A 115,343-nucleotide genomic window follows, 5' to 3' on the forward strand; every position below is an offset into this window, starting at 1 on the left:
ATGATTTTCATTATCGAAACATAAAGAGAGTATAAACGATCTCTGCATTGCGTTACCATGTACTTTTGCGACATTTGAGCCGGACTAATGCGACATCGTAAGCCGCTTATCCGCCCTTTAATGTTTCAGTGATATATGCTTGCAGTCGGTAAATGTCTGAAAGAAGCTCTTCTTCTTCCGGCGTATTTCCATACTCCCCTAGCCAGCGCGGTGTGCGGATATGCCACTCATCTGTCAGGTATTGCTTTACATCGCGATACTCTACAATATGTCCCAGGAAATAATCTAAAGAGCCGAAGGATTGTTTATGACTATCTTTCATAATGGATTTTGTTTTCTCAATGATTACCTGTAACATGTGTTGAATATGATCTTCTGGATTCATAGCGTTAATTTCCATCGATGACCTCCCCCTATCTCTACAAAAAAAATGAATTAGTATATTATATAAGTGAGCTTAATATTTCTAAACGTAGAATTCTGTTCTGATTAAATACAATAAATCGATGCCAATGAGTATTAAGACATCGATTCATATCATCTAATTATGAGGTGAAACATGAGTATGCGACCAAACATGAAGTTTAGCATTATTGTTAGCGCAGTTATTATTGTCGTTGTTCCTATTATCATTGGATTGTACATGTTGAACAAGGTTGTCGATCCTGACGAGACAATGGTTACGGGAACTGAAGTTTCTCCTGAGCTTATTACGGTAAAAGGTGGATTTGCAGACAGTATTAGCAGATATCACGGCTACTACCTCTCACATCATAAAAATTCACTTTTCATTCAGATTAAAGGCAGTAAACTTCCTATCGGTGGTAGTAAAGACTTCACAATTTCATTTTCTAATACATATGGGAATGTTGATGAAATCTACTTATTAGGTCCTGGAAGCAACTCTAAGAAAAAGATTTGGCCGAATCCCTAACTTTCATTGGAATGGATATCATATGATCTAACGCAATCAGCTTCAGTCTCTTCTGCTTAATTTCTTAAATGCCAAGTATTCCTGATCGGACTTCATATAACTTAATATCTTTTCCGCACATGCAGCTGCACTAAGCTCTTCCGTATTCACTTCCAGATCATATTCATCATAGGAGTAGATGTAGTCGAACTGGGAATGGGCAAGTCCAATCTCACGATCTCCCCTGCTCTGCTCTCTTCTGGTGAGTTCTTCTTTCGAGCAATGCACACCTACAAACAATATCGGATAATCCGATAGTAACTCATAAAAATCGTTAAACCACTTGTCATTGCTGATGACCGTATCCACGATGACATTCAAACCCATTTCCGAAAACAGTTTAATGGTTGCACAGTACAACGAATTGATGGGGTCGAACAGGATATCGGTCATCACATGGTGTTCCACTTCTCTTGTTGGTTTCATATCTGGATATGTATTGTCGATAAACTGATCATAATTATGCAGAAATTGATCTACAGATAGATGATGAAACGGAATGTCTCCCTGATTTTTCATTTCCATCGCAATGCTTGTCTTCCCCGAACTTGACGTTCCGTTCAAAAATATAATGAGTCCTCGTTCCATATTGATCACCCTTATCATTAAAATTGGAAAACACTGTTCTGCTGAATTACCACTCTCTCCATTCTTCCGTAATATCTTCATCCTCATGGATGTCCAATCCAACCAGCCTAGCCGCCTTGTCTATAAAATCAGCCAATTCTTCACGTTCCATTGTTTCTATGAAATAGCCATTTTCCTCATTCATCTCATTAAATGTAACCACAACTTCTTCTACAGCTTTCATCATGCGCTCAGAATCTTGCGTTTCTTGTAATGCTATTAATTGGTGCAAATATGTATCTAGGGCTTGATCAGACATGAGTAATCTCTCTTCTGTGAAAAGCTCATCTCCGTGTTCAACCATTCTCTCCTTCCATAGTTTGGTTGGTTTTTCATGAAATAAGTTTTGTAACGTCATTGGAGTCACCCCTCTAAAGTTCAATTATATCTATACTTTACCTGTAACCAAAATTATGAACAAGCGTTCTCGCTTACTCACTTTCATTCGCTCCATAGCCTTGTCACGTTCTCTAATTCCATCTCGTCAAACTGTAATCGATAAATGTCCGGTTTCTTGGTTTGATTCATAAAATCCAATCCGTAACACGAATCAAAGTAGTTCATCATCAACGTCATTACATGTCCGTGTGTGCCGATCGCCACTTTTTTACCCTTGTATTCTTCTAAAATCTGTTTCAACACGCCCACTGCTCTATTCTGGCAAACCGTGTTCGACTCGCCTCCTGGCAATACATAATCCGGGTCATCGAACATCTTCTTCGAAGCAGGCTCAAACTCTTCATCCGCAATCATATCATCTGAAAAATGCCTTTCCCGAAGATCCTCCATGATCTGAATATCTAATTCTAACGCTGCTGACGCACCTTCTAAGGTTAGAATCGCCCTAGCATAAGGACTTGAGACGATGGAATGTATTCCTTCATTCGTTAATATTTCCGTTATTCGTTCTGCATTCATCTTGCCCTGCAGGGTAAGCCCCCTCGTTCTTTCCGTTCCTTCCATATACGGTGACTCCGCATGCCTTACCATATAAACGATGGTCTTCATAGGACCCTCCTTGAATTTCTTCCATCAAAAATTACTGCCTTCTTTAATCTATTGCACTTCTTTATCAAGACTAACGTCAAATGTTGAAGTTATCGATTTTTGTCTAAAATCATTGGGTATCACTTTAATCTCCACGTTTAGATGTATAGATTCAGGCAGATTCATTTCAGTTATAGTCTCATGACCAATGAAGTAATAATGCTTTTCGTTCAGTTCTATCAAACCTCCACCTGTTGAGCCAGAAGTTGAAATCAAATGTCCGTCACGATAAAGCTCACAAGCAATATTATATTCCTCCAAACTAAACCCTTTCACTTCATATCCAATCTTGATTTGATTTTCCGTATAATCAGCATTTCGTAAACTGATCGCACCACCATCCACCATTTGGGTCTGAATTGCAATATTTGCTTCGGGCATCTCCGGTTTCTTTAATAGATAGCCTACTTTTAGGTACCATATAACTCCTAATACAACTACAGCAAGTACAATTATAGCAATAATAATCTTCTTCTCTTTTTTATCCATAATCCATACTCCTTACATCGGAACACTCTTATAGTTTTTTCCAAACCTGTATTTCAAATAATACATTATCCCTGCGCAATCAACATCAGAAAATTGTATTGGATCATCCAACCCACTATCCTAAAAATACCTTGTTAATTCTGTCTCTATCATAATCTAAAATCCAATCGTTATATTCTCTATAGGTATCCACTAGCTCTTCCCCTGATGCTGAAATAACATCGCAACCTCTATCATCATAGATATGAAATATCGTTTTCTTACTTATATTAATGAAATACACCCTATGATATATCTTTGGCTTAATTCCAACATCATGATTACATATAGCTTTGATTAACTGATTATATCTCAAGTCCTCAACTCTACATTTAGTCCAGTACCTATACATGTTGTTCCTTGGGTCTGAGATGTCGTCCGTTTCACAATCCAAACCTGGAAATATCTCAAGGCTCAAGGCTCTAATCGGCCCTTTCTTCTTGATATATTTTCTGTACAGGTTCAATTTCTTCACTTTGTGTTTAGGCTTATCTGCAAAATAAGCTTGCGTTATTAATAGGATTTCATCTTCTTGATCATGAAGAGCCTTAAATAATTCAATTGATCGATGATAAACTTGTTCCATATAATGCTCCGTATTCATTCCAAACATTAGCGGATTGCCAAGTTCGAATCGTATTGCAACATCCCAATTATAAAAAAGAGGCGGCTCTAAGGTCAGGTTTGGAAAATGCTCTGCCAGGTACGTCTTCAGATCCATTCTGTGGCCTCCGTGTCTTCTATGGTTACTGGTTTGACATTTAAATCTTTTAATGTCGTTTTTGTTGCTTTGAAAATAATCACGCACCATTCCCCTTCGTATATACACTACCTTAATATGAGAACTTTGCTGTTGTAAAAAAAAGCGCCCCGACCTCATAGTCGTGGCGCTTCATCTTGCTACATGGCACCAATTAGCCCATGTAGCTTATCTCAGGCCGCTGCACCTACATAGCAGCGGCTTCTTCTCCCAGCGGCAGCGTGTAATACTGCGCCTGCTGCCCTTCATGCTGCTGGTACACAACGACCAGCAGCGTCCGGCCTTTCGCGGCAAGCGGGCTGGCGCCAGCTAGCACACGCTCAAGCCGGAACGGAAGCACATCCAATACGGTGTGCTTCTGCAGTTCCTTTTCGCCGAGACCGAGGTCGGCGAAAGCACGGGCACCCATGACCGTCTGTGCGGTCATGGCCGAGGTCATCGGCAACGCACGCAAAGCGTTGCCGTCCACCATGTCCGCCGCTCCATCCGCGGCGGACCCTGTTGCGTCGCCCGAAGTAAGCGACGCTGCATTCCCGGCTTCGTTGCCGATTACACCCGCCGCATCTGCGGCAGAGTCTTCCTCGGCAGCTGCCGGACTTGCCCCAGCGACACTCGGACCTGTGCCGCTGCTTTCCAGCCATGCCGTGCCTGCGGCGCCGGCAACACGTGGCAGTCGAACGTCTTCTGGACGTTCAGCCAACGTTTTCATATAACCCGCCCACTGGTCTTTCTGAAGCGGATCTTCCCACCAGATTTTGCGTGGTTTGTATTTGTGGCCGAGGAAATAATCCAGCTTCATCAGGCCGAGCACGATATCCATATGCGGCGTGTTCCGCGACTCCAGGAAGCTGTGCAGACGAGTAAACAGATCCTCCAGTTGGTGACCGATCTTCTGCCAGCCCTGACCTTCCCAGTAATCCCCGAACGCCTGGAAGAAATCAAATGGTGAGTTGAACTCTTGCTCCATCAGATACTTCAGCGTATGGTCCATCCGGTGTGCGTTCCAGTATTTCTCCAGCACATCCTCCAACCGTTTCAAGCGCACGATGTCGCTGAACGGGAGCACATCACTGCCCAGAATCTCATACGGCGCGTGATCCATGTACGTATAGTTGTACTTCTCAGCATCCAGACGTAGACCCGTACCACGCAGCATTTTGAGGAATCCCAGCTGAAGCTCTTCCGGCCCCAGAGCAAACACATCGTTAAACGTTTTGCGGAACGTATTGTAATCTTCCTCCGGCAGTCCGGCGATGAGATCCAGATGCTGGTCGATTTTTCCACTGGCTTTTACCTTGTTCACGGTCCGGCTCAGCTTTGTAAAGTTCTGGCGACGTTTCACCAGTTCATTGGTCGGATCGTTCGTAGACTGTACCCCGATCTCGAACCGGAATGTGCCTGGTGGCGCATTCTCTGCCAGATAGTCGAGTACCTCGGGACGCATAATATCCGCCGTAATTTCAAACTGAAATACTGTCCCCTGATGATTCTCGATCAGGAATTTGAACATTTCGAGCGCATAATCCCGTTTGATGTTAAACGTCCGGTCTACAAACTTGATCAGCTTCGCGCCCTTCTCGATCAGGTACAGAATATCCGACTTCGTCCGCTCAATATCGTAATATCGCACGCCGACCTCAATACTGGACAGACAGAACTGACAACTGAATGGACAGCCCCGACTGGTCTCAAAATAAACAACCCGCTTCCCGAGATCCGGGATATCCTCTTCAAATCGATGTGGTGACGGCAGATCGTTCAGATCCGCTTTTGGCCGTCCTGGCATGAGAATGACCTCTTCCCCTTTGCGATACGCCAGTCCATAGACAAAGTGGAACTTCTTGCTTCCTTCCAGTTCCATCAAAAGCTGATGCAACGTCTCTTCCCCTTCACCCATCACGATGAAATCCACATTGGGAATCCGGTTCATCCAATATTCCGTGTCGTAGGACACTTCCGGCCCGCCCAGCAGAATTTTCACGTTCGGCATAACCTTTTTCAGATTATCAATGACCTTGATCGTCTCTTCGATGTTCCAGATGTAACACGAGAACCCAATCACGTCTGCGCCGCGCTGGTACAGATCAGACACAATATTCATTACCGGGTCCTTGATCGTATACTCCGCCAGGTCAATATCAAAATCCTTCTCACTGTATGCCTTCAGACACCGCAAGGCCAAGGAGGTATGGATGTACTTTGCATTTAATGTAGAAAGAATAACCTTCATGGTTCACAACCTTTGCCTGGACACCCAGACCATATTTTTTTGGTAAAAAGAAAGCTGCACAGCCATCCTGCCCCGGACGCTGTTCATCTAAACCTCTTTTGAACTAGCCATTCCATGTCTCATGGACATATCCAACTTTTGTCTTTCAAAGAGTGGACACTCTTTTCAAAAAGACACATACACCACGCCAGGCCAAAAACACAACATACAGTATAAAATCCGCACCTTCAACCTACATGTTGTATACGATACGGTCAGCCATTACCAACGCCAATGTCCACCCTTTGAAAGACAATTCGCCACCATTTGTCCACTCTACAGAGACGCGACAACCAACTTCAAAGATTGGAAAGTGAAAGTTAACAATTCATACTCAATTCACTCTTACTCTTACTCATTTCATACTCAATCATACTCGTAAAACGCATCATCATCCGTATCCACTTCTTCGCCCGATTGCTTTTGGAAAAACTCCAGGAACGGCAGTCCGTACTTGCGGTACTTGACCTCACCGACCCCTTTGATATCCAGCATGTCACGTTCTGTCTGTGGACATACCACACTCATCTCGCGCAGGGTCGCATCATTGAAGATAATGTACGATGGTACATGCTCTTTCGCCGCCAAGTCGCGCCGAATCAGACGAAGCTGTTCAAATACCGTCTCATTAACCGCAGATGGCATTGCATCGCGTCCACGGCGTCCGCCGTAGTTCGTACCCGAAGCCGTTGCCGCTGTCTTGCGGACGACACGTTGCATCACTTCACGCTGGCCTTTGAGCACTTCAACCGCTAGTGGCTGCAGACGTACAACCGGATACTGTCCCTCAGACAGCATCAGATATCCTTCGGATACCATCACGTTGATGATCTCCGATATCTCGCGCTCTGTCCGATTACCCATCACGCCGTAAGTTGGCAGAGAGTTGAAGCCGTAATCGAGCACTTTTTTGGCACGGGAGCCTTTGAGCACCGAAGCGACCAGCGATACACCATACCGTTCACGCATGCGGTGAATGCAACTGAATATTTTCTGTGCATCAATCGTCATATCTACCAACTCGCGGTCGTCCGTACAGGAACTGCAAGTACCGCAAGGTGTATCGTCATGCACCTCACCGAAATAATCCAGTTGCGCACTGCGCAGACAACGCGTTGTGTAACAGTAATCCACCATCTGTTGCAGCTTCCGGTAATCGTTCTGTTTGCGGTCGCCGTCCATCGGATTCTGCTCAATCAGGAACTTCTGGGTGATAATGTCCTGTGCCCCGAATAACAGAATACACTGGCTTGGCTCTCCATCCCGGCCTGCACGTCCGGCTTCCTGCACGTATGCCTCCATATTTTTCGGCATGCTGTTATGAATAACGTAACGCACGTTCGACTTATCAATCCCCATCCCGAATGCATTGGTCGCCACCATCACTCGGATATCATCGTACAAAAAAGCTTCCTGGCTCTGGGACCGTTCATCGTCCGTCATGCCGGCATGGTAGCGTCCTGCGGGCAATCCCGCCTGCAACAAACGCTGATGCAGATCGTCCACGTCCTTACGGGTCGCGGCGTATATAATACCTGGCTCGCTGGCATGCTCGCGCGCGTAATTCAGGACAAAATCCTTCTTGCTCTCGCCACGCAGCACGCTAAACGCCAGATTATCCCGCCCAAGTCCGGTCACATATGTCTGCGGGTCCTGCAAACGCAGCAACCGCAGAATATCGCCCATGACCTCGGGCGTCGCTGTAGCCGTGAAGGCCGCAACCACCGGCCGCTCCGGCAAACTATCCACAAACGGCGCTACCGCCAGGTAGCTTGTCCGAAAATCATGCCCCCACTGTGATACACAGTGGGCCTCATCCACGGCAACGCAAGAGATCGGCAAATAGCCCATCTCCTCGCGGAACCAATCCAGCTCCAGTCGCTCAGGCGCGACATAGAGCAACTTCAGCTCACCGCGCTGCGCCGCGCGGATGCGATCATTCACTTCTTTGCCGCTAAGTGTACTATTAATATACGCGGCAGCAATTCCGGCGGTCGTCAACGCATCGACCTGGTCCTTCATCAATGAGATCAACGGGGAGACAACAAGCGTCAGACCCGAATATAACAGAGCGGGGATCTGATAACAGATCGACTTACCGCCCCCAGTTGGCATAATACCCAACGTATCTTCACGTTCCAGCAGACTGGCTACAATCTTTTTCTGTCCCTCACGGAAGTCGGGGTAGCCATAATATTTTTGCAGGAGACCCTGCGCTTCTTCTAATGTAGGTGTTTGCACACTCATGTAAAGACTCCTTACTTATCACCGGTGTTTTTCCACCAGCTTGGTCCGATCCGATTCTGACATCCGAAAGCGGCACATATCCCGCATCCTTGACAACAAAATGGCGTTCTCATGACTTGTCCGTCAAGCAAACGCCGCTCCCTTTAGTTTAACGGCCCAGCCCCGAATGAGCAACCGCGTTTTACTGTAAAACGTTTGAAGCTTCTTCATCAAAATAAAAACAACCGTCCTGCCCTAGTTGGACAAAACGATTGCATTTAATTTTGACAATCTACTACACCCTCCAGAGACTGTTTCGTACTGGTTGTACTTCTCATCTTTCTGTGACTAAATTTCATACTCAGATAAGCCGTTTGTTTTGGCAATCTTCTACTTCAATTTATTTTCTCTATCTTCTACTCCCGCTTCAAACCCTTCTGTCCTCATCTGTCCCAGTTCGTCTCTCTACTTACGCGGTGACACTTCACCACGTTCTTCCCGCTCCTTCATCTCTTTGCGTACCACCACTTCGAGCTTCTGCCGATTGGCAAGCAACCCAGGATCGTGGGGCAAGTACTCACGGGCTTTGGTGTTATGCATCAATGCCTGCTCCCAGTTGCCCAGATGAGCATAACAAAGGGATAAACGGGCATGTGGCAGCCATGTACGGCAGGCCATAGGCACCGGGCGCAGACCCGGATCGCGGCTGCTCACGTCCACCGCCTGCATATACCAGTAGATCGCCGAGACGGGTTCCTGCCGTTCATGGAAACAGGCCGCAATAGCACAGCAGAAATCAGCATGTGGCAGATCATACTGGAACGACTGCAGCAATGCTCCGAGCTTACGGCCCGGCTCACCCAGTCGTTCATAACATTCCGCCAGCCGCGCGCAGGCAATCAGGCGATCCTCGCGGTATCCACTTGGCTGCTCCAGCAGCTTCGTGTACCCGCGTGCCGCCGCCGCATAACGCTGGCGGTCATAACATTCGCCTGCATAATAAAACAGCAGGCGACCTTGGGCTACGCCCTCTTCGGCGATCCATTTGCGCAGAATGCGCACGTTTCGCGCCGAATGATGTCCCGCTTTGCGGCGATGCGTGACGGCAATATCTGCCGTAATGACCTCGCCTCGCGGGAAGTTAAGCTGCTCGTGCACCCGGCCATGCCAGCGGCACCCGGCATCCCACTTGACCAGGCGAAGGCGTCGGTCCGTCACAAGTGGACTCCCCTCCGCTCCCTCGGCCAGCGTGTAGTTCAAGATCACAGCTTCCGTCTTCCCCCCGGACGGAAGCTGCTGCTTCAACACCTCCAGCTTCGCCCGTTCCGCGGGCAACAACACATCATCCGCATCCAGCCATAGGATATACTCCTGCGTGGCCTTGGCGAATGACTCATTCCGCGCTGCGGCAAAGTCTTCCTTCCATTCATACGTGTAGACATGGTCGGTATACTGCGCAGCGATGTCCATCGTGCGATCCGATGAACCGGTATCCACAATGACGATCTCGTCCGCGATGCCGGCAACCGAGTCCAGACAGCGCGCCAGCGTGCGTTCCTCGTTCTTCACAATCATGCACAGACTGATGGTGATCACGTTTTGAGCCCCTTCCTGTCGTACGCGTATTGCGAAATGTCATAACGATTTGCTTTTGTTGGTTAAATACTTCGAACAGCATACTATCGTAAGTTGACTAAAAGAGATTTACACTGGACACTCCGATGACAGAAACTTTCTGATCGTTGTTATCCCCAACTTTTTTTAATTCCTTTTATAAAGGATAAATCCGGGGATAAAGACGAAACATATGCTTCCGATGCAACTTTCATTCAGAACGCTTTTAGCTCCACTTCTTGATATTCTTTTTGTCTTCTCCGTTTCCTGTAAATGTTTAATCCAATTTATTTGGTATTGGTATTGATCACGGAATTCATTTCATCTTCACCTTGGCTAACGAACTGAGGTGACGCTATTTGGTGTATTTCAGCCACCTGGTAAATGTAACGAATCTGAGACCCGCTATTCTCGCATTATAGGCATCCATTCGTCGTTTATCGCAACTTCCAGATGAAATAGCGCCGCTGAGATTCGTTACATTTCTCATCTCGTCTAATTCATCAAAATAAGACGTGTGAGATTCGTTAGAACATAGAATAGCTCTGTCGTCATACTAAACAGCAGTGTGGAATAGAGATGATCCAGCTAGGTGATCTGACAAGTGCCCTGACAAATGCTCTGGGAAGCTTGCAGAAGCTACTTTCGAAACCATCCCTTTAATCTAAGCGGAAGCGCCCTAGTCCCCTTCATAACAAGAACCGCAATGATGCTCCAGAGCACTCTCCTATTCACATTTACGCAGGCAGGAGTTTTCCCCTAGTCTTAAAATTAAAGTTTAGATTTACGTTTGCGTTTGCGTTTGCGTTTGCCTCTGCTTCTACAGTTACTCGCAACACAGTTGCAGTATCCTTACCTTTACCTTACAGTTACTTGCAGCACAGTTTCAGCGTCAGCGTCCTTATCCTTGGGTTTGGGTTTGGGTTTGGGTTTGGGTTTGGGTTTGGGTTTGGGTTTGGGTTTGGGTTTGGGTTTGGGTTTGGGTTTGGGTTTGGGTTTGCCCTTGCCTTTGGTTCTGCCCTTACACTTGCAGTGTCCTTAGCTTTGGCTCCTACCCTGCTCTTACCCTTGCCGCTGTCTCTGCCTCTGTATCTGTCCCTGTCCCTACCTTCATAGCTACCCTTCCCCACTCTCCTGATGGCGAAGTCGTTTCACCTGCTCCACCGCACTGTCCAGTGCCTTCTTGCGCTGTTTCATTACGCGTAGATGATTATGTTCCACCTCGGAAAAATGGACATGATCCAGCGCCATCCACTCCATCAGTTGGTCCAAAGTTGGCGACATATGCAGTTGTGTACTCCGCCGTTTGCGGGCCACGCAACATAGATATTTATGATGAACTTCGAGTTTCATGACTTCGAAATACGGCATCAGGGTCATCGCCAGGCTTCCCGCATAGAAGGTCTGCTTGTGGTCATAGAACGGGTGATACCCATACGGCACGGTTACCACCAGCGTCCCATCTTCTTGTAACAGCCGATAAATCTGGATCAACAACGTCTCCGGATGAGCAAAATGCTCCAGCACTTCTCCAAGCAGCACAGTATCAAAGGCAGTCCTTACTTTCCATTGCGTAATATCCAGCATTCGAAAATCTACATTATTTCTAACCGGCCGGGATTCTTTGGCAAGCTCAGCTTGCGCATATCGGACACTTTCTTCTTCCAGATCAATCCCTGTTACACGAAATCCTTCACGTGCCAGCAGAATGGACGTAATGCCCTGACTGCACCCGACATCCAGGATGCGTTTGCCTGTCGCCTCACGGCACATCCAGTGGATACGCGTTCTCGTCGCTTCATGAGAATCCTCCGAATTAATCTCGCCATAGTAGCGTTCACTCACTCGATCATGATTCGCCATAGGTTTCTCCCGTTTTCACTCGGTGAACCGGCTGACCCAGCACCACAATATTTCCCCCGAAACATCCAGCCGTTGCATTGCGTGTATCAAAAATCAGCTTTGCATGATCTGCCATCTCCTGATAATCGAATGCCGAATGATCCGTGGTAATGATCACCAGATCAGCTCCTGTCCACAATTCCGGCGTAGCCGGCCGGGATTGAAGCACTGTACCGTCATCCTTGCGGAAGACAGGCACCATTGGATCGGTGAAAACCACATCTGCGCCGGCTGCACTCAGTAGCCGAAAAACGTCCAATGCTGGCGATTCGCGCAAGTCGTCAATGTCTTTTTTATAAGCCATACCCGCCAGTACAACACGTGCTCCCCGCACAGATACACCATTCTGCTCCAGCAGCTCCGTAGCACGCTTCACCACTTTCTCTGGCATTTGCCGATTGGTTGCATCCGCCAGCTGAATGAATTGCAGCTCCGATCCCTGACGATTTGCAGCCCAGGACAGATAGATCGGATCGATTGGGATACAGTGCCCTCCGATGCCGGGACCGGGATAGAATGGCATATAACCAAATGGCTTGGTTGCCGCCGCATTCAGTACTTCCCAGATGTTTACCCCCATCTGTTCACAAGCTGGAGTCAGCTCATTCACCAGTGCAATATTTACACTGCGAAATGTATTTTCGAACAGCTTTGCCGTCTCCGCTACCGTTGTTGAACTAACCGGAACAACTTCGTTGAGGAACGAGCCATAGAACTGTTTACCATAATTCAGACAAGCGGGTGTGGAGCCGCCAATGATTTTCGGGGTATTTTTCACACCATAATGTACACTGCCCGGATCTACCCGCTCTGGAGAATAACAGACGTAGAACTGTTCTCCGGCTCGCCAGCCTTTTGCCGCTTCAATCGGTTGTTTCACGCGTTCCTCCGTTGTGCCCGGATAGGTCGTACTTTCCAATATAACAAGGCTGCCTTCCTGCAAATACGGAGTCATGCCATCCACCGCCGCCGAGATATACGAGATATCCGGTTGATGCTCGGCGGTCAGTGGGGTGGGCACACAAATCACAATGACATTGGCCTGTGCCACCGCTGCATAATCGGTGCTTGCCGTGAATAATCCAGCCTGCATAAGCGACTGCACAACATCATCTTCTATACCTATGACATACGAATTCCCGGCGTTCAGCTTGGCTACCTTGGAAGTATCGATGTCAATCCCGTGGACTTGATAACCGGCCTGTGCTATCTCTACAGCCATGGGTAAACCAACATAGCCTAGACCAATGACAACAGCTTTCAGGGAGCGGTCATTAATATGTTGTATTGGGGTACGTTGCTGTAACTCTTTATTTCCTTCGTGCTGGTTGTGCTGATGATTTTCTTCCATTCCTACCACCTCCAAACGCTCCGCCTCCCCTCGGTGGGTGTGTCTGAAAACTCCGAACGAGTTTTGAGACACACCCTAATCGATATAGCCACCTGCACGCAAAAACCGGGCAATCGCTGGTTTGTTCATCATGGCACTGTCCGAGCGATACTCGGAGAAGTTCACACGTGGCAGACTGCTGTACTGATCCGTCAGGCTCTTGTCCTTGTGCTCCGGCAGGATGACATAATACTGCGCATCGTATTGGTACGTACGCGGCGCTTCAAAGGGCGAGATCAGCACTTCATGTAATTTCTCGCCTGGACGTATTCCCGTCACCTTATAATCGAAGGATGGACGACCTGCCTGTTCCAACATGACGGATGCAAGTTCCGTCATCTTGCAAGCTTTCATTTTCATCACAAAAGTCTCTCCGCCCACAGCTGCCTCAGCCGCCTTAAGCAGTAAATGTATAGCTTCAGTACGCGTCAAGAAAAAACGGGTCATGCCTATATCCGTAATGGTCGGGCTTTTGCCTTCATCGATCTGACGACGGAACAAGGGCACAACACTGCCGCTGGTTCCAAGCACATTGCCCCCGCGGATGCAGACAAACCGGGTACCTTCACTTAGCCAGTTGGCACGGATCATCATTTTTTCACCCAAAGCCTTTGTCATGCCATATACGTTAATCGGATCTACTGCCTTATCGGTGGACACATCGATGACTTTGGCAACCTGCATACGTATCGCAGCCCGAATAATATTCTGCGTCCCGATTACATTGGTCTTGAACGCTTCATCTGGCTGGTCTTCGCAGACCGGAACATGCTTCAGCGCAGCCAGATGGAAGAGCACATCCACACCTCTGCATGCATCTTCCACTGCCCGATAATCGCGGATATCCCCAATGATGAATCGCAGACGCGGATCATGGTTGAACTCTCGCTGCATCGCAATCTGGGCGTATTCATTACGTGACAGAAGGCGAATCTCAGCCGGGTCCTGCTCCAGCAGCACCTCAGTCAGCTTTTGACCCCAGGAGCCTGTTCCTCCGGTGATCAGAATCGTTTGTCCTTGAATCATGGATGAATCCCTCCCTGATCAGATCATGAATTCGCGTAGTACCTGTGCCATCTCATCCCGGCTTAACCGGTCTTTGGGCGGTACCTTTTTGGTTGAAGTATTGCTCGAATGCACGATGTTGACATAATTGCGCGGAGCAAGCAGCTCGTGCGGCAGTTCAATGACATTGCCATGTGTACCTCTGCCCGGGAGCTTGACCCGGTATCCTGCTGCGTATTCGGCTGTCTTATATAAGTAGACATAGAACTGTGGAGAACGGTGAAACGCTGGGGCCATCTCGTTATTCACACTGTCCCACAGATATCCGTTCTGGTTAATCAATGCCATCGTCTGCTGCTGTGGTTGAATATCGTAGAGCTGTTGAACAAAGGTTTTATGGTATAAATCATCCGAATCCAGACGGGCAATATAGAGTTGCTCCGCACCTTTGGCAAACTCCAAAATGGCACGCACACTCTCCATATTGGTTCCAAAACGAATATTGGAGGGAAGCGGCTCCTGACCCGCCAGAATCTCCTGCATTAATTCCCCGGATTCCTTGGACAACTTCACCACTGTGAGGAAATCCTGATTCGTCTGCGCCTTCAGGCAATGCAATGTGAACGTGCGGAAGATGCTCATCCGACGCTCCAGCCATTCCCGCGTTAATCGCTGCGGGTCCATCCCATAATTGTTAAAGTTAATCTCAATCACAACTTTCCTGGACATAACATTCCTCCTCATGAACGCTGCAAGTTCCGTTTACCGGATACAGACTGTTTTCATAGTTTTGATGCCGTCTTCCTACGAAAATCATCTTCTATATATCTGATCGCTTACAAGCCACATATCGCTTGTGAATCCAGCACTCTATATCGTATGAAACGTTGATAGAAGCGGTACCGACAGATGTACTAACTTTCATATAAATAGATTGATATACAACCGAAGATGGCGCCCTTTGGGTCGAACGTACATATCGTTACGGTATTCGCAACATAGAATAGAACAGTTCAATTTTCAAAGGAGGCAACCATCAAATGAATTCGATCTATCTTGAAATGGAAGGTGTGCTTGATCAGCTCGAAGCGGCACTTCTGGAACACCGACCGCTGTCTCTTGTAAGAGTCGGTGATGGCGAGAATATCGTCATGTCTCAAGAAACCGTATGGCCCACGGAACAGGTCCTTCAGGAGCGTTGGGCTAAGAAAGCCAACTTAGGGCAAAAGGGACTTCGTCTTCCCAACCCGAAACTACGGGATGAAGTCGCCGCTTCCTTGCAACGTGCCGATATCGTGGGCATTCTTCCTCGTGGTGACAGCACCATTAATGCTCCCGATTATCTCAAAAGACCCCTGACCGACATGGTATTTGCACACTTTGGCATCTCTCCTCCGATGACTTGTCATGCCTGTGTTAATCGGGAACTGGCGCAGAACCCGCGTTTCTGGCAGATGCTTGCAGGCAAGCGTGTGTTACTCGTTACTCGTGAGATTGAGGCTCTGCGTGTCATGCTCGAACGTGATCCGTATAATCTAAACATTGTGACTGCCCTGCCCTTTGACAGCTATGATCAAATGGATGAAACGCTGCATTGGATTCAGAATAATCAACATACCTTCGATGTCGCTCTCTTCTCCTGTGGCGTCAACGCGGTTATCCTTGCGGAGCGAACAGCTGCACTTGCAGGCAAAGTGGCCATTGACTTTGGCAAAGCCAACAACATCATTCTGAAAGGCCGTGCCAACTGATCCTGGACAGTTTCAAACTTTAGTTTCGTGATTTGTATTGAAACGTGCAGTTGCTTGTACGGCAAAAACCCCCGACTTCTTGAGCCGGGGGTTTCTTGCTGAGCGCTAGTCGAAACCTATCGTTGCATTGTCTTGCGTATCTGGGGTATGAAGCGAACTCTGCCGTCAACAGAAGTGATGACGAAGCACTCTGCCTGTTATATTTCGCCTTTCACTACTAACCGGTGGCTGCAATACCGTATAACATCTCCGGCCCGGTTCTTACTGCTGTGGACACCCCCGAGATGAACGAAGTATACACACTTTCCAATGCTGGTGGTGCAGACAGATCCTGAGCTGTGAACGAGTGGAATTCGGCACCTCCGTTCTGTCCAATCGTACCTTCAGCACGGTAGATGATATAGAAAGGATCATATAAAAAACCTCGCACAAGCTCCACAACAAAGGTATCTCCCAGTTCCCCCGTAACACCTACTGTCCCGTTCAACGTAATAATGGGATTCACCACACCCTGCGTCTGTAGACCAATGGTGCCAAAAGCTGTCGGGGAATCTGACAGTGACAAAGCGGGCTGTCCTACGGTTGCCGAGTTCATCGAAGTTCTCATATCGAGAAACACGCCCATGATAACACCTCCAATGCTATGGGATACCCTATCCTATGAATCTCACTACTCTTATGATTGGATGTATAGCAGATTGCATGAACCTATTTTTATTTGTCGACTGTTAATGGTATATTGAACTGCATAACGAAAATGAACGGATCGTATGCACACAAGCGGTACAGGCTGTTCAGAAGGAGATTACTATTCATGAATAAACGCAAACGTCCAACCAGCAAGACATCGGCCTCGGCCAAAGGGAAATCTTATGCAGGTTCATCTTCAGCACGGTCCGGCAAGTCCAACTTCTCATCTGCCAAAACATCAGGTGCTTCCGCATCACGTAATACGGAGGAGAATAAGAAGCCAATAACCGCGAAATCATCGGGTGCACCCAAGAAAGCTGGAGGCAACAAACCCAAAAATGCCAGCGCATCCAAACGACCAGGCAATTCCTACTATCGCAAGCAGGAACCACCACGCCAGTACAAAGTGACCGAACCGGATGAACTGTTGAACTTCCTGTTGCAGCATTTGAAATCAGGACGGAACGCAGTGAAGTCCATTCTGGGTCGTGGACAGGTATCCGTGGATCAGAAGGTTGTAACCAAGTTTAATGAAGCGCTGACGCCAGGTCAGATTGTCTACATTCGAAAAGAAGGTGCAGTCGCTGCTCCATCCTTGACGGGAATTAACATTTTGCATGAAGACGATGATATCATTGTGATCCGCAAGGAAGCTGGACTATTGTCCATTGCCGCTGACAAGACAGATGACCTGACGGCTTATCGCCAACTGACAGAGCATGTGCGCCGCACCAATCCGCTCAACCGGATCTTTGTTGTCCATCGTCTGGATCGGGATACATCGGGTGTGATGATGTTTGCCAAAAGTGAAGAGGTGCAGCAGAAGCTGCAAAACAACTGGAAAGAAAATGTGCAGGACCGCGTCTACGTTGCCCTTGTTGAAGGTTCGGTAGCCAAAGAAGAAGGCACCATCTCTTCCTGGTTGAAGGAAACCAAAACGCTGAAAATGTATTCCAGCTCTCGTCGGAATGATGGACAACACGCCATCACACATTACAAACGTCTGAAGTCGAACCGTGAGTTCTCCTTGCTGGAAGTGCGTCTGGAGACAGGCCGTAAAAATCAGATTCGTGTGCATATGGAAGATCTCGGACATCCGATTGCCGGTGACAGAAAATATGGTGCACGCACAAGAGACCTTGGCCGTCTTGGACTTCATGCACGTATACTCTCGTTTATCCATCCCACAACGGATGAGTTAATGTCATTTGAAACGGATATTCCGAAGCCATTCATGTATCCGTTCCGTGCAGAAACTCCACCTGCGAAATAACTGCACCTCTAATGTGTGCATATATAGAAAATTCACTGATCGATTGATCATACCTGAAAGGAGGAACGGACACTGAAAAACCTGTTGATCACCGGTTACCGGGCACATGAATTGCAGATTTTTGGACAGAAACATGAAGGTATTCCTTTTATCAAAAAAGCCATCTCCTCCCGTCTTACTCCCCTTGTCGAAGATGGTCTGGAATGGGTGCTGACGCCGGGACAATACGGTGTGGACCTGTGGGCCTGCGAAGTGGTCATTGATCTAAAGAAGATGTATCCACATCTGAAACTGTCGATCATCACTGCCTTTCAGAACCCAGAAGAGCAATGGAAAGAAGACAAGCAGGAGTATTACCGTTCCATCCTCTCGGGTGTGGACTATTACGGTGCAATTAGCAATCAACCTTATATCGGGCCGTGGCAGTTCACTGCACGGGATGACCTGTTGCTGCGTAAAAGCGACGGTCTTCTGCTCGTCTATGACGAAGATGCCGGAGAAGGCAGTCCCCGTTTTGTGAAGGAAAAAGCCGTGAAGAAACAGCAAAACGAGGACTATACAATCATCAGTGTCACTTCAGAGGATATTCAATCTGTAGCTGAGGATGAGCGCATGAACGATGTTATAGACTTTGATGATTCTTCATTCTAATTCATTGTGTATCAGTATAGTTCGTCAGAGGTGCATAACATTTCGAATGACGTACATATGTTTTTTTTCGAGGCAGGTTGGGTATAAGTAGTATTATAACTGCGATGATATGTCGTATGGGATAAGGGGAACTGCAGCCATGACAATTACGCCAGAGCAGCGCATTCAACTGCATGGATTTAACAACCTGACCAAGTCGTTGAGTTTCAATATGTACGATATTTGTTATACCAAAACCAAAGACGAACGCGAAGCTTACATTGAATATATTGATGAACAGTATAACGCCGCCCGGCTGAGTAAAATTCTGAATAACGTCTCCGATATCATCGGAGCCCACGTTCTTAATGTTGCCCAGCAGGATTACGTGCCTCAAGGTGCGAGTGTTACGATGCTTGTCTCGGAAGGTCCGATTGTGGAGATCCCCGAAGAATCACTCGATGAATCTCCCGGCCCTCTGCCCGATAACGTTGTCATGCAGCTGGATAAAAGCCATATCACTGTGCACACCTACCCTGAGTTTCATCCTAGTGAAGGTATCAGTACCTTCCGTGCGGACATCGATGTCTCCACCTGCGGTGAGATCTCACCGCTTAAGGCGCTGAATTATCTGATCCACTCCTTTGATACGGACATTATGACGATGGATTACAGGGTGCGTGGTTTTACGCGGGATACGAGCGGACGCAAGCTGTTCATTGACCATGAGATCGGCTCGATTCAGAATTATATTCCGGATGAGATCAAGAGCAGCTTTGACATGATTGACGTGAACGTCTATCAGGAGAATATTTTTCACACCAAATGTAAACTGAGGGAATTTGATCTCGATAATTATCTGTTTGGGTACACCAAGGATAAGCTCAGCAAAAAGGAACAACAGGAGATCACGGAGTGGCTTAAGCTGGAGATGGACGAGATCTATTACGGCAAAAATATTAATCGTCCCTCTTAAAGAGGTTGTTCAACGCTGATCCATAAGGGCAAGTTCTAAGATAAGATTTCATGAAGGCAGGGTTCTTCTTTTCGGGGGACCTCCGGCATGTGCTTGTCTTTTTCTTTGTTATGTTGACAGTGTGCAACTTAATTTCTTATTATAGAAGTAACTGTACAATCTACAGTGAAGGAGACTGAGCCCGTGATCGAAACGAATACGACAAGACGTAACGAATCACTGTTACAAGCGCTTACTGCACAGCATAATGCCATTACCAACAACATAGCCAATGCAGACACGCCTAACTACAAAAAGAAAACGGTAGAGTTTCAGGAAGAGTTGAGACGTATCGTTGAAAATGGCAAAACAGATCAGCTCGCCATGAAGCGGACTCATGACAAACACTTTCCTATCAGTGATCCCAATTCTTCCATCGTACAGTACCGAATTGTCGAGAACAACGAAACAGCCATGAACAATAACAACAATAACGTTGACATTGACAAGGAAATGGCGAATCTTTCGGAGAATCAGCTCATGTATAACTACATGGTTGATCGGGTCAGTGGACATTACAAAAAAATGAAGAATTTATTGAATGATCTGAAATAATGAATGTACAAGCAGCCCGAAATGGCTGCTTTTTTTTGTTGTTTTTCCCTGAGTGTAGCTCGTTTGGTGCCATTTTTCGGTATCCTCTCCTGTTCGTAGTATAATGGGGAGAAACGATTGATTTCATATCGAACAAAAGAGGTGCAACATGTCTCCACGTCATTTAAATGGTTTTCAAGGTTCCAAAGTCAGATTAGCGGCCCCATGCCCGGAAGATTGCATGCGTCTCTCCCGCTTCACAGATGATTATGAATATTTGCGCAACATGGATACCGATATCGCGATCCCGTTAACGCCGGATGAAACGGGTTCTTCGTCTGTCCGCCGAGACAACGGATTTGAATTTGCATTACGTACACTGGAGGGTAACCGATTCATTGGATTCACAGCCCTCTACCGAATTGAATGGAACAATCGGTCGGCTCGTCTGGCCATTGGTATCGGCGAAGAAAATGATCGAGGTAAAGGTTACGGAAGCGACGCTCTGGCTCTGATTCTTCGATATGGCTTCCACGAATTGAACCTAAACCGGATTGCGCTGGAAGTCATTGAATACAATGAAGCCGCGAGACGTGCGTACCTAAAAGCCGGATTCCGGGAAGAGGGTCGCCAGCGTTCAGCAGTTTTGCGGGATGGCATGCATTACGACCTGATCTCGATGAGTATCCTTGCCGAAGAATGGTCCGCACAGGCTGGGCTTCCCTTGTCATTCCAGTCTACTCGTACTCCTGAATCTGGGGATATGGTAGCGGGTGGTTTTTCACAACCTAATGGGAACGAACAAGCTACGCTGTCAATGTCGGAATTAAGTTCTGTTCCAAAAGGTGAATCTGAAATTTCACCTCGCATCGGCGTAGGTGCGGTCATCCTGAATGAACGGGGCGAAGTGCTTCTCGCTTGGCGGAATCGTCAGCCCGAGCAGCACACCTGGAGTATTCCCGGTGGGAAAGTAGATCCCTACGAATCACTGGAGACTGCCGTCATCCGTGAAATCAAGGAGGAAGTGAATCTGGATATCGCCATTGACAGTCTGCTCTGCACGGCGGAGACGATCCAGCCACAACAGAAGGAACATTGGATATCCGTGCTCTATTCCACCAAGGTGATTGGCGGTCATGCTCGTAATCTGGAAGAAGGCGGAGCCATCGGTGAGATCGGCTGGTTCCCATTGAATGATCTGCCCTCTCCACTCGCCTGCTTTGCCGTGCCTGGGCTGGAAGCTGTGAAGAAGCTGTATAACCAGAATTAAGCTTGGAGGTGCTTGCAAGTGTTGGAGATTCCTCTTCCTCGACCTGTACCCTTCATTCTGCATGAATCGAGTTCCCAATTCGATTGGAAAGGCAGCGGCTCGTTATCACTGAAAACATTCCGTAACGGAAAAACGCTCTATGAAGCGGGACGCGGTCACTTCGCAGTCAATAATGAGAACTATCTGCTTCTGAATGAGGCTCAGGAATATAGTCTTCACATTGATTCATCTACTCCAGTTGAATCCTTCTGTATCTTCTTCCCTCCCGGTTATGTGGAAGAGATCGGTCGGAATCTGATTACCAGTGATATTCGGCTACTTGATGAGCCGTGTAGTTATTCACCCTCAAGCAAGATGGAGTGGGTAGAACGTACATACGCGATGGATAATCGGCTTGGTGCAGCCCTGAATCATTTGCGGAATTTGTACAGTCAATACAAGCTAGATTCCTGGGCAATAGCGGAACAGCTTCATCAGCTTGCTGTTCACATGCTGGATCTACACCGTAACGTTCAGCAAGAGATCAACGAACTGGATATGATCAGACGTTCAACCCGAGAAGAGTTGTACCGAAGAGTGTATATCGGGCATGAGTATATCTCCGCCTACTATGATCAGCCGTTAACGCTAGAACAGACTGCAGCGGCTGCACAACTATCCGTGAATCATTTTCTACGCAGTTATAAAAAGTTGTTTGGTACTTCACCCCATCGTTATCTGATTGAATGTAGACTATTGGCTGCGAAGGGGCTTTTGCTAGATTCGGACAGGTCTGTCACCAATATCTGTTATGATGTGGGCTTCGAAAGCCTCGGTTCGTTCAGTTCATTATTCACTAGACGCTTCCATAGCTCTCCTTCCCAGCTGCGGGCAAAAAGGTGATTATGAAGAAGAACCTCTGAAGAGGAACATCTATAATTAAATTATCTCATCAGATGGAGGTATTCCTTATGAATCATGCAGAACAGATGAATCAACTATTTCAGGCTGCACAGTCTGGAGATGTGGCCAACCTGCAATTATTGCTCGCTTCTCACCCGGAACTCACCAATACTGAAAATCAGGAAGGGTTAACTCCGCTGGGATATGCCTCTCATTATGGACAAGCAGGAGTAGTTCGTCTTCTTCTGGAGCATGGAGCGGATGTTAACGCCCTTTCTCATTCCAAGATTTCCTTTATTCCGTCCAATACTGCACTGCATGCCGCACTTGCCGGAGAACGTTCACCAGAAGTTATCCAACTTTTACTCGAACATGGGGCATCCACGAATATTCTGGACAGCGATGGACAATATGCGTTGCACTCGGCAGCATTTCATACGGATCAGATCGAACTTATCGAGATGTTACTTCAGCATGGAGCTGATCCAAACGCGCTAAACTCAGCAGGCCAGACCGCACTAGAGATTTCACTTGAAAGTGGTAACACGTCTACAGCTTCATGTCTGCGAGCAGCCGTTACAGCGCATCAGCAATAATGATTAGATAACGTGAGTAATACGCGAATAACCGTCAGGACTCTTTTTGGAGTACAAAGAGAAGGTCTGACGGTTATTTGTTGTTCGATTACATACCTCTATCGAGAGGCTATATAAGTTGAGCTAAAGAATATTTACACTTGCCACTCCGATGACAGAACAACCCTCCGATCGCTGTTATCCCCAGATTTTTTTAATTCACTTTTACAAAGGTGAAAATCTGGCGATAAAGGCGAAGTGTATGCTTCCGAAGGAGCTTTCTTTCAGAAAGCTTTTAGCTCCGCTTCTTCACGTTATTTCTGTCCTCTACGTTCTCATGTAAATACTTCGTTCAACTTCTATAGAAATCCCGATACATTATATTTTTTTAGAAAACAAGAACCGTTTGAAGCTTTGCACGGTCTAATACTCAACATATCCATGAAAGGAGGAGCCATGTGACCCCTCTTCAGCTCACCATCGCCGCACAAAAAGGGGATGCCGAGGCTTTTGCATCCTTAATGGAATTACATCAGAGCCAACTGTACCGTATCGCCTATGCCTACCTGCACAACGAAGGTGATGCGCTCGAAGCGATTCAGGAATCAACGTTCAGGGCGTTCCGTAAACTCAAAAAATTAAAGGAACCATCCTACTTCGGCACTTGGCTCATCCGCATTCTGCTCAACTACTGTGCGGACGAACGCAAACGCAAAAGTCGGTTCAGTCCCGTCACCGAGATTCATGAATCCAGCAGCTGGGATCGTCCTGCGGACCCCGATCTTGCTGCGGCCGTATCCACCCTTGACCGGGATTGCAAACAGATTATTATCCTGAGTTATTTCGAAGGTTTCTCCTTAACTGAAGTTGCCGATATTCTCGAAATCCCGACCGGAACCGTAAAATCCCGATTACATCGGGCACTCGGACAGCTCCGTGATCAACTTGAAACGAAGGGAGATGTATCCTCATGACGGATGAACAAAACTCATTCGACACATTGGAAGAACGTCTGAATGCTCGAAAGACGGAGTACGAAACCATGCCTGTGCCCGATTCCGCCGCCTATCAGGCTGTGCAGTCCGGAATCCGCCAGGCTGCCCGTAAGCGAAAGTCCCGGCTGCGCTGGTACATGAGTTCCATCTCGGCAGCGGCCTTCATCCTGCTGTTTACCGGATGTATCCGTGTCTCTCCCGCTTTTGCATCCTTCGTGGAGCAATTGCCCGGAATGGAGGGCATTGTGAGTATGATTCGCCAGGACAAAGGATTAATGATGGCCATCGATAAGTCCCTCTTACAGCAGGTCGGTGTCACCGACGAGCATGATGGTACTTCCTTGACCGTTGAAGGCATTATCACAGACGAGTCACGTATGGTTATTTTTTACACGATGAAAGGTATGAAAGATCCCAAGAAATTCAACTATGACATTGATTTGCTGGATGAGAACGGTAAAAAGTTACCTGTTGCGTTTAGCTATTCCTCTCTAAATCCAGCTTCAGAAAGTGGAATTTATGAGGATAAAATCGATATCTCATTCATAGAATCTTTACCTCCACAAGAGCTGACCGTTGTATTTAAGGAACGAGGTAAGGAACCGAATAATAAGTGGAAGGTCACCTTTCCCGTGGATCACAGCTTAACAAAAGGCATGAAAAAAATCATTCCCGTAAACCAAACAATGACCGTGGACGGGCAGCGTATCCATGTGAAACAGGCCATTCTGTATCCCACTCGTCTTGTACTTGATATCGAATATGATCGGAACAATACCAAAACAATCTTTAACATTCGTGATCTGCACTTGGTAGATGAGCAAGGCCGAGCATGGCGAACAGATTCATCTTCTATCTCAGGCTCTGGAAGTTCCGTCTTTTTCGAAAGCATGTACTTCTCCACTCCGAAAAAACTGACTCTGCAAGGGTCTGGCCTTTCAGCAGTGGATAAGGAAGAACTGGTTATCAGCATCGATCCCTCTTCAGGTGAAATACAAGGTGGCCCATCCAGTTTAAAATTGCTGAAAAGCACGGTCCAGGGCAAAAATCTGATCCTCGAGTTTTCAATTGCAGATGCTCAAAATGCTACTTCGGGGCTATCATTTACCAATATTGAGGACAGTAAAGGGAACCCTTTCGACATTAATGAAGTAGGCTGGAGCCCTTCCGTCTTTGAAGCAAGAGTTGTCATTAAAAATGGAGCCGCAGCCAAAGGAAATCTGACAATGGAAATATTCTCTTACCCTGATCAAATTCGTGCACCGTTCTCTATTAAAATTCCTGTGACTCCCTAAAGAAAATGTAACCGCCATAATTGCAAGCCACACGACGTATTCATGCACTATAATGAAAATATTAAACAACTACATTAAATCGATATGTTTACAGGAAAGGGTGTTTCCACAATGAATAATCGTTCTATCCGTTATCCGCAACCACTCGCGCAAGGGGACATGATCGGTGTGGCAGCCCCCTCCAGCGGTGTTGGCGAATCCCTGCACCATTATCTTGAGGAGAGCAAACGTAATATGGAGCGCCTTGGTTTTGGCGTGCTGGAAAGCCCATCGCTCCGCCACAACACCAAATGTGTGAGTGCCTCCAAAGAGGAACGCGCCGAAGAGATGAATGAGTTTTTCCGCAATCCAAATATTCAAGCCATTATCCCTCCATGGGGCGGGGAATTTCTGATGGATATCCTCCCCCTGCTGGATTGGGAAGCTTTGAAAACATTACCGCCCAAATGGGTCATGGGATATTCGGATATCAGTACGTTCCTGTTCGCCTATACCCTGATCACTGGAACAGCATCCGCACATGGCACCAATTATGTTGATCTAAGATCAAACGCCCTCGATCCCGTGACTGCGCGCTGGATTGATGTGTTACAGACCAAATACGGCGGACAGATCACACAATCGTCTTCCACACATTATCAATCGGCATGGAAACCGGAATCTCCTGGATTTAACCTGGATACACCTTCGCGCTGGAAACAGCTCGGCCACTCGGAAGATGCAGATACCGCAGTGTCGTTCTCCGGTCGGCTGATCGGTGGCTGTATGGATACGATCACTAGTCTGATTGGTACGCCGTATGCACCCGTCCAATCGTATCTGGATCAGTACTGTGCAGATGAAGGAACGATCTGGTATCTGGAAAGCTGTGAAATGAATGCGGGGGATATCTACCGTCATCTGTGGCAGATGAGACAGGCCGGCTGGTTTGCTGGCGTGAAAGGTTTCATGTTGGGCCGACCTGCGGGTTATTCCGATACAGCGGATTTTAATTTCACCGATGCCCTATCCTCTGCACTTGGGGATCTGGATGTCCCTGTACTGTACGATGTGGATCTCGGCCATGTTCCACCCCAGCTCACCTTTGTGAATGGAGCATTAGGCAAAGTCGCTTATGAAAATGGACGCGGGAGCCTTGAGATGGCGTTTGTGTAATCACCTTTTATAGGCAGATGCATACCTTGAAGTAAGAACTTATTTTGAGGAAGGGTTGTGCATCATGTCTGAATCCACATCCACGCCATCCACGCGTGTCGTGTATCAAGCCAATCAACCGACGCTTCAATCCGTGCAAAGTGTGCGGAATATGCTTCATCATACAGCCCGGCAGCATGTAGGCAAGAAGGTACAAGTCCAGAATATCGATGGGCAAGTGTGGGAAGGTGTCATCATCAGTGCAGACCGGGGGATTTTGTATCTCCAGGTTACCCCGATGCATGGATATCCTGAACCGCGCGCCTTGTTTGGACCAACGATTTTGCCGCTTGTGCTGTATGAATTGTTGGTTATCACACTGTTGATGTAGTGGTATTGTACTTCTATATCCGAACCTGTACCAAGAAGCTTCGCTCCTGAGATCTTCAAGTCTTGGGAACGAGGCTTTTTTATCGTCTTGGCGATGGTGCGGTATGATTCCTTGCGAGCGTGTGAAATATGATACAATGGTGTCGCACCACCCCATATCTCATATGAAACGGAGCTTGATCCGGTTGGAATACATACGTCATGATTCATCACCCGTATCACAAGCCGAGACGGGTATGATTGGCAGCAATCCTACTGAACAATCACGCGTGATTGCAATCTGTCTGCTCGCAGGCAAAATCATGCTTCAAAGCGGTGGTGAAACCTACCGTGTGGAAGATACGATGAAACGTATGGCAGCTGCGCTGGGCTTACCCCATTCGCACAGTTACGTTGTTCCGACAGGCATCTTCTTCTCTGTTGATGCAACCGAACCTGCCAAGCTCATTCGTATCTCCGAACGTACGACGGATCTGGACAAGGTGTCCGAGGTGAATGCGGTTTCCCGCCGCATCGGGCAAGGTGAGCTATCCGCTCAGGAAGCCCATGATCTGTTGATACAGATCGAAGGAAAGCCCTCCTCCTATTCAACGGCTGTGCAGCTTACGGCCGCAGCGTTATCCAGTGGTTGTTTTACCATTATGTTTGGCGGAGGCTGGAGCGACTTTCTTCCGGCGCTAATCTGCGGGGGTATAGGTTATGCAGCCGTTATTGCCTTTCACCGGTTGGTGCGGGTCAAATTCTTTGCCGAGCTTACGGCATCCTTTGTTATTGGCTTACTCGCTTTTCTCCTGATCTATATGGGAGTGGGTCATGAACGGGACAAAATCATTATTGGTTCGGTTATGCCGCTGGTTCCGGGGTTGCTGATTACCAATGCTGTACGCGACCTGATGGCCGGACATCTCGTCTCCGGATTATCCAAGGGAGCCGAGGCATTTCTGACTGCTTTTGCTATAGGTACAGGCATTGCAGTTGTATTTTCACTTTTTATGTAAGACGGAGGAATGCAGGATATGCTCCATTTTATTGAACAAGCCTTGACCAGTTTTGTCGCCTCAGCCGCGTTTGGGATCATCTTCAACGCACCACGGCGCATGCTGCTCCACGGTGGATTTGTCGGCATGATCGGCTGGATTATCTATATCGTGCTTGAATATGCAGCGGATGCGGTTCCTGCTACACTTGCAGCGACCATAGCCGTAGGTGTCATCAGCCAGGTATTCTCTCGCATGTTTCGCGCACCCGTCATCATCTTCAGCGTCGCAGGCATCATTCCTCTCGTTCCTGGTGGACTGGCGTATAATGCAATGCGAAGTTTTGTGCAAAATGACTACAGTGCCGCTATGGAGATGGCCGCCAAGGCACTCATGTTATCCGGCGCTATTGCCGTAGGCCTTGTGTTATCCGAGGTATTAAACCAGATGATACGCCGAATTCCCGCCTCACTTCGGGCAAAATCATCATCGAAATAATCGTTCTTTTCACATATTCAGCACACGTAAGGCCCGTTAGCATACAGGATAAAATCTTGTATACCTACGGGCCTTACGTATCGCTATCCTATAGAGCACTATAGTGCATAGTGCAGTGAGACAATCAAAGAAGTCTATTTACTTCACAAACGTATTTTTCACACGTACCGACTTTAGAAAATACGGGATAAAGATACAACATGTCAGAATGGATCGTATCGTCAAATTAAATGCTGATGTTGGATCGAGCACATGTTGCTCTCTCGGAATCTCAATTCGTGCGATCAAGATCCATGTCACGATTCCAATCAATACATTTGCAATGTACAGAATAATCATCATGCGCGGAAATTGCCTTTTTTTCTTATACAGCAGTACGAGATTCACGATAACAATTATTAGTAAAATGACGCTGCTTATGACCCCGAACCAAAGGAGCGGGCGTATCCCTTCAGTATAAAGTTCCGGATCAACACCACGGACACCCTCCCATCTCACCGGATCCATAATGACATTTACCTGCGACATATCCGCAATAAGAAGCACCAGTGTGACCCACAGGCCAATCTGAATTAATATAAGCCATCCGCCTAATCCGGAGATGCCAGGCCGTTCCGGTCTAATACCACTTTTAGGCTGCAGCGAGCTTGTATCCAGTTCCGAGTTCCTATATTTATAGTTCATTTCAGCCTCCGTTTACGATAGATAAGACACATATTATACATTAGAAGCTATATTCTGTGTTATCCAAGAGAAGGAAAGAACCATCTGGACTAAGGTCTCTCTCTTGCATTCTATTGGGTAGCACGTCTCATCACTGTTGCGAACAACTCCGCTGCAACACCACTTCCTGACTTCATATAATGTTTTGCATCCGTATGATCAAATCCCATCCAGACCGCCACAGTCCAGTTGCTCGTATAGCCCACAAACCATAGATCCCGATTGGCCTCTCTTCCCACACCAGGTAATGCAGCCTGTGTTGTTCCCGTTTTCCCTGCTACCTTGTGCTGACCGAGTTGTGCCCGGCTTCCTGTTCCCTGACTGACTACATTTTGCAGCATTCTGGTCATGGCATTCGCCGTACTGGAGGAGATTACCTGCTTGTTTTCCGACTTATGAGCAAATATAGTCCGTCCTTGTGAATCTGTAATCTCGCGTATCAGATGGGCTGTATTCAATTGGCCATGATTCGCAAACACCGTATAGGCCTGCGCCATCTTCATTGGCGACACTCCCTGATGCACACCTCCCAAGGCAATTGAGAGGTTTAGATCTTCTTTCCCCAGTTCAATACCGAGCCGTGCTGCAAATTGATGTGCATCGTTCAGTCCGGTCTCATGAAGCAGCCATACGGCTGGGGCATTGATAGACTTTTGCAAGGCTTGGGACATGGCAATTGAACCACTGTAACGCCCACCGAGATTGGAAGGTTGATAGCTGCCATATTGCATGCGTTTATCCGGTAGTATACTCTCTGGCTTGAACTTCCCCGACTCCAACGCAGGACCATATGCAATAATCGGTTTAAAAGAAGAACCTGGCTGCCGTGCATCCATAATAGCCCGGTTGATGCCCCCTTTTAAGGGATTACGTCCACCCATCATCGCTTTCACTTCACCGTTATGCTGGTCGATAATAACCATACTTGCCTGGACCTGCTCGTCTTGGCGATCATCAGGGAATCGGGTAGCGTCTGCAAATGTTTCTTCCATCGCCAGTTGTGCCTGTTCGTCTAGCCCAGTTTGAATGACCCAACCTGCCGATTGAATCTCTGCTTCACTTTTACCTGTGAGCCGAGAAGCCTCCTGCATCACAGCATCCACGGCAGACACATATGCGGGCTCGCTCAAGCCTGGTGAAGTTGTTGCATACAATACGGTTTCAGGCCGCGTGAAATTGACGTCACGGGCTTGGAGCATCTGCTTTCGTGTAATTAGCCCCTGTTCATGCATTAGTCCAAGGATAACGGTACGTCTTTGTTTGGAAAGTTCAGGATGATCTACTGGATTGTATATGGATGGACCTTTGGGCATTCCAGCTAATGTAGCAATCTGCCATAGTTTCAATTGGTGCATATCCTTAATTCCGAAATACCGCCAGGCTGCCGCTTTTACACCATACTGCTGGCGTCCCATGTAGATCTGATTCAGATACATTTCCAGAATTTCATCCTTGCTATACTTCTTCTCCAGGGCCATCGCAATCGATATCTCATTCACCTTTCGACTCAACGTTTTATCCCCATTCAAATACAGATTTCTTGCCAGTTGCTGCGTAATGGAGCTTCCTCCCTGACTCAGATTCATATGTAAGATGTCTTGCATAATGGCTCTGCCAAGTCCGATGAAATCCAGTCCATCATGGTTGTAGAAACGTCGATCTTCTGTAGCCAAAAAAGCCATCTTTAATAAATCTGGCATAGCGTTCAGTTCAGCATATTCGGAATACCCTTTGGTCTGCGTATGCAACCTCGAAATTTCGGTCCCCTCTGCATTCGTAATAATGGTTGAAGAAGCCACCTGCATGGCCTCTGGACGATTGCGAAGCATTCCTTCGCCATAAGTAATCAGATAGAGATAGAAAAGGGTCAATATCAAAACTACAACCACTGCGGCATCAAAAACGTAATACATCCATCGCTTGCTCACGTGTTTCAACATTCAGGCTCCTTGTGTACCCGTTCAATTGAAACTTCGTGTTCCTGTCTATCTCGTTGTGTAATCTCCAGAGCATGATGAAGCAGCAATGTCTGTTCATACGCCAACTTGACCCAATGCTGAACTTCCATCTCGTCCTGACACCGCCCTTGGATAATCTCATCCAGAGAAGATTGAATACCGTAGAGAGTAAGTTTTATCGGTAGGTCAACCTGTGTAGAAATAGTTTGAGTGTTCTCCTTGTCTTCTTCATTATGTTGCTGAAGGCCGGGTTGCTCATGCTGAATAGACGCTCCCTCTACCTCTCTTCTCTCATGTTTCGGTTCTGATCTGCTCAGCCCTTCCTCATGCAGGAGAAACGTAATTACATTCAGATTGGCAGCAATTTGTCGTAGTTCACCACCACTTAGAACATCAATTCTTCCAGGATTGTGGCCCAATGCAAGTTCGGCTGTTCCGCGTGCAAGTTGACTGAGATCTTCCGCAATCTTCTGGGATCGAATCCAGAAAAAGATCGCAAACATGGCTCCTCCAATGAAGATAAAGAGCGGCTTTGTTCCGATATGATTGATTCCCCAGTTCATCATACGCGTTATCCATGCTGCATCTGGAAGGATGTGATTGTGGGCAAACCGTAGCACGTGATAAACGACAAAAAGGAGCGCTGCGCTCAGTAACGCGCTTGCTCCTCCAATGTATATGTATCTTAGTCTTACTGTACTAAATTGAGACTTCATATTCGGTATTCTCCTCTATACAATAATATGGTAATAGAGGTAGAATACCGAATATTTCTTAATGAGATAGTGGCTAACTTCTTACCAAATTCTTAATTTTTATTCCTCTGAGTAATTACTTGGTGAAGCAGCGGTTACAGGGAAACGGGTAACAAAATCCGTTCTGCCATTTTCACTGTAAGCAACGATACTTCCTCGATGTAATTCAATCATCGATTTGGCAATCGCCAGGCCGAGACCGGTACCTCCCGTATCGCGGGAACGGGATTTATCTACCCGATAGAATCGATCAAATAGATGTGGCAGATCTTGTGCCGGAATCGGATCACCATAATTACTGATGCGGACTACAGCCTCTTTACCTTCAAGGGCCAGCCCAATCTCCATTAGTTTACCTTGCGAACCATACCGAATGGCATTGCTGAACAGATTCTCATATGCTCTTACAAGCTCCCCCGGAGTAGCCTGTATCCATAGTGGGTCTTGCCCGCCGATGATCTTGTAGGTCATGCCAGCATCCTCCAGCATGGGAGCAAACTCTTCAGCCAGCTGCATCAGAAACGAATTCAGGTTCAACGCTTGCAGAGATAACGGAAGGCTCCCGCCACTCACACGCGTATATTCGAACAAGTCATCAATTAACTTGCGAAGGGTCAAGGATTTCTCATAGGCAATGCTAACGTAATAACGCATCTCAATCTCATCTTGGTAGCGATCCTTCTCGATGTACTCCAGAAATCCCAGAATAGAAGTGAGTGGTGTTCTCAGATCATGTGATATCCCCGTAATCAGATCGTTTTTGGCAGCAACTGCATTACGCTCTTCCTGAAGCGATAACTGCAATTGTTCAGCCATCTGATTAATGCTTGCAGCAACCACTCCGAATTCATCCGAGGTTTTCACTTCGATGCGATGGGATAACTCTCCTTTGGCAACCTCCTGAATCCCCGCCGTAATTTCATCCAGGACCCGCATCACCTTGCGTGAGAACAGGAAAAAAAACAGCACAAAACCAAGCACGCCTACCACAATCATCAAAGGCACCGAACCGATATTATTCACCAACCACCTGATCCCTTGGGCTGGAATGGAATAATCCGGATACGTCTGAGCTTCCAGGATGGTCTGCCCCACCTTACTACCCCCGTACAAAATAACTGCAGTTAATATACCGCTCAGCAGAAATGCATAGATAAATTTCCATCGGACTGTATTAATCAACTTTGAATTCATAGTAGGAACTCCCTGAATGTGTTCATGTTACACGACATCCTGTGAATGTACATGTTTATTGCGGTTTGATCATCTTATAACCAACACCCCATACGGTCTGAATAAACTTGGGGTGTTTGCTGTCGAGTTCAATCTTCTCACGAATTTTGCGAATATGTACCATGACTGTATTATTCGACTCCATGAATTCTTCTTTCCAGACTTGACGATAGATCTGTTCCATACTAAGTACTGAACCTTGGTGACGAGCCAGTAATTCAAGAACAGCAAATTCACGCGGAGTCAGACGAACCGGCTGCTCATCCACCCAAACTTCATGTGTATCGGTATTTATGACCAGATCATCAATAACCCACTCGTGCTCTTTGTTCTCCCGACCTTCATTGAAGGTATGATACCTGCGCAGCTGGGATTTCGCCCGTGCGACAAGTTCAAGCGGGTTAAACGGCTTGGTCACATAATCATCGGCACCGATGCTTAGCCCTGTGATTTTATCCATATCCATACTTTTGGCGGACAGCATAATAATCGGCATTTTCTGCTCTTCCCGAATTTTCATACAAGCTTCGATTCCGTCCATATTTGGCATCATGACATCCAGAATAATGAGATCGATCGACTCTTTTTTCAATTGTTCCAGTGCTTCAAGCCCATCATTCGCGGTGAGAATCCGATAACCCTCGTTGCCAAAATAAATTTCCATCAGTTTAATAATCTCCTGCTCATCATCCACAAGCAGAATGGTTGCTGGCTGTGCCACGGCATTATTCCTTTCCCTTCCATAATTCCTTACCTGTTCAAAGTATACCACCGAGGGATGAAACTGCGAAAATCATCGTGATCTTCACGGACACGCTCGATCTTGGCCATCATCTCAAGCGTCTCTTCAGGCTTCACCTGCTGAATCCACACTACAGAAGACACCAGCGCCATAGCCGTATACAGTGAATACAATCTCCAGAATAACTCATCCGGTTCATTGCCATCGAAATAGCCTTGAATTTGACCTATGGAATATGGAATACTGATCTCCGAAGCAAACAAACCCAGCTTCAAAAATTCATGAATGGGATCACCTTGATCATAACGATTAAAATCAATCACTCCTGCGAGTTTATCCTGCTTAACGACAAGATTGCTCGGGTGAAAGTCATCATGCTGAAATCCATCTGGACGATTTTTCATCCAACCGAGATGGTTTGCAATAAACGTTAGAATAACATGATCCTCTTTCATCACGATAGGGCACTGTTTATAGCGCTCCACGTAACGTTGATGCTTGGTGCTCTTGCGTATGTACCATGATTCGATCTGTCCCTCCATCGGCAACTGGTGAATCAGCTGTAGCTGCGCTCCTGCTTCCAAACCAACCGCCCACTGCTGCTGTTCATTCAGCTGAGGCAGTCTCTCGGAAGCATCTTCGCCTTCAATGTAGCTAAGAATCATATATCCGTTCTTCTCATCCAATCTACCTGTGCCCAACGTTGCTGGACACAGTACGCCTAATTGTTGCATGCTCTGCAAATATTGATACTCCCTTTGCTTCATCCATTCCTCAGCAATATCATACACCCTCACCAGCACATGGCCTTGACCAGGGATAAACATTTTGAATTTAGTATCTGCTGAATAACCCTTCATAACAGGTTCAATCCGCGTGGCCTGACCAAGTTCAGGAATCTGTTTTAACCTGTCAATCAACGTATTGTCCATCGATGCATTCCATGTATCGTGTTGTTCCACGTCCCGAATCCTCCGTTATTTCACGTATGGCGTGTAGTATCGTCGGTCTATTCCCACTTTAACCCATGATATTTCCTATAACATGCTTATATGTATTCTATCCGTTTCTATTTAAAAAGTACTGATTCGGGTTCTTTGCCCGTCAGGGTCAGCATCGTATACAATTGTCCCCTGTGATGATACACATGTCCCATAATCTCAAGCAGCCACTCCAGCCGACTATAGGAAGCTCCCCAGTACGAATCCGTCACATGTAATAACTCTTCCGTGTTAAACTGCCTGTACCGTTGGTATAGATACATCTGGTTATCAATCAGAGCCTGCTTGATCTCACCGAGCGAATGCACCTGATTCTCTGCATAGAATTGAGCCATCTCTTCCTCCGATGCACCTTCGGAAATATAAACATCCGCTCGGCAGATCACAGACAGATGGGCTAGTAATTCTCCAACAGGTCGTTTACCTTCAATTGGAGTCAAAGCCAAGTCTTCTTCCGACAGCTGATCACATATATCGATTAAAGATGTTACAGCCACGTCAATATGTTTAAACGCAGATTGAATCAACAGTCACACTTCCTTTTTATCCCATTATACAGAACATATGATCGGTTATCAACCAAGATATCCCTCCCTAATATATACCCCAAATCTATATAAATCGAACAAAACATTTACACAAAACGGAGAAGACAGAAAGGACCTGAAGAAGCGGAGCTACAAGCTTTCTGCAGGAAAGCTACTTCGAAAGCATACACTTCGTCTACAAGCTTTCTGCAAGAAAGCTACATCGGAAGCATACGCTATCCCCGGATTTCCCCTTTATAAAAGGAATCAAAAAAATCTGGGGATAACAGCGATCGGAAGGTTGTTCTCTCATCGGAGTGTGCAGTGTAAATATTCTTTAGTTCAATTTATATAACAATCTACGAACAAAAAAAGTCCTTCCTCCTTCATATAGACGGGATTCAGGACATTTTGTTGCCTATTTATTTTCAAATCTTTGCTCAACTTGAGTATAACGAACAATACGTTTGCTCGAATCGTCCAGCCTCCAAGTCAGACTTGCGAATGAAAAATTGCAGTTCCCCGCAATCCCACCATTGGAAACCAATAGCATCATGGGTATCTATCTTCAACAGCAGTAGCGTATCGGATAGTTCCTGCCATGTCCGATCCTCATCACCGCCGTAATGTTTGGTCAGCTTCTTCTCACACTCCTGCTCATTATAATCGTACTCTTCTCCCAGTGCGATCTGTAACAAGGCACGATGCTCGGCATCCGGATGCTGCCCGTCAGGATATCCAAACATACCACCCCAATTCAGCGTACTTGGATGATTCCAACTCGACTCGAATTCAAGGTAACGGTCATACAGACTCACTTCCGCTTCGGCCTCATCGGTCTCAAGCAGAGAAGGCGAGAGCTCATTCAGCGCGTTGGCGTCAATATATGCATATGTAGGAAACTCAAGATTAGGCAGCACAGTCACCGAATGTGCAACAAACGGTGCTCCATCCAGCGCGGTATCACCTTCAGGCTCTCGCCTTATCAGGTTATGAGAACTCGGCTCAAAAATCACACGATGTTCAATGGGACAAGCAGATTCATCCGTGCCAATGAAAAAGTATAACATTCCACGTTCAGGCAAAGTCCCGCGCCCATCATTCGGCGTATACGGCGACAAATCCACCAGGTTCAGTTGGGCCAGGAAAGTCATTGGAACTCCTTCTTGTGTTACGGGCCATCCCATGCGACTTGGCAAATCCGGATGTCCACCCACACGTGAGTTTCCTGTTCTGCGATATTCGTCCAGTGTGGATACATCGAGGCGAATTCCCCAGCGGCTTGAGGACAACAGCAGATCGGCAGCAACTCCCAAACCATATTCCTCAAGTGTTTTACGGGCTTTTCTGGTCAGACGTTCACATTGTTCTGGCTTAATCATATAGATCCTCCCCTTTTGACAATACACCTATGCTGAGACATATTCAGGTTCACACCTGTATATTCTTCCGCCCGGACGTCTTTCCCTGCTTCTAGCAAAAAAAGAGACTGACATCCCCTGTCAGTCTACTTCTTTATCCTATATTCCATTTAACGATTTGGATCAGAAGACTTTTCCTGGTAAGCACGCATATGCTCCTCACCGTCCAGGAATTCATGGGCCTGATGGGCTGCCATCACCCCATGATAGCTGATATCCAGACCCAGATCTTCCTCTTCTTCTGTCGAACGTACAGGCACAATTTTGCCAATCAACTTCAGCCCGATCCAGGTCATGGCGAATCCCCAGATGACCAGGGCTGTAAGGCCAAGTGCCTGAACACCCAGCAACCTCCAGCCGCCGCCCATGAATAATCCACCATCCGTGGCAAACAGACCCACAGCAATCGTGCCCCACATTCCTGATGCAGCATGCACCGGGAAAGCACCAACCGGATCATCAATCTGTCGACGGTCCAGCCAGTTAGTGGCAGCCATCATCAACAAGCCGGATACTGCCCCAATGAATATCGCTGCTACATCGCCAACAAAAGCACAGCCTGCCGTAATACCGACCAGTCCAGCAAGCGAACCGTTAATGACCGAGGGTGCATCTGAACGATTGAAGCGGAATAACGTATACAGCAACGTAACCGCACCACCCGAAGCCGCAGATAACATCGTGACAATCGCAATGTGACCAATTCTTACATCCGTCGCGCTGAGTGTACTACCAGCATTAAAGCCAAACCAACCGAACCATAACAGAAATGCACCTACAGATGCCAGTGGCAGATTGCTTGGGAGTGCAATGGCACTTACGCCAAGTGGCGTGTACTTCCCTTTACGCGGGCCAATGATAATCGCAGCAGCCAGTGCTGAGAATCCGCCGAGCGCATGGATGACAGCCGAACCGGCAAAGTCCTGCATCCCCAGCTGACTAAGCCAGCCGCCGCCCCATGCCCAGTGTCCACCAATCGGATAAATGATCGCCGTCATCAATATGATATACAAAAGATAAGTACGGAAGTTGATCCGCTCGGCCACCGCTCCCGAAACGATGGAAATAACAGCAATGGTAAAGGCCGCCTGGAACAACCAAAATGTCTCCAGGGATACCGGTACGTCCAGATGAGACAAATCCCCGTTCAGGAAAAATCCCGTTACTCCCACAAAACCGCCAACGTCCGAACCATACATCAGTCCAAAACCGATCGCATAGAACAGTAACGTCCCAATCGTAATGTCAGCAAAAACCTTCATAATAATGTTCACACTATTTTTATAACGCACAAAGCCAGCCTCGAGCAGGGCGAATCCACCCTCCATCAATAAAATCATCGCTGCACTCAGTACGACCCAGACCGTATCAATCCCGGTGCTTAACGTCTCCAAAGTCATGCTTGTACATCCTCCGTTTCACTAAGCTGTCTGAGCTCACGGATTGTATCGGGCGCAAGCTCAATCTCGTCTCGCTCAATGCTGTCCGGATGCTTAATTCGTTCTGCAATCTGGTCCAGATCACGTATGCGTCTGCGAATCTGTTCCATCTTGCGAAAACGTTCCTTCACCTGCACCATATACTCCACCGCCTGATGATGGGATGCGGGGCGGCCCGCGAACCATTTACGTACGGGCGACAACGATTGATAAGCAACCTCTTCCGCTCGACGCTTTTGTTCGAACTGTTCGATCTTTTTCTTGAGCGTTTCGATCTCATTTTCTTTTTTGACCTTCAGCCGTTCGATAAGGTACAATAAATCGGACGATGATATTTGCAATGCTGTATGGTGATACACCTCGTCGATTACTAACATATCATGTCAGGACTCCTTACATATCAAGTTACTTGTACCGATTATAGTTTGCCGGGGCCTGCCCGTCAATCTTTTTTTGGACTTGGTATGGATGGAAATGAACCCGTTCATAGAGAACGGCTTTTTTTATTTGCCACAAATTACATCTAACAAAGGCTAATCTTGCCTAGGTTCGCATTCCCTCTTTCCATTCTCAATGCTTATAGAATAAGCATCCACATTTGGGGTAATGAACATACACAGACTACCCGCATCATAGAACCTGTATATAAGGAGAGGATTCCACAATGTTTACTCGTAATGACAATATACGCAACCAAATCTGGGAAGCAGTCTCGGGACTCGAAGAAGAACAATTGAACCGAAAACCTTCACCCGAGCAATGGAGTATTATGCAAGTACTACGACATCTGAATCTGATGGAAAATGTTATTGGAAAACAAGCCCGCCTGGCCCTCGAGAAGGAACAGACGGTGTCTGTGGACAAAAAACCATATGAATTATCGTTGGACCGCAGCCGCTCCGTCGAGGCACCACCCCATCTTCAGCCTCCAGCAGCGCCTGAAGCACTTGCAGACGTACGCAGTGATCTGAACGAATCTCACCAAGCGTTAAACAACTTTGCATTGGATCATGATCCTGACCTGCTGCGCAGCAAGTCCTTTCCTCATCCCGTATTTGGTGAGATGGATCTTACCCAATGGATTGACTTTACAAGCTATCATGAGGAACGTCATCTGGGACAGATTCAAGAGATTAAAAAGCAGCTTGGCGTGTAAGCACAACCTACACTTTCACATAGCATAGAATATAGTCGAACGACAAAAAAACCTCCAATCCTATTAATTTAGGTTGGAGGTTTTCAGTGTTCTTATGTTACGAATAAGAACGACACTTATATTTTTTTGCCCAAAATCGCCAGATCTCTATTCACACCATCCAACACGGCCACTTCGGGATAATATCCCCACTGTTCAAAACCATGCTTGCGCAATAACCCCAGACTCGGTTCGTTATGCCCGAAGACAAATCCAAGAATGGTCTTAATTCCAAGTGCAGGACATGCTGCAAATACCGTTTCGAGCAAACGTCCACCAGCCCCAATTCCGCGGCATTGCTGATCCACGTATACACTGACTTCCACCGTTCCATTATACGCAGGACGTCCATAGAACGAGCTGAGACTCGCCCAAGCTACCACCTGTCCTGCCTGCTTCATCACCCAAAGCGGACGATGTTCCCGTGTATGTTCCTCGAACCAAGGCAAACGTTGCTCCACCGTCACTGGCTCCAAATCCGCTGTTGCCATACGGCCCTCAATAGTAGAATTATAAATCTCCACAATCCTCGGCAAGTCCTCCAGGCGCGCATATTCAATCTGCACATCTTCCAGTTTCATCGCTATTCCTCCATCATTCCAGATCAAACCTCTAATTATAGAAGATATTATAACGGAGAAGAGAAGTCTTCGTCATCCCTAACATTCTGACAGAGAATTACTCAATCATTACTCTGCCAGTCCCTGTATTGTGTTCCCACGCGTTAACTGCTGAGTCTGGTCTGCCCAACGAATGTTAATTGAGCGAGATGTGAACAGATCCGGGCCATCCGATACCTGGAAATGCAGATGAGCTTCACTGGAATTCCCCGAATTACCAAGCTCACCGATAAGATCTCCCTGCTTGAGCTTATCTCCTTTTTTGACCGAAACACTGCCTTCCTTGATATGTCCTGTGATGCTGTATTCACTGTTGCCATGGTCGATTACCACGTAGTTACCAGCCGGTTCTTCCGGATTCATGACACCCGGTACATTGTCCGGTATATCATTCTTGATCTCGACGACAGTACCATCGGCAGCTGCATAAAGTGGTTCACCAAAAGCATAGTAGTTTTCGTTTGCCGTTGCATCACCTTGATAACTGGATTGTTCTTTGGTCCGAACGATATCCAGCGCATACCGCTGGGTTTCATGCTCATAATGATAGTTCGACAACACATCATTGCCTCCCCAGAATACATACCATTCTCCCTTCATCGGCAATTTAAATTCGGTTTTGGTGAATTTAGCATCCGTGTCCTCATGAGCTTGCAGCGGTTGGATCGAGAGACCTTCAATTTGATTTTCTTCGGAAAAATAAGCTCGAATTCCTTTCGTCCCAGTCTGATCCTTCCAGGCCACCTCAGATATTTGATTCATTTTGGCGTCTACCACTTGCTCCCATGATTCAACACCCTCCAAAAAAGGATCGGCCGTCGTTTTGAACTGTTCAAGCGTTAACGTCCCCTTCAATTCGGGAGAGAATTGATTATAGATTGCATCCTTTGAACCGTTCATCAGCGTATCTATGAAATTGTCCGGTGTAACCACTGCGCTCACCTCTGAACTTGAGTTCTGCTCCTGATTGGAGTTCTCGCTCGCTTCATTATTGGACGCCTGTTCGGCTGACTGCTGGTCGGAAGTAATGGAGTTACTGTTGCCGCAAGCAGACAATATCACGCAAGCTCCAAGGGTAATCACAAGCACCTTCCAGCCCCTTTTATTCTGTAATTTCGAATGTGTATGTTGCTCTGATTTCAGATGATCTTCTCTGTTCATTCTCAACATCCCTTCAGCTAGGACGTGTCTCAAAACTCGCTGAAGTGCATCTTTTACCGCCTTTTCGCCCCCTGCTACGTCAATTTCCCTTGACGTGCCCCGGCACGCCTGCGGAAAACTTCCTTGCTTGGAACGAAAATTCGGCAAAATCTGCTTCCTTCGGAGTTTTTAGACACGCCCTGATCGTTATACTTTCCAGTTAAGTGTACAGAATGAGTCTTATCCTTCGTCTAACCCCATCTTACATGTAGTTAAACTTGCAACGCCTTTTGAGGTTGTATAATTAAGATTCCGTTAAGATAGCTCATACGTTATACAGCCCTCTTGGATGGTATGATTAGCAATACACACAACGGAAGGATCAGGAGGTCAATTTTAAACTATGGATAACGTCTCATTACTGCTTGTGGATGATGAACAGGCTATTCTGCATATGCTCAAAACCGTTCTGCTCAAAGAGCAGTTTCTCGATATTGATACCGTTACAACAGGCGAAGCTGCCATGGAGGCATGCAACAACAAGACGTATCATTGCATCGTGCTCGACATCATGCTTCCTGGCAAAAGCGGACTGGAAATCTGTCCTTTTCTACGGCAGGTCACCGATGCGCCCATCCTGTTTCTAACGGCCAAAACAACCGATTATGACAAATTAACCGGATTCGCCGTTGGTGGTGACGATTATGTCGCCAAACCCTTTAATCCGCTGGAAGTCGTTGCTCGAATTAAATCATTACTGAAGCGTTATTTACCATCTAAAAGCGCAGCGATCTCGGATCATGTCCCATCTAACGTAAATACGTCATCTCCCAGCACATCGGAAGGCGTGTACGACTTTGGACGGTTTCAAGTGCTGGAGTGGGCTGGTGAACTTCGTGTTGAAGGTGAGTCCGTATCCTGCCCGGCACTTGTGTTCCAACTGTTACTCTTTTTCTGCAAACATCCCAATCGAATTTTTACCAAATCAGATCTATATGAGCGGGTCTGGGGCTCGGAAGCCATTAGTGATGACAATACCGTGATGGTTCATATTCACCGCATTCGGGAGCGCATTGAAGCCGATCCTTCCAATCCGGTGTTTCTTGTTAACGTCCGGGGTCTGGGGTACAAACTGATTCAGCCGGAACATGTGTCACGCCCATGAGTATTCGTCGCAGGTTAATGACCCGGTTTATCGGGATGCTTGCCGGTGCAGTCGTTCTTATCATCCTGCTTGGTTCTGTAGCCACTTACTGGGTCGTGCAAAAGGTAAATGAAGTGAATCTGATCGATGATTTTGCTCTTAACGGTCTGGACCAATTGATTAGTACAGCAGAGATCATGCCGGATGACACCATCCGATATGACCCCGAATTGCTGAAGCAAGTGGACAAAAATCAAGGCTGGCTCCAGGTTCTGGATGAACAAGGTTACGCCATTGATGAATATCACACACCTGCCGATGTTCCTACTCACTATAAACCGGGGGAATTGATTGCATACTGGGAAAGCCAGAAGCCGTTCCCTTATCAGATCGCCATGCTGATCCGGGAGAAGAACGGAAAAGATTTTACCTTGTTATATGGTGAGCGTAACCCGGCCAAGTCCTTAATGAATAACATTCGTTCAGATCTTGCTTTTACCAACGGGAAGCTTAATCTTCAGCCCAACCAACAGGAAGCCCTTCGTACTGCCAATGCTTATCTTCAAATATTGGACCCGTCAGGACGTGAAATTTCTTCCTTCAACAAACCAGCCATGGGCGTACCGACCGAATTCACCATTCAGGAACTCGTTCTGCAAGTTCGCTATCCGAGTCGATCTGGCCTGTCTGTTGCAACGTGGTACGACGAACAGAGTGAAACCACTTGGCTGATTAGCATCCCTGTAGATCCGGCGGTGAACAGTGATCAGAACCCCTACAATTTTATTCTGGAACCGGCATTGGTCGTATTGATTGTATCCATCATCATGCTGCTCATTTTGCTTGCCTTCTGGTATGCCAACCGATTCGGTTCACCCATGCTGCATATGCTCCAATGGTTACAGCGTCTGGAACGAGGACATTACGAGGAACCTACCGGAGCCTTTGGAGTGCCTCGCAGTCAGCGTCGTAACGGAAAGTGGAAGCGAAAATACAACGTGTATGCTGAAGTGCTTCGCTCCATGCAGGCCCTGTCTCATACTTTGAAGCAAGATGAAGAACTTCGGAAACAGACCGATTCTCTGCGGGAAGAGTGGATTGCTGGCATAACACATGACCTGAAGACACCCCTCTCCTCCATTCAGGGATATGCTCATATGCTTGAGGCGGATAAGTATAGTTGGACCGCGGAGGAAGTCAGGGAATTCGCAGGCATAATGCTCGATAAGTCCATGTATATGGACAGGCTTGTCAACGACCTTGCCATGACCTATCGATTACGCAGTGGTGGATATCAACCTGTGGTGGAAGAGACTGACGTAAATACGTTACTCCGTGATCTGATCCAGCGCGCAGAACGGAATCCGGCATATGGGGAAGGTCGCATCCTATTTCAACCTTCCGAAGTGCCTGTGTATGGACTTGTCCATATTCCGTCGTTTGAACGAATTGTGGATAATCTGACCGCCAATGCCCTTCTTCATAATCCGCCCGAGTCCATCCTGGTTGTCAGTGTGCATTCTGGTAAGCAATCAGATGAATTCAGCATTCAGTTTGCCGATAATGGAAGAGGCATGGACTCCGAGATGGTATGGAAGTTATTTGAACGATACTATCGCGGTACAGATACAGGTACATCGGACGTTGGATCAGGGCTGGGCATGGCGGTAACCAAAGGTTTGATCGAAGCCATGAATGGTCGTATTGAGGTACAGTCCACCCCTGGTGAAGGAACGATCATTCGCTTAATATGGGATGGGCCGTCCGAAACCAATTAAAATGTTCCGCTTGACCTTTCCATTTTCAGTCTATATAATCGACACTCAATAACACCTGTTCCAATATATTAATATTGAATGCAACACATTTCAGAATAATTTGAATGAGTTGATCTAACATATTTGGCGATGACCAGAGACATGATTTCGTTTGCGTGCTGCCCAGAGAGAGAGGGGATTGGTGAAACCTTCTTCAGCGAACGGACCGGAATTACCCCTCTGCAGCCGTGACCTCGAACCTCAGCATTTCGAACTTCCCTCGGATGTTTGGCTTGTTACCAGTAGAGTTCACCGCCTGATCCCCGATAACGGATTCCAATGAGGGTTATGATGTTTTCTGTTCCGGCGGCTGGCCGAGAGCAGGGTGCACCATAACCAAAATTAGGGTGGAACCACGAGCCAAGCGCACTCGTCCCTTTTCCGGGACGGGTGTTTTTTGCGCTTTCATTTTAAGAAATGGAGAGTGGTTCACATGAGCAAACAAGAAAACAGTAACTCAGTAAGCAACAAATCAGGTAACGAAATAAACAACCAAGCAAATGATCTTCAACCATCCAGTCATTCCATTGAGGTCCATCTGCAAGGTGGCGCGATACGTTCTTACGAAGCAGGCATCACTGTAGGTGCGGTTGCCTCATCTATCAGCACAAGTCTTGGGAAACAGGCTATCGGCGGTATTGTAGATGGTCAAAATGTCGATCTCGATTGGGTGCTCCAGCAAGATTGCGAACTTGTTATCGTTACTTTAGAAAGTGCGGAAGGTCTGTATCGTTATCGTCACAGCGCAGCACATGTGCTCGCACAGGCACTCAAACGCATCTACGGTGCAGAACAAGTGAAACTGGGTATCGGCCCAGTCATTGAAGATGGATTCTATTACGATGTTGATCTGGAGCATGCCTTGTCCATCAGTGATCTGGCTGCCATCGAGCGGGAAATGAACAAAATCATTCAGGAAAATCATAAGATCAGTCGCCGGGTCGTTAACCGGGAGGAAGCCCTCCGTATCTTCGGAGAAATCCAGGACCCTTACAAGCTTGAACTCATTCGGGATTTGCCAGAGGACGCCGAGCTTTCGATCTATGATCAAGGAGAGTTCTTCGATCTGTGTCGCGGTCCCCATCTTCCATCCACTGGTCGGATCAAAGCGTTCAAGCTGTTGAATGTAGCTGGTGCGTACTGGCGGGGTAACTCGGATAATAAGATGCTGCAACGTATCTACGGCACTGCTTTCCCGAACAAAGCCCAACTGGATGAACATCTGCACATGCTCGAAGAAGCAAAGAAACGGGATCATCGTAAACTTGGCAAAGAGCTTGAACTGTTCATGTTCTCCGAAGAAGCGCCCGGCATGCCCTTCTATCTGCCCAAAGGTATGACAGTTCGCACTGAACTGGAGCAGTTCTCCCGTGAGTTGCAATTGCAGGAAGGGTATCAGGAAGTTCGGACTCCTCTCATGATGAACAATCGTCTGTGGGAGCAATCGGGCCATTGGGAGCATTACAAGGACAACATGTATTTCTCGGAAGTGGACGATGCCACTTTTGCACTGAAACCGATGAACTGCCCTGGGCATATGCTGATCTTCAAAAACACACTTCATTCCTATCGCGAATTACCCATTCGCATGATGGAATTTGGTCAGGTTCACCGTCATGAATTCTCAGGTGCCCTGAACGGAATGATGCGTGTGCGGACATTCTGCCAGGATGATGCTCATCTCTACGTCATGCCAGAGCAGATCGAGGACGAGATCAATCAGGCGATCTCACTGATCGGACGTATGTACGATATCTTTGGATTCGAATATAAGATTGAATTGTCCACTCGTCCGGAAGATTCCATGGGATCGGAAGAGCTGTGGGATCAAGCGGAACGCGCATTGCAAAATGTACTAGATCGTCGGGGCGTGGAGTATCGCATTAACGAAGGGGACGGTGCCTTTTATGGACCGAAAATTGACTTTCATATCCTTGATGCGCTGAAGCGTAGCTGGCAGTGCGGAACAATCCAGCTTGATTTTCAAATGCCGGAGAAATTCGACCTCACTTACATTGGCGAGGATAGCCTGAAACACCGTCCGGTCGTGATCCATCGTGCCATCTATGGTTCCATCGATCGTTTCATCGGCATCCTGACTGAGCACTATGCAGGAGCGTTCCCACTCTGGCTCGCACCTGTACAAGTGAAGCTCCTACCTGTGTCAGATCATTATGCAGACTATGCACTCCAAGTACAGAGCCAACTCCGTGCTGCGGGCATTCGGGTAGAAACAGATCTGCGCAGCGAGAAGCTCGGGTACAAAATCCGTGAATCCCAGATGGAAAAAGTGCCTTATTCGCTCGTGCTTGGTGAGAATGAGAAAAATGCCTCATCCGCCTCTGTCCGTGCATACGGTCAGGGAGATCAAGGCATCCAACGTATTGAAGCTGTTATTGAAATGATCCAACAAGCTGTGAAGGCAAAAGTATAAAATATGTAACGACTCTATTCATGAGTCACTCATCAGCTTGTGCTGAATTACAACTTCTCGTCATCTCTTAGCCCCACCTGTTCTTCGCTCCACGTCCAGAAACGCTCAGCTGAAGCATCGTCAACGGCATGTGCCTTCAGCTGCTGCTCTTTCTGTTGATAGAAGTAACGACCGGTGATGCCGACGACTTCAGGGCTTGTGGCCAGATAAACAGCCGTTCGCGCCCCTTCTTCAGGGGACAGAAAGAATGGAAGTTTACCTGCAAACGCCATAATGCGTGTGCCAAATCCGGTATTGCGATCTACGCCAATACTCGTTCCCACCGCACCAGGGTGTAGACAGTTCACTGTGACAGACGTACCTGACAGTTTACGAGCCAGTGCACGAGTGAACAGCACGTTCGCCAATTTGGATTGGGCATAACTTTTGATCGGATTATAACCTTTGTGCAGATGTGGATCTTCGAAGTGGATTTTGCCGGCCTTATAAGCACCTGACGAAACGTTCACAACCCGTCCCTGCTTCGCAGCTTTCAGAGGTGCTATCAAAAGTAAGGTCAGCAGGAAATGCCCCAGATGGTTAATACCGATACTTTGTTCGAACCCGTCTGAGGTTTCCTTCCGCTTAACCATCACTACCCCCGCATTATTAACCAGAACATCAAGGTGATCATGACGCTCGCGGAATGTGCCGGCAAACTGGCGTATACTTTCGAGTGAACCCAGGTCACACAGCATCAATTCAATCGCAGAAGAACCGGACTGACGCACAGCTTCCTGAAGAGCCTCCTGTCCGCGCTTCTCACTGCGGCATGCCATAATTACGCGATATCCTTGCCTTGCAAGTTCAATGGTGGTTGCCAACCCCATACCTGAGTTAGCTCCTGTTACAATTGCTGTCTGATTAGACATGAGGTACTTCCCTTCTGAACCTGAGGTTCCGAAATTAGAGGCGCGACGACGGACAATATGAGATAATGATAGGATCACATCTCGGTTTCCATGGGAGGACAAGTATGCTGACCAAAGAGGATTTTAAAAAAGTTAAAAAACAAGCCAAACTTGAAATCGCACTACTCGAACAGGAATATCAGGAAATCTTGCAGAACGTTGATTCTACGCTGTATGAAAAATACGGTATTTTGGACAAAAAAGAAACACGTGAGCTCACCCGAAAACGTAAAAACCGAAGATATGCTTCACTGGTCATCGAACTATGCGCCATTATTGAACAAATGTTACATCAACTGTACAGAGACGTATATCAGAAAAAGTTTAATTCGACTCAGCTGATGAAAACTCCTGCCTACCGTGCACGCTCCAACATGGAGATTATTCAGGCCGAACTGAGTAAAGAGTTCATTGCTCTGGAACCCGAAAAAGAAAACTTCGCTGAAGCCCTTAGTCTGGTGTTTCAGACGAGGAACAAACTTGTTCATGATAATTTCTCATTTGTCACCATCGTTAAGGACGGCAGTAATGAAGAAGAAACGTTCGAAGCACTGCTCCATACGGTAAAAAAATATAGAAAACACTTGAAATATAATCGCCCTGAATAACAACAATCATCGCTAAAAATATAAGGAGGTGTACCGGACTACGGTCCGAATAACCATGAGCCATCCAACAACTTCGATTACTGTGCTAAATCTTCAGATTCCCACACCTTCCGGGAACAGCCCCATATTCCCCGTCATGCTTCGTGATGTAGATGGCGTTACCTTGGTGGATACAGGCATGATCGGACAATTTGCAGAACTTCAATCCGCATTAGAACAAGAGGGCGTACAGCTCTCGGACGTCAAACGTGTGATTATTACTCATCAGGACATCGATCATATCGGTAACTTGGGAGCTCTGCTGGATGCCATCCCTGATCTGGAAATCTGGGCACATGCCGATGAGATTCCATATCTAACAGGTGAGAAACCTTTGATCAAGTTCACGCCTGAACGTCGTGCTCTGCTGCCCGCGCCCGTTTTGGCACTGGCAGACCAACTGCTCTTGCAGCTGCCTGAAGTGAACATTAGTAGAACTCTGGCGGACGGAGACTTGTTACCCCTTCAAGGTGGTACACAGGTCATTCATACACCGGGACATACACCAGGTCATATCTGCCTGTATTTCGGGGAGCAACAGTTCCTGCTCGCTGCCGATGAACTTCGTGTGGTCGATGATGAACTGGTTGGCCCTGCACCACAAGCGACACCGGACATGCCTGAAGCGCTACGAAGCCTGAAGAAACTGACCGACCTTAAGCTCAATAAGGTTCTCTGTTATCACGGTGGAGAGTACATGAATGATCCGGCTCAGCGTATTGCCACACTTGCGGAGAGCGCAGAATAGTGAAGAACGCGGACTTGTGAGTATTTTTGGAATGACACAAGCATCCTGTTAACGTTGTTTCTCTTCGTGCGGCATTGTGCGTTGTAGCTCATTCAAGATTAGGATGACACATACATTACAATCAAGGAGCTGTCCCATAAGTCATGAATTTGACGGGGACAGCTCCTTTAATTAATTAACCACGCATTTCTACTACTCTACTGCACTGGTGTTGATCGTATGGTAGCACCTATTGCGCACGCTATTCATACAGTATGCACGCAGTATCTTATATTGAACTACGACATGTGCACAGTATCTTTCCCCTGCCCGTTTGGCAAATCAATTCACCGGAAAATCCGTAACGTAAGTGTTTACTTATTGACTGAGGTCCGCCTCTAATGAATTGGGCACAGTCTAAACGTTATACTTGTTTTGTAACGAATCTCAGACACCCTATACGCAGTATTTTGAGTATCAAGTTTTTCTAACGAACTCCAGACACCCTAGTTACTCATTTCATTGGTTTTTCCGCAGGTTTCGAGTGAATTTTGGCGATATAGCGCGGATGAGGTTCGTTACATTCTACGAACGCCACCATACCTCTATTTAAGGTGCGTCAGGTTCATTAGAAAAATTTTATTTAGAGCGATTCAGATTCAGGACACTTCAGGGCTTTGACTCAAGTTAAGCGGCAACCGTTCGTTTTAAACTCACTCCATTCGCTACCTTACGGCGAGACCAATCCGGTGCGACGCTGTCCTGCAACACTGATCTCCCTGACCCCGACTCAGCTCTCCGGAGTTAGTACAATCAGCTTGTCATCTCCATCACGTGGCGATCCTCGTCCATCCCGATTGTTCGTAAGCACATATAACTTCCCGTCCTCACCAGCACTCACATTGCGAATCCGGCCCCACTCATCTTCGAAGATCGGTTCCACCTGCTCCACCTGTGTGCCATCTTCCGAAAGAGTGACCTTCAGCAACTGCTCTCCACGCAGATTCGCAGCAATCAGTGATCCAGCCCAAGGTCCTTCTTCTACAAAAGCTACACCAGACGGCGCCCATGTATCGTTCCCACTATGTGCAAGCGGAGCCTGATATGTGCCATTGTCATCATCGTCTCCCTCCACCTCGGGCCAGCCATAATTCTCACCAGCTACAATCCGGTTAATCTCATCATGATTCCGCTGACCATGTTCGGTAGAATAGAGGTAACCGTTGTCCGGATTCCATGCCAGTCCCTGTGCGTTGCGGTGTCCCATACTGTATACAGGTGAATTCGGCCATGGGTTGTCTGCCGGGATCGATCCGTCGAGACCTATCCGCAATATTTTACCTCCAAGGCTATCTTCGTTCTGTGACAGTTCCGGTTCATAACGCTCACCTGTCGTGATATAGAGCAACTTGTCCGGGCCAATTTTGATCCGCCCACCGTTATGATTGGTTCCGCCTGGAATGTTACCAAGCAACTCTTGATCTATGACCGCTTTGCCATCATTCACCTTGAGGCGTAACACTCGATTGGCAATGTCGTCGCCTTCCAGATAGGAGTGATATGCATACAGATAACCGTTATCCTCGAAGTCCGGATCAGCCGCAAGACCCAACAGACCTCCTTCACCTTCTTCATTAAACGGGGCTGAGAATTCAATCAGTGGTTCAGGAGCTAGTTTTCCATCCTCAATGACCCGAATCGCACCAGGGCGTTCCGTTACAAACATCCGACCATCAGGCACACTCACAATCTCCCATGGTGCATTCAGTCCTTCAACCAGTACGGAAGCCTGATACGGAATAACCACCTCTCCCTGCGCTCCACTCTCATTTCCACTTGCACCGGTATTGCCTCCATTGGCTGTCTGTCCCTGACCTGTTCCCTGCCCCTGAGACGTCTGCTCTGTTCCTCCCGTAGAAGGTTCGCCTGAAGAACATGACGCGGTTAACAGTGCCACACTTAATAATGAAGCATACAGTGGAACGGTTACTCGATTATTCATGATTACATCTCCCTTCGTATATCGTTCTTTTGTATAAAATAAATAAGTCAAGCTTCAACGTATTGTTAATGGATTGCTCTCTATTGTTGTGGTGTTATTATTCATCTGCTAAGCGGTTTCGCCCTGTATTACCCTTCATACCAGCCGCTTAAACCGAGAATTCAAGGTATTCCGAGGATATGAAATCACCGCAGTTTGGAATTCCATCATAATCTTTTATAATAGAAGGATAGTATGAATGGAAAGGTGGACAACTACACTTATGAATCAAAACCCTTTATCTCGTCTTGAAGCCGATCTGTCCGGGCAAGGATTGGACGCCATGCTGATCACAGATCCAAAACATATCTACTATTTAACTGGATTTGCGAGCAATCCGCATGAACGTTTCCTCGGTCTGGTTCTCGCACGTGGCGAAGAGCCCCTGTTGATTGTACCTGCGCTTGATGCTGAAGCTGCCGCAGCCGCTTCCTCGGTATCCAACATTGCTACTCACACGGATACGGATAATCCATACGCTTTGTTTGATCGTTATCAGGGGCGCTTGGGCCGGGTTGGTCTCGAGAAAGAATACGTGACGGTCGCACGTTATGAACAACTAACCGCCGCGCTAGGTGCTGCCAGCTTTGAAGATGTTGGCCCCCTGCTTCGCACATTACGTGTGAAAAAAACACCGGATGAGGTAGCCCGCATTCGCCACGCCATATGTCTGATTGAAGAAACATTGCGTCAAGGACTCTCTCATGTTCGCACAGGCGTAACCGAGATCGAACTTGTCGCCGAGATGGAGTATCAGATGAAAAAGCTGGGTGCCGACGGCCCTTCCTTTGATACCATGGTGCTCACGGGACCCAAAACAGGTCTGCCACACGGTACACCCGGTGAACGGAAACTGCAACATGGTGACCTGTTGATGTTTGATATGGGTGTGTATGCTGGAGGATATGCCTCGGATATCACACGTACATTCGCCTTTGGTGACATCTCACCTGAACTCAAAACCATCTATAACACTGTACTCGCAGCGAACGAAGCTGCTATCCAAATCGTGAAACCAGGCATCACCTGCGCCGAAGTGGATCGTGCAGCACGCCAGGTCACGGAAGAAGCGGGATACGGCGAGCGCTTTATGCATAGAGTAGGCCATGGATTGGGTATCGACGTACATGAGTATCCTTCTCTCCATGGAGAGAATATGGACATCCTGAATGAAGGTACCGTATTCACGATTGAACCGGGCATCTATACCGCAGCAGGCGGCGTCCGTATCGAAGATGATGTAATTGTGACCGAGACGGGTATCGAAGTTCTGACGACATATCCAAAAGAACTGCAAATCCTTAGCGACTAATCCAATTGGATCTATGTCAAAACAGCCCATATACATCAATGCTCAGCCGATATTATGCATCATGAACTAAACTGCACGAAACTGTGCTGAACTGTATCTTCAAAATAATATACTCCTTTCGCGTACGCCTCAGGCCTGTATACAGAAAAAGTAGCAAGTACACACGCGAACACAAAAATCCCGCAAATCCATGAATATCATGGGTTGCGGGATTTTAATTAATACAAAGCATATCCTAAATTACTCCGTCTGCATTCTACGTAATTTTATTCCTGCTCACTCATTTACCATTAGTCAAACTCATGCGTAATATCCTGCCAAGACTCCAGCTGTGGCAGCTGTTGCTTCCCCCAGTAATCCAGAAACCATTGAATAATCCCAGTCGTATCTGTTGTTCTGCAGCTGTAATGTCGGAAACCGTCCTCGCCTTCCTGCAAACGAATCTCCGCCACCATCTGCCCTGGTTCCTCAAGCGCAGCAGCCTGCATATACATACTTCCCTCCACCAGCTCGGAAGGTACAAGTACTACGAATTCCTGCAATTCCAGATTGGAGATCAACTCCACCAATAACGAGGCATTAATGCTATCATTCTCGTAGGTTGTGCCATTGCTTTCCAGTGTATAACGCAGTGTAGAGTACATGTGCGATTCCCCTTTGTATGAAAATCATCGTTCCTAATGATACACGCTTATAACGACAGGTCGTTTATATTATAACTTTTTCATAAAAATGTAAAAAGGATTTTTCTTGTTTCGGGTCTTTTCTATGAAAAAAACCCTTGCAGAGTCTGAATTACAATTGACTACGCAGAGGTTTTTTTTAAGTGATACTCTTTGAATATTGTCTAAGCCTCATCCTTAAACTTAAAGCTACGTGCAGCATACAGAAACGGCGTTCCAACCGCAGTTAATACAAATTTGATAATATACGTCGTCAGGAAGATTTCCAGCCAAACATCCCAAGGGTAGATAAACGCAAACGCGATCGTGCAGAACACCAGTGTATCCACAAATGAACTGATGATCGAACTACCGTTGGTGCGAATCCACAACTGATTGCGCCCTGGAGCCACCTTGCGCAGCCAGGAGTACAATCGAACATCCAGGAACTGACTTATGAAGTATGCCGTCAGACTTCCGAGTGCCAAACGTGGCAGCAGACCAAACAATGTTTTCATCGAATCCTGTGCAAAGTCCGTTGGTGCCGGGTCAAAGTACAACACCATCTGCATCAGAACCGTTGTCATGATGAGCGTGAAGAATCCAAACCATACGGCTTTGCGTGCCTCACCTGGTCCATATTTTTCATTAAGAAGGTCACTGGTCAGGTACATGCTGACATACATCGTGTTGCCTAACGTCAGTACAATTCCCATGATATCTATCGTTTTGGTCACCTGAATGTTGGCTATAACCGTAGCCACACCAATCCAGGCATAGAGACCTTTTTTACCGAACAAGCGGTAACACAACAGGAAAAATCCATAAGTTACGAGAACAAAAACTGCTCCCCACCCTAAGTTAAACATAAATACATACACTGCCTTCCTAGTTTTGATTACGCGGGATGGTTACGAACCGCGGTTTGGCTCAGGGCCAAAACATGAATACTCTATCACATTTCTCGTCCCATGAACAGAACTAAATAACTCCAAGCGTGCCTGAGTGACTACGACCCCTTCTATATTCCTCCGCTTCCCTCTCGACCATACTAGTTTTTCCTACCTCTATTCCCCTTGCACCGTGTATAGAAAAAGAAGACTGCTTCACCACTGTGCACAGCATAGTTTGATTGCCGCAAAAAAAACCGCCCTCCGGATTCCTCCGAAGGACGGCTTTTCTCACTTGATTTGTAGACGGCTCTAGCTATCTTAATGTGAGCTTCTATCTAATCCATTCTGTATTAAGCCTGAGCCGCAGAATCCAGCTCACGACTCTGATCGTTAAACGTGTCCCGATCGTTTTCCTTCAAAATTCTGCTCGTTACGAGTCCTGATGTCATCGACCCGTTCACGTTAAGCGCTGTACGACCCATGTCGATCAGCGGCTCCACGGAAATGAGTAGTCCAACCAGAGCCACAGGCAGATTCATGGTGGACAATACGATCAGGGAAGCGAAGGTTGCCCCGCCGCCAACGCCAGCCACACCAAACGAACTGATCATGACTACGAGGATCAAAGTCACAATGAAGTCCCAGCTCAGCGGGTCGATGCCGACCGTCGGAGCGATCATAACCGCCAGCATGGCTGGATAGATCCCGGCGCAGCCGTTTTGCCCAATCGTAGCCCCAAAGCTTGCAGACAGGTTCGCAATGCCGTCCGATACGCCGAGTTTCTTCGTCTGTGTCTCCACATTCAGCGGGATCGCCGCTGCACTTGAACGGGATGTAAAGGCAAATACCAGTGTTGGCAACACCTTCTTCAAATACGTAATCGGGTTGAACCCGGACAGCGAGATAATGATCAGGTGAATAATAAACATGATCGCCAGCGCGATATAAGACGCAATGACGAATTTGATGAGCTTTAATATCTCTTCCGCATTGGTTGTCGCCGTTACCTTTGTAATCAGTGCTAAAATTCCGTAAGGCGTAAGCCTCAGCACCAGCGTAACAATTCGCATAACCACCGCATATACCGCATTAACCATACCGCGGAACGTCTCCGCCTGCTGAGGTTTTTTGCGATCCAGTCCAAGTACGGCTACACCGATGAACGCGGAGAAGATAACCACCGCCAGTGTGGATGTACGACGTTCTCCTGTCATATCTGCAAATGGATTAGAAGGAATGAATTCCAGCACTTGCTGCGGGATGGTCTGATCCTTCACATCAACAAGCCGTTCCTCCACCTTCTGAATCTGCGCATTCTCCCGGTCTCCTCCTTGAATCTCAATGGAAGTCAGGTTAAAGCCAAGGCTCGTTACAATGCTGACACCTGCGGCAATCGCTGTGGTGATCAACAGAATGGCAATAATGGAAACACTCATCTTGCCGAGATTTTGTTTGCCCTTCAGATTCATAATGGCTGAAATGATCGACACCATGATCAATGGGATCACGACCATTTGTAACAAACGAACATATCCTGAACCGACCAGATTGAACCAATCGACTGATTTCGTAACTACATCAGAACCTGATGTGTACACCAATTGGAGAATAACCCCGTAAACAACCCCCAGTCCCAGACCCGCAAATACGCGTTTCGTAAAGGAGATATGCTTTTTCTGCATCCAGTAGAGGACGCCAAGTAAGGCAAGTATAACCACTACATTCAATATGACTAGAAAAGTATCCATTTCTTTAAATCCTCCTCAGGCATGTGTGTAACCGGAACATATCCAGTTTTCTCTTCTATCTTTTGTACTTCCGACAAAGACATTTTACAATATAACATATAACAAACTATTCTGGTAGGTATTAATTGATATTATGTAATATGCATGTAACAGATTCATCTATTTCTGAAAAAAATACACCAAATCGTGAAAATTGTTCTATTCAACCTCCGGTTAATTTTGTAATATAGGTATATCCGCTTATTCCCAAGTTTTCTCAATGTTCAATTTAGGTCTTTCTTCATTGGTAGATAGGTCTTAGGATTACGGAAAAGCGACAATGTTAATGAACTTGACGTGAAAGGATGATCATATGTTTCGTAATCGCACCGTTGCCGGTAAAATCAGAGGCACCTTGTTCCTCGTTCTGCTGGTTGCTTCCCTGTTGTTCAGTATTAGTTTTTATGCCGTATCGATGAATATTATTCAAAGCTACGTGCTACCGCAGTTTGACAAAGTCCTAAACACGTCCATTCAGGATATATACAAGAATACTTCAGCATCCAAAATCCTACAGGTACAGAGTGGCGGAGCCGGTTCTGAAGGTGCTGCCATGACCGTGGAATCGTACCTGGCAGATAAAGCAAAAGAACATAATTTGGATGCGGCTTACGTTGTTGCTATTCAAGATGGCTCAGCCAAAGTCGTTGTGGCCAACCCTTCTTCAAACATGAAAGCCCAGGATGAGATTAGTGTAGAACCCGCAATGAATGCAGCTATTGAGAACAAAGAAATGGTAATCAGTGAGGTCTACTCCGATTCCTTTGGTGTACATAAAGCAGCCTTTATCCCCATTGCAGGAAGTAACATGATTATGGCTGTGAGCATGGATGCCCAGTTCATTCAAGACAAGATTACCCAGATTTTCTGGTTGTGTCTTGGGATTACAGCATTAGTGTTTGTGCTCGGCTGGCTTATCTCCACTAGTATGATCAAAAGAGTTACCAAACCAATCATCAAGCTCGTCCAACATAGCAAACAAATATCCCAGGGTGATCTGACCGCTGAACTAGAGATCAAAGGTAAAGATGAAATTGCCCAGCTTGCCGCAAGCTTCCAGACGATGACGCATAATCTGAAAGAAATGATTAGCCGTGCCTTGTCCACGTCCAATGAAGTTGTATCAGGCTCCAATGACCTGCTTCAGCGGGTTGAATCGATGTCCGGTATGGTTCGAGACTCCAGCCGCTCTGCAGAAGATGCAGAAAAAGGCAGCATCAGCATTGCGTCAAGCGCATCCGAGAACGCCAGAGCTATGGAAGAAATTACGCAAGGTATCATGCATATTGCTTCTTCTTCTGCTGAAGTGTCTGACCAGATTGGTGAAGCAGCCAACGAGGCAGTTAACGGTAACCGACTGGCTCAGAATGCCATTGAGCAGATGGAGCGTGTAGGCCAGACAGCAAGCGAATCGTTGCGATATGTTGAAACTATGAATGAACGTTCGGTAGCCATCGGCACCATTGTTGCTTCCATTTTTGAAATCACCAAACAGATTAACATGCTGTCACTCAATGCCTCCATCGAAGCAGCACGTGCCGGAGAGCATGGCCGCGGATTCGCTGTTGTTGCTGGAGAAGTTCGCAAACTTGCCGAGCAATCCAAGACAGCCACCGAAGAAATTTCGGATTATCTGGGTACCATTCGTGAAGATGCTGAACGCTCCGTTGACGCCATGAACCGTGTAACCCGGGAGATTGGTTCAGGCACAACGGTCGTTCAACAAGCAGGCTCAGCCTTCCAGCAACTGAATGAATTGATTCAGAACGTGAATCTGACCATTCAGACCGTCTCGGCTTCTACACAACAAGTATCTGCTGGTGCTGAAGAAGTGAGTGCATCCGTTGAAGAAACGGCACAGATTACGACCAAATCCCGTGAGAGCATGTTACAGATTGCTTCAACAGCAGATCTTCAGCTCAGCGAGATGGATTCACATTCGAATACAGTTCGTCACCTGCATGAACAAGCTGTAGAGCTGCAATCCGCTATGAAAAATTTCAAAATAAACTAACAGGTTAACCATTAACCTATCATCACCTGTTTTTAACCTCATTTAATCATAGGATATACAATACCCCCATGTCGCTAACATTCCGTTTCTAGAGAACGGTTTGCCGGACATGGGGGTATTGTTGTTTCACTCAGATGCCTGAACACCCATAATCTCGTACACGCGCTTCATATCCAATGCCGAACGCAATGATTCAGCTACCCGATCAAACTCCATCTCCTTACGCTCATGCGCACTATACGTCTCCTGAAGTGGAGCCAGTCCCTTTCCTGCACGCAAGGCATTCAGCCAAGAACGTCGGAATTGATCACTTTCAAACAAACCATGCAGGTAGGTTCCCCACACGCTGCCATCTACTGAGCCCCAGCCTTCTTGGAAAGGTTGACCACCTGGATGTGAGATTTCAAACAACGCGGTTACACGTTCAGGCTCGTGGCACTCCGTAACGCCCATATGAATCTCATATCCGTTAATGGGTAATGAAGATGCATCCTTATCTCGATCACCATACAGACGTATCGGGTGATTAGGCTGCACCCGTCCGGAAGCTCTGACGGTCTGCTTTTCCTGAAGAAAAGTTGTCGATAGCGGGAGCCAGCCAAGTCCTTTTGCTTCCTGAATCTGATTCGCCTCCACAGCAAACGGGTCCTTCAGATGACGTCCCAGCATCTGGTATCCGCCACATATTCCTACGAGCTGAACATGCTCACGCTCGGTCTGGCTCGCAATCGCCTGCTCCAGCCCAGACTCACGCAGAAATGCCAGATCACCTATGGTGTCCTTCGTACCCGGTAGAAGAATGGCATCCGGACTGCCCAATTCCTCTGGCGAGGTCACATAACGCACATTCACATCCGGTTCACGGGAAAGTGCGTCAAAGTCTGTAAAGTTGGAAATTCGCGGATATCGGATCACCACCAGATCCAGCTCGGTTTTGCCGGATTTACCATGACGCATGGAGTCCAGCACCACTGAATCCTCTGCTTCAATCTGAATATCTCTTATGTAAGGCAATACACCTAATACTGGAATGCCTGTCCGTTCTTCGAGCCAGTCGAGTCCTGGTTGCAACAGGGACAGATCACCGCGGAACTTGTTGATAATGAACCCTTTGACTCGCGCCACCTCATGGGGTTCCAGCAACTCCAGCGTACCTACAATGGAAGCAAACACTCCGCCCCGATCAATATCGGAGATCAGAATCACCGGCGCATCGGCCCAGCCTGCCAGATTCATGTTGACGATATCCCGGTCCTTCAGATTGATCTCGGCCGGACTGCCCGCTCCTTCCATCAGCACAATATCATAGGTATCCCGTAGCCGGTTCAACGCATCCATAACCGTCTGTTTTGCTTCAGGCAGGAAATGCTGACGGTAGTCCGATGCACTCATCTGGGCAAAAGGTACACCATGTACCACGATCTGCGAATGCATGTCCCGCACCGGCTTGATCAGGATTGGATTCATATCGGTTGTCGCCTCAATACCACAGGCTTCGGCCTGTGCCCCCTGGGCCCGACCAATCTCCTTGCCATCTTCCGTCACATAGGAATTCAGTGCCATATTCTGTGACTTGAACGGAGCAGGCTTGAAGCCATCCTGCTTAAAAATCCGGCACAATGCCGTTGTGATGACACTTTTGCCCACATCGGAAGCCGTTCCTTGCAGCATCAGTACCGCCGCTGGTTGTGATAGCCTATCTTCCACGCTCTCTCCCCCTGTCTCCGTGTATATCCAGATCACCTTACTCCCAACCTCATGCGTAACGTTTTCCAAACTGCTCCTTACTTCAAAAGTTACAGCCAGAACAGTCCTTGAAGCACACTCAGCACGGTCAACAAAGCGGCCTCCAGCAGCTCATTCATGGCACCATACGTATCCCCGGTTAAACCGCCGAGCCGTTCACTGATCCGGGCAGCCACGAATCGGCCGATATAATAACACGCCACAGGCAGTATAATAACTGCCGTCACCGGGTATAGCCACCATGGCAGTGTTCCCAGCCCACTCACCATCGCATCCGCAATCCCCATATCCGGCTTGAAAAGCCACACCGAGGCAAACGTAAGTGCCCCTGCGACCAAGGTCAGGCCCACAGCTGAACTTCGTGCACGCTGGACCTCCTTCCGCTCACCCAGACCTTTAAACAATACGGCAAGTCCATCATCTTCGCGCGCATTCGGCCAGGCCGACATCGCATACACCATGAACCAGCGGCTCCAGATCATGGGCAGGATCAGCAACGCACCGTACACCCAGTGGCCCCGGGCAATAAAATCAGCGATCAGCGCAGCCTTCATCATCAGAAGCAACACGCAGGCGATCACGCCCATTGCCCCGACACGGCTGTCCTTCATAATCTCCAGCATCCGTTCACGGGTACGATAACTGAGCAAGCCATCCGCCGTATCCATCCATCCGTCAAGATGGAGCCCTCCGGTAAGCCATACCCATAACGTCAAGGTCAGGACGGCAGCCGGAAAGGCCGGAAGCACTGCACCGCTTAAGGCTCCCGCGAGCCAGACACACAGACCGATTGCAGCACCGACCAGCGGATAAAAGACAACACTTTCCCGCAGCAACGGCGGGACAAAATCGATTTGCATTTTGACAGGGAAACGGGACAAAAATTGAAAAGCGGCTGCCGCCGCATGTTTGCGCTGAGGAGCAGGCGTGCCATCCTTCATAAGCGGTACTCCTTGCTTTTTAGTTCAATCGCAATGCCTACGGTCACCAGAAACACTTCACCGCATATCGCCGCAATACGCTGATTCAGTACACCGGCCAAATCCCGATATTTCCTGCCAAGGGCATATTCCGGTACGATCCCATCTCCCACTTCATTTGTAACCAAAACAAGCAAACCGGGATAGGTTCGAATCGCTTCAACTAGCGCGTCTAAATGTGCCTGTAACACCTGCTTCTCGTCATGCTCATGCGCTAACAAAACATTTGTCAGCCACAGCGTCAGGCAATCCACCAGAATGGTGGGTGCAGAAGTCCCTGTATGCCCTTCACCCATGCGGCTTATCAAAGCAGGTAGATGTATCGGCTCTTCTGTTGTATGCCACAGATACCCCGATGCCTCGCGCTGATGCTGATGCATGGCGATGCGCTCACGCATTTCATCATCGTACGCCTGAGCTGTCGCCACATACCAGGCCTCCGAGGAACGTTGCATGCAGAGACGCTCGGCAAAGGAACTTTTGCCACTGCGTGCGCCGCCTGTCACCAGTACACTCATCGTGAACTCTCTCCTTGCAGGGATGAATCAACCGACGTAGCGGAATCTGGAGCAGGGCTTGTTCCATCCGAGACACCCGCGCTTGCAAAGGTTGCCATCTCATTCAGAATGAGACAGGCTGCGTCAATCAGATGAAGACTAAGCACGCCGCCCGTACCTTCACCCAGACGCATGTCCAGATCCAGCATCGCTTTCAGGTCCAGTTCACGCAGCAGCGCTTCATGTCCATTTTCGTGTGAGGTATGAGAAGCGATCATATAAGCTGTACTCAGAGGTGCAAGTTGTCTCGCCACCAGCGCTGCGGCGGTAGAGATGAACCCGTCTACAACGACCGGACAATGATGAGCAGCTGCTGCCAGGATAACCCCTGTGAGTCCGGCAATCTCCAGTCCACCCACCTTGCACAGAACATCCAGTGCATCTTCCGGGTTTGGTGCGTTTACGCTAAGCGCCCGGCTGACTACAGCAGCCTTGCGCTGCAAGCCTGCATCATCAATGCCGGTTCCTCGCCCCACGGCGGCAGCTGGTGCAACTCCGGTTAACGCGCTCATTACCGCAGCACTTGCAGTGGTGTTGCCAATTCCCATCTCCCCGGTGACAAATAGCTGTGTTCCCTTCGCCACCTCTGCCGATACAACTTCGGCTCCTGCAAGGATAGCGCTGACTGCCTCATCCCGGGTCATCGCTGCACCCCGGGCCATGTTGGCCGTGCCTTTGCGAATTTTGCGGGAAAGCAGGTCCGGATGTTCAAGATCGGCATTCACACCAATATCCACACAGATCACATCTGCTCCGGCGTGACGGGCAAGCACATTCACTGCCGCACCTCCAGCGAGGAAATTCAGGACCATCTGCGGGGTCACTTCAGCAGGAAAAGCACTGATGCCCTCTTCCACTACGCCGTGATCTGCGGCCATGACAATGACCGCTTTGTGATCAAAACGTGGACTTGCATTGCCCGTCATACCTGCCAAGCGGATCACCAGCTCTTCCAATTTGCCCAGGCTTCCCGGTGGCTTCGTCAACGAATCCACATGCGCAGAGGTTTCTGCCGCCACTTCCTGGTCAGGAGCAGTAATCTTACTTGTTAAATGCTCCAACACCTGTTCATTATTCATACAACCAGCACTTCCTTCATCAAAATATGGGTTGCCCCGCTTCATTTAATCGATGTCCCGTCGCAGCAGCAGTTGAGGTATGGCATGGTCGGGATGAGAGACAATCGCGGGTTTGACGCGAAATATATCCTGGATATTCTCATCGTTGATCAATGTATGAGGCGTACCCTTTCCAACCGCCATTCCCTCACGCAGCGCCAGAATGTGATCGCAAAATAACGCGGCCAGATTCAGATCATGCAGCACAGCCACAATCGTAATGTTATTTCTCTGTCGCCATGCCGATAACAATTCCATGAATTGCAATTGATATTTAATATCCAGAAACGTGGTCGGCTCGTCCAGCAGCAGTAACCTCGGCTCCTGAGCCATAACTTTGGCTAGTGCGACCCGCTGCCGTTGCCCGCCGCTGAGTGCATCCAGCGGTCTGTCCGCCAGCTCTGTCAATCCAAGGTCTTGAAGCACCCTGTCCACTACAAGTGTCCCATCGCCCACTTCCCGCCCCAGCCAATTCTGGTATGGATATCGCCCCATCTCCACCACGTCTCGCACGGGATAGGAGATGGCTGGTAAGCCATCCTGCTGCAATACAGCGATCATGCGCGACAGGTCCTTACGGCTGTAAGAGCCGATGTCTCGACCATCGATACGAATCTGACCTTCGTTTAACTGTTCCGTTCCGGCAATAAGCTGGATCAGGGTGGACTTGCCACTGCCGTTTGGTCCGACAACTCCCCACCAGTCACCTTCGCCAACATGCCAGTCTACATTGTGCAGTGCCTGATGATTGCCATATGACTTCCCTGCTCCCTTAATGGAGATAAGTGAAGTCGAGTTGGAACTGGTACTGGAATTCATGGCATCATCCCCTTCTGCAACTTTTTGTTCCGGTTCAGCAGGTAAGCAAAGAACGGCGCACCAACAAAGGCGGTGACAACACCGAGCGGAATCTCAGTTGGTGCCAGCAACGACCTTGCGATGGTATCGGCCCACACCATGAAGATCGCTCCACCAATGGCAGACAAAGGTACCAACAGTCGGTAATCCGGTCCCACCAGCAGCCGCAACATATGCGGGATCACCAATCCAACGAATCCGATGACACCCGATACCGAGACAGCCCCAGCAGTCAGCAGTGTGCCAACTGCCAGCACGGACAGCTTGAGTCTGTCCACTCCGATCCCGATATGTGCGGCTTGACGTTCTCCCAGTGCAAGCACATTCAACGAGCGTGCGCGGCTCCAGAGAAAGACCAGCCCTAACAGAAAATACGGGAAAAGGATGGCCGTATACGACCACCCACGCAGAGCCAGACTTCCCATCGTCCAGTATATAATTTCATTAATCGTCTGTTTCGACATGGTCGACAGGAAGGAAACAACTGCGCCCAGGAAACTTTGCATGACCACACCAGCCAGAATGAGGCTGTGTGTAGGTATTTTACGCCCTTCACGAGCCAGTGCCATAACAAACCATAACGTGATTACACCCGTCAAAAACGCCACCAGTGGCAACGTCCAGATTCCGATCAGTGCATACTGCAATCCGAAGAAAATCAGAAAGGCTGCACCCACCGAAGCACCGGATGATACGCCCAGGGTGAACGGGTCTGCCAGTGGGTTCCGAAGAACCCCCTGGAATCCCGCACCGGCAATCGCCAACGATGCGCCCACGAGCACAGCAAGCAGTACACGTGGGAATCTGACTTTCCAGATAATCTGTTCGGCTGCCTTATTCCAATCCGGTGTAATCCAATCTCCCACCCAGGGGATTTTGTGAATCAGGATGCCTGCAATATCCCGGATCGGCAACGCTACTGAACCAATGCCCGTGCAGATGAGCACGGTGAGCACCAGCAGCACCATGCCCGTCGTTCCGAACAGGATCAGCTTTTTACTCATTTGAACAAGTCAGGGTAGATCGCTTTGGCTACTTCTTTCAGCCCTTGAGTTACCCGTGGACCCGGACGGCTCAGCAGGTTGGCATCCAGGCCAATAACCGCGTCATTTTTCACAGCGGTAATTTGATCCCAGCCGCTGCGCGCCTTGATGATCTGATCCAGTGTTTTGGAGTTTTCATCAATTACATCGTTGGCATACAGGATCACATCCGGGTTGGAGGCAATTACGTTTTCTTCATTAATTTCATACCAACCCTCTTTGTCCGATGCAATGTTGCTACCACCAGCTACAGTGATGAGTTCATCCATGAATTCGCCTTTACCCACAGTCCAGCCTGGGGAGAACTCAACGTATACTTTTTTCTTCTCTTCCGGTTTAACGGCTTTCACCGCTTCCGTTACATCCGTCACGTCCTGTTTCATCTGGGTGATGATTTCTTGTGCTTTTTCCTGATGATCGGTAATTTTACCGAAGGTTTCGATATTATTCATCACATCGTCAATGGATTTAGGATCCGTTTTGAAAATGGTAATGCCCAGTTCGCGCAGCTTTTTCACCGCATCCTCACTCATCGAGATACCTGTGAAGACAATGTCGGCTTCAGCTGCAATGATGGACTCTTCATTGGGCTTAGTGATACCGCCCATTTTAGCTTTGGTTGTTGCCGCTTCCGGATAATCGTCATAGTCGGATACACCAACGATTTGATCGTCCAATCCAAGGGCAAACAGGGATTCCGTCTCAGCCGGAGACACAGATACAATTTTGGCAGGTGCCTTTTCAAAGGTGAACGATTCACCCGTTGCATCCGTAACGGTAAGTGGATATTGTGTTTTGAGGTCCGTCTGCGCCTGGCCTTGGGACTGCTCCTGTGCCGGTTGCTGTGAAGTACCTGTACCCTCGTTCGTTGTTGCATTGCCACATCCGGCCAAAGCCAGTGCGAGTGCCGCTGCACTTAGCAGGGACGCTACGTTTTTCCAATTCTTGAAATTCATTCTGTTATTCTCCCCTTCTCTATTTGTACTATTTTCTTGCATCGTGCTCGAACTTTTACTACCCATGCCTTGGTGTTCCTGTATAAGGTTTGAACTGCAACATTTACACGTTAACGGAGAGTGCAGAACCGATCTGAAGAAACGAAGTGTTCGCCTTTATCACCGGATTTTCCCTTTCAAGAAAGGGCATCAAAAAATCTGGGGATAACAGCGATCGGAAGATGGTACTGCAATCGTAGTGACCTCGTGTAAAATTGGTCTCGTTCAGCTTACATGAACAATAAAAAATCCCCAATCCATACGTCCAGGATCAGGGATGACGTCTCGCATATGGCGATCTGTACATGTTCAACCTAGGGTTGTCCATGCGCATAGAATAGCCCGAAACGCTGTCCTTTCCTCGAAGGAACACCGGTTTGTACGTCCAGGGCAGGTAACCTGACTTACAGGAATCATCCTGTTTTACAGTGGCGGGACCGTGCCGGATTTGCACCGGCTTCCCCATTTCACCCTTGTGTATTTCATGACTCGTAGTAATCTGCCATGAAAACAGCCTTCACACGCGGGACCCTTGGTCGCTGATACGGTAAAGCATTGCCATGTAATTTCTGCATGTTGCATACTCGTTCAGGCTTCACACCTGCAGCGTATCTGTATCCATGCTGAAGTCACACTTCTGTTGTGATTATAGGGTATATTGTACATCCTTACAACCCGATCGGCGGAAAACTCACTCTGCTGCCAAACCACTGATTCCCCTGTTGATCAAGCTGAACCTGAATCGCCTGTCCCGGTACGACATGTGTATCCCAGAACCCAAGCCCGGCTATCAGACGGGACAAGGCATACCGGATGACACCACCATGCGTAACCACAACGATGGTTGACTCACGCCCCTCATCAACGTGCATTGAAGGACGACCCTCCAACAACATCTCTTGGAGTAAGGAATCCAACCGTCCGGTAAACTCCTGCCACGATTCCCCACCGGGCGGAGTGACCTCCTGCGGTGCATCAATCCAGCTTCGGTACACAGGGTTATCCTTAAGCTGATCATACGTCAGCCCTTCCCACTGTCCAAAATCATTCTCGCGCAGGCGCGAGTCGAACTTCACCTGTCCGATGGCATCAGGAAGAATCTGTTCCAGCGTCTGCCGGCAGCGAAGCAGATCACTGCAATATACCTCATTCCACGAAATACCGCTCAATTGTTCATGAAGCGGAGCCAGTTCTTCTTTGGCATTTGGCAGCAGACCGATGTCGGTATGCCCCAGATATTTTTTTTCCACATTCCACAACGTTGTCCCATGACGGACCCACAGAATGTTTCGTTTCAGCGGCCCAGGCTGATTCGTATGTACTTCATTGCCTGCATTTCCTTCATTTACGGCCATAACAGCGTCCCTCCTGCCAGCCACACACCCAGCGTTATGAACACGCATAGTACCACAAAAGCACCTGCCGACCAGAACATCAGACGTGACGTTTGCACAATATCCTCGGCTTCCATCGGCCGTGTGGCTTCACCCATGTAGGCACGAAATGAAGCAACGCCGTGATACACGTTATGTCCGCCAAGCCGGATGCCCAGTGCTCCAGCCACCGCTGATTCGGGAAAACCGCTATTCGGACTTGGATGTAGTCTTGCATCCCGTGCAACCATGCGTGCTGCTCCTTTGGCGTCCAGCTTCATGACCCAGGCACCCACAATTAATAGAATCGCGGTCAGCCGGGCAGGTATCCAGTTCGTCACATCATCCAGACGGGCCGAGGCCCAGCCAAGATGCAGATACTTGTCATTTTTATATCCGACCATGGAATCCAGCGTGTTGACGGCACGATAAGCCATGGCAAGCGGAGCGCCTCCAATGAGCGCATAGAATAACGGCGATACAATGGCATCCACGATATTTTCCGCCACCGTCTCTACCGTTCCCCGCACAACCTCCGGTTCATCCAGATGTGCCGTATCACGTCCAACAATCATGCCCAGTGAACGTCTGGCCGCCGGCCAATCCTGCTGCTTCAGATGACGATACACTTCCATACCTGCATCCTTCAGCCCTTTTGAAGCAATGGTCGTTGCAATAAGCACCACTTCAGCTGTCGCTGCAATGACAGGATGAATCAGCCTAAGCACATATACGAGTCCCCACGTGATTACAAAAGAACTCCCCGCGATCACAATCGGGAACAATAGCCCTGCTCTCTTCAGCCCCGAATCTGTGCGCACACGCGAGCGAATGACACGCTCCAACGCCGAGATGCCTTTTCCCATGCCAATCACCGGGTGGGGAATCCAGCGCGGATCTCCGATACATCGGTCCAACAGGTACGCCAGTATAATAATCCAGGCTCCCGCCATGCCTGTCCAGAACGGCCAAGTCCATAGATGCTCCAGGTCAAAAGTCATTTGTGCCTGATCCTCTCTTTCCATAACAGTCCGGCCTGAAGGCTCTCCGTCACCGTGTCGTATACCAATCTGCCAATTGCCGCCCCTGCCGTAGTCGCTGTCCCGGCATAAGTGATCATCGGCTGAGGTTCCTCCACTTCCACAGCCTGACCTACCGCAAACACAATGGCATCGGTTGTGGTGCCGGTGGCGAGCAACCCGTTCTCCGAATCCAGAACACCCACATCCGCCAGCGCGGCCGCTTTGGCTTCCACCGCCGTCTGTACCGCATTCACCATCGCCCCGTTGGTCATGCGTCCGTTCAACCAGAGCATGATGTTAATTGTACCCGGGACATAGGATGGCATCGTCAGATTCCGTGCTGAAGGAGCAGAGCGCTCCCTGCCGGAAGACATCGTCTTATTTCCCGCCGCATCAAATACCGTTCTCTCCGACCCCGCGCGTGCGGCATTTGATACACCCGCAGTGGTGCAGCACAAAAGACCAAATTCATCACTTGTATATTCCTGAATGGAGGTATGCTCCAGTCTTACGGCCGTCAATAATCCGGCACATTGATCGCGTGGCTCATGCCATTCATTCAGCGCTTGTTCGATATCACGCGGCGGATCATCACAGCGGTAATGCCTGTCCACATAGATGTTAAATATGCGATCCAGTTCAAACATCCCGCCGCCATATACCGCACTCGACAGCGCTTGGGCTGCCCTTGAACTCTGTGCTTTGATATGTCGTTCATGTGCAGATATGTTCAGTCCCGGCCAGGAAGAGGAAGCATATTCATTCTCGCCTGTTTCTCTATTCGTAAAGTAGTTATAAAACGGGAGTGTCATTGCCACTTCCCTCCCTGTTCCTCATCTTTCGTCTGATCGACATTCGGATATCCCTTGGTTTCCAGCACGCTGCCCAGCACTTCCAGGAATGTAGCATTGGCATCTGCATCCTTGACCGCGAAACGTACATGCCCTTTGTCAAGCCCCGGATACATGGCACAACTGCGAATCAGAATGCCTCTTCGGCCCAACGCCTCCTGCATTGATGCCGCTGTCCAAGGGGCCGGCACACGTGCCAAAATAAAGTTCGCCTCTCCCGGTGTCACGGCACATCCATACGCCTGCAGTCCTTCGATGAGATGACTCCGTTCCCGCGTGATCTGTGATATGGTTTCCTGTTCGTACCGTTCTCCGCTGCGCAGACAGGCTTCACCTGCAATGAGCGCCAGACCGTTGACACTCCAGGTCACCTGTTTCTTTGTCATCGCCTGAATGTATTCGGCACGGCCCAGAGCATATCCGAGACGCAAGCCCGGAATGGCATAAAACTTTGTCATCGAGCGAATGATGATTACATTCGGATAGTCATTCAGATGTGCTGCCAGGGACTGACGCCGGTCTACCGGAATAAAATCCATAAAGGCCTCGTCAATGACAAGTACGGTTCCCGTTTCTTCCGCTTTGCGGGCAAGCCTTTGTAATACCTCAAGTGGATATTGTACACCGTTTGGATTGTTGGGCTGTCCGAGGAAGAGCAGGTCTACCTTTTTCATGAGCTGCTCGATGTCCTCGGGTTCCGCTCGCCACGCCAGTTCTTCTCTTCCCTCCGTATGCACAACCTCGGCACCGAATTGTCGTGCCAACGACCGGTACTCCGAAAATCCCGGTTCCACCGTACCCACCTTGCGAGGGGCAAACCCCAGCAGAATGAGCGCCATACTTTCGGCTGCGCCGTTGCCCACGGAAATCTGCTCCTGCATCACACCAAGACGCTCGCTCAGCAGTGCTTTGAATCCCCGATGCGCCGGATCGGGATACCGAATCACCGACTGCAATCCTTGTTGTATAGCCTCCAGCACCCCTCTGGGCGGACCGAGTGGATTAATGTTAGCACTGAAATCCAGAAAATCAGCGGCTTCCCTCCCAAATCGTGACGCAGCCGTCTCCACGTCCCCGCCATGTCCGAACACTTCGATATAACCGGTCATTCTTCCGTCATCCTTTCTGTATGTCCTTTTTATTATGGATGGCACGGGAGGTGTGGGTCAATCCTGTTTTCTTTGTGTCCCAACCATAATTCGTTTACAATAGAAGAGGAATTTCGGTTCCTTTTGATATACAAGGTTCACTACATAAGGGACTAGCAATCCCTCACATACATTAATGGAGGAATGACCATGCTGTTTGTAGACAACCAGGGCATTACAGATCCTTCTGTAAACCTTGCCATTGAGGAGTACATTCTGAAGCATTTGCCGATGGAGGATGACAGCTATCTGCTGTTCTACATTAACCGTCCGTCGATTATCATCGGAAAACATCAAAATACGATTGAAGAAATTAATATCGAGTACGTTCAGGATAACGGTGTGCAGGTGGTTCGTCGTCTTTCGGGAGGCGGAGCGGTATATCACGATCTGGGCAACCTGAATTTCAGCTTTATTACAGCGGATGACGGTCAATCCTTCCACAATTTCCGCAAGTTCACCCAGCCTGTGGTTGAAGCTTTGCACGAGCTTGGTGTAAATGCCGAGTTGACCGGGCGTAATGATCTGCAAGTCGGCGAAAAGAAAATTTCGGGCAACGCCCAGTTTTCCACACGTGGGCGCATGTTCAGTCATGGCACATTGATGTTTGATCTGAATCTGGAGCATGTTCAGGCTTCCCTGAACGTCAATCCCGAGAAGTTCAAATCCAAGAGCACCAAATCCGTGCGCAGCCGGGTCGCCAACATACGGGATCTGATTGACACCAACCTGACGATTGAGCAGTTCCGCGATGAGCTGTTACGTCACATTTTCAGAATGGAGCCACAAGACGTCCCGCAATACAAGCTGACTGACAAGGACTGGGACAAAATTAAGGAAATTTCCGCTGAGCGTTATAACAACTGGGACTGGAACTATGGCTTGTCTCCGGAAAGTAATGTGAAGCACACTCGCAAATTCCCTGTTGGCATCATCGATCTGCGCATGAACATCAAGGATGGACGCATCGAAGATATCAAAATCTTTGGCGACTTCTTCGGTGTAGGCGATGTGGCGGATATCGAAAATATGCTACGCGGCAAGAGGTATGAGGAAACCGAGGTGCGTACTGCACTTGAGGGCTTGGATGTAAAACATTACTTCGGCAACCTTGAGCTGGAAGACTTTATTGGCCTTGTTTTCCTGGAAGAGTAAAATTTAGATGTAAGTATAGTCTTAGAACGAAGTCTAAAATTACACGTTAACGGAGAAGACAGAATTTATCGGGAGAAGCGAAGCGTTCGCCTTTATCAACGGATTTCCCCTTGGGGGAATGGAATCAAAAATCCGGGGATAACAGCGATCGAAAGATGAATCTGTATTAGGAGTGGCCTCGTGTAAAACTTATTTTTTCGTTCGTTAGTATAGATACAGATAAAAAAAGGAGAGAAACACAGATGACCTACAAATTGATTGCAATCGATATTGATGACACACTGATCAACGACAACAAGGAAGTAACCCCTGCTACACAGACAGCACTGGAACAAGCAGTTGCCCATGGTGTAACTGTAACGCTGGCGACTGGACGTGCTTATGCTTCCGCACAAGCGCTGGCTCGTCAAACCGGACTTAACGTTCCGATCATCACGTATCAAGGCGCATTGGTGAAAAACCTGCTGGACGAAAAAGTCCTCTATGAGCGCTACGTTCCACAGGAAGCTTCCCGCAAATTGTATGATTACTGCCTGGAGAACAATCTCCACCTTCAAACATACATTGACGATAAGTTATATGCCCGTGAGGAAAACGACAAGCTGCGTGATTATGCCAAATTAAACGGCACCCAATATTACATCGAATCTGATTTCATCAAAGTCATCGAACAAAAAACACCAAAGTTGCTTATTATCGATGAGCCAGACTACTTGGATAAGGTTGCCGTTGACCTGCGTGAATTGCTCGGACCTCAAGTGCATATCACAAAGTCCAAACCTTACTTCCTGGAGATCATGCACAATGAAGGAACTAAAGGTCACGCCCTGACCTTCCTGGCTGACCATTTCGGTCACCAGCTCAGCGAGTGTATTGCCATCGGCGACTCCTGGAACGACCATGAGATGCTCGAAGTTGCTGGTCTTGGTGTAGCGATGGGAAATGCCATTCCTGCGCTGAAAGAGCTGGCAGATTACATTACGGCAAGTAATAACGAAGACGGCGTGAAAGAAGTTATCGAGAAGTTTGTGCTGAACGCAGAGTAAATAAGATCAACGAACAGCCCAGTCGGCGAATTTCGCCGTGCAGGGCTGTTTTTTTAATTTTAAAAATATGTTCATTATCCTATTTAGCGATTATATTTGGTATATTTTTCTGTTATTTTTTATGTTTTGAGAGCAACAATGCGGTAATCAAGGATAATTGTAGTGAAATCGTAATCGCCATAGATAAGATGACACCATTTGTATCTTGGACATCGGCAAAAAACAAAACAATAAAAAATACAATGAATGAGATTACAATGCTAGCTATGAAATTTAAAATTATTCGTTTCATGTCTGCCTACTTTCGCACCACGATTCATTGTTTTACTTGCTCATGGCATGCTGGAAAGACTCCAGCAGTTTTTTGATTTGCCCATCAAATTCCAGTTGAAATGACGGAATGATCTCATCTATTCTTTGCTGAAACAGCTCCGGATCTTGGACACCAAGCTCTGCTCTTAACTCCATTTCTTCTTTGGAACCATTGTCGTTCAGGATCATGTTCAGGATTTCACCTTTAAAGTATTCACTTGGAGGAAGGATTAGAGCATTCATCAGGAACTGGGTAAAAAAGAGATGTTTATTATTTTCCTGACTCGCCTTTTTCATCGCCTGCTTAGTAAACAAGTTTATATACTTCTGAGCAAACGCAACCCCTTTCATTCGGGAAGGCCCAACATGTTCGACCCCCTTCCAACGCAGATCGGCCACAGAACTAAGCCACCAGGCCGGTTCAATAGCCTGCTGCATACGAAGCAGCACTTGACGCTCAAACTGCGGCTCAGGATGCATTCGCTGCTCATCCAAACATTTTCCTATGGTCTCGGCTTCAATTGCAGCAACCGTCATGCCTTGGCCATGGATTGGATCGAAGCTGCAAAATGCATCGCCAAGGACGAGTAATCCGGAGGGCCAATTCTCCATCAGTTCAAAATGTTGACGGACAGACTCGGAAATACGGTATCCACGCGGTCCTTGAAAAGGCTCCAGCTGTTCTGCCAACGCTACGATTTCATCCGAAGCAAACAGATGTTTGATTTGCTCTTGAAACTCATCCGGATGGGTTGGAGGATATTCATCTCCTCCTGCGTTGAACAGTAATAGTCCAGCGATATCATTTTCAATGCGCCACAACATGCCTGCACGAGTTCCTTGCACAGGATCGGACTCTGTTATCACCGTTCCCCAATCATTTTGAATAGAGGATGGTATCTTATAATAGCGGGTGCTGTAACCAAGAGACACCTTCAGCACTTCCGGCTCAGGCACGGACAACCCTATCTGATCAAGCCATCTGATCAATTTGGAAGAACGTCCCGCGGCATCAATAACCATATCTGTTGCAAGCATTGCTTCCCGGTTATCCCGACCTCTTTCTTTGGTATACACGCCTGTAATCGAACGCTCATCTTCTGATGCCATTAACCCGGTAACTTCCGTATTCGTTAAGAAACTTATATGATCTATGTTCTGGACTCGCTGACGCAGTACCCATTCCAGCAGGGCTCTGCTGCTCGATGCAATTTTGAATGAGGAAGCAGCATTCGCCATATTAACTAATGTACCGTAGCGATTGGCAATCATAAACTTCTCTTCATGTGAAGGAATGGCACCAAGCGCGACCAATTCGTCATTGTATCCGGGAAAGTAATGTTCCAGAATGAGTCCGCCGCGCGGTAATACACGATGTGGATGAAAGGATTGAGGCACACCCTGCCGATTTGCCGGCTCAGAAGGCAATTCATCTCGCTCAATGATACATACCTCATCATAATAATCAGATAACATCCTTGCAGTGATTAACCCTGCAATACCTGCCCCGATCACCACAGCTTTTTTCATGTCGGACATCGCCACTTCATCCTCTCTAATCCATCATATTTCATCTACACTTGTAGCCCTATCAAAAAATTACTTATAATACCAATATACACTTGAAATCTCGTTCCATGTAAGAATCAATGTGTTGATACTATATAGCTAAACTACAATAAGGAACTGATGTAGATGAAAATGATTGATACAAAGGTGGATTTGAGAGTTACCCGAACTCATAAATTGTTAACGATGGCGCTACTCGATCTGTTATGTGAGAAAGGTCAGCTATTCAGCAACATCACAATTAATGAAATATGTGACAAAGCTATGGTTCACCGAACAACGTTTTACAAACATTTCAAGGATAAATTTGCTCTGCTGTCCTCCACCCTATCTTGGGTCCTTCGGGATTATTTACACATGAATGTAGAAGATCGATTACAGCAGCCTTTGCAAAGCATATCTAAAATTCTGTTCGGAAATGTACTGGAGACAATTGTGCAGAACCAACAGAAGGATGAGGGGTTTAACAACTTTTTCATACATTATATCGGAGAGATATTCAGAAGGGATTTTCTGGAATTGAAGAGAAGAGGTAAACAATTTTCACTTCCCATAGAACTTGTTGCCGAGTTTCACTCGGGGGTGATTCGTTTACTTGTGATGTGGTGGATACAACATTTCGAAGAAAATGTTACGGCAGAACAGATGGATGAATATTACTACCTACTGGTTAACGAGAACATCATGTTGGAATAACAAACAGCTCAACCTAAAATCAATGGCTGATTTTGAGATTGAGCTGCATACCTTCCAACTTTACCTATTTTAAAACAGATTCGGAAGCCTGCACTGTCATCCTCGCACGACTTCTTTTCTTCAACCAGCCGCTCACCTTCTCATTCATCGCCAGCAGACCTGAAACGACCAGCACTACACCGATCCATGTAACCCAGCTGACATGCTCACCGTAGACAACAGCACCAAGCCCTACGGCAATGGGTGGTGAAATGTATAACCATGTTGCTGGAAACAACGGGTTGGTACGCGACATAATCCAATAGAACAGACTATGCCCCACCATGGAGCCGATGACAGTCAGATAGATCACCGACGACACAGCAGGCACCCAGTCGAGAGCAGACATATTCCACGATTCCGTTCCGACCGAGAGCAGGGATAACAGCAGTCCCCCATACATCATCTGCACCGCATTGATCGCTACAGGACTAGCCTCCTTGAACTGATGAATGACCTTTTTGGAGTACAATGCACCTGCTGAATAACAGACCTCCCCCACTAGTACCGCGATACAACCCCACATGAACAGGGAACCTGCACCAAGCGATACACCTGGCAACACAACCAGTACCACACCGGTGAACCCGATCAGGCAGCCCACAATCATACGGGCAGATGTTTTTTGTCGTAACATCGCCGTCTGCATCAACATAATCATCAGCGGCCCTGTCGCCGACAGAATGGCACCCACACCCGAGCTCACATGCTGTTCAGCCCAATATAATGTGGCAAAAGTGCCGAAGGTCAGCCCCGCTCCCGTTAACAACATCTCCTTGCGGAACAGGAGCGACCAGCTCACTTTGCCCTTCATCCTCATCCATGCAAACATCAGCGCTCCCGCGATTAAAAATCGCAATCCGGCTGACAGAAAAGGCGGCATGCCTGCCTCTACTCCAATTTTAATAGCCAGAAATGTTGTACCGAAAATAAGACACATAACCGTAAATGCAATCCCCACCATGATAACCACTCCTTTATCTGTTCTCCATCATATCTCATGGTCTACAGAACAGAATGAACAAAACAGAACAGTTTTCTCCCATTAGCTGTTACAATAGAGTTCAAAAGGAGTGTGAGCCGGGTGGGCAGAACCATGATGATGACAGATAACAGCCTGAAATTATATGAGCAAGTCATCCATTATCTCGTTGTACGTATAGAAGCGGGAGAGTGGGCCGAACATGAAAAACTGCCATCTGTACGAAGCCTGTCCGAGCTACTCGGCGTACATCGTCTGACTGTTTTCAAAGCCTATCAGGAGTTAAAAGAACGTGGGAATGTTTATGTGAAAGATAAGTCTGGCTATTATGTCAGCCCAGCGACTCCATTCTCAGTAACGGATCAGGCGGATGATCCCGCCGTGTCTGCCTGGCTGCATTGGGATTCACTTGCACGGGTACAGTCCCTTGAAGCAGAATACCAATTTTCCAAATCGTTAATCGATCCCTCTCTGTTGCCCAACCGTTATTGGGGTGAACTAATGCGTGATCTGCTGGATCAATATCCCCGTTTGCTCGGAACGTATTCCACAATTCAGGGAGATCTGGAATTGCGAAGTGCGCTGGCAAGCCATCTAACGAAAAAAGAACGCTTCTATCTCTCTGCAGACGAAGTGCTCATTACATCGGGGGCCCAGCAAGCGATTGACGTCATCTCGCGGACGCTGGTCAAACCCGGGGATCGGGTGTTGATGGAACGGCCTACGTATGGACCAGCAATGGAGATTTTCCGTAAACAAGGTGCTCGTCTGATCTTTACGGATATTCACTCGGATGGGTATGATCTGGAGCAGATTGAGCATCTGATGAAATCGGAGAAACCACGCTTATTCTACACGACGCCAACTTTTCATAATCCAACCGGCGTTAACGTTCCAGTAGAACAGCGCAAGCAGTTACCTGAACTAGCAGAACAGTATGGTTGTTTTCTGCTCGAAGACGACAGCACCTATGATATCTATTTTAAGGAGAAACCTCCTGCACCGATTTTCACCTACGACACCACTGGACACACTCTGTACATTCGCAGTTACAGCAAGTATGTTGCACCCGGGCTACGGATTGCAGCCATCATATGCCGTCAGCGTTTCATGCCAGGACTACAGGCTGTAAAATCACTGACAGATAACGGATCGCCCCTTCTGAACCAGAAGCTTTTTCTCCGTTATTTTCAGTCAGAACGTATGCATCAGCATCTATCCAAGCTACGGACCGCCATCCAGCTACGGATGGAAGTGATGGAACAATCTCTGCTGGAAACGGACTGGACGTGGACCCGGCCGGAGGGCGGACTCAACTTTTGGGTAGAGCTTCCTGAGGGTGTGGATACAGGGAGACTGCTTCACCGGTGCATGGAACAATCCGTTGCCTTTGTACCCGGAACTGTATTCGATTCTTCGGATAATTCAGCCAGTCGCAAGCTGCGCCTGTCCTTCTCTTATGCACATGAGCAGCAGATTCGGGAAGGGATGAGAAGGCTCATTACGCTTGCGAAAGAAATGTAAGGTTTGGATACTCTTGGATTGAAGCCAATCCGAAGAATTTCAAGTGCAATTTGTCACTCGTATCGCTGCATCAAAAAAAGTCGCCTTATGGCGACTTTACTTTTGGTGTTCTATACTCTTTACCTACAACCCGCTCTGTGCTCAAAGGTCTTTTCTTGCAAACAAGCGAATGGTAATGAGATAGGACAGCAAAAACAAACCTATAATGCCTACAGAAACCAATGCCATTGTCGTTGTGGTAATTATACCGTTCTCGTTGGCCATATTCATCAGGTACGCAACGGGTTGCGCCAGTATAATCATGCAGACCATGAATATCGCATTGATGATGCCAGCACCTTTTTTGCTAAGTCCGTAGAAAAGAGGCATGTATATGGAAACCAGCGCAAGCACCATGCCTATGGAAATGACAATATCCCTAAATGAATAATTCGGCTTGTTCAGTTCAGGATAATTCAGGTTCACAAGCTGGTGAATCCCAAACGACGCGAGTACCCCGAATAACGTATAGATTATAGCAGAAAGGTACTTGGCTTTTACAATCTGTTTGCGGCTAACGGGGAGTGTGACCAGGAAATTGTGATTATGGTTCTTGATATCAATCATGGTTGCCAGCATGACCGAACCAAAGGCTGTGTAGATGCCTACAAAATACATTGACATTTCACTCTTAGGTATAAAGGCGAGACTAAATACCACCAGGTATAACCCAATCGTCCACAGTGAACTTTTTAGTACAATGAAATCTTTACGAAGCAAGTTAAGCATATTTGCGTCCTCCCTTCGCCGTAAAATAAATGAGGTCTTCTAACGTAGGTCTTTGTAAAAGAGCTAACCTGCCAAATAACTGTTCGGCCTCTGCCTTATGATCCGACAATGCTTCAAAACCAACGGCTGTCTCGCGTATTCCGATGAAATGTTTCCGAATGTCGGAATCAAGCAGACCCATATCCCCTTTTACAATCGTATACCTTTCCAGCACATCATCTTTTGCCTCGTAAAACACCAGTTTCCCTTGATGAATAAACGTAATGTAGTCTGCAATACGTTCCAGATCCGTCGTAATATGCGTTGAGAAAATAATAGACCTTGTTTCGTCCTGTATCATATCTGCAAGCAGATCAAGCAGTTCCCGCCTAAACACAGGATCAAGCCCGGATGTCGGTTCATCCATAATCAGCAGATCCGCTTCATGCGACAAAGCTACGGCGAGAGAATACTTAATCTTCATGCCTTTGGACAGATCCTGGATTTTCTTTTTGGGAGACAGTTCGAACTGATCTAAGTAGTCATTGAACGCTTTATTATCCCATTTGGTGTAAAAAGGAGCGATCATTTGTGTCATCTCCCGGATCGTTAGATGCTCATAATAAAAGCATTCATCTGACACAATGCCAAGGCGTTGCTTGATATCAACTTCCTGATTTGGCATCTCACTGCCCAATGTCTTGAGGCTCCCCTTATCGGGTTGGATCAGACCCGTGATCATTTTGATCAAAGTACTCTTTCCCGCCCCATTCGGACCAATAAGTCCCGTGATATACCCTTTTTTCACATCCAGAGATACATTATCTACTTTAAATAAGGGATACGTTTTGGTTACATTACGTAATTCGATAGCGTTCATTATGCTTATTCCTCCTCAACCAACAATGTAAGATGATGGATTACATCCTGTGAACTCATGCCCAGTTCTCTGCTCTCACGAATCACTTCGAGCATCTTCTCTTCCAATTGTTTCATCCGCCGCTCTCGAATAAAGTCCTGATTGGCTCCGGATACAAAGCTCCCTTTGCCTACAACTGAATCGATCAGTTTCTCCTTCTCCAGCTCTTCATAGACACGTTTAGTTGTAATAACACTGACTTGCAGATCCTTGGCGAGCTGCCGAATGGAGGGAAGACTATCTCCAGCAACCAATTCTCCGCTCAAGATGCTCTGTCTGATCTGAGTTAGAATCTGCATGTAGATCGGATCGCTCGAAGCATTCGATATTAAAATGTTAATCTTTCCTCACCTCATTGATGTTACGTAGTTTCCAGTAGGTATAGTGTGTATATATAATATATACACTATACCTACCGATGGTCAATCTTTATTTCACATTATTCTCATTCTGATTCGATCCATAGACACGGGCTAGCTAATCTGGACGACAAAAAGAGGACGTCAGTTTCCTGTTCGTCCTCTTGATTAATCAAGCCCGAAAGGTCATATGACCTCCCAGGCTAATGTTATGTGCTGGATATGACCTTATCCACCAATCCATATTCGACTGCTTCCGCAGCCGTCAGGAAATAGTCTCGATCCGAGTCCTTCTCAATCCGCTCAATTGACTGTCCTGTATGGTCGGCTAACAGCTTGTTAAGACGTTGACGATGCTGAATGATGCGGTTAGCATGAATCAGCATATCCGACGCCTGCCCTCGCGTACCGCCATGTGGCTGATGGATCATGATCTCACTGTTGGGCAGCGCCATACGTTTACCTTTTGTTCCACCTACCAGCAATATCGTGCCAAAGCTTGCCGCCATCCCTGTACAGATTGTGGAGATATCCGGCTTCACAAATTGCATCGTGTCATAGATCGAAAATCCCGCAGTCACCGACCCACCAGGGCTGTTGATGTACATCTGGATGTCCTTTTCCGGGTCCTCTGCAGTCAAAAACAATAACTGGGCCACGATGGCATTTGCCATCTGATCCTCAATTTCTCCAGACACCATAATGATCCGATCTTTGAGCAAACGTGAATAAATATCATAACTCCGCTCTCCGCGAGCTGTCTGTTCCACTACATAGGGCACTACATTCATGTGTGTCGCCTCCTCGGTTTAGGCAACCATGTTGACCGTGTATCCGCCTCCATACGACATCGAGTTCATGCCAGAAGTGGAGTACCCGTACATCATTGGCTGCGTGGATGGAGACGGCAAAGTCTGCTGCAAAATCGTCCCCGCCACAGCCATCGGATCATCAGTCCGATTCAGGCACAGATCAATGATTCGGGCTGTATCTCCATTACGAAATGCCAGCAGATAGCTGCGCAGTTCCTCCCGATTGTCCTCGACTGCGCCTTCCTCATACTGAAATTCTGTGTCCGATTGTTCCAACCTGTGCCTCACTTCAGCTATGGCAGAGCGTGCACGACTTAACGCTGCTTTCACAGCACCTTCTGTCGTATCCAGCATTTCCGCAGTCTCTGCCGCCCTATAACCCATTAATTCACGTAATACATATATCACTCGCTGCCACGGTGGTAGCGTATTTACAAGAAGTTGTACGGCAGACTCCAATTCCTCGAATCGCCTTTCCTCCTCCATTTCGTGTAGGAGCGGCTTCAAGCTATCCAGTTTATAAGCCAATCTCTCTCGCTGACGTAAGATATCAATCCAGCTGTTGCGTGCAATACGAATCAGATAAGCTTCCCAGTTTATATCTTTATTCATCCCGGAAGTTCCAACCACTCTCGACGACAACACTTTGAGACAGGTCTCTTGAACCAGATCCTCCGTGTCTGGAACTGATTTCGTCAGAGATAGACAATACGCATACAACGAACCCATCAGATCGGGTAGTACGGTATGGATGCTTGGGTTCAATTGATTTTTTCTGTCGTTTCCATTTAATTCAATATCGAATTTATCTTGTTTACCATCATCATGTGGTCTGTTGATTCTGCAATCCACGGACTTCACAAAGGCCATCTTGGGGGCCCCCCTTTGCTGGTTCCTGATTGATTTTGACTTACACTATGTAAACGAAGAACCCCTTGTAAAGGATACGCTCTTCTGAATTTATTTTTGTTACGCTAGTTAAGTTGAGTTACGCATTCGTTTCCAGCTTTAATGTTCCAAGCGGCACCTTCATCCCGGTAAGGGCAATCGTAATACCTTGATCCAGATTATAATTCTGCCGTACATCGACGTCATGAGACATATGTGTAAAATATGTATGAACTGGATTCAGTTCCCACAGCAGCTCCTGCGCCTCACGCATATCGTACACGGAACGTGTTGAGAATTCCGCAAGTTCATGCACAAAGCTTGTTCCAAGCACCAGCAGATCCAGTCCGTGCAACGGCTCTTTCTCGGCATCCTTCAGGTCAATAGCGTCTGAACAATACGCCCAGCTATACCCACCCTGATCCAATCGATAGGCGTACGAATACCCGTTATGTCCATGGCATACTTTCCAGGAATGTACCTTCCAGTCGCCTAGTTCAATACCGCCATCCGTTTCCAGAAAGTCCATATGACGACCCAACCAAGGAAACTGTCCCTGAATGGTGGCAATCACTTCGCGTGGTGCATACAAACGCCCCTTCACACCCAACCACCGGCATGCATCCGCCCATTCCGGCAATCCTCCAATATGGTCAAAATGGGCATGAGTGATGAGCAGCGTATGCACCATGCGCAATCCCTGATCCTCCATCTGTGATCTCCAGTCTGGTCCGCAGTCAATCATGAACTGTTCACCCGCACCATCCCCACCACCGTCAATCAGAACAGAAGAGCGTTTCCGTTTATTCTCCCCCGTAAGCCTTGCCTCTGTACATACTTCGCAATCACAATACACACGTGGAACGCCCATCGCATCGCCAGTGCCCAGAAATGTTAGCTGATTCAATCCGCATTCCCCCTGAATTAATGATATGTAGATTGTAATCGTCCACCTCCGTTTTTGCAAAAAAAAGACCATCCCGCTGCAGTTCTCCACTGCAATTCGGGACAGTCTGTGGTCTGACCGTTCACCGTCAGACCTTCATCTCCATGCTCCATGCTTCGCTCCATTCGGGAGCGTACGCTTCGTCAGCATGTGATGCAACCTTATAAGCGGGTCATCCGCATGAAGATCAGGCCTTACCTTTTAAACAGGCCACGACCGATTAATTCGAGTCACATCCACTCCGCGCTGGAACTATACCAGTGCCCGCAGCTTCAACGTCAGTTCCTGACCCGCAGGTACATCCTTCGAATCCGTAATGACCCAGTTCGATGCAAGCCGCTTCGCCAGTACCTCTGCCTGCTCCGGTTTCAAATGTAATCCGGTGATGATTCCTTCACCCACTGTGAAGTCTTTCTCGGGCTGTACCTTGAAGGCTTTCTCCAACCAGATTCCGAGTCCACCACGCGTGTTAAAGGTAATCCGGTAGCCATCTTTTACTGCTGCCTCCAGATTTTCACCATGTTCATCCGCATACGAGAAAAATTCGGTATATCGGTATTCCTCTTCAGACACGGCGTCAAAAGCGGAAACGTCTTTCGCTTGAATAGCTTTTAAAATTTCTTCCTCAGGCATCCCCTTACCGCGGGCCTGCTCCAGTCGAATTGCTGTACTTTGGGATAATTTGATCTCTGCACTCATCCAACTCACACCTTCCTGCTAGTACTATGTAACAATCATGATTCAGTATACCTCTATTATAACCTTTTGGCAGTAAAAAACCTCCATCTCTACTTCCATTGAAATGAAGGTTTAGTATCTACATGCTCGATTACCTATTCGATTACATCAGCAATACTCATAATCCAGCGAGCACCTGATACCACACGCCGCGTTTGGAGTACAACGTACTGCGTACCTCGTCCCATCCACCCAGATAGTTGATATCAAATAATCCTTCTGGCGTTGGAAATGTCGACTCCGTCTGTGCAAATACATCCGGATCTACTGAACGAAAACCATGCTTGGCAAAAATACGCTGCGCTTCTGGTGTACGCAGATATGCGACAAAGGCTTCTGCCAGTTCGCGATTTCCATGTTTATCGGCATATTTATTCACCACAACTGCCGGGTTCTCAATCAGGATCGTATTTTTTGGAATGACGATGTCATAATCTACACCTTTGGCGATCCGGGCAAGCAATTCATTTTCATACGTGACGATGACATCACCCACACCATATTCGAATGCCGCCATCGAAGAACGCCCACTCTTGTCCAATGATTCAACGTTACGATGTACCTGTTCGAGAAAAGCCTTGGCTGCGGCAGGATCTTTCTTCCCCTCTTGCTCCTCCGACAGTTTCAATCCGGCACCATAAATGGCATTAATGTCCCATTGTGCGCCTCCGGATGTCTTTGGATTGGGGTACAGTACCTTCACTCCTGGCTTGGTTAAGTCCTGAAAATCACGAATACCGAGCGGGTTGCCCGCTCTTGTGCCCAGAACAACAATTGAACGGGTGATCATGCCCTCATTAGGGGTCTGTTTCCAATCAGAGCTAACCAGATCGGCTTTGACCAACTTCTCGATATCACTCTCCATCGCGAGCAAGGCCACATCAGCCTCGAATCCACCAACGATGGCTCTTGCCTGTGTGCCCGAAGCTTCATAGGATTCTTGAAAGTTAATCGTCTGTCCGGTTTTTGCCTTCCACTCCTCTTGGAACTTGGGTAGCAATTCGCCTACAGCATCTTTCGCTACACTATAAGCACCAATCACCAGCGTATTGGATGAATCGTTACCAGCAGGCTCGTTCTGTTCGCTTGCCCCCTCCTGCTTGCTGCACCCAGCGGTCATGCAGACGAGCAGAAGCATGAGGGCAACATATAAGAGTATGGCTTTCTTCTTCCTCGTCTGCATGGGCAGCCCCTTTCTTCCACTTGATCTAAATCATCACCGGCATCGGATCTTCCTTCAGTCGGTTCTCAACCACCCAACTGTTGGAGTCATTGAACAGGTATGCACGGTGTACAAGGACTCGAATTTGTTGACCGATCTCCAATGTCGTTTTCTCCAGGGAACGATAGGTGATTAACTTATGACCCTGTACGTCCACCTCTACCATCCATTCACTACCGCGGAAATGAAGATGTTTGACTGTACCTTTTTCCGTTGCAGACAACATGGTGAACTCGTTCTTCAAGCCGATCTCAATATACTCCGGTCGAATCAACGCTTTGGTATGTTCACCCTCAACCGCATGTTCGAATCCTTTCAGCTGTGAAGCATCCTCCACAACCGTAGACTCCCCGATAAATGTAGCCACAAACGGTGTCTGAGGGTTTTTGTAGATATCCCAAGGTGTGCCCTTCTGTTCCAGACGACCCTGACTGATAATCATAATCTCGTCCGCCACTTCAATCGCTTCATCCTGATCATGCGTTACAAAAATCGAAGTGATTCCCACTCGCTCAATCAACTCACGCAACCATGAACGCAGTTCCTGACGGATCTTGGCATCAATGGCCGCGAACGGTTCGTCCAGCAATAACAGCTGTGGCTCCGGGGCGAGTGCTCTGGCAAAAGCAACACGTTGACGCTGCCCACCAGATAACTGATGTGGATAGCGCTGTTCGAAACCTTTTAACCCGGTCAGTTCAACAAGTTCCATCACCCGATCACGAATCTGGGCTTTTGGCGTCTTCTTGACCTTGAGTCCAAAAGCGATATTCTCAAATACCGTCATATGTTTGAACAAGGCATAGTTCTGGAATACAAATCCGATGCCCCGCTCCTGTGGAGGCAGATGGTTCACCACTTTTCCATGAAAGCGAATCTCCCCAGAACCCGGATTCTCCAGACCCGCAAGCATCCGCAGAATGGACGTTTTCCCGCCTCCGCTGGGTCCAAGCAGACCGATCAGATGGCCTTTGGCAATATCGAATGAGACATCTTTTACCGCATGAAAATCACCGAAATGTTTGTTCAGATCACGGACTTCTACATGCATATCAATGCACTTCCTTTCGCTTCTTGGCCCATTCCATCATGAGCAGCAGCCCGACGGAGAAGGTGACCAGCACCAATGCCACACCATTTGCGGCTGCTACATTAAAATTCTCTACATCCTGATACACCAGGGTTGTTGCTGTCTGCGTTTTGTTCATGATATTACCGGATACCACCAGCACTGCACCGAATTCCCCAAGCGAGCGCGCAACCGTCAAGACTAGACCATACACTACCGCCCAGCGGATCGAAGGCCATGTCACACTCCAGAACGTTCTCCAGCCGTAAGCGCCAAGTGTAGATGCGGCCTCCTCTTGCTGGGAACCGAGTTCCTGCAGGACAGGCATAACCTCTCTGACCATCAGTGGAAAGGTAACAAATAACGTTGCGATCACCATACCTGGGAAGGCGTAGACCACATTGAATCCAATCCCTTCAAAAAAAGCGCCCATAATGCTGTTAGGTCCCAACATCAACACAATCATCAAGCCGCCAATGACAGGAGATACAGCATAAGGCAGGTCTACAATGCTGTTCAGCAGCCCTTTTATCCGTTCACTCATCCATCCGGCACGAACCAGATACAGAGCCATCATGATGCCAAACAATGTATTTAACAGGGTGACCACCAGTACCACCAGTCCGGTCATCATCAAGGCATGTAACGCCTCAGGACGCATTAACCCTTTCAGGAATCCACCTGCCCCGTCTTCAAATGCGCCAATAAAAATGCGTCCAAGCGGGATGATCAGCAATACAATAAATACCGCAAACGTCAGTCCAATTAAGAGTCGTCTCATCGTCTTCTCCCCCGCATCTGCACCAGATTGATCAGCCAGAGGATCAGGAAGGAGAGCGTCAGGAGCAACACGGATACAGCAGCAGCCCCCGTTGGATTATCACTTTCAATCTCCCCGTAGATAAATACGGAAGCAGTCAGTGTTCTTCCCGGAATGTTACCAGCCACCAGCACAACAGCCCCGAATTCAGCCAGTCCTCTCGAGAAAGCCAGCATCCCCCCACTGATCATGCCAGGTGCCATGGAAGGCAGAATAACCTGCATGAACGTGCGAGCCTTGGATGCCCCCATCGTGTACGAGGCCTCTTCCTCGGAAGGATCGATTTCTTCCAGCAAAGGCTGCACTGCACGGATAACAAACGGAAACGTGACAAAGGTCATCGCGATAACAATGGCGGGCTGGTGAAATACAATCTCAAATCCCATGGATTCTGCCAGTTTCCCGATGGCACTGACCGGACCCAAAAGCAGCATAATCATCAAGCCGCCCACCGCTGTTGGCAGTGCAAACGGGAGATCAACCAGACTGTTGAGAAACGATCGGCCCACAAAGCGATACCTTGTCAACACCCAGGCGATCATCGTGCCCAAAACCACATTAATCAGCGTGGCAATGACGGCCAGCCGAATGGTCAGCAGTACGGCTTTCCACGCGATGGGGTCCATAATGCTCTGAACAAAGTTGCTCCATCCTTCAGAGAAGGAATTGACGTACACACCGATGATTGGAAGTACAATAAGTACGATAAAATATAACAATACGGTACTGCGGAATCCCCAAGTCCATCCCTTATGACGAAGAACGGTATTCATTGCTGCGTTCCCTCCCAGCCTCCGGCTTTAACTCCGGTCGGCAGTCTTCCTGGCTTTAATACGACATTTTTCCTAAGTTGGATGATATTACTTTAATATTATTCCCATTAGTCTACTTGGTTTTGCTTTTCTGATACTTTACCAGTTTGCAGTGCTAATCGTCAATGCTTTTATTGAATATAATTGGGCCTCATATGAGAACGATTAATAAAAATCGCACTGTACACTGCGCAGCCAGAACAACCTTCCGATCACTGTTATCCCCAGATTTCTTTGATCCCCTTTTTAAGGGGAAATCCGGTGATAAAGGCGAAACTTATGCTTCCGAAGCAGCTTTCCTACAGAAAGCTTTTAGCTTCCGCTTCTTCAGGTTATTTCTGACCTCTCCGTTATTGCGCGATTCACATATCCGTCTTCATATGTGGTTTGTTTGGTATGTAGTGGTTAAGGTACAATCGAGGGTAAGAACAGAGATGATAAGGAGTGATCTAACATGTTATATACGAAGAATATATCCACTTCCACACGAGACGAAATGAAGGATATCACATGGGACGTGAAGCAGGTTGTCCAGAGTAGCGGGGTGCAGAATGGGACGGTGCTCATCTACTGTCCTCATACGACAGCGGGGATTGCCATCAACGAAAATGCAGACCCAGATGTAAAACACGATGTCTTGTTACGCCTGGATGAGGTGTACCCCTGGGAGCATCCCGAATATCGACATGCCGAAGGTAATACAGCCTCTCACCTCAAATCGGTCACAACAGGGCCATCACAGACGGTAATTATTCACGAAGGCAGACTGCTGCTTGGCCGCTGGCAAGGCATTTACTTTTGCGAATTCGATGGACCACGTGAGCGGGAGTATTTTCTCAAAATCATGGGAGGTTAGTTGGGTCCAATAGGCCTGCCCTACTCGTTCATTTTTGCAAACACAAACAGGCGGTCCACCCTCATTCCGGGTCGGAGCCGCCTGACTTGGTCTGCTGCGTTTACTAACTTTCGCGAGACAACGTTATAAAGAATTAAAGTTATGACAAATCACCGCCCTGAAGTGTAGGGGTGCAACAACAGCGCCATTATTGGTCGCCAGGCTGCTGACCCAGATTGCGGCACAGCACTTTGACATGAGACAGCGCAGACGATTCAATCTCCACAAACGTTAAACGATCCTGAATGTAATAAGAAATGAATCCGTGCATAGCCAAAAATAGCGTACGCGGTACCCTTTGAATGTCCTCTTCCGTACAGTTCGCTTCATTCATATACTGCCTTATAATCGATGCAAACAATTCGAAGCAACGTCCCTGTTCGGTACGACAATAAGACAACAGTTCTTCGTCCCTGATCATAAACATAATTTCGTATTGGTATGGATTCTCCAGACCAAAGCGAATAAACTCCATCATAATGTGCTCTACCTTGCTCACATCATCACGAACTGGCCTGACCATGGCTTGCAGCAGCAAATGCCCCAAATGATTGAAATCTTCAACCACGATGGCATAGAACAGCTCTGCCTTTTCCTTAAAGTGATAATACAGCGACCCATGACTATAGCCCAGATGCTGGCCGATGCTTCGCATCGAAATGGCGCGGTATCCTTTGGTAATAAAAAGGTGCCTCGCCGCCTCCAGTATCCGCTCCCTCGACAACTCCTGTTCGACTGCTCTTCTAGCCATATATTTTATTCCCCTTCAATAAAATAAAGCCGCTGTCCCTCCGTGATCCGGGATTGCCCTTGCGTCAAATCCGTGATCCAGGCTATAAAAGCCTCGGTTTCACTATCCGGCGGAAGACAAGTCAACGTAACCTTATCGGTGAATCCAGTTTCACCTGTACGGACTTCCCGGCTTCTTAACTCATTTTCCACTTTACCCAGCCACGTATAATCCAGTTCAACAAACACTTCACGATGCAGCACGTTGGTAATGACTTCTCCAGCTTCAATGGCTGCTACAGCTCCATCCGTATAAGCACGAATTAACCCGCCAGCTCCAAGCATAATTCCCCCGAAGTATCGCGTAACCACAATTGCCACATTTTTTAATTTCTGATTTTTGATCACTTCAAGAATGGGTTTCCCTGCTGTTCCGCTGGGTTCACCGTCATCGGATTGCTTCTGGATCTCGTCTCGCTCCCCAATCATGTATGCAGAGCAGTTGTGAGTCGCATTCCAATGTTTTTTCTTGATCTCATCGATGAAGGCAACAGCCTCTTCCTCTGTCGTGACCGGCATAATATGACCGATAAATCGCGACTTCTTGATTACAATTTCCAGATTGCCCGGTCCTCGAACCGTGCGATAACGTTCAATCATCCTAAATCCAACTTTCTGATCTTTTCCTGAGTCCATTTTACAAGAAAGCAGTTCACCGCGCGAACGCGGACGAACTGCCCTGGTTATCTATATCCGGGAACCCTGCATCTTAAACGAACAGTGATTCCCGGTTAGATTTACATTACATTATTCAACTATATGAGCAGACCGATGAATTATTCGGAAAGTCTCGCTTCGAGCGCTGCTTTCTCTTCTTCAAAGCCTGGTTTGCCCAGCAATGCGAACATATTTTTCTTGTAAGCTTCCACGCCTGGTTGGTCAAATGGATTGACACCCAGCAGGTAGCCACTGATACCGCATGCTTTTTCAAAGAAGTATACCAGATATCCGAAAGAATATGGAGTCATATCTGGAATGTTCACAATCAGGTTTGGTACTTGACCATCTGTATGTGCAAGCAGTGTTCCTTGGAACGCTTTTTTGTTAACAAAGTCCATGGTTTTTCCTTCAAGGAAGTTCAAACCATCCAGATCGTCCGGATCGGATTTGATTGAGATATGCTCAGCAACTTCAGTAACCTGGATAACAGTTTCGAAGATATTCCGGCTACCTTCCTGGATGAATTGACCCATGGAGTGCAAGTCTGTAGAGAAATCAACAGATGCAGGATAGATCCCTTTGTAGTCTTTACCTTCACTCTCTCCAAACAGTTGTTTCCACCACTCGGACACGAAGTGCAGGGAAGGCTCATAGTTTACAAGGATCTCAGTGCCTTTGCCTTTGCGATACAATGCGTTACGAACTGCAGCATATTGATATGCTTCATTCTCAGCTACGTTCGGGTTGCTGTATTCTTTGGATGCGTCAGCCGCACCTTGCATCATTTCTTCGATGCTGATACCAGCTGCTGCAATTGGCAGCAAACCTACAGCTGTCAGAACGGAGTAACGTCCACCTACATCATCAGGGATAATGAAAGATTCGTATCCTTCTGCATTTGCGAGTTCTTTCAGTGCACCGCGCGCTTTGTCTGTTGTAGCATAGATGCGTTTGCGAGCTTCTTCTTTACCATATTTCTCTTCCAGTGCTGCACGGAAGATACGGAATGCAATAGCCGGCTCAGTTGTTGTACCGGATTTGGAGATAACGTTGACGGAGAAATCTTTGCCTTCAACCAGGTCCAGCAAATGAGTTACATATGTGGAGCTGATATTGTTTCCTGCAAAATAGATTTCAGGCGTTTTGCGTTTGTCTTTTGGCAGATTGTTATAGAAAGAGTGAGTCAGCATTTCAATCGCTGCACGTGCACCCAGGTATGATCCACCGATACCGATAACGATCAGTACTTCGGAGTCGCTTTGGATTTTGGCAGCCGCTTTTTGAATGCGAGCGAACTCTTCTTTGTCATAAGCCGTTGGCAGGTCAATCCAGCCCAGATAATCGGAGCCTGTTCCTGTTCCGTTGTGAAGCTGCTCGTGAGCCAGACGAATCGGTTCTGCGAAATAATCCACTTCGTGCTGATTTACAAATTGCAATGCCGTGCTATAGTCAAATGTCACTTTTTTTGCCATGATCTCAAAAACCTCCTGATTTCGATTATATTGCGTGTTCAAACTTTGTAATCAAAAGCGGACTTTTTGAACAACCTCTTATATTATGTCCGTATTCCATTCTAAACAACTTGCCTTAAGGATACTTCAAATCCACGGGGCTGACAAGCTTGCAGCTCGAACTTTGTCGTTAGAATTCAAGAAGTAAAAAGGGTAAACCGAATCCGCAGGTTGCGGTTCTGCTTACCCTTCTTATGTTATTCCGCCGGGTACGAGCAGACGTAGTCAGTAACGCTGCGTATCTCCAGTTTAAATTTGGATTCGGCAGGCACGTGGAACGTAGCTTGACCTTGAATCTCTTGCCACTCTTCTTCTCCGGGAAGCAATACTTTCAGATCTCCGGACAGAATCTCCATAATTTCACGAGAATCCGTACCGAACTCATAACTGCCTGGAAGCATGATGCCCAGAGTCACTTTGCTGCCATCCCCCAAAATAACTGTTCTGCTGGTTACCTGACCATCATAATAAATGTTGGCCTCTTTCACTACACTGACTTGATCAAATTGTGACATGCGTACCCGCTCCCCTGAAGTTAATGAAAACAAAAGGCAAAACAGATCAGGGCGATAACGCTTCACCGCCCCTGTTCTGCGGAAATAACTTGCTGCCATGGATCAGGACAGCATGATGCCCTCCCAACCATAGCAGCGTTTATGAAGCTAATTGCGTGTTCAAAAAGTCAGGTTTTCAGTACCGAGAAGATGGGATGAAGCTAGAAATGGAGTAGCGGAGCGTAGGAGAAAACTACGTGAGCAACTACAATGTTTCCGAAAGAAACATACTCCGTAAGCATTTTCTTATTCGGCTGAATCCCATCTTCGACGCTGATGATGCCGTGAGGCATCCTTCGTAATCAAAAGCAGACTTTTTGAACAACCTCTATTACAGCAATGCTTTTACGCGGCTAACCACGTTGTCCACTGTAAAGCCATACTCTTGGATAACACGGTCGCCAGGCGCGGAAGCACCAAATGTGCTGATTCCGAGAATGTCACCTTGATCTCCAACATATTTCTCCCAGCCCATTGGATAAGCCATTTCAATGGCAAGACGAGCTTTAACATCCGGAAGAAGAACGGACTCTCTGTAAGCTTTGTCTTGTTTCTCGAACAGATCCCAGCTTGGCATGCTGATTACGCGAACTTGGATGCCTTGTTCTGCAAGTGCTGCTTGAGCTTTAACAGCCAATTGCACTTCAGAACCTGTAGCGATAATTTGTGCTACCGCTTTGCCATCTTTTGCATCAGAGACAACATAAGCACCACGTTTCACGTTCTCACGTGAACCTTCAACCGTACCTTCCAGGATCGGCAGGTTTTGACGAGTGAGTACGAGTGCAACCGGGTTGCTCTTGTTCTCAAGCGCGTAAGCCCAAGCAGCCGAAGTTTCATTACCATCCGCCGGACGAATAACCGTCAGGTTAGGAATGATACGCAGGGATGCCAATTGCTCGATCGGTTCGTGCGTAGGACCGTCTTCACCAACAGCGATACTGTCGTGAGTCAGAACATACGTTACAGGCAATCCCATCAGGGCAGCCAGACGAACAGCTGGACGCAGGTAATCGGTAAATACGAAGAACGTACCTCCGAATACTTTCACACCGCTGTGCAGTGCCATACCGTTCATTGCTCCAGCCATACCGAATTCACGGATACCGAAGTAGATGTTACGGCCGGAGTAATCTTCAGGTGTGAAGTTCTCCAGGTTGTTCAAGTGAGTCATTGTGGAGCTTTCCAAGTCAGCAGATCCACCTGTCAGTTGTGGCACGTTGTGCGCCAGACCGTTCAGAGCATTACCGGATGCTACACGAGTGGAAAGAGCTTTGTCTGTTGCTGCATATTTAGGAAGATCACGGTCCCAACCTTCTGGAAGGTCGCCGTTAATCGCTGTTTCGAATTGAGCTGCCAGCTCAGGGAAAGCTTTTTTGTACTCGGCAAATTTCTCATCCCAAGCTTTGTTAGCAGAGATACCACGATCTTTCACTTGTGCAAAGTGATCGCGAACTTCAGCTGGTACGTGGAAGTTTTCTTCGTAAACCCATTTGTAATACTCTTTAGTCAATTTGGCTTCGTCTGCACCCAGTGGAGATCCGTGAGTACCGCCGTGGCCGCCTTTACCTTGTTTGTTCGGGCTACCATAACCAATAACCGTTTTAACTTCGATCAGTGTAGGACGCAGTGTATCTGCTTGACCTTCCTGAATTGCTTTTTCGATTGCAGGCAGATCGTTACCATCTTCAACGCGCAGCACTTGCCAGCCATAAGCTTCAAAACGCTTCGCGATGCTTTCGGAAGAAGACAGATCCAATTTACCATCCAACGTGATGTCATTGGAGTCGAACAACATGATCAGTTTGCCCAAGTGCAAACGTCCAGCCAGGGAAGCTGATTCATGAGATACGCCTTCCATCAAGTCACCATCACCACAGATTGCGTAAGTGTAGTGGTCAACTACGTTGAATTTGTCTTTATTGTATGTTGCGCCCAGTTGAGCTTCAGCCATCGCCATACCTACAGCCATTGCAATACCTTGACCCAGTGGGCCGGTTGTTGCATCAACACCTGCAGTATGTCCGAATTCCGGGTGACCCGGAGTTTTGCTTCCCCATTGACGGAACTGTTTCAGTTCTTCCATTGGAAGATCATATCCGCTCAGGTGCAGCAAGCTGTACAGCAACATGGAGCCATGTCCTGCAGACAGGACAAAACGGTCCCGGTTAACCCAAGTTGGGTGGTCCGGGTTATGAGTCATCGTTTTTGCAAAAAGTTGGTACCCCATTGGAGCGGAGCCCATAGGCATACCCGGGTGTCCGGAATTTGCCTTCTCAATTGCATCAATCGCCAAAGTACGTACGGTAGTAATCGACAGGTTGTCGATTGTAGTGTTCTCGTCCTTTTGAATCGCTTCGTTCTTGTCAGTCATGGTTTGTCCTCCTCATGTCTTTAGATAAGTCGGGTGCGCAAGCGAATCCCTCTCATCATACAAGCAAACCGAATTTCACAATAAGTGAATCCGCTTGAGTGTTTCATTTTGACTTATTCACTTTTGTATTGTATCACTTGGCGTGAAGCTTTTCCATAACCTTCTTTTAGAAGTTCGTGAAAAATTGGTGGTTTGTGATGAATAATCCTTGTCCTATCAAGCAAAAATCGTACTGTACAAGGTACTAAATTCCAAAAACAGACTTAAGGAGCCTCGCAAATCCATCGCATGAAGTATAACCTTTAACCTGAAAACCATGCATTTTTTAGATATTCATCCTCAATTCACATATAATGTTCCTTAATATGGATTACAAAATTCGGGCTGTGGTTTACTTTTTTCAGATGTACACGCGTCAATCATAGGAGGTCTCGATCATGCCAGATCCTGCTGCTCACCCATCAACATCGGCAAAACACTCATTACCCTGGATATCCGGTATTTTAACGGGAATTCTCTCGGGAGTTGTCCTGGGATTTTTCCTCAAAATGATTCAGGCCATCACAGGTGAACAAGTATATACTCTGCTGCTGAATATTGATTTTGTGCCTGGTCTTCCGCCAACCTTACCCGAATTCATTGAATTTGCTTTGCATCTCATCGTGTCCGTTGTCATCGGTATCTTCTATCTGTGGTGGGTAAGGCATTCAGGCCGCCCTATGATCAAAGGAATTTTACTTGGTGCAGTCTCGTCCTTGCTCTATATCCCACTCTCTCAATTGTCATCACGTGTGCCAGACCTGTACGATGTGTCCGCCATCCTCTACTGGATTGTAGGACATCTGCTGTTTGGTATTATGCTTGGCTTGTGCGGAAAGTATATCAACACAACAAAAAAAGCGACTCCCATTTCGTAAACGAATTGGGGTCGCTTTATTGTTAGTCTATTACGTGGTTCCGAATCAACCTTGCACAGTATTAAAGCGTGAGCTTAAAATACAACGGTTTTATTTTCGTGAACAAGAACACGGTCTTCGACATGCCATTTCACGGCACGTGCGAGCACAACACGCTCAATGGTACGTCCAATACGCTTCAGCTCGGTTACATCGTCCCCGTGGCTTACACGCTGCACATCCTGTTCAATAATCGGGCCGCCATCCAGTTCTTCCGTAACATAGTGCGCTGTCGCACCGATAATTTTGACACCGCGGTTGTACGCCTGCGCATACGGTTTACCACCCACGAAGGCTGGCAGGAACGAATGGTGAATATTAATGATTCGATTGCGGTAATGCTCAATGAACATCGGAGAGATAATCTGCATGTAACGAGCCAGAATGATCACATCCACATCGTTGCCGATGACGTCCAGTTGGCGCTGTTCCGCTTCTTTTTTCGTATCTGCTGTAACTGGGATATGATGATATGGAATGCCAAATGATTCTACATAGTCCTTCATGTCCAGATGGTTGCTGACCACAAGCGCAATATCTGCATCCAGGTCGCCTGCCTGCCATTGCCACAACAATTCAACCAGACAGTGATCTTCTTTGGACACAAAGATAGCCAGTTTCTTCTTGCGGCTGACCGCAGATAACGTCCATTCCATCTGGAAACGGCTTGCTACTTCTGCAAAATCAGCTTCCAGTTTCGGCAAATTGACCAACAATTGCGGAAGATCAAACTCAATTCGCATAAAGAACATGCCGCCAGCAGGGTCCATTGTATACTGGTCCGACTGAACAATGTTTGCACCATGCTGGTGCAGGAAATGAGATACGGCAGCTACAATTCCTGGACCATCCGGACAGGAAATAAGCATGCGCGCACGATCGGCGCGGTTTTTAGAATCAGGGCGTACTTGTTTAGCGTGGATCTCCATCGGGTTATTCTTCCTCCTTCAATTAAGCCATGACCTGCGGGATTAACCCGCAAGCCATGCAATCAAGCGATGATTCAGTTGTTCTTCATTCAAATGCGGGAATAGTGCAGCTTCAGTCACCATGTCATAGAGGCGTTCCAGCGGTTCGCGCGGATCTGCCTTTTTGGCTTTGGCATCATTTTTGAGCAACGTCCACACATCCAGAATATAAGAACGAGACTCAATCTCTTTACCTTTGAAAAAGTGTTGCAACTGTTCTACTTCTGTCAGGAATTCCTGGCCAAATCGACCGGCAACATCCCCACGAAGCAGGGCAATCTCCACCTCATACATTGGACGCTGTGTCTTGGCCTCTTTACCAATCCAAGGTGTCTCCAGAATAAATGGACGTCCTTGAAGCTTCTCATGGTTGACGATGCGGTTAATCGCTTCAAACCCGATCCAGCCAGAGCCAATTGGTGTATGACGGTCCTTGTGCGCACCCACAGCATTCTTACTATCATTAATATGCATTACAGCAATGCGGTCAAGTCCTACCGTACGATCGAATTGTTCCAGTACACCGTCAAAATCATTAACGATATCATATCCGGCATCATGAATGTGACATGTATCCATACACACAGTCAGGCGCTCGTTATATGTTACTTTCTCGATAATCTGAGCGATCTCTTCGAAACTGCGACCCATCTCCGTACCTTTGCCAGCCATGGTCTCCAGAGCGATGTTCACATCCGTGTCTTTCACACCCTCCAGCACTTCATTCAATCCTTCTGCGATCCGTCCGATCCCATAGTGGGCATCTTTGTCTGTAAATGCGCCGGGATGTAATACGATGTTTTTCACACCAATAGCATGTGTCCGACGAATCTCTTCCTGAAGGAAATCTACAGCCAGTCTAAACGTATTATCTTTGTATGAGCCAAGATTAACAATGTACGGTGCATGGACAACGATATCTTCCATTCCACCCTCTTGCATGGCAACCTTGCCTTCTTCAATATACATGGACTCAATTGGCTTGCGACGTGTATTCTGTGGTGCACCCGTATATATCATAAACGAACTGGAACCGTACGAGGACGCTTCCTTCGTTGCACTCAATAATCCCTTGTCCGAAAAGGACACGTGGGAGCCGATTTTCAGCATTATTGATCCCCCTTATTCTGAATTATCCCTTATTCTAACGCGATTATCGAAATAAATCTAGAAATGCGCTATAATTCGGGATAGAGGCTATTTTTTACAGCTAATATGTGGAACATGGGTAGGCGGAATCCGTCTTTCCGTGAAAATCAATGAACCGAGGTGACTCCGCAATGATTTTCGACTCCTACGCGATAATACTAAACAGCTATTCCCCCAGCAATTGGTTTATGAATACGATCGCATTCTGGACTTTTTTATTGCTAGGCAGCATGTGTATCGGTGGATTTTTCATGATGCGCAAGTTTTTGAAAGTGCTACCAAAAGCAGACGGAAAGTCCAAACTGGATTGGCAGAATTATTGGGTTGAAGCCAGCCGTCACTTATGGACAGATGAAGCCAAAGCTTTTTTGGATCAACTAGTGGAGCCTGTGCCCGGGCCATTTCGTGACATCGCCAAACATTCCATTGCTGCAGAGATCGGTAAGATTGCAGTCGAAGACAATGCCACGGAAGTATCGAGAGATCATTGCATCAAAGGATACATTATTGCCACACCGAAGCGGGATAATAAGTTTTTGGTGAAATTTCTGGAGAAAAACAAAATCGATTATTCCCCTTATCAACATTTGATTAAATAAAATAAAAGATGAGTTAAGTCGCATATAGATTTGGTTAATTAGATACAGATATGCTCCGTCAGGTAAGTTGTTCCCAACAGGCATTGCTTACCGTACGGGGCTGTTTGTCGATCCAACGGTATGTATCAGCGCAGTGAAATTACAGAGAGGATGTTTGATATGAAAATTGCCATTTGTGGAGGTACCGGATTTGTAGGAGGAGCACTTGTAGATTACTGGTTGCAAGCCGGGCACCACGTGAAAGTTATTACACGAAAACTGCCTGACTTGCATAATCCAAGTAAAAATCTTACATATATATCGTGGGAACAAGTCGAAGAACAACCTCATTTGTTGGAAGGTATGGACGCTCTTGTTAACCTTGCCGGAGAAACGCTGAATCAACGATGGACAACCAAGGCGAAGCTGGAGATTGTTGAATCCAGAGTCACGACCGTAGCGCGGGTAGCCCGATTGGTGGAATCCCTGGAACAAAAGCCGGAAGTCGTCGTTCAGGCTTCTGCCATGGCCATCTATGGAACCTCTCCTAACGAAACCTTTGACGAGAGCAGTCCGCAAAAATCAATGAATTTCCCGTCCCGGGTCTCGGAACAATGGGAAGTTGCTGCAGATGCAATCAAAAATGTGAGACTCGTTAAAATCCGGGTAAGTCTGGTTCTTGGACATAAAAGAGGTGCTTTTCCATTGATGAAACTTCCTTATATGCTGGGTGTTGGCGGCAAGATCGGCAGTGGCAAGCAATGGACTAGCTGGATTCACATTATGGATATCGTAAGACTCATTGATTTTAGCATTCAAAATAAACAAGTGTCAGGTCCGGTCAATGCTTCCTCACCGAACCCTGTTACCAATGATGAATTCGGTCGTACGGTCGGTAAAGTGTATCATCGCCCTCACTGGTTCCCCGTACCCAGCTTCCTGATTAAAACTTTGGTCGGAGAACTATCCGTTGTCGTGCTTCAGGGGCAGAGAGTCATTCCGCAAAAAGCTCTCGACCACGGATTCCAGTTCACCTTCCCAACCTTAACCCAGGCACTGGAAGATCTGAAACACCGCGGCTTATCTGACTGATTGAACTATGCCTTATCCAACCGACCGATAAGTGTAAACAGATTCTGCAAGTGTAAATGTGTCTCCATCCGCCAATGGATACTCCTTATACGGAGCAAGAATATTGCCCTGAAGAATGGTTCCATTGACGGAACCCAGATCCTTAATCACATAGCCCGATTTGTTCCGGCTCAATTCCACATGAGCACGGGACACCCCGGTCGCTGTGTCCACCCACTGAACCATGTCTGCTGATCTTCCGATGACAAAAGATGCTCCTTGCACATCCATCCGTTCATGTTGGTCACTGCTTCCCGATCTTCGTTCAAGATAATAAGACGCCATCACCGGGCCTGCCCCTGTAACATTACTTCCACTCAGATTCTGCAAATTCACGGTTGCCTCTGCAACTGCATCCTGTCGAATTAGCTCTGAAGTTGAAGCTACCGTTTCCACATGGCGTTGAACGAACGGTGGTTCGGAGTGTTCAGATGCCATATGCAAATTTTGAAAACGGGAATGCTCGCTACCACCTTCTGAGGCGGATGCAACCGTTTGGTTTATGCGTTCCTCTTTCCTATCAGCTGTATTCCAGCGCCAACTTTCCTGAAATTGTTCCTCTTCATCTTCCATTTGCTTACCTTTGTTCTTACCTAAATTGAATGAAAAAGACCGCTTATTCTCTGCGTTATTCTGAGGGCTTCCCTTACGCTTCCACGTCCATCCTGCTACACCAAACAAGCCAAGGCTGAGTACCATGCACAGGATCATCTGCGTCTGTCCCGGTTGCTCCATGTAAATAAATCTCCATACCAATGCCATGGCAACCATACAGCCCAATATGATATAAGTTACTTTGGAAGATCCGGGCTTTTCCTCCACTTCCATATCAACACGCTCTAGCGAATCATACGAGTTACTTCCTTTCTTATCCATACCGTTTGAACTCTCTAATGGAACTTGCTCAGGTGAACGCCTGCCTGGAAAGGTTCGAGATCTCACCGGAATGTCTTCAACCTCGAATTCACTTGTTTTCTGCGGCTGACGGAAATTTAGTTGCGGCCCCACAGGAGCATTTTGAACGGGAGCACCAAGTTGATATGGCCGAGAAGTACCAGTGGCTAGCCTGCTATCTCGCTCAGAAATCGACGAATGAAGATCACCTCTTGAATCATTGGGTGTGTCCAAAGTTCTGGACGAGAGAAATGCTGCGCCTCCTCCATTCTCTTGCTCGTCAGCGTATAACTCCAGCAGAAGCTCGCGCAACTGTCTGATATCCCAGCGTTCGTTGTCACATAACTGCAGAACACGCTGAATGCCTTCTCCCTGCAGTTCCTGTACATGTGCCATCAGCCTGATCACTAGCTCACGGAATTGCTGAGGCGTTGGATCAACTTCAACTGTATCCATGATTGGAACATATACAATCCCAAGCTCACCCTGTTCGAATGAACCGTTAATGAACAAAGACTCTTCCTGGATCAATAATTTACGAGGCTCCAACATATACTGTCGGCATTCCGTGAAGGCATCGGCTAGTTGGAATAACAAACCATACAGAACACGCAATTTGATTTTGCTTGACTTTAACATCTGAGATAACATCTTGTACCCTGATATGTCGTACTGCAAAGTTACATTTCGATCGACTTCCCGAATATGAACAGGAAGAAGTCGCGGAATCTGATTGGAGGACAACATCCCCATCTGTACACGGCTCAATTCCTCCATTCGTAACCCGTCTGCTTTCTCCAAAACCATGAAAGCCCCACCATTACGAATAAAATCTCTCGTTAGTCCATACATGCCAATCCTCTCTTTCCATTGTTATTCTCAAATTTCTCTACTCCTTCACTTAAGGGAAAAGTCCTGAGACAAGGACCGTGATAAACCCGGGCAATACGGCCAGCATAAACGGAAACTTTAATGTCTTCTCTTTGTTTACCAGCTTGAGCGAACCGAGCATAAAAAAACCTGCAAGACTACCTGCCATGCCTCGAATTCTCTTCGCTGAATCTTTACGGAATAGAAGTATCACTAGACCAATTGCGCCCGCGTACAAAACGGAGTAAATAATGACATGAATGCCAAAAGCAAGTCCCGTCCATGCGCCAATCCCACCAAACAATTTCACATCTCCTGCCCCTACGGCTCCAATCGCATACATCAGAAACAAAATGCCAAAACCTGCTGCAAATCCAGCGGCTGAAAACAAGAAACCATCCCAACCTCCCCATATGATATGGGCCAATACGCCAGCAACAGTCACGGGTAAAGTCAATCGATTTGGAATTTTCATTGAACGAATATCTGTAATAAAAGCTGCAATGACGTATATGCCACAGGCAATATAAAACCACTCCACCTCCATCATTCCCTTCCTTATTTTCTGGAGGCCACGGTAAACGTAGTCTCCGTCTTGGCACCGTCCCCTGTCTCGACAACAAAACTCCATGTTCCTTCTGTTGTCCGAGTACCAACAAACCAATTCCATTCAATAATTCCATTCTCATCTGCGGTGGCCCAGCCGATGTGCTTCGCAGAACTTTCACCTGACTTGTAAAATATCGTTAAGTTGGCTGTCGCTCCTGGTTCTACCTTCACCTTGATCGTTGCATTGTTGCCTATGTATGCCGGGTCAGGCTTCGACAGTACCGTTGCTGAACCCGCAGTATCCCCGTCTCCTGCGCTGCCATCTGATCCTTCTCCGGTATCTCCAATCCATACCCGTTCTGCCGCAGCAGCCTGAATCCGAAGTGGTTTACTGAGAAAGGGGACTTTTATAGGCAATTCATAACTCAGTTCAAGTCGGAAGTATGGATTTGTTTTGTTTTTGAGATCTGGTATCGAAATACCATTCACATGAACACGTTCCATATTAAGCAGCGTTGGCTCGATAAAAGGTTGAAGCAGCGGTTTTACCGTGGGATCAAGTACGGTTTCCAAGACGGATGTTTTGATCTCCTGTAGTGGCTGTTCACCACTGGCGGCCGCTGAACGTACCCAATCACTTAAAGGCTCGGGTAGAGAAGAAGCATAACCTTCTGCCCATTCCGTCAGTGATAACTCTGGTATCTTCCAGCCCCCTCCTGAACCTTCTCCGCCGGCAGAATCAGAAGGTGTGAATGCAAGGGATACGGGATATATTTTCGTTGACAATTGCTTCACCGCTTCACCCGCCGTGCTCTGTAACGCTGTGGAGATTAGAGTCATTTGCACTATGAAGATGAGAAACATGATAAAGAATAGAAAGACAGGTAACACCAGTGAAGCTTCCAGAACCATGCTACCCTGTTCCTTTTTTGGAGAACATATCTGCTTTTTGAGAGACTTCAAACGCTGCAATCTGATTATTCGTGTTAAACGAATCTGCTTTTGTGCGCTTTCTTTTTCATAATGTTGCTGCTTATCCATAATCCCTCCACCGAAACGATCCTAATTATTCAATAGGAATAATCCGCCTTCCGCTCAATGAAAAATCGCCCATCTTCAACCTGATCCTCACTACCCATAACTGCACCTATGCTTTTAACCACCCCTGGTAAAAACCACAGCTTGATGCTACTACGCATGTTACCCGAAGCATACGTCTGTTTCTCATCTGGATTCACACCGGTATTCAATCGAATTAGCGCCAGCATTCTGGACATTTTGCGTTCATTGTTGCTATGCATCAATAGGAACAATCGGAGATGGTCCCTGTACGTCAGTTTGACTTTGATATACTTGGACAATTCCACACTGCCCTCTTTTGCTAGTTTCACCATATCCGCGATGGCGTTTGTAATCCCATATAAGATTGCCGCCGATAAAACCAGAAGTGGATTCCCAAGCTTGCTGTGCTCAATTAACCCTTCTGCCGTCCGAATAGCCAGCCGCATACCAAATATCTCCGCATATGCCGCAGCGATGTTACCCGAAGGATTATGAAACCCGTAAACGATATACTCCAGTTCCTGATTCTCCAGTTTGAAAACATCACCAGCATCTCCACTACCTTCAGTCCAGGTAAATAACTGACCAAAATCCATGGAGTTGAAATAGGCTAAAGCATATTCATTCTGAAACAATTCGTCGCCAAGACTGTCCAGCAGACCGGACATCCCGCCAAACAAACTGTCCATCCCCTTCATGGCATCGCCACCAGAGTCATAGGGGTCTCCAGCAATCTCTGCCTTTTTGGCTTCCTCACGACTAGCCTCGTTAAAAGCAATATTAGCGTTGTAATATTCCTCCAACTGTTTGAAAGCGTCCATGGAACCCGAGCTTCCATTCTCAATCTGCGACAAGATTCGTTTGACTTCCTTCAATTTCCCTTTGGATTCTTTGTCATTCGCTTTGCGCTGGGCATCCGACCCACGACCACTCTCCAGCTGCTGTTTACTCTGTTGGATGAGATTGGCAGGACCGCTACGTACATAGGTGTCCATATATCGTTCCGTAACCTGACTTGCCTGTCTGACCGTCGGTTTAATCGGAACACCGCTCATGGCCGTGACACTGCGAAGCTGTGTATTCAATTCCATGTTGTCTCTTCTGACGTTAGAGAAGTCCGAATTCTGGGAAACAACCCGTGCCTTCAATTGATCAAATAGGCTATCTGCCCTCACAAGCTCCGAAGCAAGAGAACGTGTGCTTTTAGCTTCACTGCCTGATCCAGTAGATGCAGGACTCGTCCCAGGCAAAATCGAGTTGCCGACGTTGTCATAGCTCGCATTCTGCGAACGGTTCTCCCCCTCCGCGATCACAAGTTTCATTTCCTCATTGATCTTGCGCGCTTCTTCGATTTTGGACTGTGCTTTCTCCAGCTTCGTTTGATGGGCCTGTAACGCGGGCTGTATGATCATGCTGATGCCTGTCACCACATTACCAACACCAGTCCGATAACGAGCCAGTTCCAATATGTATTGTTGCTCTCTGAACGGCAGCCCCTCATCCGCCTGTTTCTTGTTCAGATAATCTGCATAACGTGCAGCTGCCTCGGCAGCTGTCTCTGGTGTATCTTCCAGCATCTCTTCATAGATGGCCGGTGAAGGCGGGTCCATGATCAACTTCGGAAGATTCTTCAGTTTCTCCGCGGATTCCGTCTGATTAGCAATGGCTTCATCCAGTAATTCTTCACGTTTGTCATATAACTTCTGTAATTTTTTCAGCAAGTCTACCGTGTGTGCAGCTTCCTTCATCTCGTCTGATATCGGTTTGAACCGATTGATCACTTCAAGGGTAAAATCAACCGGAGCCCGATACTTCATATCCTCCTGAATCTGGCGATTAAATATATCGTATCCGCCCAGTTCACGCTCCATGCTCAGCGAAGTTGTATCCCACTGGATATCCAGAATGGGAAATCCATCTTTTACAGCTGAAGGCTTCACGCTATCATTCAACACTTTAGCCATAATTGCATCCCCACTGCTGTCCCCATACCCGAATAAACCATACTCCCGGAGTGATGTGTCATAGGCTGACATGACGGATCTCATCGCAGCATGAGTCATGCGTTCGGTCTGCACCTTGAATGCCGCTATACGAGCGTAATCAATAAATATTGCGACAAACATATAAACTCCGGCCAATATTAATATTAAAAAAAGGGTTACGGCCCCCGACTCACCGTCTTTTTTTCTAAACAGCTCCGCCCTCCTCCTTTTCTCACTTTTTGCTTTTGCCAAAATGCTGCACAACCTGTCCGGCTTCTGCCGCTGTACTGGTCGCCGCACCGCCTTTCCCTTTAAACTTGGCTGCATAATACCGGATTAAATCTACCGTTCGAATGAATTCAACCGGTTCAACCACTGCGGACGATCCTTGAGTGAGGACACGGTTACCTGAATCGAACAAAAAAGAAGGAAGAGGCAAAGATATTACTTGTTCCAGCTTGGTTGTTACTTTCCGCTGAATCAGAGAATTCTGATACTCAATCGTTCCTTTCATAGCTGAGGGCATATGTTGCACCGCTTGTGCTAATTTCTGTTCCGAGAGATTGCCACCTTCACCACCAGGTATAGAGACGCTAACCTGATTATCCGCTCCCGCCCAACCAAACAGTGCTCCAAGCATACGATCGTCCGTCAGTCTCCAGTACAGATTGTCATGTTCTCCAACACCATATTCACCTGTCATCGCCTGTTTGTGGCTGTTGTCCCAGCTATAGGCTGAACGTTCGGAAGCCGCATAAGCATGTTGATTCAGGAATGTCTTTTGATACATGTACATGGTAAAGAAGAGCAACAACACAAGAATAAACAGCACGACAGGGAAGATCAGGGAGGCTTCAACGGTGAAGCTCCCTTCTTCCTTTTTCAGCCTGTTAACCCGGGAAAAAATCATTACTTTTTGTGTCCACCTTGTTAAGAAGACCCGTTACTATGCGTTCAATTTCCTTCCTGAATAACAGCGCAATAATGATAATAACCCCGATAATCAGAATCAGCTCCAACGTGCCGAGTCCGTCCTCTTCTTTCCAAAATGCGCTTACCTTGTTTTTTAACACTTCCATCATCCCAATTCCTCCTACATATTCATCATCATAAAAGCAGGTGCCCCGATCATGACCACAATCGTAAAAAAGATCAGTACCATTGGAAACACCAGTTTGGAAGAAGCCTGTTCTCCCTTCGCCCGACTGACAGCCTTGCGTTTCTCCCACAACACATGTGACAGATCCCGCAGCGCCAATACAAAGTCACCTCCCCCACGTCGGAAATTTAGCAGCACTGTTGTTGTAAAAATCGTCACTTCCTGTACACCGCAGCGGCGACTGAACTGTTCAAATGATTGTTGAAACGAGTAACCATTATTCCAATCTCCCACCGTCTTTCTGAGTTCGTTGTACAGCGGATGATCCCGTTCCCCCTGGCTTGTGACACAGTGAACGATAGCACGTTGCACGGTCTCCCCTGCGCCAACCAGCAGTACAATTCGGTTCAGCAGCTCAGGCAGTTCCATAAGAATATCCTGGTCTCTTCGCTGCACCTTTGTATTGAGGTCTTTGTAGAGCGCAAAAGGCAACGCTGCACCAAGCGCGAGCCCACCCACCATACCTCCGATGCCCATATCTCCAACGAGTGATAACAGGCAGCCCACCAGTAGCATGAGCCATGTATAAGTCAACATTTCAGCGCAATACAGCATCGTTTTCTCTCCGCTGTGCTGTATGCCGTACATTTTCTGAATGGCATGTTGCATTCGAAACATGAGCACTGGCAATCTGCGTCCAATCTCGAACTTGTCCAATATAAACAGGAAGGGACCATGCAATTTTTTCAGTCGTAATCCTTCCATATCCAGCTTGCGCAGATGCCGGTAGGTCTGCCCCCGGGTTCGATCCAGCACCAGCCATCCCGCTCCGAGCATCCCTGCGACTATAACGGGAAGCAGCATCGTTTCAGCTCCTTATACTTTGATATCCATAATGCGATTAATCCACAGATAACAGCAGGCGAGTACTACCAATGCTCCACTAGAGATGAGGTACCCCATCCCGCTATATAACGGCTCCATAAAGTCCTTGGCGGTCAGATTGAGGAATATCAGAAAAATAAATGGAGCGGCAAACATCACCTTTGATTCGAACTTTTTCTGCGATACCGCGACCATAATATCCTGCTGAATGTCCAGCTTCTCACCAATCACCGCAGAGGTACGACGCACAACCTCAACCAGATCCCCGCCAGTTCGTTTGCACGTAATGAACACATCTGCAAAGTTCGTAATATCTTCAATCTGCGCCCGATCCGAAAAATCCTGTAGTGCCTCTTCAATTGGTTGTCCATACTCCATCCGTGTCCGCAATATCGTGAACTCACGAATCAGATCGGTATCCGCTTCCGGGTTCAACATCCGCAGATCCTCTACGGATTCCTTGAATCCATTTTCCACCGATTTTCCTGCGGCAAGTGCCGAAGATAATGCATATAATGCTTGCTTAAAATGTAAACTGAGTGTCATTCTTTTTCGTTCCAACAGCACTTTAGTCCAATGTTTTGGTACCCATATGCAACCCGCAGCCAGGATCGCTCCAGCCAACCAGTGATGGTAAAACAGAATTCCGATGCCAAAAAACAGCAGACCACTAATCAGCATACAGACCATTCGTTGTCTCCGGGAAAGCGTATATACGGTGTAATCCGTCAACATCTGTCTGGCTTCACCCAACAGTAATCACCTTCCAATGGCTTTAATTCACGTTGTTATCTGATGAATCTATATCAACACTATATTGTTCTATGTATTCATCCAGCCATTCCCCGAGCCCAGCCATCTGAATTTTATCCACCTGATTCAACTTTCCAACCTGTACTAACCCGCCAATAATTTTGCCTTCACGCTCTTCTTGTTCCTGGAAACGAAACAGTGGATTCAGCATAACCTCACCGTCCTGCATGCCAATCACTTCACTAATCTCTGTCACCCGCCGTGAGCGGTCTCGTAGCCGGGACAGATGTACAAAAATATCGATTGCTGAACTAATCTGCTGCCTTACAACCGCAATAGGAAGATCCGCACCGCTAAGCACCATCGTTTCGAGTCTGCTGATCATGTCCGAGATAGTATTGGCGTGCCCAGTTGATAAGCTTCCATCATGTCCTGTGTTCATGGCCTGTAACATATCCAGCGCTTCTGCGCCCCTGACTTCCCCGATCACAATCCGGTTCGGACGCATCCGTAAGGAAGATTTGATCAGATCCCGAATAGATATCTGTCCCTTGCCTTCGGTGTTTGCATTCCGCGTTTCCAGTGATACCAGATTTGGTACCGTAACTATCTGTAGCTCAGCTGAATCCTCAATGGTAATAATCCGTTCATCGGCAGGGATGAACTGTGATAATGCGTTCAGAAAGGTCGTTTTTCCCGATCCGGTCCCACCTCCAATGAAGATGTTGTATTTGCTCCGTACCAACTGCTGCAATAATTCTGCCGCTTCTTCATGCAGGGCACCCTTTTCAATCAGATCGGACATCTTCATCGGTTCACTGGGGAATTTACGAATCGTCATCGTGGGGCCTTTCAAGGCAATAGGCGGCAACACGATATTGACCCGGGAACCATCCTTTAAACGGGCATCTACGATTGGAGAAGACTCATTTACAATCCGGTTTACCCCGGACACAATCATCTGGATAATATCCTCGAGCCGTTCCCTTGACTCAAATTCAAGGGTGATCTGGCTGACTTCACCTTCCTGCTCCACAAAAATCTCCTTGTGACTATTGATCATAATCTCCGTAATATCGGGATGATCCACAAGTGGCTGCAAAATATCCAATCCACGAAAGGAGTCAAATAATCGCTGTACCAGCGTATGACGCTCTCCTGAGGTCAGATCATCCAGCTTCGGGTCAGTAAGAACTTTGCGTTCTATCCCCTGCCACAGTTCATCATCTCCTGCGGAAGAGGTTAAATCGAGGCCAGCCCTGACTTCCCTGCGCATCATCTGAAACTGTTCTTCACGATCCAGTATTCTATTGGATGAATCCGTCATAGTGCCCACCGATCCTGCTTCTGAATTCGTCCCGTCTGCTTCAACTCTTCTTCGCCATCTTGTACCAGCATGGCACATAATCTCTTCACTTCACGTTGGAAGATCGGAGAACTAAGCATGACTTCCTCCTGACTGAGTTGCTTCCAAGAAGGGATATAGGGCAACACTGCATCCAGATGCAGATCAGGGCGTGGAAGTACATTGACGACATTGTCCCGATATTTGTTAACCACAAAGCGTGAACGCTCGACCATACTTTCGTACAAATCTGGCTTCGTACGCTCAGCATGCTGTAACCATTGTCCCCATCGATGCATGGCAGATATATCATCCTCAACCAACCAGACAAATGCATCTGCTGCATCCAGCACCCCTTCACTGCGCCCATCCCAACCGGAATCCCCATCCAGAATCAGCACGTCATACTGTCCACAATCCGTTAAATAACGAAGCAGATTCGACGTATCCTCACGAGTCATTTGCAACAGTTCTTTCCGATTCGATAATGGCCAGAACACATCGGATTTCAACGCTTCATGCCGGACCACATATCCATCTACGCCCTTCGATTGTACCTGTAACTGCTTGCCGGATTCCTTCCTGCCCACCTTCAGATCGTATAACAGGCGGGACAATCCCGTCTCCGCATCCGGGTGACGCTGCCCACTTCTAGTTAGTCCCTTTTCCAGAAACGGGAGCGTACTGTCCAGCGTCTCCAGATTCAGATAGAGAACAGCATAACCTGCAAGTCCCAATTGCTTCGCCATATGCAGGGCCACTGCCGTTTTGCCACTTCCACCCGAAGCGGATACTACACCGATGGAGAGAGTCTCTTGCCCCGGATGGTGAACCTTCTTACGGCGTGGCTGCCGGCAAGCATGCATCACAGCATCCAGCAAAGCAGGCAAGGGTTGGTATTTCATCAGCCGCTTGGCCTCATCCACCTCCTCCATCCCTTCACTAAGCATTAGCCAAGGTACACCTGATACTTCTCCCCCGTTATTCAGCCAGTCATTCAGAAACTCCGGTTCCGCAATAACCAGATCCGGTAATTCTCTACCTTCTTGCTCTTTCATGTGATCCCTGAACGAATCCTCTTGGGAGAATGCCGTGAAACGCACATGAAGACCAGACGGATTTCCCTGTACATAATCAAGCCAGGCGCTAATGTAATCTCTATCCTTTGAAACCAGAACAACCTTCAGTACAATCAATTTTTCCTTCCCTCCCTGTCAAAAAGCACAAAAAAGCACCGTCCAATAACCGCATGAATATGCAGTATTTGGACGGTGCTTCCGTCACGTGCTATGAATGTATGGATAATATAGCATACAATTTCTGGGGGAGCAAGGGATTTATTCTAACCCTTTTTCCTTAAGAGTTATACGGTGAATCGAACTCAATAATGTTACGGTCCGGATCAAGCACAAAAATCTGCGCAAATCCAGCTACGCTGTCAGGTCTCGCTTCATACTCAATTCCCTGCTGCTCCAGCCAGGCTATAGTCCCTGAATAACTGGTGACCCAGATCGCAAAGTGACCGTCTGTAGTATCAATCCCAGCCTCACGTAACGTGTGACCCTCCGGGTGCTGAAGCAGATGAAGCTGCTGGCTGCCGATAGCGTACCATGTACCCGTGGAGCGGAAGGCTGGACGTTCAATCTCCTGCATGCCTAGTAACCCCGAGTAGAACTTCTTCGCGATTTCCAGATCACGTACAGCCAGACTAACATGGTGGATGTGTGCATATTCAATCATCTTTTATATCCCCCTCTCTACTTCAATATGACTATACTATAACACCTTGAACCCTGACCATAATCTCCGCTAAACAGAAAAACACCCCTGATTCTAATCCGGTAAACCTCTCGGCTCACACAGATCTAGTTCAGAGGTGCCCTGCAAACGGGCATACAAGGATGCTCGCTTACCGCTTTAAATCATCTTCAGCACATTTGGCATAACCAAATTATTTTGCGCTATCCAATGCTTCTTGTGGAATCTTGATCTCTTCCACTTGATCGTGGTTAGAAAATGTACTGTTCATCTTCATGTCCATCGTCATTGTCTGTCCATTCTGTTCCATCTCCATGACCATGTTTACATCCGTACCTGCAGGCAGATAGGTTTCCTTGTTAATCATATATTTCATCTTCATGCTTGTAATATTCATTTGTTCAAGCATCGCTTGGGTCTGGGCATTCGATCCGTTTTGCTCCATCACGGCTTTGGCCAGTTCCTTCACGTTATCACCGGATACGTCAGCGTTAATCACATAATTGTCGCCTTCTTCGGTCACTTCAGTATCTTCTTCGATCTTTTTGAATTGCTCCAATTCACCTTCGGGATTCATGCTTGCTTTCATCTGCTCAATCAGTTCCTTGGTTTGAGCTTCAGGAATCGCAACCCATTGATCCCCAACTTGAGAGTAGATTTTATCCGATGTGATATACTGTTTCACGTTCTGCGCTTCCTGCCCAGACATTTCCATTTTCATCTCTTGGTAGATCATCATTGGATCTTTGATGATATCCATTTTGAGCGATGTTTTAACCTGTTGATCCTGTGACTGTTCACCAGCATCCAGTTTCAGATTCTGATCAATGTTTGCTTCAGTTGTGAAGCTTTTCATTTCTTTGGTTGCTGCATTCGTTTTGGTAATCAACTCATCCAGGGTAGGGATCTTTGTTTCCTGCTCCGCAGGTGTATTACCCTCGTTAGATGTTTCATTATTGGTCGCTGGCGGCGTTGCCGTGTTGTCTGTGTCGTTTCCGCATGCTGCCAAGCTTACTGCTAATAATGCCCCGATAATTAATGTAGTCCACTTCTTCAAGTTGTTTTCCTCCCAAAATAGATATGATCTGTAGTCATTACCCAATTATTTCCGCTATTAATCATCAAATTTGGATACAATGTGTCGCACGAGACTTTTTCACAGAAATCGATCTTTGATCTCCGGTGTAGGTAACATACACGCTTCATCCTTGCCAAACCAGCGATAACGGTTGCGAGCAACCCAGTTATAGACTGCATTACGAATAAATTTCGGTATGATGATGAACACATATAACAACGGATAAGGAAACTTTAGACCCTTAGCCAATCGCAGTGCGGCGGTTGAACGTGTATAGTATTTTCCATTTTCAATCAGAACAAAGGTGTCCATACTGTCTGTCGACAAATTTCCCTTCGCCAGCAGTTCCTTGGCTACATCCGATTGAAGCGATGCAAAATGATATTTTCCTTCCGGGTCACGCTTGATAATCCATTTGGTTAAGCCCTGGCAGAAGTGACAGACACCATCCACCAGTACGATCGGATGTCCCTGATGCACATCTGTTTGATTTGCTGTCATATTGGCTGCCTCCTATTGTTGCGGTTAGAGTAACTTACCCAATCTGGGCCATCTTGTTCACTAATTCTAAATTTATTTCTAGAGGTAGTTCAAAAAGAATGAACACCGCTCTTTTTGAACACGCATTAATGGGAAATAAAAGAAAAAGAGCGCAGGCATTGTGCCCACGCTCGTATCTGTCCGACAATTACTCCGTAACTGCCTTTTCCATCCATTGGTCATCGATCATCTGTTGATGCAGGTCACTTGCCCACTGGTCCATACATTTGCAAATGAAATCTTTGCGACATACTGGACAAGGGGTTTTCTGCAGACGGCTGATATTGGTCATCTTCCATTCCGGGGAACGGGTGTAGAATACACGGCATTTTGTACCGTCTACCAAATTCATTTTGAATTCATACAATCCGTCTTCCTTGTTACCATAAGCTAATTCTAAATCTGCAATACGCGGTCTATAAGACATGGATATCACCTGTTTAATTCAAATTTGGTTCATGCAATGACACTACTCAGTACTAAGTTATATTAAAGAAAATTCAGATCAATGTCAACTCGCGCATGTCTACCCGCCAAACAGAATATCCAGAATCGTCCCTACCTGTCCCTGTTTTTTCCCTTTCAAGACATCCGGATCAAATACTTCAACATACCCGCAGGAAGCACAAGCCACGAACAAGTAGTGATTATGCTGTATATCAAACATCTTACTCAGGCCTGCTCCTGACATGGAAACTTCCTTAATGTTACAATCCGTGCCCCTGCATTTTGTACACACAAATCGCCGCTCGATCATCTCTTCAATACTCATCTTCGTTCCCCCTTTATGGAATGTGTAGCATGAATTGAGAGTGCAATTATGTAAAATAGTACGCGATCTGGCATCTAATCTCCTGCATCATGTCCTTATATGATAATCAACACAAAACCCTGCCGATTGCCAGCAGGGCTTTGTAGTCGAACATCAGGTATCTGGGATAACCTGCTCTATATGTTCCCTTTACTTATCCAAGAGTCAAATCTTAAACTACGTTTAATACAACATCAATGTTGCCACGTGTTGCTTTGGAATATGGACAGAAATCATGCGCCTTGCGGGCCAGTTCCTCTGCTTGACTGTGATCCACACCAGGCATACTCACGTCCAGACGAACAGACAGCTGGAAACCGTCATCCGCAGGGTCTTTACCAATGGATACGTTACTTGTAACGACCACATCCTCCAATTTCACACCTGCTTTGCGTGCTACATTGGCAAGGGCACTTTCATAACATGCTCCATATCCAGCGGCAAAAAGTTGCTCAGGGTTAGTACCTTCACCACCGGAGCCACCAAGCTCTTTTGGCATTTTCAGATCATGCTTAAGCACGCCATCCGAAGAAGTCACCGAACCTGTACGTCCACCTTTAACTGTCGCTACTGCTGTATATAAAGCTTCCATTCAGAATCTCTCCCTTATCCATATAGTTTTTTACTGCCTTCCTTTCAATTTAAACTTCTGGCTCATTTTGAAACGCAATTTTGTATCTTTATCAGCTTTTACAACTTTATTATTTTCATGCATTTCAATGCCATGGCTGTATTTTCCCTAAGGTTGGGTAATATACGAAGGGGCATATTCAAGCTACAACCGAAATTTTGTGCTGATACATAAAAGTTGCACTAGACAAAAATAATTGAAGGAGTACAATGTAACAATAAACATAAAAATTTAGATATATCATGAGCGGTTTGTACCGCATCAATATCTCCAAATCAATAATTCAAAGTCAGGTGATTATCGTATGAGTAAAAAAAATCCGTTCAACGCTCCTTCAAGAGAATCATTGTCTACTGCGGGCATGACCCCTTCCCTTGGAGAAGCACATAGTTCCATGAAAGTTCCGCAGAATGCTGCATGGTGGAAGAAATTCCTCGCCTTTGTAGGCCCAGGATACCTCGTTGCCGTAGGTTACATGGACCCGGGGAACTGGGCAACAGATATCGCAGGCGGCTCGCAGTTCGGGTATACCTTGTTATCCGTTATCCTGTTATCGAACCTGATGGCCGTTGTCCTTCAGTCGCTGGCTGGCAAGCTCGGTATCGTCACTGGACGGGATCTGGCTCAAGCCTGTCGTGAACGATTCAGCATGCCTGTTGTTATGATGTTATGGATTCTGTGTGAGCTTGCCATTGCAGCTACCGATCTGGCTGAAGTCATTGGTTCTGCCATCGCATTAAAACTGTTATTTAACATCCCCATGTTATACGGCGTTATCATCACCGCAGTTGATGTACTCCTGATTCTTGTTCTGCAAAACAAAGGCTTCCGCGCTTTGGAAACTCTCGTCATTGTGCTGATGGCAACCATCGCCCTCTGCTTCGGGATTGATCTGTTTCTGGCAAAACCGGATATGGGCGGTGTTCTCCATGGTTTTGTACCAAATGTTGAGATTCTGCAAAACCCGGCCATGCTCTATATTGCCATTGGTATTATCGGAGCAACCGTGATGCCGCATAATCTGTACCTGCATTCTTCCATTGTGCAAACCCGTCAGATCGAACAGACACCACAGGGCAAAAAAGAAGCCATTCGGTACTCGACCATGGATTCTACGATTGCGCTGACACTGGCCCTGTTCATCAATGCAGCCATCCTGATTGTATCTGCTGCTGTATTCCACAGTGCTGGTATGACGCAGGTTGCTGAGATCGCTGATGCCTATCATCTGCTGACACCTCTATTAGGTACTACGGTTGCAAGTATTCTGTTCGGTGTGGCGCTGTTAGCATCAGGTCAGAACTCTACCCTTACAGGTACACTCGCTGGACAGATCGTTATGGAAGGTTTCCTGAACATTCGAATTCCGGCTTGGCTGCGCAGACTGGTCACACGTCTGATCGCCATCATCCCGGCGGTAATTGTGACAGCCATTGCAGGAGAACATGGCACAGAAGAACTGCTCATTTTGAGCCAGGTCGTGCTGTCGCTTCAATTGCCCTTTGCTGTAATTCCCCTGGTGATGTTCACAAGTGATAAAAAAAGCATGGGTGCATTCGCCAACAAATTGTGGCTCAAAATCATCTCATGGGTCATTGCCGCGATTATCGTTGTGCTGAATGTATATCTGATCATTCAGACGATCCGGTTGTTCTAATCTCATTTTAATTGGCTAAATACTAAAAAGGCTGATCAACTCCGGTATGCTATACCTAAGTTGATCAGCCTTTATTGTTGCAATCCATTAAACAACCATCTGCATCTAATCCTGATTTGGCATCAGTAACGGCAAGAGTTGATCCAATGAATCAACGGTCCAATCCGCACGTTTGTCATCCGATAGCTCTGGCTGGAATCTTCCGTAACCCTGCATAATTCGAATCGTACGCATGCCCAGCTTCCGAGCAGGTATAATGTCGTTATCGATCCGATCGCCGATCATCACGGCTTCCTCCGGTTCACAGCCGGCCTGTTTCAAGGCTACAGCGTACAACTCAGGGTCTGGCTTGGACACTCCTTCTTCAGCTGAACATGCCAGAACATCAACATACTTCCGCAAGCCGTAACTCTCCAGTCTCTCTTCCGTTCCAGGACTCTGATTGGCAATAATGCCAATGCGATAATGCCGTGACAACTGCTGAAGAACAAAATCTGCTGAAGGAAAAGGACGTTCAAGATCTTTTTGAAACTTCAGCTTGTCCTGAATCTGTTTTTGATGCCCCTCGTCTTCAACAAATGTGCGAATTGCCACTCTCATAGGCCATTGCTCATATTTTCGGTAACAGCTCGCGAACAGTTCGCGTACCGCCTCAATTGTCACCGGATACCCCAAAGCACAAGCTTCACGGACAAACTGTCCGATAATATCATCAACCGGCTCCCATTCATCCACCAGCGTATCTCCAACATCAAAAAACAACCATTTCAATCCACCTACATCCGGCACGCCAATTCCTCCTTGTAAGCATAAAAAAGAAGACTCACCATCCTGCATGAGTCTCCTCAAACTTCCGTTTATCGATACATTCAATTATAACAGGCACCTTACACCTGAGCAATCACAAGCTATGGCATTAACCATTGAGGAGAAAGCCAACTTCCCCATTGAGCGAATATACAATCCGGTCTGCGCCCATGCCCCGATAGATGCCCTTAGGATGACTCTGCTCCGTAATGACGCACAGGGATTTCGATGTCCATGAACGGCAGATCTGTAAATAACGACAGGTCAGATTCAGGCTGTTCTCGAAAATAAACACGTTGCCTACGCTGCCCTGCGGCAAAAACCATTTTTGAGCTGCAGCCGTATTCATGCGAATGACATGTTCTACTCCGATTCTACGGAGTCTTCGCTCTTCCCCTGCACTGTTGGTTAGAACGGCAAACGGCATTTTTTTGTACATCAGCAATTTGATAAATTTACGTCCTGCTTCATTTGGAGCAGTCACTAAGATCATCTCAGTATCCATCATTCGTTCCTCCCTTGGCGTGAAAAGACAACAAAAAAGAAGCGTGGGGGACCAAGGCCTCCCGAACGCTTCTTAAATAACCCATGGCGAAAACACCATGAACCAGCGTACGGCTTGTTGCCTCTCCCTTTAACGCTTACGAGGTTAGCTGACGGATTCGGGCGCGAGAGTCGCCCTATTTCCGGCTGTCACCGGAAAATTCACCCCATGAATGCCCACTGTCCTGGACAGCGCATTCCGTTGGTTCCCCCGTTTCCCATTCATTAATGAATGGAAACTCAGCGATTAAAACATCGTTCGTATATCTTAAGGTAAGATCGAGCGATATTATCGTTTGTTTCGTTTTTCAAGTACAATTTAGTTTAAATTGAAATTACGTTATGAATCATACACCCGTGCCATGTCGGTGTAAAGTCCGCCCAGATCACCAAATCGGCAGATTTTTGCCAATTCCTATCCATAATAACGCTTACAACAAAGTTATACTCTATCTATCTCTTCAAGGCTATCTAATTCTCACTCTGGCGTAAATCACTTCGCAATTCATTCACGTATTCTGCACAACTTGCCTGTTTTGATTCTTTTAACACCATATTAGTTTTGAAATATTTAATTGCAACCAATATAATAGAAGATATAAGAGTAAATAAATGGAGGCGATTTAGATGACAGTCTACGATTACAAAGTGAATACCCTTCGCGGTCAAGAAGTTGAAATGTCCGACTACCGTGACAAAGTGCTCCTGATTGTGAATACGGCAAGCTCATGCG

114 protein-coding genes, 1 pseudogene and 2 riboswitches (1 of these 117 cut by a window edge) are annotated in these 115,343 nt (G+C 47.3%); of the genes and pseudogenes, 34 read left to right on the forward strand and 81 right to left on the reverse strand.

Annotated features, from left to right (window positions below; translation table 11 throughout):
- Positions 1 to 106: 106 nt before the first annotated feature.
- The gene (locus MHI01_RS10960; protein WP_340983120.1) at positions 107 to 400 is read right to left on the reverse strand and encodes a hypothetical protein; all 294 of its coding nucleotides are present in this window, start codon (positions 398 to 400) and stop codon (positions 107 to 109) included.
- A 159-nt stretch (positions 401 to 559) separates the two neighbouring features.
- On the opposite strand from MHI01_RS10960, the gene MHI01_RS10965 reads away from it, so the two are divergent.
- The gene (locus tag MHI01_RS10965; RefSeq protein WP_340983121.1) at positions 560 to 934 is read left to right on the forward strand and encodes a hypothetical protein; all 375 of its coding nucleotides are present in this window, start codon (positions 560 to 562) and stop codon (positions 932 to 934) included.
- Between the two features lie 42 nt (positions 935 to 976).
- Here the strand turns inward: MHI01_RS10965 and MHI01_RS10970 are convergent, their stop codons facing one another.
- From MHI01_RS10970 to MHI01_RS11025, 12 genes are all read right to left on the reverse strand, one after another.
- Positions 977 to 1,561, reverse strand: coding sequence for a chloramphenicol phosphotransferase CPT family protein (locus MHI01_RS10970; protein ID WP_340983122.1), 585 nt, complete (start codon positions 1,559 to 1,561; stop codon positions 977 to 979).
- A gap of 46 nt (positions 1,562 to 1,607) precedes the next feature.
- Positions 1,608 to 1,958, reverse strand: a complete 351-nt coding sequence (locus MHI01_RS10975) for a hypothetical protein (RefSeq protein WP_340983123.1) — start codon at positions 1,956 to 1,958, stop codon at positions 1,608 to 1,610.
- Positions 1,959 to 2,041: 83 nt separating this feature from the next.
- Complete coding sequence (locus MHI01_RS10980) at positions 2,042 to 2,608, reverse strand: histidine phosphatase family protein (protein ID WP_340983124.1); 567 nt, start codon at positions 2,606 to 2,608, stop codon at positions 2,042 to 2,044.
- 48 nt (positions 2,609 to 2,656) lie between these two features.
- The gene (locus MHI01_RS10985) at positions 2,657 to 3,136 is read right to left on the reverse strand and encodes a hypothetical protein (RefSeq protein WP_340983125.1); all 480 of its coding nucleotides are present in this window, start codon (positions 3,134 to 3,136) and stop codon (positions 2,657 to 2,659) included.
- A gap of 115 nt (positions 3,137 to 3,251) precedes the next feature.
- Complete coding sequence (locus MHI01_RS10990) at positions 3,252 to 3,896, reverse strand: DUF3885 domain-containing protein (protein ID WP_340983126.1); 645 nt, start codon at positions 3,894 to 3,896, stop codon at positions 3,252 to 3,254.
- A 226-nt stretch (positions 3,897 to 4,122) separates the two neighbouring features.
- Entirely contained in the window at positions 4,123 to 6,165 is a 2,043-nt protein-coding gene (locus tag MHI01_RS10995; RefSeq protein WP_340983127.1) for a B12-binding domain-containing radical SAM protein, read from the reverse strand.
- A gap of 405 nt (positions 6,166 to 6,570) precedes the next feature.
- Positions 6,571 to 8,451, reverse strand: coding sequence for a DNA helicase RecQ (recQ, locus tag MHI01_RS11000; protein WP_340983128.1), 1,881 nt, complete (start codon positions 8,449 to 8,451; stop codon positions 6,571 to 6,573).
- Between the two features lie 444 nt (positions 8,452 to 8,895).
- A complete protein-coding gene (locus MHI01_RS11005; protein WP_340983129.1) occupies positions 8,896 to 10,026 on the reverse strand; it encodes a glycosyltransferase family 2 protein in 1,131 nt (376 codons plus the stop codon).
- Between the two features lie 1,134 nt (positions 10,027 to 11,160).
- A complete protein-coding gene (locus tag MHI01_RS11010) occupies positions 11,161 to 11,907 on the reverse strand; it encodes a class I SAM-dependent methyltransferase (protein ID WP_340983130.1) in 747 nt (248 codons plus the stop codon).
- Positions 11,894 to 13,297, reverse strand: coding sequence for a nucleotide sugar dehydrogenase (locus MHI01_RS11015; RefSeq protein WP_340983131.1), 1,404 nt, complete (start codon positions 13,295 to 13,297; stop codon positions 11,894 to 11,896). The genes MHI01_RS11010 and MHI01_RS11015 overlap by 14 nt, the downstream gene beginning before the upstream one ends.
- A gap of 75 nt (positions 13,298 to 13,372) precedes the next feature.
- Positions 13,373 to 14,362: an SDR family NAD(P)-dependent oxidoreductase gene (locus MHI01_RS11020; RefSeq protein WP_340983132.1), complete on the reverse strand. Its 990-nt coding sequence runs from the start codon at positions 14,360 to 14,362 to the stop codon at positions 13,373 to 13,375.
- Between the two features lie 18 nt (positions 14,363 to 14,380).
- Positions 14,381 to 15,070: a glycosyltransferase gene (locus MHI01_RS11025; RefSeq protein WP_340983133.1), complete on the reverse strand. Its 690-nt coding sequence runs from the start codon at positions 15,068 to 15,070 to the stop codon at positions 14,381 to 14,383.
- A gap of 311 nt (positions 15,071 to 15,381) precedes the next feature.
- On the opposite strand from MHI01_RS11025, the gene MHI01_RS11030 reads away from it, so the two are divergent.
- Entirely contained in the window at positions 15,382 to 16,092 is a 711-nt protein-coding gene (locus MHI01_RS11030; protein ID WP_036669298.1) for a GT-D fold domain-containing glycosyltransferase, read from the forward strand.
- Positions 16,093 to 16,309: 217 nt separating this feature from the next.
- Here the strand turns inward: MHI01_RS11030 and MHI01_RS11035 are convergent, their stop codons facing one another.
- Complete coding sequence (locus MHI01_RS11035; protein WP_127544097.1) at positions 16,310 to 16,717, reverse strand: hypothetical protein; 408 nt, start codon at positions 16,715 to 16,717, stop codon at positions 16,310 to 16,312.
- 189 nt (positions 16,718 to 16,906) lie between these two features.
- Between MHI01_RS11035 and MHI01_RS11040 the strand changes: the two genes are divergently transcribed.
- The 14 genes and pseudogenes from MHI01_RS11040 to MHI01_RS11105 all read left to right on the forward strand — a co-directional run bounded on the left by MHI01_RS11040 (position 16,907) and on the right by MHI01_RS11105 (position 28,250).
- Positions 16,907 to 18,055: an RluA family pseudouridine synthase gene (locus tag MHI01_RS11040; RefSeq protein WP_340983134.1), complete on the forward strand. Its 1,149-nt coding sequence runs from the start codon at positions 16,907 to 16,909 to the stop codon at positions 18,053 to 18,055.
- Positions 18,056 to 18,127: 72 nt separating this feature from the next.
- Entirely contained in the window at positions 18,128 to 18,706 is a 579-nt protein-coding gene (locus tag MHI01_RS11045; protein WP_105597766.1) for a DUF1273 domain-containing protein, read from the forward strand.
- A 139-nt stretch (positions 18,707 to 18,845) separates the two neighbouring features.
- Positions 18,846 to 19,661: an adenosylmethionine decarboxylase gene (speD, locus tag MHI01_RS11050; protein ID WP_036610662.1), complete on the forward strand. Its 816-nt coding sequence runs from the start codon at positions 18,846 to 18,848 to the stop codon at positions 19,659 to 19,661.
- A gap of 183 nt (positions 19,662 to 19,844) precedes the next feature.
- On the forward strand, positions 19,845 to 20,255 hold the full coding sequence (flgB, locus tag MHI01_RS11055) for a flagellar basal body rod protein FlgB (RefSeq protein WP_036610664.1): 411 nt from the start codon (positions 19,845 to 19,847) through the stop codon (positions 20,253 to 20,255).
- Between the two features lie 148 nt (positions 20,256 to 20,403).
- Positions 20,404 to 20,892: pseudogene (locus MHI01_RS11060) on the forward strand (GNAT family N-acetyltransferase); the annotation flags it as partial.
- Between the two features lie 159 nt (positions 20,893 to 21,051).
- Positions 21,052 to 21,504 carry an NUDIX domain-containing protein gene (locus MHI01_RS11065; protein WP_036611088.1) on the forward strand — a complete coding sequence of 151 codons (453 nt, stop codon included), beginning with the start codon at positions 21,052 to 21,054 and terminating at the stop codon, positions 21,502 to 21,504.
- Positions 21,505 to 21,522: 18 nt separating this feature from the next.
- On the forward strand, positions 21,523 to 22,386 hold the full coding sequence (locus MHI01_RS11070) for an AraC family transcriptional regulator (protein ID WP_340983135.1): 864 nt from the start codon (positions 21,523 to 21,525) through the stop codon (positions 22,384 to 22,386).
- Between the two features lie 68 nt (positions 22,387 to 22,454).
- Positions 22,455 to 22,982, forward strand: a complete 528-nt coding sequence (locus tag MHI01_RS11075; RefSeq protein ID WP_340983136.1) for an ankyrin repeat domain-containing protein — start codon at positions 22,455 to 22,457, stop codon at positions 22,980 to 22,982.
- Between the two features lie 437 nt (positions 22,983 to 23,419).
- Positions 23,420 to 23,935 (forward strand): sigma-70 family RNA polymerase sigma factor, encoded by a 516-nt coding sequence (locus tag MHI01_RS11080; protein WP_340983137.1) that lies wholly within the window; start codon positions 23,420 to 23,422, stop codon positions 23,933 to 23,935.
- Positions 23,932 to 25,251 carry a DUF4179 domain-containing protein gene (locus MHI01_RS11085; RefSeq protein ID WP_339286098.1) on the forward strand — a complete coding sequence of 440 codons (1,320 nt, stop codon included), beginning with the start codon at positions 23,932 to 23,934 and terminating at the stop codon, positions 25,249 to 25,251. Before MHI01_RS11080 ends, MHI01_RS11085 begins: the two co-directional genes overlap by 4 nt.
- A gap of 111 nt (positions 25,252 to 25,362) precedes the next feature.
- On the forward strand, positions 25,363 to 26,406 hold the full coding sequence (locus tag MHI01_RS11090) for a S66 family peptidase (protein ID WP_340983138.1): 1,044 nt from the start codon (positions 25,363 to 25,365) through the stop codon (positions 26,404 to 26,406).
- A 64-nt stretch (positions 26,407 to 26,470) separates the two neighbouring features.
- Positions 26,471 to 26,776, forward strand: coding sequence for an acetyl-CoA acetyltransferase (locus MHI01_RS11095; RefSeq protein WP_211084081.1), 306 nt, complete (start codon positions 26,471 to 26,473; stop codon positions 26,774 to 26,776).
- Positions 26,777 to 27,011: 235 nt separating this feature from the next.
- Positions 27,012 to 27,773 (forward strand): threonine/serine exporter family protein, encoded by a 762-nt coding sequence (locus MHI01_RS11100; protein WP_036669533.1) that lies wholly within the window; start codon positions 27,012 to 27,014, stop codon positions 27,771 to 27,773.
- An 18-nt stretch (positions 27,774 to 27,791) separates the two neighbouring features.
- Positions 27,792 to 28,250, forward strand: a complete 459-nt coding sequence (locus MHI01_RS11105; protein WP_036610676.1) for a threonine/serine exporter family protein — start codon at positions 27,792 to 27,794, stop codon at positions 28,248 to 28,250.
- 138 nt (positions 28,251 to 28,388) lie between these two features.
- Here MHI01_RS11105 and MHI01_RS11110 read toward each other — a convergent pair whose 3' ends face one another.
- The 10 genes from MHI01_RS11110 to MHI01_RS11155 form a co-directional block, all read right to left on the reverse strand.
- Positions 28,389 to 28,934 (reverse strand): DUF2569 domain-containing protein, encoded by a 546-nt coding sequence (locus MHI01_RS11110; protein WP_340983139.1) that lies wholly within the window; start codon positions 28,932 to 28,934, stop codon positions 28,389 to 28,391.
- Positions 28,935 to 29,044: 110 nt separating this feature from the next.
- Positions 29,045 to 30,913, reverse strand: a complete 1,869-nt coding sequence (locus MHI01_RS11115; RefSeq protein WP_340983140.1) for a transglycosylase domain-containing protein — start codon at positions 30,911 to 30,913, stop codon at positions 29,045 to 29,047.
- Positions 30,907 to 31,647 (reverse strand): hypothetical protein, encoded by a 741-nt coding sequence (locus MHI01_RS11120; RefSeq protein WP_101314087.1) that lies wholly within the window; start codon positions 31,645 to 31,647, stop codon positions 30,907 to 30,909. The genes MHI01_RS11115 and MHI01_RS11120 overlap by 7 nt, the downstream gene beginning before the upstream one ends.
- Positions 31,648 to 31,746: 99 nt before the next feature.
- Positions 31,747 to 32,880 (reverse strand): sensor histidine kinase, encoded by a 1,134-nt coding sequence (locus MHI01_RS11125; protein WP_101314088.1) that lies wholly within the window; start codon positions 32,878 to 32,880, stop codon positions 31,747 to 31,749.
- Positions 32,881 to 32,935: 55 nt separating this feature from the next.
- Entirely contained in the window at positions 32,936 to 33,640 is a 705-nt protein-coding gene (locus MHI01_RS11130) for a response regulator transcription factor (protein WP_026081203.1), read from the reverse strand.
- A gap of 29 nt (positions 33,641 to 33,669) precedes the next feature.
- Entirely contained in the window at positions 33,670 to 34,623 is a 954-nt protein-coding gene (locus MHI01_RS11135; protein ID WP_340983141.1) for an aminoglycoside phosphotransferase family protein, read from the reverse strand.
- Positions 34,624 to 34,730: 107 nt separating this feature from the next.
- Positions 34,731 to 35,189: a DinB family protein gene (locus MHI01_RS11140; protein ID WP_051449640.1), complete on the reverse strand. Its 459-nt coding sequence runs from the start codon at positions 35,187 to 35,189 to the stop codon at positions 34,731 to 34,733.
- A gap of 440 nt (positions 35,190 to 35,629) precedes the next feature.
- On the reverse strand, positions 35,630 to 36,571 hold the full coding sequence (locus MHI01_RS11145) for a YwqG family protein (protein WP_340983142.1): 942 nt from the start codon (positions 36,569 to 36,571) through the stop codon (positions 35,630 to 35,632).
- Between the two features lie 149 nt (positions 36,572 to 36,720).
- Entirely contained in the window at positions 36,721 to 38,010 is a 1,290-nt protein-coding gene (locus MHI01_RS11150; RefSeq protein WP_340983143.1) for an ammonium transporter, read from the reverse strand.
- Positions 38,007 to 38,426 carry a hypothetical protein gene (locus MHI01_RS11155; protein WP_036669157.1) on the reverse strand — a complete coding sequence of 140 codons (420 nt, stop codon included), beginning with the start codon at positions 38,424 to 38,426 and terminating at the stop codon, positions 38,007 to 38,009. The genes MHI01_RS11150 and MHI01_RS11155 overlap by 4 nt, the downstream gene beginning before the upstream one ends.
- 287 nt (positions 38,427 to 38,713) lie before the next feature.
- Between MHI01_RS11155 and MHI01_RS11160 the strand changes: the two genes are divergently transcribed.
- Positions 38,714 to 39,205: a DinB family protein gene (locus tag MHI01_RS11160; protein ID WP_340983144.1), complete on the forward strand. Its 492-nt coding sequence runs from the start codon at positions 38,714 to 38,716 to the stop codon at positions 39,203 to 39,205.
- 116 nt (positions 39,206 to 39,321) lie between these two features.
- On the opposite strand, the gene MHI01_RS11165 is transcribed toward MHI01_RS11160, so the two are convergent.
- Together MHI01_RS11165 and MHI01_RS11170 are read right to left on the reverse strand one after the other, a co-directional pair.
- Complete coding sequence (locus MHI01_RS11165) at positions 39,322 to 39,825, reverse strand: GNAT family N-acetyltransferase (protein WP_127544127.1); 504 nt, start codon at positions 39,823 to 39,825, stop codon at positions 39,322 to 39,324.
- A 108-nt stretch (positions 39,826 to 39,933) separates the two neighbouring features.
- The gene (locus MHI01_RS11170) at positions 39,934 to 41,025 is read right to left on the reverse strand and encodes a peptidoglycan DD-metalloendopeptidase family protein (protein ID WP_340983145.1); all 1,092 of its coding nucleotides are present in this window, start codon (positions 41,023 to 41,025) and stop codon (positions 39,934 to 39,936) included.
- Between the two features lie 382 nt (positions 41,026 to 41,407).
- Here MHI01_RS11170 and MHI01_RS11175 point away from each other — a divergent pair, with 382 nt between their 5' ends.
- From MHI01_RS11175 to thrS, 3 genes are all read left to right on the forward strand, one after another.
- The gene (locus tag MHI01_RS11175; RefSeq protein WP_340983146.1) at positions 41,408 to 42,169 is read left to right on the forward strand and encodes a response regulator transcription factor; all 762 of its coding nucleotides are present in this window, start codon (positions 41,408 to 41,410) and stop codon (positions 42,167 to 42,169) included.
- Positions 42,166 to 43,926, forward strand: a complete 1,761-nt coding sequence (locus MHI01_RS11180; RefSeq protein WP_340983147.1) for a sensor histidine kinase — start codon at positions 42,166 to 42,168, stop codon at positions 43,924 to 43,926. The genes MHI01_RS11175 and MHI01_RS11180 overlap by 4 nt, the downstream gene beginning before the upstream one ends.
- A gap of 472 nt (positions 43,927 to 44,398) precedes the next feature.
- Positions 44,399 to 46,399 carry a threonine--tRNA ligase gene (gene thrS / locus MHI01_RS11185; protein ID WP_340983148.1) on the forward strand — a complete coding sequence of 667 codons (2,001 nt, stop codon included), beginning with the start codon at positions 44,399 to 44,401 and terminating at the stop codon, positions 46,397 to 46,399.
- Between the two features lie 47 nt (positions 46,400 to 46,446).
- Here the strand turns inward: thrS and MHI01_RS11190 are convergent, their stop codons facing one another.
- Positions 46,447 to 47,310, reverse strand: coding sequence for an SDR family oxidoreductase (locus MHI01_RS11190; RefSeq protein WP_340983149.1), 864 nt, complete (start codon positions 47,308 to 47,310; stop codon positions 46,447 to 46,449).
- A gap of 104 nt (positions 47,311 to 47,414) precedes the next feature.
- Between MHI01_RS11190 and MHI01_RS11195 the strand changes: the two genes are divergently transcribed.
- Both MHI01_RS11195 and MHI01_RS11200 read left to right on the forward strand, forming a co-directional pair.
- Entirely contained in the window at positions 47,415 to 47,957 is a 543-nt protein-coding gene (locus MHI01_RS11195) for a hypothetical protein (protein ID WP_340983150.1), read from the forward strand.
- A 55-nt stretch (positions 47,958 to 48,012) separates the two neighbouring features.
- Positions 48,013 to 48,744 (forward strand): MBL fold metallo-hydrolase, encoded by a 732-nt coding sequence (locus MHI01_RS11200; protein WP_051447176.1) that lies wholly within the window; start codon positions 48,013 to 48,015, stop codon positions 48,742 to 48,744.
- Between the two features lie 769 nt (positions 48,745 to 49,513).
- Here MHI01_RS11200 and MHI01_RS11205 read toward each other — a convergent pair.
- Positions 49,514 to 50,725 (reverse strand): PQQ-dependent sugar dehydrogenase, encoded by a 1,212-nt coding sequence (locus MHI01_RS11205; protein ID WP_340983151.1) that lies wholly within the window; start codon positions 50,723 to 50,725, stop codon positions 49,514 to 49,516.
- A gap of 262 nt (positions 50,726 to 50,987) precedes the next feature.
- Between MHI01_RS11205 and MHI01_RS11210 the strand changes: the two genes are divergently transcribed.
- A complete protein-coding gene (locus tag MHI01_RS11210) occupies positions 50,988 to 52,076 on the forward strand; it encodes a M24 family metallopeptidase (RefSeq protein WP_340983152.1) in 1,089 nt (362 codons plus the stop codon).
- A 290-nt stretch (positions 52,077 to 52,366) separates the two neighbouring features.
- Here MHI01_RS11210 and MHI01_RS11215 read toward each other — a convergent pair whose 3' ends face one another.
- From MHI01_RS11215 to MHI01_RS11225, 3 genes are all read right to left on the reverse strand, one after another.
- Positions 52,367 to 52,720 (reverse strand): hypothetical protein, encoded by a 354-nt coding sequence (locus MHI01_RS11215; RefSeq protein ID WP_036610715.1) that lies wholly within the window; start codon positions 52,718 to 52,720, stop codon positions 52,367 to 52,369.
- 203 nt (positions 52,721 to 52,923) lie between these two features.
- Positions 52,924 to 53,607 carry a queuosine precursor transporter gene (locus MHI01_RS11220; protein WP_100527911.1) on the reverse strand — a complete coding sequence of 228 codons (684 nt, stop codon included), beginning with the start codon at positions 53,605 to 53,607 and terminating at the stop codon, positions 52,924 to 52,926.
- Positions 53,608 to 53,981: 374 nt separating this feature from the next.
- Complete coding sequence (locus MHI01_RS11225) at positions 53,982 to 55,379, reverse strand: L-cystine transporter (protein WP_340983153.1); 1,398 nt, start codon at positions 55,377 to 55,379, stop codon at positions 53,982 to 53,984.
- A gap of 352 nt (positions 55,380 to 55,731) precedes the next feature.
- Between MHI01_RS11225 and MHI01_RS11230 the strand changes: the two genes are divergently transcribed.
- A complete protein-coding gene (locus MHI01_RS11230) occupies positions 55,732 to 57,432 on the forward strand; it encodes a methyl-accepting chemotaxis protein (RefSeq protein ID WP_340983154.1) in 1,701 nt (566 codons plus the stop codon).
- Between the two features lie 126 nt (positions 57,433 to 57,558).
- Here MHI01_RS11230 and MHI01_RS11235 read toward each other — a convergent pair whose 3' ends face one another.
- The 11 genes from MHI01_RS11235 to cobD all read right to left on the reverse strand — a co-directional run bounded on the left by MHI01_RS11235 (position 57,559) and on the right by cobD (position 69,084).
- Positions 57,559 to 59,103, reverse strand: coding sequence for a cobyric acid synthase (locus MHI01_RS11235; protein WP_340984848.1), 1,545 nt, complete (start codon positions 59,101 to 59,103; stop codon positions 57,559 to 57,561).
- A 125-nt stretch (positions 59,104 to 59,228) separates the two neighbouring features.
- Entirely contained in the window at positions 59,229 to 60,119 is an 891-nt protein-coding gene (gene cobS, locus MHI01_RS11240) for an adenosylcobinamide-GDP ribazoletransferase (protein ID WP_339286070.1), read from the reverse strand.
- Complete coding sequence (gene cobU / locus MHI01_RS11245) at positions 60,116 to 60,676, reverse strand: bifunctional adenosylcobinamide kinase/adenosylcobinamide-phosphate guanylyltransferase (RefSeq protein WP_047842052.1); 561 nt, start codon at positions 60,674 to 60,676, stop codon at positions 60,116 to 60,118. The genes cobS and cobU overlap by 4 nt, the downstream gene beginning before the upstream one ends.
- The gene (cobT, locus tag MHI01_RS11250) at positions 60,673 to 61,794 is read right to left on the reverse strand and encodes a nicotinate-nucleotide--dimethylbenzimidazole phosphoribosyltransferase (protein WP_340983155.1); all 1,122 of its coding nucleotides are present in this window, start codon (positions 61,792 to 61,794) and stop codon (positions 60,673 to 60,675) included. Before cobT ends, cobU begins: the two co-directional genes overlap by 4 nt.
- Positions 61,795 to 61,839: 45 nt before the next feature.
- Complete coding sequence (locus MHI01_RS11255) at positions 61,840 to 62,652, reverse strand: ABC transporter ATP-binding protein (protein ID WP_340983156.1); 813 nt, start codon at positions 62,650 to 62,652, stop codon at positions 61,840 to 61,842.
- A complete protein-coding gene (locus tag MHI01_RS11260) occupies positions 62,649 to 63,695 on the reverse strand; it encodes a FecCD family ABC transporter permease (protein WP_340983157.1) in 1,047 nt (348 codons plus the stop codon). The genes MHI01_RS11255 and MHI01_RS11260 overlap by 4 nt, the downstream gene beginning before the upstream one ends.
- Positions 63,692 to 64,690 carry an ABC transporter substrate-binding protein gene (locus MHI01_RS11265; protein WP_340983158.1) on the reverse strand — a complete coding sequence of 333 codons (999 nt, stop codon included), beginning with the start codon at positions 64,688 to 64,690 and terminating at the stop codon, positions 63,692 to 63,694. The genes MHI01_RS11260 and MHI01_RS11265 overlap by 4 nt, the downstream gene beginning before the upstream one ends.
- A gap of 411 nt (positions 64,691 to 65,101) precedes the next feature.
- Positions 65,102 to 65,251, reverse strand: a riboswitch (cobalamin riboswitch).
- Positions 65,252 to 65,397: 146 nt separating this feature from the next.
- Positions 65,398 to 66,084: a histidine phosphatase family protein gene (locus MHI01_RS11270; RefSeq protein WP_340389635.1), complete on the reverse strand. Its 687-nt coding sequence runs from the start codon at positions 66,082 to 66,084 to the stop codon at positions 65,398 to 65,400.
- Positions 66,075 to 67,055, reverse strand: a complete 981-nt coding sequence (gene cbiB / locus MHI01_RS11275) for an adenosylcobinamide-phosphate synthase CbiB (RefSeq protein ID WP_340390582.1) — start codon at positions 67,053 to 67,055, stop codon at positions 66,075 to 66,077. Before cbiB ends, MHI01_RS11270 begins: the two co-directional genes overlap by 10 nt.
- Positions 67,056 to 67,099: 44 nt before the next feature.
- Complete coding sequence (locus MHI01_RS11280) at positions 67,100 to 67,936, reverse strand: adenosylcobinamide amidohydrolase (RefSeq protein WP_340389632.1); 837 nt, start codon at positions 67,934 to 67,936, stop codon at positions 67,100 to 67,102.
- Positions 67,933 to 69,084, reverse strand: coding sequence for a threonine-phosphate decarboxylase CobD (cobD, locus tag MHI01_RS11285; RefSeq protein ID WP_340389629.1), 1,152 nt, complete (start codon positions 69,082 to 69,084; stop codon positions 67,933 to 67,935). Before cobD ends, MHI01_RS11280 begins: the two co-directional genes overlap by 4 nt.
- 189 nt (positions 69,085 to 69,273) lie before the next feature.
- On the opposite strand from cobD, the gene MHI01_RS11290 reads away from it, so the two are divergent.
- Positions 69,274 to 70,278, forward strand: a complete 1,005-nt coding sequence (locus tag MHI01_RS11290; RefSeq protein ID WP_036610740.1) for a lipoate--protein ligase — start codon at positions 69,274 to 69,276, stop codon at positions 70,276 to 70,278.
- Between the two features lie 242 nt (positions 70,279 to 70,520).
- Positions 70,521 to 71,324 carry a Cof-type HAD-IIB family hydrolase gene (locus MHI01_RS11295; protein ID WP_062833159.1) on the forward strand — a complete coding sequence of 268 codons (804 nt, stop codon included), beginning with the start codon at positions 70,521 to 70,523 and terminating at the stop codon, positions 71,322 to 71,324.
- A 324-nt stretch (positions 71,325 to 71,648) separates the two neighbouring features.
- Here the strand turns inward: MHI01_RS11295 and MHI01_RS11300 are convergent, their stop codons facing one another.
- The gene (locus tag MHI01_RS11300) at positions 71,649 to 73,175 is read right to left on the reverse strand and encodes an NAD(P)/FAD-dependent oxidoreductase (RefSeq protein WP_340983159.1); all 1,527 of its coding nucleotides are present in this window, start codon (positions 73,173 to 73,175) and stop codon (positions 71,649 to 71,651) included.
- Positions 73,176 to 73,331: 156 nt separating this feature from the next.
- On the opposite strand from MHI01_RS11300, the gene MHI01_RS11305 reads away from it, so the two are divergent.
- The gene (locus MHI01_RS11305; RefSeq protein WP_340983160.1) at positions 73,332 to 73,901 is read left to right on the forward strand and encodes a TetR/AcrR family transcriptional regulator; all 570 of its coding nucleotides are present in this window, start codon (positions 73,332 to 73,334) and stop codon (positions 73,899 to 73,901) included.
- Positions 73,902 to 73,965: 64 nt separating this feature from the next.
- Here MHI01_RS11305 and MHI01_RS11310 read toward each other — a convergent pair whose 3' ends face one another.
- Positions 73,966 to 74,904: a DMT family transporter gene (locus MHI01_RS11310; protein ID WP_340983161.1), complete on the reverse strand. Its 939-nt coding sequence runs from the start codon at positions 74,902 to 74,904 to the stop codon at positions 73,966 to 73,968.
- A gap of 120 nt (positions 74,905 to 75,024) precedes the next feature.
- On the opposite strand from MHI01_RS11310, the gene MHI01_RS11315 reads away from it, so the two are divergent.
- Positions 75,025 to 76,446 carry an aminotransferase-like domain-containing protein gene (locus tag MHI01_RS11315; protein WP_340983162.1) on the forward strand — a complete coding sequence of 474 codons (1,422 nt, stop codon included), beginning with the start codon at positions 75,025 to 75,027 and terminating at the stop codon, positions 76,444 to 76,446.
- A 141-nt stretch (positions 76,447 to 76,587) separates the two neighbouring features.
- Here MHI01_RS11315 and MHI01_RS11320 read toward each other — a convergent pair whose 3' ends face one another.
- The 12 genes from MHI01_RS11320 to cysT form a co-directional block, all read right to left on the reverse strand.
- On the reverse strand, positions 76,588 to 77,214 hold the full coding sequence (locus MHI01_RS11320) for an ABC-2 transporter permease (protein ID WP_340983163.1): 627 nt from the start codon (positions 77,212 to 77,214) through the stop codon (positions 76,588 to 76,590).
- A complete protein-coding gene (locus MHI01_RS11325) occupies positions 77,207 to 78,073 on the reverse strand; it encodes an ABC transporter ATP-binding protein (RefSeq protein WP_340983164.1) in 867 nt (288 codons plus the stop codon). The genes MHI01_RS11320 and MHI01_RS11325 overlap by 8 nt, the downstream gene beginning before the upstream one ends.
- Positions 78,074 to 78,078: 5 nt before the next feature.
- On the reverse strand, positions 78,079 to 78,453 hold the full coding sequence (locus MHI01_RS11330; protein WP_036610760.1) for a GntR family transcriptional regulator: 375 nt from the start codon (positions 78,451 to 78,453) through the stop codon (positions 78,079 to 78,081).
- A 227-nt stretch (positions 78,454 to 78,680) separates the two neighbouring features.
- Complete coding sequence (gene clpP, locus MHI01_RS11335) at positions 78,681 to 79,262, reverse strand: ATP-dependent Clp endopeptidase proteolytic subunit ClpP (RefSeq protein ID WP_036610761.1); 582 nt, start codon at positions 79,260 to 79,262, stop codon at positions 78,681 to 78,683.
- A gap of 18 nt (positions 79,263 to 79,280) precedes the next feature.
- Positions 79,281 to 80,153 carry an RNA polymerase sigma factor gene (locus MHI01_RS11340; RefSeq protein WP_315370964.1) on the reverse strand — a complete coding sequence of 291 codons (873 nt, stop codon included), beginning with the start codon at positions 80,151 to 80,153 and terminating at the stop codon, positions 79,281 to 79,283.
- A 118-nt stretch (positions 80,154 to 80,271) separates the two neighbouring features.
- A complete protein-coding gene (locus MHI01_RS11345; RefSeq protein WP_315370963.1) occupies positions 80,272 to 81,078 on the reverse strand; it encodes an MBL fold metallo-hydrolase in 807 nt (268 codons plus the stop codon).
- A 17-nt stretch (positions 81,079 to 81,095) separates the two neighbouring features.
- Positions 81,096 to 81,242 carry a hypothetical protein gene (locus MHI01_RS11350; protein WP_340983165.1) on the reverse strand — a complete coding sequence of 49 codons (147 nt, stop codon included), beginning with the start codon at positions 81,240 to 81,242 and terminating at the stop codon, positions 81,096 to 81,098.
- 127 nt (positions 81,243 to 81,369) lie between these two features.
- Positions 81,370 to 81,816 (reverse strand): hypothetical protein, encoded by a 447-nt coding sequence (locus tag MHI01_RS11355; RefSeq protein ID WP_315370961.1) that lies wholly within the window; start codon positions 81,814 to 81,816, stop codon positions 81,370 to 81,372.
- A gap of 157 nt (positions 81,817 to 81,973) precedes the next feature.
- Positions 81,974 to 83,038 (reverse strand): sulfate ABC transporter substrate-binding protein, encoded by a 1,065-nt coding sequence (locus MHI01_RS11360; protein WP_339286049.1) that lies wholly within the window; start codon positions 83,036 to 83,038, stop codon positions 81,974 to 81,976.
- Between the two features lie 25 nt (positions 83,039 to 83,063).
- Complete coding sequence (locus tag MHI01_RS11365) at positions 83,064 to 84,128, reverse strand: sulfate/molybdate ABC transporter ATP-binding protein (RefSeq protein WP_036610770.1); 1,065 nt, start codon at positions 84,126 to 84,128, stop codon at positions 83,064 to 83,066.
- Position 84,129: 1 nt separating this feature from the next.
- Entirely contained in the window at positions 84,130 to 84,927 is a 798-nt protein-coding gene (locus tag MHI01_RS11370; RefSeq protein WP_047842044.1) for a sulfate ABC transporter permease subunit, read from the reverse strand.
- Positions 84,924 to 85,739, reverse strand: a complete 816-nt coding sequence (gene cysT / locus MHI01_RS11375) for a sulfate ABC transporter permease subunit CysT (protein ID WP_017689978.1) — start codon at positions 85,737 to 85,739, stop codon at positions 84,924 to 84,926. Before cysT ends, MHI01_RS11370 begins: the two co-directional genes overlap by 4 nt.
- Positions 85,740 to 86,232: 493 nt before the next feature.
- Between cysT and MHI01_RS11380 the strand changes: the two genes are divergently transcribed.
- Positions 86,233 to 86,634: a secondary thiamine-phosphate synthase enzyme YjbQ gene (locus MHI01_RS11380; protein WP_340983166.1), complete on the forward strand. Its 402-nt coding sequence runs from the start codon at positions 86,233 to 86,235 to the stop codon at positions 86,632 to 86,634.
- Positions 86,635 to 86,821: 187 nt separating this feature from the next.
- Here MHI01_RS11380 and MHI01_RS11385 read toward each other — a convergent pair whose 3' ends face one another.
- From MHI01_RS11385 to tkt, 5 genes are all read right to left on the reverse strand, one after another.
- Entirely contained in the window at positions 86,822 to 87,424 is a 603-nt protein-coding gene (locus tag MHI01_RS11385) for a TetR/AcrR family transcriptional regulator (protein WP_036669101.1), read from the reverse strand.
- Positions 87,425 to 87,429: 5 nt separating this feature from the next.
- The gene (locus tag MHI01_RS11390) at positions 87,430 to 88,062 is read right to left on the reverse strand and encodes a YigZ family protein (protein ID WP_340983167.1); all 633 of its coding nucleotides are present in this window, start codon (positions 88,060 to 88,062) and stop codon (positions 87,430 to 87,432) included.
- A 176-nt stretch (positions 88,063 to 88,238) separates the two neighbouring features.
- Complete coding sequence (locus MHI01_RS11395) at positions 88,239 to 89,594, reverse strand: glucose-6-phosphate isomerase (protein WP_017689982.1); 1,356 nt, start codon at positions 89,592 to 89,594, stop codon at positions 88,239 to 88,241.
- 236 nt (positions 89,595 to 89,830) lie between these two features.
- Positions 89,831 to 90,148, reverse strand: a complete 318-nt coding sequence (gene ppnP / locus MHI01_RS11400; RefSeq protein WP_017689983.1) for a pyrimidine/purine nucleoside phosphorylase — start codon at positions 90,146 to 90,148, stop codon at positions 89,831 to 89,833.
- Positions 90,149 to 90,518: 370 nt separating this feature from the next.
- The gene (gene tkt / locus MHI01_RS11405) at positions 90,519 to 92,561 is read right to left on the reverse strand and encodes a transketolase (RefSeq protein WP_062833145.1); all 2,043 of its coding nucleotides are present in this window, start codon (positions 92,559 to 92,561) and stop codon (positions 90,519 to 90,521) included.
- 437 nt (positions 92,562 to 92,998) lie between these two features.
- On the opposite strand from tkt, the gene MHI01_RS11410 reads away from it, so the two are divergent.
- Positions 92,999 to 93,478, forward strand: coding sequence for a hypothetical protein (locus MHI01_RS11410; RefSeq protein WP_051447178.1), 480 nt, complete (start codon positions 92,999 to 93,001; stop codon positions 93,476 to 93,478).
- A 74-nt stretch (positions 93,479 to 93,552) separates the two neighbouring features.
- On the opposite strand, the gene purU is transcribed toward MHI01_RS11410, so the two are convergent.
- Together purU and MHI01_RS11420 are read right to left on the reverse strand one after the other, a co-directional pair.
- Complete coding sequence (gene purU, locus MHI01_RS11415; protein WP_017689986.1) at positions 93,553 to 94,446, reverse strand: formyltetrahydrofolate deformylase; 894 nt, start codon at positions 94,444 to 94,446, stop codon at positions 93,553 to 93,555.
- Between the two features lie 42 nt (positions 94,447 to 94,488).
- Complete coding sequence (locus MHI01_RS11420; RefSeq protein ID WP_076327251.1) at positions 94,489 to 95,595, reverse strand: deoxyribonuclease IV; 1,107 nt, start codon at positions 95,593 to 95,595, stop codon at positions 94,489 to 94,491.
- Between the two features lie 170 nt (positions 95,596 to 95,765).
- On the opposite strand from MHI01_RS11420, the gene MHI01_RS11425 reads away from it, so the two are divergent.
- Together MHI01_RS11425 and MHI01_RS11430 are read left to right on the forward strand one after the other, a co-directional pair.
- Positions 95,766 to 96,233 carry a DUF2621 domain-containing protein gene (locus tag MHI01_RS11425; protein ID WP_036610792.1) on the forward strand — a complete coding sequence of 156 codons (468 nt, stop codon included), beginning with the start codon at positions 95,766 to 95,768 and terminating at the stop codon, positions 96,231 to 96,233.
- A gap of 159 nt (positions 96,234 to 96,392) precedes the next feature.
- On the forward strand, positions 96,393 to 97,304 hold the full coding sequence (locus tag MHI01_RS11430) for a TIGR01777 family oxidoreductase (RefSeq protein WP_036610794.1): 912 nt from the start codon (positions 96,393 to 96,395) through the stop codon (positions 97,302 to 97,304).
- Between the two features lie 12 nt (positions 97,305 to 97,316).
- Here the strand turns inward: MHI01_RS11430 and MHI01_RS11435 are convergent, their stop codons facing one another.
- The 16 genes from MHI01_RS11435 to MHI01_RS11510 all read right to left on the reverse strand — a co-directional run bounded on the left by MHI01_RS11435 (position 97,317) and on the right by MHI01_RS11510 (position 111,564).
- Complete coding sequence (locus tag MHI01_RS11435; protein WP_340983168.1) at positions 97,317 to 99,089, reverse strand: DUF6382 domain-containing protein; 1,773 nt, start codon at positions 99,087 to 99,089, stop codon at positions 97,317 to 97,319.
- 49 nt (positions 99,090 to 99,138) lie between these two features.
- On the reverse strand, positions 99,139 to 99,654 hold the full coding sequence (locus MHI01_RS11440; protein WP_036669090.1) for an A24 family peptidase: 516 nt from the start codon (positions 99,652 to 99,654) through the stop codon (positions 99,139 to 99,141).
- Between the two features lie 11 nt (positions 99,655 to 99,665).
- Positions 99,666 to 100,697, reverse strand: a complete 1,032-nt coding sequence (locus MHI01_RS11445) for a hypothetical protein (protein WP_051447179.1) — start codon at positions 100,695 to 100,697, stop codon at positions 99,666 to 99,668.
- 29 nt (positions 100,698 to 100,726) lie between these two features.
- On the reverse strand, positions 100,727 to 102,955 hold the full coding sequence (locus tag MHI01_RS11450; RefSeq protein ID WP_340983169.1) for a hypothetical protein: 2,229 nt from the start codon (positions 102,953 to 102,955) through the stop codon (positions 100,727 to 100,729).
- Positions 102,936 to 103,613, reverse strand: coding sequence for a TadE/TadG family type IV pilus assembly protein (locus MHI01_RS11455; RefSeq protein WP_282319038.1), 678 nt, complete (start codon positions 103,611 to 103,613; stop codon positions 102,936 to 102,938). Before MHI01_RS11455 ends, MHI01_RS11450 begins: the two co-directional genes overlap by 20 nt.
- Complete coding sequence (locus tag MHI01_RS11460) at positions 103,594 to 103,785, reverse strand: Flp1 family type IVb pilin (protein WP_282319039.1); 192 nt, start codon at positions 103,783 to 103,785, stop codon at positions 103,594 to 103,596. The genes MHI01_RS11455 and MHI01_RS11460 overlap by 20 nt, the downstream gene beginning before the upstream one ends.
- A gap of 11 nt (positions 103,786 to 103,796) precedes the next feature.
- Entirely contained in the window at positions 103,797 to 104,666 is an 870-nt protein-coding gene (locus MHI01_RS11465; protein ID WP_076209457.1) for a type II secretion system F family protein, read from the reverse strand.
- Positions 104,667 to 104,678: 12 nt separating this feature from the next.
- Complete coding sequence (locus MHI01_RS11470) at positions 104,679 to 105,422, reverse strand: type II secretion system F family protein (protein WP_076209547.1); 744 nt, start codon at positions 105,420 to 105,422, stop codon at positions 104,679 to 104,681.
- A 40-nt stretch (positions 105,423 to 105,462) separates the two neighbouring features.
- Positions 105,463 to 106,767 carry a CpaF family protein gene (locus MHI01_RS11475; protein WP_282322214.1) on the reverse strand — a complete coding sequence of 435 codons (1,305 nt, stop codon included), beginning with the start codon at positions 106,765 to 106,767 and terminating at the stop codon, positions 105,463 to 105,465.
- Entirely contained in the window at positions 106,764 to 107,981 is a 1,218-nt protein-coding gene (locus MHI01_RS11480; RefSeq protein WP_340983170.1) for a nucleotide-binding protein, read from the reverse strand. Before MHI01_RS11480 ends, MHI01_RS11475 begins: the two co-directional genes overlap by 4 nt.
- 160 nt (positions 107,982 to 108,141) lie before the next feature.
- Positions 108,142 to 108,525: a VOC family protein gene (locus MHI01_RS11485; protein WP_047842030.1), complete on the reverse strand. Its 384-nt coding sequence runs from the start codon at positions 108,523 to 108,525 to the stop codon at positions 108,142 to 108,144.
- A gap of 211 nt (positions 108,526 to 108,736) precedes the next feature.
- Positions 108,737 to 109,600: a DUF6612 family protein gene (locus MHI01_RS11490; RefSeq protein ID WP_340983171.1), complete on the reverse strand. Its 864-nt coding sequence runs from the start codon at positions 109,598 to 109,600 to the stop codon at positions 108,737 to 108,739.
- 99 nt (positions 109,601 to 109,699) lie between these two features.
- A complete protein-coding gene (locus MHI01_RS11495; RefSeq protein WP_036610812.1) occupies positions 109,700 to 110,122 on the reverse strand; it encodes a thiol-disulfide oxidoreductase DCC family protein in 423 nt (140 codons plus the stop codon).
- Between the two features lie 187 nt (positions 110,123 to 110,309).
- The gene (locus MHI01_RS11500; protein WP_036610814.1) at positions 110,310 to 110,588 is read right to left on the reverse strand and encodes a hypothetical protein; all 279 of its coding nucleotides are present in this window, start codon (positions 110,586 to 110,588) and stop codon (positions 110,310 to 110,312) included.
- A 99-nt stretch (positions 110,589 to 110,687) separates the two neighbouring features.
- On the reverse strand, positions 110,688 to 110,933 hold the full coding sequence (locus tag MHI01_RS11505) for a zinc ribbon domain-containing protein (RefSeq protein ID WP_036610816.1): 246 nt from the start codon (positions 110,931 to 110,933) through the stop codon (positions 110,688 to 110,690).
- A 211-nt stretch (positions 110,934 to 111,144) separates the two neighbouring features.
- Positions 111,145 to 111,564, reverse strand: a complete 420-nt coding sequence (locus tag MHI01_RS11510) for an organic hydroperoxide resistance protein (RefSeq protein ID WP_036610819.1) — start codon at positions 111,562 to 111,564, stop codon at positions 111,145 to 111,147.
- 400 nt (positions 111,565 to 111,964) lie between these two features.
- Between MHI01_RS11510 and MHI01_RS11515 the strand changes: the two genes are divergently transcribed.
- Positions 111,965 to 113,260: an Nramp family divalent metal transporter gene (locus MHI01_RS11515; protein WP_036611122.1), complete on the forward strand. Its 1,296-nt coding sequence runs from the start codon at positions 111,965 to 111,967 to the stop codon at positions 113,258 to 113,260.
- Positions 113,261 to 113,365: 105 nt separating this feature from the next.
- Here the strand turns inward: MHI01_RS11515 and MHI01_RS11520 are convergent, their stop codons facing one another.
- Entirely contained in the window at positions 113,366 to 114,049 is a 684-nt protein-coding gene (locus MHI01_RS11520) for an HAD family hydrolase (protein WP_340983172.1), read from the reverse strand.
- 127 nt (positions 114,050 to 114,176) lie between these two features.
- The gene (locus tag MHI01_RS11525) at positions 114,177 to 114,572 is read right to left on the reverse strand and encodes a hypothetical protein (protein WP_017690008.1); all 396 of its coding nucleotides are present in this window, start codon (positions 114,570 to 114,572) and stop codon (positions 114,177 to 114,179) included.
- Between the two features lie 118 nt (positions 114,573 to 114,690).
- Positions 114,691 to 114,866: riboswitch (cyclic di-AMP (ydaO/yuaA leader) on the reverse strand.
- Between the two features lie 371 nt (positions 114,867 to 115,237).
- Between MHI01_RS11525 and MHI01_RS11530 the strand changes: the two genes are divergently transcribed.
- Positions 115,238 to 115,343, forward strand: the 5' end (the start) of a protein-coding gene (locus MHI01_RS11530; protein WP_036610823.1) for a glutathione peroxidase. It continues 374 nt past the right edge of the window; only the first 106 of its 480 coding nucleotides appear in the window; the start codon lies at positions 115,238 to 115,240; its stop codon lies off the right edge, out of view.

Origin of the sequence: Paenibacillus sp. FSL M7-0656 (assembly GCF_038003225.1) — a bacterium.
In the GTDB taxonomy this organism is placed as follows: domain Bacteria; phylum Bacillota; class Bacilli; order Paenibacillales; family Paenibacillaceae; genus Paenibacillus; species Paenibacillus amylolyticus.

Excerpts from the sequence above, each read along its gene's own strand:
- MHI01_RS10960 (WP_340983120.1), bottom strand. The coding sequence starts at position 400 with ATGGAAATTAACGCTATGAATCCAGAAGATCATATTCAACACATGTTA.
- MHI01_RS10965 (WP_340983121.1), top strand. The coding sequence starts at position 560 with ATGAGTATGCGACCAAACATGAAGTTTAGCATTATTGTTAGCGCAGTT.
- MHI01_RS10970 (WP_340983122.1), bottom strand. The coding sequence starts at position 1,561 with ATGGAACGAGGACTCATTATATTTTTGAACGGAACGTCAAGTTCGGGG.
- MHI01_RS10975 (WP_340983123.1), bottom strand. The coding sequence starts at position 1,958 with ATGACGTTACAAAACTTATTTCATGAAAAACCAACCAAACTATGGAAG.
- MHI01_RS10980 (WP_340983124.1), bottom strand. The coding sequence starts at position 2,608 with ATGAAGACCATCGTTTATATGGTAAGGCATGCGGAGTCACCGTATATG.
- MHI01_RS10985 (WP_340983125.1), bottom strand. The coding sequence starts at position 3,136 with ATGGATAAAAAAGAGAAGAAGATTATTATTGCTATAATTGTACTTGCT.
- MHI01_RS10990 (WP_340983126.1), bottom strand. The coding sequence starts at position 3,896 with ATGGATCTGAAGACGTACCTGGCAGAGCATTTTCCAAACCTGACCTTA.
- MHI01_RS10995 (WP_340983127.1), bottom strand. The coding sequence starts at position 6,165 with ATGAAGGTTATTCTTTCTACATTAAATGCAAAGTACATCCATACCTCC.
- recQ (WP_340983128.1), bottom strand. The coding sequence starts at position 8,451 with ATGAGTGTGCAAACACCTACATTAGAAGAAGCGCAGGGTCTCCTGCAA.
- MHI01_RS11010 (WP_340983130.1), bottom strand. The coding sequence starts at position 11,907 with ATGGCGAATCATGATCGAGTGAGTGAACGCTACTATGGCGAGATTAAT.
- MHI01_RS11015 (WP_340983131.1), bottom strand. The coding sequence starts at position 13,297 with ATGGAAGAAAATCATCAGCACAACCAGCACGAAGGAAATAAAGAGTTA.
- MHI01_RS11020 (WP_340983132.1), bottom strand. The coding sequence starts at position 14,362 with ATGATTCAAGGACAAACGATTCTGATCACCGGAGGAACAGGCTCCTGG.
- MHI01_RS11025 (WP_340983133.1), bottom strand. The coding sequence starts at position 15,070 with ATGTCCAGGAAAGTTGTGATTGAGATTAACTTTAACAATTATGGGATG.
- MHI01_RS11030 (WP_036669298.1), top strand. The coding sequence starts at position 15,382 with ATGAATTCGATCTATCTTGAAATGGAAGGTGTGCTTGATCAGCTCGAA.
- MHI01_RS11035 (WP_127544097.1), bottom strand. The coding sequence starts at position 16,717 with ATGGGCGTGTTTCTCGATATGAGAACTTCGATGAACTCGGCAACCGTA.
- MHI01_RS11040 (WP_340983134.1), top strand. The coding sequence starts at position 16,907 with ATGAATAAACGCAAACGTCCAACCAGCAAGACATCGGCCTCGGCCAAA.
- speD (WP_036610662.1), top strand. The coding sequence starts at position 18,846 with ATGACAATTACGCCAGAGCAGCGCATTCAACTGCATGGATTTAACAAC.
- MHI01_RS11065 (WP_036611088.1), top strand. The coding sequence starts at position 21,052 with ATGTCGGAATTAAGTTCTGTTCCAAAAGGTGAATCTGAAATTTCACCT.
- MHI01_RS11075 (WP_340983136.1), top strand. The coding sequence starts at position 22,455 with ATGAATCATGCAGAACAGATGAATCAACTATTTCAGGCTGCACAGTCT.
- MHI01_RS11085 (WP_339286098.1), top strand. The coding sequence starts at position 23,932 with ATGACGGATGAACAAAACTCATTCGACACATTGGAAGAACGTCTGAAT.
- MHI01_RS11090 (WP_340983138.1), top strand. The coding sequence starts at position 25,363 with ATGAATAATCGTTCTATCCGTTATCCGCAACCACTCGCGCAAGGGGAC.
- MHI01_RS11095 (WP_211084081.1), top strand. The coding sequence starts at position 26,471 with ATGTCTGAATCCACATCCACGCCATCCACGCGTGTCGTGTATCAAGCC.
- MHI01_RS11100 (WP_036669533.1), top strand. The coding sequence starts at position 27,012 with ATGATTGGCAGCAATCCTACTGAACAATCACGCGTGATTGCAATCTGT.
- MHI01_RS11105 (WP_036610676.1), top strand. The coding sequence starts at position 27,792 with ATGCTCCATTTTATTGAACAAGCCTTGACCAGTTTTGTCGCCTCAGCC.
- MHI01_RS11110 (WP_340983139.1), bottom strand. The coding sequence starts at position 28,934 with ATGAACTATAAATATAGGAACTCGGAACTGGATACAAGCTCGCTGCAG.
- MHI01_RS11115 (WP_340983140.1), bottom strand. The coding sequence starts at position 30,913 with ATGTTGAAACACGTGAGCAAGCGATGGATGTATTACGTTTTTGATGCC.
- MHI01_RS11120 (WP_101314087.1), bottom strand. The coding sequence starts at position 31,647 with ATGAAGTCTCAATTTAGTACAGTAAGACTAAGATACATATACATTGGA.
- MHI01_RS11125 (WP_101314088.1), bottom strand. The coding sequence starts at position 32,880 with ATGAATTCAAAGTTGATTAATACAGTCCGATGGAAATTTATCTATGCA.
- MHI01_RS11145 (WP_340983142.1), bottom strand. The coding sequence starts at position 36,571 with ATGATTAAGCCAGAACAATGTGAACGTCTGACCAGAAAAGCCCGTAAA.
- MHI01_RS11150 (WP_340983143.1), bottom strand. The coding sequence starts at position 38,010 with ATGACTTTGGAGACGTTAAGCACCGGGATTGATACGGTCTGGGTCGTA.
- MHI01_RS11155 (WP_036669157.1), bottom strand. The coding sequence starts at position 38,426 with ATGTTAGTAATCGACGAGGTGTATCACCATACAGCATTGCAAATATCA.
- MHI01_RS11160 (WP_340983144.1), top strand. The coding sequence starts at position 38,714 with ATGTTTACTCGTAATGACAATATACGCAACCAAATCTGGGAAGCAGTC.
- MHI01_RS11165 (WP_127544127.1), bottom strand. The coding sequence starts at position 39,825 with ATGAAACTGGAAGATGTGCAGATTGAATATGCGCGCCTGGAGGACTTG.
- MHI01_RS11170 (WP_340983145.1), bottom strand. The coding sequence starts at position 41,025 with ATGAACAGAGAAGATCATCTGAAATCAGAGCAACATACACATTCGAAA.
- MHI01_RS11175 (WP_340983146.1), top strand. The coding sequence starts at position 41,408 with ATGGATAACGTCTCATTACTGCTTGTGGATGATGAACAGGCTATTCTG.
- MHI01_RS11180 (WP_340983147.1), top strand. The coding sequence starts at position 42,166 with ATGAGTATTCGTCGCAGGTTAATGACCCGGTTTATCGGGATGCTTGCC.
- thrS (WP_340983148.1), top strand. The coding sequence starts at position 44,399 with ATGAGCAAACAAGAAAACAGTAACTCAGTAAGCAACAAATCAGGTAAC.
- MHI01_RS11190 (WP_340983149.1), bottom strand. The coding sequence starts at position 47,310 with ATGTCTAATCAGACAGCAATTGTAACAGGAGCTAACTCAGGTATGGGG.
- MHI01_RS11195 (WP_340983150.1), top strand. The coding sequence starts at position 47,415 with ATGCTGACCAAAGAGGATTTTAAAAAAGTTAAAAAACAAGCCAAACTT.
- MHI01_RS11200 (WP_051447176.1), top strand. The coding sequence starts at position 48,013 with ATGAGCCATCCAACAACTTCGATTACTGTGCTAAATCTTCAGATTCCC.
- MHI01_RS11205 (WP_340983151.1), bottom strand. The coding sequence starts at position 50,725 with ATGAATAATCGAGTAACCGTTCCACTGTATGCTTCATTATTAAGTGTG.
- MHI01_RS11210 (WP_340983152.1), top strand. The coding sequence starts at position 50,988 with ATGAATCAAAACCCTTTATCTCGTCTTGAAGCCGATCTGTCCGGGCAA.
- MHI01_RS11215 (WP_036610715.1), bottom strand. The coding sequence starts at position 52,720 with ATGTACTCTACACTGCGTTATACACTGGAAAGCAATGGCACAACCTAC.
- MHI01_RS11220 (WP_100527911.1), bottom strand. The coding sequence starts at position 53,607 with ATGTTTAACTTAGGGTGGGGAGCAGTTTTTGTTCTCGTAACTTATGGA.
- MHI01_RS11225 (WP_340983153.1), bottom strand. The coding sequence starts at position 55,379 with ATGGATACTTTTCTAGTCATATTGAATGTAGTGGTTATACTTGCCTTA.
- MHI01_RS11230 (WP_340983154.1), top strand. The coding sequence starts at position 55,732 with ATGTTTCGTAATCGCACCGTTGCCGGTAAAATCAGAGGCACCTTGTTC.
- MHI01_RS11235 (WP_340984848.1), bottom strand. The coding sequence starts at position 59,103 with ATGCTGCAAGGAACGGCTTCCGATGTGGGCAAAAGTGTCATCACAACG.
- cobS (WP_339286070.1), bottom strand. The coding sequence starts at position 60,119 with ATGAAGGATGGCACGCCTGCTCCTCAGCGCAAACATGCGGCGGCAGCC.
- cobU (WP_047842052.1), bottom strand. The coding sequence starts at position 60,676 with ATGAGTGTACTGGTGACAGGCGGCGCACGCAGTGGCAAAAGTTCCTTT.
- cobT (WP_340983155.1), bottom strand. The coding sequence starts at position 61,794 with ATGAATAATGAACAGGTGTTGGAGCATTTAACAAGTAAGATTACTGCT.
- MHI01_RS11255 (WP_340983156.1), bottom strand. The coding sequence starts at position 62,652 with ATGAATTCCAGTACCAGTTCCAACTCGACTTCACTTATCTCCATTAAG.
- MHI01_RS11260 (WP_340983157.1), bottom strand. The coding sequence starts at position 63,695 with ATGAGTAAAAAGCTGATCCTGTTCGGAACGACGGGCATGGTGCTGCTG.
- MHI01_RS11265 (WP_340983158.1), bottom strand. The coding sequence starts at position 64,690 with ATGAATTTCAAGAATTGGAAAAACGTAGCGTCCCTGCTAAGTGCAGCG.
- MHI01_RS11270 (WP_340389635.1), bottom strand. The coding sequence starts at position 66,084 with ATGGCCGTAAATGAAGGAAATGCAGGCAATGAAGTACATACGAATCAG.
- cbiB (WP_340390582.1), bottom strand. The coding sequence starts at position 67,055 with ATGGCGGGAGCCTGGATTATTATACTGGCGTACCTGTTGGACCGATGT.
- MHI01_RS11280 (WP_340389632.1), bottom strand. The coding sequence starts at position 67,936 with ATGACACTCCCGTTTTATAACTACTTTACGAATAGAGAAACAGGCGAG.
- cobD (WP_340389629.1), bottom strand. The coding sequence starts at position 69,084 with ATGACCGGTTATATCGAAGTGTTCGGACATGGCGGGGACGTGGAGACG.
- MHI01_RS11290 (WP_036610740.1), top strand. The coding sequence starts at position 69,274 with ATGCTGTTTGTAGACAACCAGGGCATTACAGATCCTTCTGTAAACCTT.
- MHI01_RS11295 (WP_062833159.1), top strand. The coding sequence starts at position 70,521 with ATGACCTACAAATTGATTGCAATCGATATTGATGACACACTGATCAAC.
- MHI01_RS11300 (WP_340983159.1), bottom strand. The coding sequence starts at position 73,175 with ATGTCCGACATGAAAAAAGCTGTGGTGATCGGGGCAGGTATTGCAGGG.
- MHI01_RS11305 (WP_340983160.1), top strand. The coding sequence starts at position 73,332 with ATGAAAATGATTGATACAAAGGTGGATTTGAGAGTTACCCGAACTCAT.
- MHI01_RS11310 (WP_340983161.1), bottom strand. The coding sequence starts at position 74,904 with ATGGTGGGGATTGCATTTACGGTTATGTGTCTTATTTTCGGTACAACA.
- MHI01_RS11320 (WP_340983163.1), bottom strand. The coding sequence starts at position 77,214 with ATGCTTAACTTGCTTCGTAAAGATTTCATTGTACTAAAAAGTTCACTG.
- MHI01_RS11325 (WP_340983164.1), bottom strand. The coding sequence starts at position 78,073 with ATGAACGCTATCGAATTACGTAATGTAACCAAAACGTATCCCTTATTT.
- clpP (WP_036610761.1), bottom strand. The coding sequence starts at position 79,262 with ATGAATGTAGTGCCCTATGTAGTGGAACAGACAGCTCGCGGAGAGCGG.
- MHI01_RS11340 (WP_315370964.1), bottom strand. The coding sequence starts at position 80,153 with ATGGCCTTTGTGAAGTCCGTGGATTGCAGAATCAACAGACCACATGAT.
- MHI01_RS11350 (WP_340983165.1), bottom strand. The coding sequence starts at position 81,242 with ATGGAGCGAAGCATGGAGCATGGAGATGAAGGTCTGACGGTGAACGGT.
- MHI01_RS11355 (WP_315370961.1), bottom strand. The coding sequence starts at position 81,816 with ATGAGTGCAGAGATCAAATTATCCCAAAGTACAGCAATTCGACTGGAG.
- MHI01_RS11360 (WP_339286049.1), bottom strand. The coding sequence starts at position 83,038 with ATGCAGACGAGGAAGAAGAAAGCCATACTCTTATATGTTGCCCTCATG.
- MHI01_RS11365 (WP_036610770.1), bottom strand. The coding sequence starts at position 84,128 with ATGCATGTAGAAGTCCGTGATCTGAACAAACATTTCGGTGATTTTCAT.
- MHI01_RS11370 (WP_047842044.1), bottom strand. The coding sequence starts at position 84,927 with ATGAGACGACTCTTAATTGGACTGACGTTTGCGGTATTTATTGTATTG.
- cysT (WP_017689978.1), bottom strand. The coding sequence starts at position 85,739 with ATGAATACCGTTCTTCGTCATAAGGGATGGACTTGGGGATTCCGCAGT.
- MHI01_RS11380 (WP_340983166.1), top strand. The coding sequence starts at position 86,233 with ATGTTATATACGAAGAATATATCCACTTCCACACGAGACGAAATGAAG.
- MHI01_RS11385 (WP_036669101.1), bottom strand. The coding sequence starts at position 87,424 with ATGGCTAGAAGAGCAGTCGAACAGGAGTTGTCGAGGGAGCGGATACTG.
- MHI01_RS11390 (WP_340983167.1), bottom strand. The coding sequence starts at position 88,062 with ATGATTGAACGTTATCGCACGGTTCGAGGACCGGGCAATCTGGAAATT.
- MHI01_RS11395 (WP_017689982.1), bottom strand. The coding sequence starts at position 89,594 with ATGGCAAAAAAAGTGACATTTGACTATAGCACGGCATTGCAATTTGTA.
- ppnP (WP_017689983.1), bottom strand. The coding sequence starts at position 90,148 with ATGTCACAATTTGATCAAGTCAGTGTAGTGAAAGAGGCCAACATTTAT.
- tkt (WP_062833145.1), bottom strand. The coding sequence starts at position 92,561 with ATGACTGACAAGAACGAAGCGATTCAAAAGGACGAGAACACTACAATC.
- MHI01_RS11410 (WP_051447178.1), top strand. The coding sequence starts at position 92,999 with ATGCCAGATCCTGCTGCTCACCCATCAACATCGGCAAAACACTCATTA.
- purU (WP_017689986.1), bottom strand. The coding sequence starts at position 94,446 with ATGGAGATCCACGCTAAACAAGTACGCCCTGATTCTAAAAACCGCGCC.
- MHI01_RS11420 (WP_076327251.1), bottom strand. The coding sequence starts at position 95,595 with ATGCTGAAAATCGGCTCCCACGTGTCCTTTTCGGACAAGGGATTATTG.
- MHI01_RS11425 (WP_036610792.1), top strand. The coding sequence starts at position 95,766 with ATGATTTTCGACTCCTACGCGATAATACTAAACAGCTATTCCCCCAGC.
- MHI01_RS11430 (WP_036610794.1), top strand. The coding sequence starts at position 96,393 with ATGAAAATTGCCATTTGTGGAGGTACCGGATTTGTAGGAGGAGCACTT.
- MHI01_RS11435 (WP_340983168.1), bottom strand. The coding sequence starts at position 99,089 with ATGTATGGACTAACGAGAGATTTTATTCGTAATGGTGGGGCTTTCATG.
- MHI01_RS11440 (WP_036669090.1), bottom strand. The coding sequence starts at position 99,654 with ATGGAGGTGGAGTGGTTTTATATTGCCTGTGGCATATACGTCATTGCA.
- MHI01_RS11445 (WP_051447179.1), bottom strand. The coding sequence starts at position 100,697 with ATGGATAAGCAGCAACATTATGAAAAAGAAAGCGCACAAAAGCAGATT.
- MHI01_RS11455 (WP_282319038.1), bottom strand. The coding sequence starts at position 103,613 with ATGATTTTTTCCCGGGTTAACAGGCTGAAAAAGGAAGAAGGGAGCTTC.
- MHI01_RS11460 (WP_282319039.1), bottom strand. The coding sequence starts at position 103,785 with ATGATGGAAGTGTTAAAAAACAAGGTAAGCGCATTTTGGAAAGAAGAG.
- MHI01_RS11465 (WP_076209457.1), bottom strand. The coding sequence starts at position 104,666 with ATGCTGCTTCCCGTTATAGTCGCAGGGATGCTCGGAGCGGGATGGCTG.
- MHI01_RS11470 (WP_076209547.1), bottom strand. The coding sequence starts at position 105,422 with ATGTTGACGGATTACACCGTATATACGCTTTCCCGGAGACAACGAATG.
- MHI01_RS11475 (WP_282322214.1), bottom strand. The coding sequence starts at position 106,767 with ATGACGGATTCATCCAATAGAATACTGGATCGTGAAGAACAGTTTCAG.
- MHI01_RS11485 (WP_047842030.1), bottom strand. The coding sequence starts at position 108,525 with ATGATTGAATATGCACACATCCACCATGTTAGTCTGGCTGTACGTGAT.
- MHI01_RS11495 (WP_036610812.1), bottom strand. The coding sequence starts at position 110,122 with ATGACAGCAAATCAAACAGATGTGCATCAGGGACATCCGATCGTACTG.
- MHI01_RS11500 (WP_036610814.1), bottom strand. The coding sequence starts at position 110,588 with ATGTCTTATAGACCGCGTATTGCAGATTTAGAATTAGCTTATGGTAAC.
- MHI01_RS11505 (WP_036610816.1), bottom strand. The coding sequence starts at position 110,933 with ATGAGTATTGAAGAGATGATCGAGCGGCGATTTGTGTGTACAAAATGC.
- MHI01_RS11510 (WP_036610819.1), bottom strand. The coding sequence starts at position 111,564 with ATGGAAGCTTTATATACAGCAGTAGCGACAGTTAAAGGTGGACGTACA.
- MHI01_RS11515 (WP_036611122.1), top strand. The coding sequence starts at position 111,965 with ATGACCCCTTCCCTTGGAGAAGCACATAGTTCCATGAAAGTTCCGCAG.
- MHI01_RS11525 (WP_017690008.1), bottom strand. The coding sequence starts at position 114,572 with ATGGATACTGAGATGATCTTAGTGACTGCTCCAAATGAAGCAGGACGT.